The sequence below is a fragment of the Leucobacter salsicius M1-8 genome, from assembly GCF_000350525.1.
In the GTDB taxonomy this organism is placed as follows: Bacteria; Actinomycetota; Actinomycetes; order Actinomycetales; family Microbacteriaceae; genus Leucobacter; species Leucobacter salsicius.
Genome location: NZ_AOCN01000022.1, coordinates 173,015 through 288,357, shown reverse-complemented (window position 1 = coordinate 288,357; position 115,343 = coordinate 173,015). Strand labels below are relative to the sequence as shown.

The 115,343-nt window shown below is 64.7% G+C and carries 102 protein-coding genes, 3 tRNA genes and 1 other RNA gene (2 of these 106 running past the window's edge); 25 read left to right on the top strand and 81 right to left on the bottom strand.

Annotated elements, in window-relative coordinates:
* Nucleotides 1-577, bottom strand: partial view of a histidinol-phosphate transaminase gene (locus C795_RS0110375; RefSeq protein ID WP_026139600.1) — the 5' portion only. The gene continues 494 nt to the left of window position 1, outside the view; only the first 577 of its 1,071 coding nucleotides appear in the window; the start codon lies at nt 575-577; its stop codon lies off the left edge, out of view.
* Nucleotides 578-670: 93 nt separating this feature from the next.
* Nucleotides 671-1,090, bottom strand: a complete 420-nt coding sequence (locus tag C795_RS0110370; RefSeq protein ID WP_017793693.1) for a hypothetical protein — start codon at nt 1,088-1,090, stop codon at nt 671-673.
* A gap of 257 nt (nt 1,091-1,347) precedes the next feature.
* Between C795_RS0110370 and lexA the strand changes: the two genes are divergently transcribed.
* Entirely contained in the window at nt 1,348-2,001 is a 654-nt protein-coding gene (gene lexA / locus C795_RS0110365; protein WP_017793692.1) for a transcriptional repressor LexA, read from the top strand.
* A gap of 21 nt (nt 2,002-2,022) precedes the next feature.
* Here lexA and C795_RS0110360 read toward each other — a convergent pair whose 3' ends face one another.
* Genes C795_RS0110360 through metE form a run of 3 tightly spaced genes read right to left on the bottom strand, consistent with a single transcriptional unit; the run spans nt 2,023 to nt 6,529 of the window.
* Nucleotides 2,023-2,961, bottom strand: a complete 939-nt coding sequence (locus C795_RS0110360; RefSeq protein ID WP_017793691.1) for a methylenetetrahydrofolate reductase — start codon at nt 2,959-2,961, stop codon at nt 2,023-2,025.
* Nucleotides 2,958-4,196, bottom strand: a complete 1,239-nt coding sequence (locus C795_RS0110355) for a uroporphyrinogen decarboxylase/cobalamine-independent methonine synthase family protein (protein ID WP_232225474.1) — start codon at nt 4,194-4,196, stop codon at nt 2,958-2,960. The genes C795_RS0110360 and C795_RS0110355 overlap by 4 nt, the downstream gene beginning before the upstream one ends.
* Nucleotides 4,193-6,529 carry a 5-methyltetrahydropteroyltriglutamate--homocysteine S-methyltransferase gene (gene metE, locus C795_RS0110350; protein WP_017793689.1) on the bottom strand — a complete coding sequence of 779 codons (2,337 nt, stop codon included), beginning with the start codon at nt 6,527-6,529 and terminating at the stop codon, nt 4,193-4,195. Before metE ends, C795_RS0110355 begins: the two co-directional genes overlap by 4 nt.
* Nucleotides 6,530-6,762: 233 nt before the next feature.
* Between metE and pdxR the strand changes: the two genes are divergently transcribed.
* Together pdxR and C795_RS0110340 are read left to right on the top strand one after the other, a co-directional pair.
* Nucleotides 6,763-8,220: a MocR-like pyridoxine biosynthesis transcription factor PdxR gene (gene pdxR, locus C795_RS15770; RefSeq protein ID WP_017793688.1), complete on the top strand. Its 1,458-nt coding sequence runs from the start codon at nt 6,763-6,765 to the stop codon at nt 8,218-8,220.
* A 144-nt stretch (nt 8,221-8,364) separates the two neighbouring features.
* On the top strand, nt 8,365-8,985 hold the full coding sequence (locus tag C795_RS0110340) for a pyridoxamine 5'-phosphate oxidase family protein (protein ID WP_026139597.1): 621 nt from the start codon (nt 8,365-8,367) through the stop codon (nt 8,983-8,985).
* Nucleotides 8,986-9,061: 76 nt separating this feature from the next.
* On the opposite strand, the gene hflX is transcribed toward C795_RS0110340, so the two are convergent.
* Complete coding sequence (hflX, locus tag C795_RS0110335) at nt 9,062-10,648, bottom strand: GTPase HflX (protein ID WP_017793686.1); 1,587 nt, start codon at nt 10,646-10,648, stop codon at nt 9,062-9,064.
* Between the two features lie 61 nt (nt 10,649-10,709).
* Between hflX and C795_RS0110330 the strand changes: the two genes are divergently transcribed.
* Both C795_RS0110330 and C795_RS0110325 read left to right on the top strand, forming a co-directional pair.
* Nucleotides 10,710-11,423 carry a class I SAM-dependent methyltransferase gene (locus C795_RS0110330; RefSeq protein WP_017793685.1) on the top strand — a complete coding sequence of 238 codons (714 nt, stop codon included), beginning with the start codon at nt 10,710-10,712 and terminating at the stop codon, nt 11,421-11,423.
* A gap of 5 nt (nt 11,424-11,428) precedes the next feature.
* Nucleotides 11,429-12,469: a GmrSD restriction endonuclease domain-containing protein gene (locus tag C795_RS0110325; RefSeq protein ID WP_017793684.1), complete on the top strand. Its 1,041-nt coding sequence runs from the start codon at nt 11,429-11,431 to the stop codon at nt 12,467-12,469.
* 72 nt (nt 12,470-12,541) lie between these two features.
* On the opposite strand, the gene dapF is transcribed toward C795_RS0110325, so the two are convergent.
* The 7 genes from dapF to C795_RS0110295 form a co-directional block, all read right to left on the bottom strand.
* Nucleotides 12,542-13,417, bottom strand: coding sequence for a diaminopimelate epimerase (gene dapF / locus C795_RS0110320; protein ID WP_017793683.1), 876 nt, complete (start codon nt 13,415-13,417; stop codon nt 12,542-12,544).
* 35 nt (nt 13,418-13,452) lie between these two features.
* Nucleotides 13,453-14,406: a tRNA (adenosine(37)-N6)-dimethylallyltransferase MiaA gene (miaA, locus tag C795_RS0110315; RefSeq protein ID WP_017793682.1), complete on the bottom strand. Its 954-nt coding sequence runs from the start codon at nt 14,404-14,406 to the stop codon at nt 13,453-13,455.
* Between the two features lie 7 nt (nt 14,407-14,413).
* Complete coding sequence (miaB, locus tag C795_RS0110310) at nt 14,414-15,967, bottom strand: tRNA (N6-isopentenyl adenosine(37)-C2)-methylthiotransferase MiaB (RefSeq protein ID WP_017793681.1); 1,554 nt, start codon at nt 15,965-15,967, stop codon at nt 14,414-14,416.
* A gap of 94 nt (nt 15,968-16,061) precedes the next feature.
* A complete protein-coding gene (locus C795_RS16645; RefSeq protein ID WP_017793680.1) occupies nt 16,062-17,075 on the bottom strand; it encodes a regulatory protein RecX in 1,014 nt (337 codons plus the stop codon).
* Between the two features lie 4 nt (nt 17,076-17,079).
* On the bottom strand, nt 17,080-18,252 hold the full coding sequence (gene recA, locus C795_RS0110300; RefSeq protein ID WP_017793679.1) for a recombinase RecA: 1,173 nt from the start codon (nt 18,250-18,252) through the stop codon (nt 17,080-17,082).
* A 258-nt stretch (nt 18,253-18,510) separates the two neighbouring features.
* A complete protein-coding gene (locus C795_RS16960) occupies nt 18,511-18,732 on the bottom strand; it encodes a DUF3046 domain-containing protein (protein WP_083879215.1) in 222 nt (73 codons plus the stop codon).
* Nucleotides 18,733-18,750: 18 nt separating this feature from the next.
* Complete coding sequence (locus C795_RS0110295) at nt 18,751-19,071, bottom strand: helix-turn-helix domain-containing protein (RefSeq protein WP_017793678.1); 321 nt, start codon at nt 19,069-19,071, stop codon at nt 18,751-18,753.
* 388 nt (nt 19,072-19,459) lie between these two features.
* Between C795_RS0110295 and C795_RS17865 the strand changes: the two genes are divergently transcribed.
* Complete coding sequence (locus C795_RS17865) at nt 19,460-20,416, top strand: DUF222 domain-containing protein (protein ID WP_198008459.1); 957 nt, start codon at nt 19,460-19,462, stop codon at nt 20,414-20,416.
* A gap of 84 nt (nt 20,417-20,500) precedes the next feature.
* Here the strand turns inward: C795_RS17865 and C795_RS0110290 are convergent, their stop codons facing one another.
* The 20 genes from C795_RS0110290 to C795_RS0110195 all read right to left on the bottom strand — a co-directional run bounded on the left by C795_RS0110290 (nt 20,501) and on the right by C795_RS0110195 (nt 44,327).
* Nucleotides 20,501-20,995, bottom strand: a complete 495-nt coding sequence (locus C795_RS0110290) for a CinA family protein (RefSeq protein ID WP_017793677.1) — start codon at nt 20,993-20,995, stop codon at nt 20,501-20,503.
* A complete protein-coding gene (gene pgsA / locus C795_RS0110285) occupies nt 20,992-21,582 on the bottom strand; it encodes a CDP-diacylglycerol--glycerol-3-phosphate 3-phosphatidyltransferase (RefSeq protein WP_017793676.1) in 591 nt (196 codons plus the stop codon). Before pgsA ends, C795_RS0110290 begins: the two co-directional genes overlap by 4 nt.
* A 97-nt stretch (nt 21,583-21,679) precedes the next feature.
* Complete coding sequence (locus tag C795_RS0110280) at nt 21,680-24,649, bottom strand: FtsK/SpoIIIE family DNA translocase (RefSeq protein ID WP_017793675.1); 2,970 nt, start codon at nt 24,647-24,649, stop codon at nt 21,680-21,682.
* 120 nt (nt 24,650-24,769) lie between these two features.
* On the bottom strand, nt 24,770-25,792 hold the full coding sequence (locus C795_RS0110275; RefSeq protein WP_017793674.1) for a lipid II:glycine glycyltransferase FemX: 1,023 nt from the start codon (nt 25,790-25,792) through the stop codon (nt 24,770-24,772).
* Entirely contained in the window at nt 25,789-27,408 is a 1,620-nt protein-coding gene (gene murJ, locus C795_RS0110270; RefSeq protein ID WP_017793673.1) for a murein biosynthesis integral membrane protein MurJ, read from the bottom strand. Before murJ ends, C795_RS0110275 begins: the two co-directional genes overlap by 4 nt.
* Nucleotides 27,408-28,541 carry a lipid II:glycine glycyltransferase FemX gene (locus C795_RS0110265; protein ID WP_232225473.1) on the bottom strand — a complete coding sequence of 378 codons (1,134 nt, stop codon included), beginning with the start codon at nt 28,539-28,541 and terminating at the stop codon, nt 27,408-27,410. The genes murJ and C795_RS0110265 overlap by 1 nt, the downstream gene beginning before the upstream one ends.
* Before the next feature lie 3 nt (nt 28,542-28,544).
* On the bottom strand, nt 28,545-30,221 hold the full coding sequence (locus tag C795_RS0110260; RefSeq protein WP_017793671.1) for a ribonuclease J: 1,677 nt from the start codon (nt 30,219-30,221) through the stop codon (nt 28,545-28,547).
* A gap of 15 nt (nt 30,222-30,236) precedes the next feature.
* Nucleotides 30,237-31,214, bottom strand: a complete 978-nt coding sequence (gene dapA / locus C795_RS0110255; RefSeq protein WP_017793670.1) for a 4-hydroxy-tetrahydrodipicolinate synthase — start codon at nt 31,212-31,214, stop codon at nt 30,237-30,239.
* A gap of 85 nt (nt 31,215-31,299) precedes the next feature.
* Nucleotides 31,300-31,830 (bottom strand): dihydrofolate reductase, encoded by a 531-nt coding sequence (locus C795_RS0110250; protein ID WP_017793669.1) that lies wholly within the window; start codon nt 31,828-31,830, stop codon nt 31,300-31,302.
* A gap of 13 nt (nt 31,831-31,843) precedes the next feature.
* Nucleotides 31,844-32,653, bottom strand: a complete 810-nt coding sequence (locus tag C795_RS0110245) for a thymidylate synthase (protein ID WP_017793668.1) — start codon at nt 32,651-32,653, stop codon at nt 31,844-31,846.
* A gap of 171 nt (nt 32,654-32,824) precedes the next feature.
* Complete coding sequence (locus C795_RS0110240; RefSeq protein WP_017793667.1) at nt 32,825-34,417, bottom strand: APC family permease; 1,593 nt, start codon at nt 34,415-34,417, stop codon at nt 32,825-32,827.
* Between the two features lie 154 nt (nt 34,418-34,571).
* Nucleotides 34,572-35,030, bottom strand: coding sequence for a hypothetical protein (locus C795_RS0110235; protein WP_017793666.1), 459 nt, complete (start codon nt 35,028-35,030; stop codon nt 34,572-34,574).
* Nucleotides 35,027-35,767, bottom strand: a complete 741-nt coding sequence (gene dapB, locus C795_RS0110230) for a 4-hydroxy-tetrahydrodipicolinate reductase (RefSeq protein ID WP_026139594.1) — start codon at nt 35,765-35,767, stop codon at nt 35,027-35,029. The genes C795_RS0110235 and dapB overlap by 4 nt, the downstream gene beginning before the upstream one ends.
* Complete coding sequence (locus C795_RS0110225; RefSeq protein ID WP_017793664.1) at nt 35,764-37,119, bottom strand: M16 family metallopeptidase; 1,356 nt, start codon at nt 37,117-37,119, stop codon at nt 35,764-35,766. The genes dapB and C795_RS0110225 overlap by 4 nt, the downstream gene beginning before the upstream one ends.
* A gap of 51 nt (nt 37,120-37,170) precedes the next feature.
* Nucleotides 37,171-38,499, bottom strand: coding sequence for a guanine deaminase (guaD, locus tag C795_RS0110220; RefSeq protein WP_017793663.1), 1,329 nt, complete (start codon nt 38,497-38,499; stop codon nt 37,171-37,173).
* A gap of 134 nt (nt 38,500-38,633) precedes the next feature.
* Entirely contained in the window at nt 38,634-40,904 is a 2,271-nt protein-coding gene (locus C795_RS0110215; RefSeq protein ID WP_017793662.1) for a polyribonucleotide nucleotidyltransferase, read from the bottom strand.
* A 218-nt stretch (nt 40,905-41,122) separates the two neighbouring features.
* On the bottom strand, nt 41,123-41,635 hold the full coding sequence (locus tag C795_RS0110210; protein WP_051053799.1) for an SRPBCC domain-containing protein: 513 nt from the start codon (nt 41,633-41,635) through the stop codon (nt 41,123-41,125).
* A 126-nt stretch (nt 41,636-41,761) separates the two neighbouring features.
* The gene (gene serA, locus C795_RS0110205; protein WP_017793660.1) at nt 41,762-43,351 is read right to left on the bottom strand and encodes a phosphoglycerate dehydrogenase; all 1,590 of its coding nucleotides are present in this window, start codon (nt 43,349-43,351) and stop codon (nt 41,762-41,764) included.
* Nucleotides 43,352-43,495: 144 nt separating this feature from the next.
* Nucleotides 43,496-43,816, bottom strand: a complete 321-nt coding sequence (locus C795_RS0110200) for a hypothetical protein (protein ID WP_017793659.1) — start codon at nt 43,814-43,816, stop codon at nt 43,496-43,498.
* A gap of 1 nt (nt 43,817) precedes the next feature.
* Nucleotides 43,818-44,327 carry a hypothetical protein gene (locus C795_RS0110195; RefSeq protein WP_017793658.1) on the bottom strand — a complete coding sequence of 170 codons (510 nt, stop codon included), beginning with the start codon at nt 44,325-44,327 and terminating at the stop codon, nt 43,818-43,820.
* A 110-nt stretch (nt 44,328-44,437) separates the two neighbouring features.
* Between C795_RS0110195 and C795_RS0110190 the strand changes: the two genes are divergently transcribed.
* The 3 genes from C795_RS0110190 (at nt 44,438) to C795_RS15760 (ending at nt 49,460) form a co-directional block, all read left to right on the top strand.
* Nucleotides 44,438-45,328, top strand: coding sequence for a hypothetical protein (locus C795_RS0110190; RefSeq protein ID WP_017793657.1), 891 nt, complete (start codon nt 44,438-44,440; stop codon nt 45,326-45,328).
* Between the two features lie 29 nt (nt 45,329-45,357).
* The gene (gene hrpB / locus C795_RS0110185; RefSeq protein WP_017793656.1) at nt 45,358-47,967 is read left to right on the top strand and encodes an ATP-dependent helicase HrpB; all 2,610 of its coding nucleotides are present in this window, start codon (nt 45,358-45,360) and stop codon (nt 47,965-47,967) included.
* Between the two features lie 113 nt (nt 47,968-48,080).
* Nucleotides 48,081-49,460, top strand: coding sequence for a hypothetical protein (locus C795_RS15760; RefSeq protein WP_017793655.1), 1,380 nt, complete (start codon nt 48,081-48,083; stop codon nt 49,458-49,460).
* Nucleotides 49,461-49,535: 75 nt separating this feature from the next.
* On the opposite strand, the gene ilvC is transcribed toward C795_RS15760, so the two are convergent.
* The 5 genes from ilvC to C795_RS0110155 form a co-directional block, all read right to left on the bottom strand.
* Nucleotides 49,536-50,552: a ketol-acid reductoisomerase gene (ilvC, locus tag C795_RS0110175; RefSeq protein WP_408605768.1), complete on the bottom strand. Its 1,017-nt coding sequence runs from the start codon at nt 50,550-50,552 to the stop codon at nt 49,536-49,538.
* 211 nt (nt 50,553-50,763) lie between these two features.
* Nucleotides 50,764-51,273 (bottom strand): acetolactate synthase small subunit, encoded by a 510-nt coding sequence (gene ilvN, locus C795_RS0110170; RefSeq protein WP_017793653.1) that lies wholly within the window; start codon nt 51,271-51,273, stop codon nt 50,764-50,766.
* A 3-nt stretch (nt 51,274-51,276) separates the two neighbouring features.
* Nucleotides 51,277-53,070: an acetolactate synthase large subunit gene (locus tag C795_RS0110165; RefSeq protein ID WP_033349516.1), complete on the bottom strand. Its 1,794-nt coding sequence runs from the start codon at nt 53,068-53,070 to the stop codon at nt 51,277-51,279.
* A gap of 84 nt (nt 53,071-53,154) precedes the next feature.
* On the bottom strand, nt 53,155-54,849 hold the full coding sequence (gene ilvD / locus C795_RS0110160; protein ID WP_017793651.1) for a dihydroxy-acid dehydratase: 1,695 nt from the start codon (nt 54,847-54,849) through the stop codon (nt 53,155-53,157).
* Between the two features lie 164 nt (nt 54,850-55,013).
* A complete protein-coding gene (locus C795_RS0110155) occupies nt 55,014-55,256 on the bottom strand; it encodes a hypothetical protein (protein ID WP_017793650.1) in 243 nt (80 codons plus the stop codon).
* Between the two features lie 177 nt (nt 55,257-55,433).
* Between C795_RS0110155 and C795_RS0110150 the strand changes: the two genes are divergently transcribed.
* The 5 genes from C795_RS0110150 to C795_RS0110130 all read left to right on the top strand — a co-directional run bounded on the left by C795_RS0110150 (nt 55,434) and on the right by C795_RS0110130 (nt 58,556).
* Nucleotides 55,434-55,634 (top strand): hypothetical protein, encoded by a 201-nt coding sequence (locus C795_RS0110150; RefSeq protein ID WP_017793649.1) that lies wholly within the window; start codon nt 55,434-55,436, stop codon nt 55,632-55,634.
* A gap of 106 nt (nt 55,635-55,740) precedes the next feature.
* Nucleotides 55,741-57,015, top strand: coding sequence for a Na+/H+ antiporter NhaA (gene nhaA / locus C795_RS0110145; RefSeq protein WP_017793648.1), 1,275 nt, complete (start codon nt 55,741-55,743; stop codon nt 57,013-57,015).
* Between the two features lie 119 nt (nt 57,016-57,134).
* Nucleotides 57,135-57,206: transfer RNA gene (locus C795_RS0110140), tRNA-Lys, on the top strand.
* A gap of 84 nt (nt 57,207-57,290) precedes the next feature.
* A complete protein-coding gene (locus tag C795_RS0110135) occupies nt 57,291-58,100 on the top strand; it encodes an inositol monophosphatase family protein (RefSeq protein ID WP_017793647.1) in 810 nt (269 codons plus the stop codon).
* A 57-nt stretch (nt 58,101-58,157) separates the two neighbouring features.
* Complete coding sequence (locus C795_RS0110130; RefSeq protein ID WP_017793646.1) at nt 58,158-58,556, top strand: DUF3054 domain-containing protein; 399 nt, start codon at nt 58,158-58,160, stop codon at nt 58,554-58,556.
* A gap of 95 nt (nt 58,557-58,651) precedes the next feature.
* On the opposite strand, the gene gap is transcribed toward C795_RS0110130, so the two are convergent.
* The 8 genes from gap to yczR all read right to left on the bottom strand — a co-directional run bounded on the left by gap (nt 58,652) and on the right by yczR (nt 66,747).
* Nucleotides 58,652-59,650 (bottom strand): type I glyceraldehyde-3-phosphate dehydrogenase, encoded by a 999-nt coding sequence (gap, locus tag C795_RS0110125; protein ID WP_017793645.1) that lies wholly within the window; start codon nt 59,648-59,650, stop codon nt 58,652-58,654.
* 129 nt (nt 59,651-59,779) lie between these two features.
* Entirely contained in the window at nt 59,780-60,757 is a 978-nt protein-coding gene (locus C795_RS15755; RefSeq protein ID WP_033349513.1) for a GlxA family transcriptional regulator, read from the bottom strand.
* A gap of 68 nt (nt 60,758-60,825) precedes the next feature.
* Nucleotides 60,826-61,198: a transfer-messenger RNA gene (gene ssrA / locus C795_RS16945) on the bottom strand.
* Between the two features lie 147 nt (nt 61,199-61,345).
* A complete protein-coding gene (gene smpB / locus C795_RS0110115; protein WP_026139592.1) occupies nt 61,346-61,822 on the bottom strand; it encodes an SsrA-binding protein SmpB in 477 nt (158 codons plus the stop codon).
* Between the two features lie 129 nt (nt 61,823-61,951).
* Nucleotides 61,952-62,866 (bottom strand): permease-like cell division protein FtsX, encoded by a 915-nt coding sequence (gene ftsX / locus C795_RS0110110; RefSeq protein WP_017793642.1) that lies wholly within the window; start codon nt 62,864-62,866, stop codon nt 61,952-61,954.
* Nucleotides 62,863-64,104: a cell division ATP-binding protein FtsE gene (gene ftsE / locus C795_RS0110105; protein WP_017793641.1), complete on the bottom strand. Its 1,242-nt coding sequence runs from the start codon at nt 64,102-64,104 to the stop codon at nt 62,863-62,865. Before ftsE ends, ftsX begins: the two co-directional genes overlap by 4 nt.
* Nucleotides 64,105-64,157: 53 nt before the next feature.
* The gene (gene prfB / locus C795_RS0110100; protein WP_017793640.1) at nt 64,158-65,267 is read right to left on the bottom strand and encodes a peptide chain release factor 2; all 1,110 of its coding nucleotides are present in this window, start codon (nt 65,265-65,267) and stop codon (nt 64,158-64,160) included.
* A gap of 43 nt (nt 65,268-65,310) precedes the next feature.
* Nucleotides 65,311-66,747, bottom strand: a complete 1,437-nt coding sequence (gene yczR / locus C795_RS0110095; RefSeq protein WP_017793639.1) for a MocR-like transcription factor YczR — start codon at nt 66,745-66,747, stop codon at nt 65,311-65,313.
* Between the two features lie 61 nt (nt 66,748-66,808).
* Between yczR and yczE the strand changes: the two genes are divergently transcribed.
* The gene (yczE, locus tag C795_RS0110090; protein WP_017793638.1) at nt 66,809-67,516 is read left to right on the top strand and encodes a membrane protein YczE; all 708 of its coding nucleotides are present in this window, start codon (nt 66,809-66,811) and stop codon (nt 67,514-67,516) included.
* On the opposite strand, the gene C795_RS0110085 is transcribed toward yczE, so the two are convergent.
* The 5 genes from C795_RS0110085 to C795_RS0110065 all read right to left on the bottom strand — a co-directional run bounded on the left by C795_RS0110085 (nt 67,488) and on the right by C795_RS0110065 (nt 73,199).
* Complete coding sequence (locus C795_RS0110085; protein ID WP_017793637.1) at nt 67,488-68,906, bottom strand: APC family permease; 1,419 nt, start codon at nt 68,904-68,906, stop codon at nt 67,488-67,490. The two genes, yczE and C795_RS0110085, sit on opposite strands and share 29 nt — an antisense overlap.
* 237 nt (nt 68,907-69,143) lie before the next feature.
* Nucleotides 69,144-69,944, bottom strand: coding sequence for an ABC transporter permease (locus C795_RS0110080; protein WP_017793636.1), 801 nt, complete (start codon nt 69,942-69,944; stop codon nt 69,144-69,146).
* Nucleotides 69,941-70,801 (bottom strand): ABC transporter permease, encoded by an 861-nt coding sequence (locus C795_RS0110075; RefSeq protein WP_017793635.1) that lies wholly within the window; start codon nt 70,799-70,801, stop codon nt 69,941-69,943. The genes C795_RS0110080 and C795_RS0110075 overlap by 4 nt, the downstream gene beginning before the upstream one ends.
* A 13-nt stretch (nt 70,802-70,814) precedes the next feature.
* Nucleotides 70,815-71,996 carry an ABC transporter ATP-binding protein gene (locus tag C795_RS0110070; RefSeq protein WP_017793634.1) on the bottom strand — a complete coding sequence of 394 codons (1,182 nt, stop codon included), beginning with the start codon at nt 71,994-71,996 and terminating at the stop codon, nt 70,815-70,817.
* 3 nt (nt 71,997-71,999) lie between these two features.
* Nucleotides 72,000-73,199, bottom strand: coding sequence for an ABC transporter substrate-binding protein (locus tag C795_RS0110065; RefSeq protein WP_017793633.1), 1,200 nt, complete (start codon nt 73,197-73,199; stop codon nt 72,000-72,002).
* A 352-nt stretch (nt 73,200-73,551) separates the two neighbouring features.
* Between C795_RS0110065 and C795_RS0110060 the strand changes: the two genes are divergently transcribed.
* Complete coding sequence (locus C795_RS0110060) at nt 73,552-74,019, top strand: Lrp/AsnC family transcriptional regulator (protein WP_017793632.1); 468 nt, start codon at nt 73,552-73,554, stop codon at nt 74,017-74,019.
* Between the two features lie 2 nt (nt 74,020-74,021).
* Nucleotides 74,022-75,416, top strand: a complete 1,395-nt coding sequence (locus tag C795_RS0110055) for an aspartate aminotransferase family protein (protein WP_017793631.1) — start codon at nt 74,022-74,024, stop codon at nt 75,414-75,416.
* Between the two features lie 75 nt (nt 75,417-75,491).
* On the opposite strand, the gene C795_RS16940 is transcribed toward C795_RS0110055, so the two are convergent.
* Nucleotides 75,492-76,331 (bottom strand): DUF559 domain-containing protein, encoded by an 840-nt coding sequence (locus C795_RS16940; protein ID WP_017793630.1) that lies wholly within the window; start codon nt 76,329-76,331, stop codon nt 75,492-75,494.
* 264 nt (nt 76,332-76,595) lie between these two features.
* Nucleotides 76,596-76,865, bottom strand: a complete 270-nt coding sequence (gene rpsO / locus C795_RS0110045; RefSeq protein WP_017793629.1) for a 30S ribosomal protein S15 — start codon at nt 76,863-76,865, stop codon at nt 76,596-76,598.
* A 243-nt stretch (nt 76,866-77,108) separates the two neighbouring features.
* On the opposite strand from rpsO, the gene C795_RS15745 reads away from it, so the two are divergent.
* The 4 genes from C795_RS15745 (at nt 77,109) to fdhD (ending at nt 81,383) form a co-directional block, all read left to right on the top strand.
* Nucleotides 77,109-78,335: an ammonium transporter gene (locus tag C795_RS15745; protein WP_017793628.1), complete on the top strand. Its 1,227-nt coding sequence runs from the start codon at nt 77,109-77,111 to the stop codon at nt 78,333-78,335.
* Nucleotides 78,336-78,344: 9 nt separating this feature from the next.
* Nucleotides 78,345-79,163 carry an inositol monophosphatase family protein gene (locus C795_RS0110035; RefSeq protein WP_017793627.1) on the top strand — a complete coding sequence of 273 codons (819 nt, stop codon included), beginning with the start codon at nt 78,345-78,347 and terminating at the stop codon, nt 79,161-79,163.
* Between the two features lie 87 nt (nt 79,164-79,250).
* Nucleotides 79,251-80,450, top strand: a complete 1,200-nt coding sequence (locus tag C795_RS0110030; RefSeq protein WP_017793626.1) for an ABC transporter substrate-binding protein — start codon at nt 79,251-79,253, stop codon at nt 80,448-80,450.
* Nucleotides 80,451-80,492: 42 nt separating this feature from the next.
* Nucleotides 80,493-81,383, top strand: coding sequence for a formate dehydrogenase accessory sulfurtransferase FdhD (gene fdhD / locus C795_RS0110025; RefSeq protein WP_017793625.1), 891 nt, complete (start codon nt 80,493-80,495; stop codon nt 81,381-81,383).
* Nucleotides 81,384-81,402: 19 nt separating this feature from the next.
* Here the strand turns inward: fdhD and C795_RS0110020 are convergent, their stop codons facing one another.
* From C795_RS0110020 to C795_RS0110000, 6 genes are all read right to left on the bottom strand, one after another.
* Complete coding sequence (locus C795_RS0110020) at nt 81,403-81,840, bottom strand: globin domain-containing protein (RefSeq protein ID WP_017793624.1); 438 nt, start codon at nt 81,838-81,840, stop codon at nt 81,403-81,405.
* A 162-nt stretch (nt 81,841-82,002) separates the two neighbouring features.
* Entirely contained in the window at nt 82,003-83,256 is a 1,254-nt protein-coding gene (gene fmdA, locus C795_RS0110015) for a formamidase (protein WP_017793623.1), read from the bottom strand.
* Between the two features lie 90 nt (nt 83,257-83,346).
* Complete coding sequence (locus C795_RS16935; RefSeq protein WP_083879211.1) at nt 83,347-83,646, bottom strand: FmdB family zinc ribbon protein; 300 nt, start codon at nt 83,644-83,646, stop codon at nt 83,347-83,349.
* Nucleotides 83,647-83,688: 42 nt separating this feature from the next.
* Nucleotides 83,689-84,321, bottom strand: coding sequence for an AmiS/UreI family transporter (locus C795_RS0110010; protein WP_017793622.1), 633 nt, complete (start codon nt 84,319-84,321; stop codon nt 83,689-83,691).
* 224 nt (nt 84,322-84,545) lie between these two features.
* The gene (locus tag C795_RS0110005) at nt 84,546-86,024 is read right to left on the bottom strand and encodes an NCS2 family permease (RefSeq protein WP_017793621.1); all 1,479 of its coding nucleotides are present in this window, start codon (nt 86,022-86,024) and stop codon (nt 84,546-84,548) included.
* Between the two features lie 194 nt (nt 86,025-86,218).
* Nucleotides 86,219-86,590 carry an FKBP-type peptidyl-prolyl cis-trans isomerase gene (locus C795_RS0110000; protein ID WP_017793620.1) on the bottom strand — a complete coding sequence of 124 codons (372 nt, stop codon included), beginning with the start codon at nt 86,588-86,590 and terminating at the stop codon, nt 86,219-86,221.
* Between the two features lie 150 nt (nt 86,591-86,740).
* Between C795_RS0110000 and C795_RS0109995 the strand changes: the two genes are divergently transcribed.
* Nucleotides 86,741-87,607: a fumarylacetoacetate hydrolase family protein gene (locus tag C795_RS0109995; RefSeq protein WP_017793619.1), complete on the top strand. Its 867-nt coding sequence runs from the start codon at nt 86,741-86,743 to the stop codon at nt 87,605-87,607.
* 108 nt (nt 87,608-87,715) lie between these two features.
* Here the strand turns inward: C795_RS0109995 and C795_RS0109990 are convergent, their stop codons facing one another.
* The 9 genes from C795_RS0109990 to C795_RS0109950 form a co-directional block, all read right to left on the bottom strand.
* Nucleotides 87,716-89,173: an aspartate ammonia-lyase gene (locus tag C795_RS0109990; RefSeq protein WP_017793618.1), complete on the bottom strand. Its 1,458-nt coding sequence runs from the start codon at nt 89,171-89,173 to the stop codon at nt 87,716-87,718.
* A gap of 60 nt (nt 89,174-89,233) precedes the next feature.
* Nucleotides 89,234-90,667, bottom strand: coding sequence for an MFS transporter (locus tag C795_RS15740; protein ID WP_017793617.1), 1,434 nt, complete (start codon nt 90,665-90,667; stop codon nt 89,234-89,236).
* A gap of 78 nt (nt 90,668-90,745) precedes the next feature.
* Nucleotides 90,746-91,618, bottom strand: a complete 873-nt coding sequence (locus C795_RS0109980) for a M48 family metalloprotease (RefSeq protein ID WP_017793616.1) — start codon at nt 91,616-91,618, stop codon at nt 90,746-90,748.
* A 12-nt stretch (nt 91,619-91,630) separates the two neighbouring features.
* Nucleotides 91,631-92,200, bottom strand: coding sequence for a LemA family protein (locus tag C795_RS0109975; protein WP_017793615.1), 570 nt, complete (start codon nt 92,198-92,200; stop codon nt 91,631-91,633).
* A 100-nt stretch (nt 92,201-92,300) separates the two neighbouring features.
* Nucleotides 92,301-93,602, bottom strand: a complete 1,302-nt coding sequence (locus C795_RS0109970; RefSeq protein WP_017793614.1) for a D-arabinono-1,4-lactone oxidase — start codon at nt 93,600-93,602, stop codon at nt 92,301-92,303.
* Entirely contained in the window at nt 93,599-94,861 is a 1,263-nt protein-coding gene (locus tag C795_RS0109965; protein ID WP_017793613.1) for an alanine racemase, read from the bottom strand. The genes C795_RS0109970 and C795_RS0109965 overlap by 4 nt, the downstream gene beginning before the upstream one ends.
* A 46-nt stretch (nt 94,862-94,907) precedes the next feature.
* Nucleotides 94,908-95,057, bottom strand: a complete 150-nt coding sequence (locus tag C795_RS17430; RefSeq protein ID WP_017793612.1) for a hypothetical protein — start codon at nt 95,055-95,057, stop codon at nt 94,908-94,910.
* Nucleotides 95,058-95,080: 23 nt separating this feature from the next.
* A tRNA-Leu gene (locus C795_RS0109955) sits at nt 95,081-95,157 on the bottom strand.
* Between the two features lie 116 nt (nt 95,158-95,273).
* Nucleotides 95,274-97,094, bottom strand: a complete 1,821-nt coding sequence (locus C795_RS0109950; RefSeq protein WP_033349591.1) for a phosphoenolpyruvate carboxykinase (GTP) — start codon at nt 97,092-97,094, stop codon at nt 95,274-95,276.
* A gap of 162 nt (nt 97,095-97,256) precedes the next feature.
* Between C795_RS0109950 and C795_RS0109945 the strand changes: the two genes are divergently transcribed.
* Nucleotides 97,257-98,729, top strand: coding sequence for a helix-turn-helix domain-containing protein (locus tag C795_RS0109945; RefSeq protein WP_017793610.1), 1,473 nt, complete (start codon nt 97,257-97,259; stop codon nt 98,727-98,729).
* A 107-nt stretch (nt 98,730-98,836) separates the two neighbouring features.
* Here C795_RS0109945 and C795_RS0109940 read toward each other — a convergent pair whose 3' ends face one another.
* From C795_RS0109940 to C795_RS0109900, 9 genes are all read right to left on the bottom strand, one after another.
* Nucleotides 98,837-100,174, bottom strand: a complete 1,338-nt coding sequence (locus C795_RS0109940) for an NAD(P)/FAD-dependent oxidoreductase (protein WP_017793609.1) — start codon at nt 100,172-100,174, stop codon at nt 98,837-98,839.
* Nucleotides 100,175-100,383: 209 nt separating this feature from the next.
* A complete protein-coding gene (locus C795_RS0109935; RefSeq protein ID WP_017793608.1) occupies nt 100,384-100,875 on the bottom strand; it encodes a DUF501 domain-containing protein in 492 nt (163 codons plus the stop codon).
* Nucleotides 100,872-101,330, bottom strand: coding sequence for a septum formation initiator family protein (locus C795_RS0109930; RefSeq protein ID WP_017793607.1), 459 nt, complete (start codon nt 101,328-101,330; stop codon nt 100,872-100,874). Before C795_RS0109930 ends, C795_RS0109935 begins: the two co-directional genes overlap by 4 nt.
* A 41-nt stretch (nt 101,331-101,371) precedes the next feature.
* On the bottom strand, nt 101,372-102,652 hold the full coding sequence (gene eno, locus C795_RS0109925; RefSeq protein ID WP_026139591.1) for a phosphopyruvate hydratase: 1,281 nt from the start codon (nt 102,650-102,652) through the stop codon (nt 101,372-101,374).
* A 182-nt stretch (nt 102,653-102,834) separates the two neighbouring features.
* Nucleotides 102,835-103,257: a VOC family protein gene (locus C795_RS0109920; RefSeq protein ID WP_017793605.1), complete on the bottom strand. Its 423-nt coding sequence runs from the start codon at nt 103,255-103,257 to the stop codon at nt 102,835-102,837.
* A 116-nt stretch (nt 103,258-103,373) separates the two neighbouring features.
* On the bottom strand, nt 103,374-104,672 hold the full coding sequence (gene hisS, locus C795_RS0109915) for a histidine--tRNA ligase (RefSeq protein ID WP_017793604.1): 1,299 nt from the start codon (nt 104,670-104,672) through the stop codon (nt 103,374-103,376).
* Between the two features lie 77 nt (nt 104,673-104,749).
* Nucleotides 104,750-108,016 carry a hypothetical protein gene (locus C795_RS0109910; RefSeq protein ID WP_017793603.1) on the bottom strand — a complete coding sequence of 1,089 codons (3,267 nt, stop codon included), beginning with the start codon at nt 108,014-108,016 and terminating at the stop codon, nt 104,750-104,752.
* Complete coding sequence (locus C795_RS0109905; protein ID WP_232225472.1) at nt 108,013-108,702, bottom strand: hypothetical protein; 690 nt, start codon at nt 108,700-108,702, stop codon at nt 108,013-108,015. Before C795_RS0109905 ends, C795_RS0109910 begins: the two co-directional genes overlap by 4 nt.
* Nucleotides 108,703-108,873: 171 nt before the next feature.
* Nucleotides 108,874-108,948, bottom strand: a tRNA-Gln gene (locus C795_RS0109900).
* Between the two features lie 166 nt (nt 108,949-109,114).
* Between C795_RS0109900 and C795_RS0109895 the strand changes: the two genes are divergently transcribed.
* Nucleotides 109,115-109,492: a VOC family protein gene (locus C795_RS0109895; protein WP_017793601.1), complete on the top strand. Its 378-nt coding sequence runs from the start codon at nt 109,115-109,117 to the stop codon at nt 109,490-109,492.
* An 85-nt stretch (nt 109,493-109,577) separates the two neighbouring features.
* On the opposite strand, the gene lysA is transcribed toward C795_RS0109895, so the two are convergent.
* From lysA to C795_RS0109875, 4 genes are all read right to left on the bottom strand, one after another.
* Nucleotides 109,578-110,882: a diaminopimelate decarboxylase gene (gene lysA, locus C795_RS0109890; RefSeq protein WP_017793600.1), complete on the bottom strand. Its 1,305-nt coding sequence runs from the start codon at nt 110,880-110,882 to the stop codon at nt 109,578-109,580.
* 103 nt (nt 110,883-110,985) lie between these two features.
* Nucleotides 110,986-111,927: a universal stress protein gene (locus C795_RS0109885; RefSeq protein ID WP_017793599.1), complete on the bottom strand. Its 942-nt coding sequence runs from the start codon at nt 111,925-111,927 to the stop codon at nt 110,986-110,988.
* Complete coding sequence (locus C795_RS0109880) at nt 111,924-113,459, bottom strand: amino acid permease (RefSeq protein WP_017793598.1); 1,536 nt, start codon at nt 113,457-113,459, stop codon at nt 111,924-111,926. Before C795_RS0109880 ends, C795_RS0109885 begins: the two co-directional genes overlap by 4 nt.
* 159 nt (nt 113,460-113,618) lie before the next feature.
* The gene (locus C795_RS0109875; protein WP_232225471.1) at nt 113,619-115,223 is read right to left on the bottom strand and encodes an aminotransferase class I/II-fold pyridoxal phosphate-dependent enzyme; all 1,605 of its coding nucleotides are present in this window, start codon (nt 115,221-115,223) and stop codon (nt 113,619-113,621) included.
* Between the two features lie 99 nt (nt 115,224-115,322).
* On the opposite strand from C795_RS0109875, the gene C795_RS0109870 reads away from it, so the two are divergent.
* A protein-coding gene (locus C795_RS0109870) for a LysR family transcriptional regulator (RefSeq protein WP_033349583.1) crosses the window boundary here: on the top strand, nt 115,323-115,343 show its 5' end (the start). Its footprint extends 900 nt past the window's final position; the window shows 21 of its 921 coding nt (coding positions 1-21); its start codon is at nt 115,323-115,325; its stop codon lies off the right edge, out of view.

Below are 115,343 nucleotides of genomic sequence, written 5' to 3'. Positions count from 1 at the left end.
CCTCGTCAACGATGAGCATGCCATCGAACGCGTCGTATGCGGCAAGAATCACCTCGCGGTCAAGCGGTGTGCCGGTCGGATTATTGGGCCCGCAAAGGACGACCAGGCTGGGCCTGTGCTCGGCGAGCGCCGCAACTACAGCTTCGGGCGTGAGCCGGTACCCCTCGGGGCGGGGCACGTCAATCCACCCGGTGTCCGTGCCATCCGCCAGAAGCGGGTACATCGAGTAGGTGGGCGTGAAGCTGAGCAGGGTGCGGCCAGGGCCACCAAACGCCTGCAGCACCTGCTGGAGCACCTCGTTTGAGCCGTTTGCTGCCCACAACTGATCGGAGGAGAGGCCATGCCCCAGGTAGCCAGCCAGCGCGGAGCGAAGCTCAACGAAGTCACGGTCGGGATACCTGTTTGCGGTGCGTACCGCACGCTCGAGAGCCGCCGTGATATCTGCGGCGACTTCGTCGGGAATCGGATGGGTGTTCTCGTTGACATTCAAGCTGACGGCTACGGGATCCTGAGGAGCGCCGTAGGGACTTTTGCCCACAAGGTTTGCACGGAGAGGAAGATCACTCAAGCTGGTCACCACGACAGTCTATCGAGCGACCGAATCACCTACATCAACGATCCCTCGCATCGTCTCCGGGGCTACGCGTGACTACGCCAAGCGTGAACGCAACTACAGCCCCAGCTCGGTGGCAGACATCACCGAATCACTGTCGGTGTACCGCAGCGGCACAGCGATGGGCTGCCCCACGACTACTTCGGAGCCCTGAAGCTGGTTGAGCTGCACAATCTCGGCGATGAGGTCGCGAGGGTCCATCGACGGATCAAGCTCTGTTGCGAGCTGCCAGAGAGAGGCCCCGGGCGCCGCCACGACGTAGCCAAACTCAGCGTTACCCGTTTCGTTCGAAGCGATTGCCTGCGGCGCCGAGAGCGAAGCTATCAGCGCCAGAGTCGCCGCTGCCGCAAACGTCGCAAGCCCACCGAACACGATTCGGCCTCGCCGCGTCAGCCGCATGCGCGGTGTGGGCTGAGCTACTTCACACCACTCGTTCATCTGCTGTACTGCGGGCGCCTGCGCCAGTGCTGCACTCATGTGTCGAGTCCCTTCAAGTGAATTGCCGCACGTGATGCGAACAACTGTTTCGAATATACATTCGAAGATTCGAAAGAGCAAGCTTCGCTTTCGAATCCTCTCGCTCAAAATTCCAGCGACACTCGAATACTTGTTTGGCCAAGTGTCGTGCAGTCGGTAGAGTTTCGAACTAACGAGAGCACTCAAGCAGGTACCTCCGACATCGTCGTCACGGGCCACCTTCCTGGGGATACCAACCGATAGAGGAGACCGCCATCATGGCTGAGATCGCAAGTCCGTTGGATCGCCTAAGCGACAAGCAACGTTCCATCCTTGAGTACATCGCTCAGTCGGTCGCCTCGCGGGGATATCCGCCGAGCATGCGTGAGATCGGTGATGCAGTGGGGTTGTCCTCGCTCTCGAGCGTCACCCACCAGCTCAGCAGGCTCGAGCTTGCGGGCTGCATTCGCCGTGACCCGCATCGCCCACGCGCGCTCGAGGTACTCGTGGACCCCACCGCCCCCGAGCCGCCAGCTGATTCACCGATCCCCGCAGAAGAGACCGCCTACGTCCCCCTCGTCGGCCAGATCGCTGCGGGTGTGCCGATCACGGCTGAGCAGCAGGTCGAGGAAGTCATGCCCCTCCCTCGTCAGCTCGTCGGCGACGGCACCGTGTTCATGCTGAAGGTGGTGGGCGACTCCATGATCGACGCTGCGATCTGTGACGGCGACTTCGTTGTCGTGCGTCAGCAGCGCGAGGCCAACAATGGCGACATCGTCGCGGCCATGCTCGACGGCGAAGCGACGGTCAAGGTGTTTCGCAGGCGTGATGGCCATACGTGGCTGCTCCCCCGCAACAGCGCATTCGAGCCGATCCTGGGTGATTACGCCGAGGTACTTGGCAAGGTCGTCGCCGTTCTCCGCTCCATCTAGGCTGCCACGCCCCACTTCGCGCTAGACCCCGACGGGTGCGAGCAACTCCAGTTCACGCAGCACGGCCAGCACCCGCTCGTGCCGGTTGAAGGTGTACAAGTGCAGCGATGGGGCGCCGCCGGCCAGCAGTTCGCGCGCGAGCGCGGTCGTGTGTTCAACCCCCAGCTCGGGGGCATACCCACCTGCGTCCTCAATCTCACGCACGAGTTCAGAGGGCGCAGGGCGCCCCGCCAGCTCAGCCACTTTGCGCAGCTGCGCGGCGGTGGCCACGGGCATCAACCCCGGTAGCACTGGAATCGTCAGCCCTGCACCCCGGCCATCTGCCACGAACTCCAGGTACTCTTCGGCACGGAAAAACAGCTGCGTGATCGCGAACTGCGCCCCAGCCTCTTGCTTGGCCACTAACCAGTCGAGATCCTCCGAGCGCGACCGCGACAGCGGGTGCCCGTTGGGGTAGGCGGCGACCGAGGTGCGCCCCACGCTCGTAAACGCGGGGCGTTCCGCCCGCGCCTGCGCCACCAGCTTGACCAGCTCAAGCGAGCTCAACGAGCCCGCAACCGCCGGGTCGGACTCGTCACTGCCTCGGGGCGGGTCACCGCGGAGGGCAAGGAAATCGTGCACCCCCGTGTCCATGATCCCGTGAATCGCTTCGAGGATCGCGTCCCGAGACTCCCCCACGGTTGTGAGGTGTGCGAGCGGCAACGCGTCGGTGTGATCGCGCAGGTACTTCACCAGGTCGCGCGACGCGCCCCGGTTCGAGCCGTTCGCCCCGTAGGTCACCGAGATGAAGTCGGGGCCCGCGGCCGCGAGGTGCTGCACGGCATTGCCGAGCGCCAACGCTGCGGCACCGCTGCGTGCGGGGAACACTTCAAAGGAGAACCGCGGCCGGGTCGGCGCGCTCCCCGTCAGCAGAACGTCGCTGAGGGCTCCATTCAGCCCACCGTCGCGCACCTCGCTCATACGAGCACCTCCTCGGGTCGGCCAGCAAGCTCGGCACTCGCACGCAGGGTCCCACGTACGCGCGCGGCCACCTTCGCGAACGCGACATCTCGGGCAAAGTCGGGTGACCCGTGCCGGGGCTTCTCGTCGACCAAGTACGGCGAGAAGCCGCAGTCGTCGGTTGACCCGATGAGCTCCGGCGGCACGAACCGGGCAGCCCGCACCAGCTGTTCGGCAATCTCTCGCTCGGTCTCGAGCTTCGGGCTCGTCGGGTTCGTAACCCCAAAGAGAACGCGCGGCGCGCGTCCCCCGGCCGCCGAGATCTGTCGCAGCTGGCGACCCACGAGCCGGGCCACACGATCCGGCTCTGGCTCGCCCGCGGCCTGCACGAGAAAGTAGCCCGCCTCGATCTGAAACAGTTCGGGGATCAGCTCGGCATAGTCGATGTCGGCACTGTGCGCGCTGTCCTGGTCGTTGCCCGGGCAAGTGTGCACGCCCACGGCGGAGCGCAGCCCCTCGGGCAGCAGCGCGAGCACGCGGTTCATCAGATCGATGAACCCCGTGAGTGCGGCCGGCCCAGCCCACGGCGCGCGCAGGTCGCGGCGCAGGGCGAGGCGCCCCTCGGTGAAGTCGATCGTGACGCGGGCAGCGCCCGCCGCAAACGAGCGCCGAATGTCCTCGGCGCAGCCCGCCACGACGTCGTCAAGAAAATCGGTGCGCGAGTACTCTGCAAGCCCACCGCCTGTGAGCGTCCCTTCACCCTCCGGCCACATGAGCGACAGCATCGACGGCGACACGACGGCCTGCTTGATCGGTAGCGACGTAAGCCGACGCGCGGCCGCAACGTCATCGGCCGCCCAGCCGCGAAACGCGAACGGTGCCTGAGCGAGCCGGGGAATCACACGGTGATGACCGTCAGCAAACACGGCAAACACCGGATCGGTGCCCGGCGCACCGCGATCCGGATTCGCACCGAGCGGGTAGCTCGAGAAGCTCTGACGCCGCTGCTCCCCGTCGGTCACGATGGGTGAGCCGGTGGCTTCGAGGCCCGCGAGGGTCTCGCGCACCGCGCGCTGCTGTTCATTCGCCAGCTCGGCGGCGGAGGCGAGCCCGAGCTCGGCGTCGAGCACCGCGCGCTGCAGCCGCGCGGGCCGCGGGAGACTGCCGACCGGTTCGGTCGGCAGCTCCCCCGCGGGCCACGGAGCAGCAAGCTCCGTGGCCGCGGGGCCCACACCCCTCACTGTCTCGGCGTTCACGCTACGCCGCTGGGCACGGCCTCCCGCACCTCGCGCGCGGCGCGCACCAGGTTCGTGAGGCTTTCGATCGTCTCGACGTAGCCGCGCGTCTTGAGGCCGCAGTCGGGGTTGACCCACAGCTGCTCGCCCGGAATGCGCGATGCCGCGATGCGAATCAACTCCGCCTGCTCCTCGGTACTGGGCACGCGGGGCGAGTGGATGTCGTAGACGCCCGGGCCGATGCCGCGCGAGTAGCCGTGGTCGCCCAGCGGCTCAACGACGTCCATGCGGCTGCGTGCGGCTTCGATCGAGGTCACGTCGGCGTCGAGGCCGTCGACCGCGTCGATGATCTCGCCAAACTCCGAGTAACAGAGGTGCGTGTGGATCTGCACCTCTGGAGCAGCCCCACCGGTCGCGAGGCGGAACGCACCCACCGACCAGTCGAGGTAGTCGGCCTGGCGGCTCGCGTCGAGCGGCAGCAGCTCGCGCAGCGCCGGCTCGTCGACCTGCACGATGTGAATGCCCGCAGTGACGAGATCGTCGATCTCGTCGCGCAGCGCGAGCGCCACCTGGTTGGCGGTGTCGGCGAGCGGCTGGTCGTCGCGCACGAACGACCACGCAAGGATCGTGACGGGGCCCGTGAGCATACCCTTCACGGGGCGCGGAGTGAGCGATTGGGCGTATTCCGTCCAAGCGACCGTCATGGGTGCGGGCCGCGACACGTCGCCCCACAGGATCGAAGGGCGCGTGGCGCGCGTGCCGTACGACTGCACCCACCCGTTCTCAGTCACCGCGAAGCCGTCAAGCAGCTCGGCGAAGTACTGCACCATGTCGTTACGCTCGGCCTCACCGTGTACGAGCACATCGAGCCCGATCTCCTCCTGGAGCCGGATCACGCGCTCGATCTCCTCGCGCAGGAATCCGTCGTATGCGGCCTGATCGATCTCGCCGCGACCGAACGCGGCGCGGGCCTTGCGAATCTCGGTGGTCTGCGGAAACGACCCGATCGTGGTGGTCGCGAGCTGCGGGATTCCGAGGCCCTTTTGTGCCTCACGACGCTCCTCCTCGGTGACACGGTCGCGATCTTCGCGGCCGGTTGCTGCGGCGCGGCTCCGGATCGTATCCACGCGCACACCCTGTGCCTGCGCGCGGTCTGCGAGCGCGGCATCGGTGTCAGCGAGCTCGGTCTCGATGCTGGCGCCGCCGCCCTCGAGGCCACGGGCGAGGGTAGCCACCTGTGCGACCTTCTGATCAGCGAACGCGAGCCACGACTTCAGCTGCGTGTCGAGCTTCTGTTCGTCTGCCACGTCGTGCGGTACGTGCTGCAGACTGTTCGAGGTGCCGATCACGGTGTTAATGTCGGCCGCCTTGAGCTGCTCGGCCTGTGCGAGCGCGCGGCGCAGGTCGGTGCGCCAGATGTTGCGGCCGTCGACGACGCCGGCGACGAGCTGGGTGTTCTCGAATGCCAGCGCCAGTTCACCCGTGGCGAGGGCGTCCGCGGGGATCCTGCCGCGCACGAGGTCGGTATGCACGGCCTCGACGGGGAGCTTGCCAAGGCGCACGAGGGCCGCCGAAGCGTCACCGTAGGGCGTGGTCAGCAAGACCTGCGGGCGGTTCGTAGCGACACCCAGAGCAGCGTAGGCGCGCTCGACGAGGGCGAGCGTGAACTCGCGGGGCACCGAGAGCGAATCAGACACGAGCGCGGGCTCATCAAGCTGCACCCACGTGGCGCCCGCTGCGGCGAGCGCGGCGAGCAGCTCGGCGTAGACTGCGACGACCTCGTCGAGGCGGTCGATCGGGGCGAAGTCGGTGCCGGCCTCATCCGATGCCTTAGCGAGCAGCAGGTAGGTGACGGGGCCGACGATGACGGGGCGCGACTCAATGCCAGCGTCAATCGCCTCGGCGGCGTGCGCGACGAGCTGCGCGGGGTTTGCCGTGAACTGCGTGTTCTCGTCGATCTCGGGCACGCTGTAGTGATAGTTCGTGTCGAACCACTTGGTCATCTCGAGGGGCTGGTGCTGCTCATCGCCACGGGCGAGGGCGAAGTAGATCTCGAGGTCCGTGCCGGTGACGCCAGCGAAGCGGCCGGGGATCGCGCCGAGCGCGAGCGTCGCGTCGAGCACCTGGTCGTAAAAGCTGAAGCTCTCGGGGATCGCTCCGCCCGTCTTCGACAGGCCGAGTTCCGCCAGGCGCTCACGAGTCTCCGAGCGCAGATCGCGCGCGGTCGCCTGCAGCTCCGTCTCGTTCGTGTTGCCCTTCCAGAACGACTCGACGGCGCGCTTCAGCTCGCGGCGCCGGCCGATCCGGGGGTATCCAAGAATGGTGGCGTTGGGCAGTGGTGAGTTTTCAGACATGCGATTCCTTCGGCTGTGAGGAGGGCGCACCTTTGCGGGCGCAGCTGGTGTACTCAAAAGTAATCTCGGGGCCCGGCCCGTGGAGAAATGTGTCGCCGTGTGAACTACGAAGTGTTACGCCGCATCACGCAACGTTACGACCTCACCCCATTTGGGCCGACTGTCGCAGTTTTAAGCCGTTTTACGCAACAATTGTGGTTACGTCCGTTGCCCGAGAAAGTGAATCAGCCACCGTGGATGTTCTGCCCCAGTTCGTGCCAGACCGCAGGTCCTCGCGCACGCTCACCGAGCAACTCGTCGACGGCGTGCACGCTGCAATCGCCTCCGGTGCACTCACTCCCGGTGACGTGTTGCCGCCCACGCGAAAACTTGCGGCGTCACTCGGGGTCTCCCGCTCGGTAGTGGTGAGCGCCTACGAGCAACTCGTGGGCGAGAACCTGCTCGAAGCCACTCCGGGATCCGGTACTCGGGTCACGGCCTATGAGGCGTCCCGGGCGCCAGCTGGTCCGCGCGCCCATGATCCGGATCAACGGCCCGCCAGCGGAGCGTCCGTCAGCGGAGCGCCCATCATCGACCTGCGGTCCGGGCTTCCGTTCGTAGCGCCGGAGCCTCCGCGAGCGTGGTCGCGCGCGCTCGCCAGCGCGGCTCGTTCGCCCTGGTCGTCCCAGTCGCCGGATCCGCGGGGCACACCGGCGTTGCGCACGCGATTGGCCGCGCACACCCGGTTGCATCGCGGCCTGTCCTGCTCCGGCGACGATGTGGTCGTCACCTCAGGCACCTCCGAGGCCCTGGTGTTGATCACCCTTGCGCTGAGGCGCACCCTACGGCGGGCGCCTCTGGTGGCGGTCGAGGATCCGGGCTATCGTTCCGGATCGGACGCACTCGAGGCCGCCGGGGCCGAGATTGTGCCGCTCGCGGTGGGCCGCCGGGGCGCCTCGGCCGACTCATTGGCCGCGCTGCACGCCGGTTCACCCGTCGACGCCGTCATGCTCACCCCGAGCCACCAGTTTCCGCTGGGCGGGAGCCTCGCCGAGGGCGAGCGTGACCGCATTCTGCAGTGGGCGCTCGAGCACCGCGTGCTCATTATAGAGGACGACTACGACAGCGAGTTTCGTCACGCCGGTCCCGCGCTGCCAGCGCTCGCGGCGAGCGACAAACACGGCGTCGTCGCATATGTGGCGAGCCTCAACAAGATTCTGTCGCCGTCGCTGCGGTGCGGCATGCTGGTGCTCCCTTCGCCGGGCCCGCTGCGCGATGCCCTGTTGTGGGTGCGTGAGTCGCTAGGAGCCACAGTGTCGGCGTACACGCAAACGGCACTCGCCGAGTTCATTGGGAGCGGCGCATTCGCCCGGGCGGTCGCGCGCAACAAGCGGGAGTACGCGCACCGTCGTGCCGCAGTACTGGCGGAGTTCGCAGGGCTCGGCGTTGAAGTGTTTGCCAGCGAGGGCGGGCTTCACCTCGTCGCCAAAACCCCAACTGCTGCCGGTGCCGCTCAGGTCGCCGCCCTGCTGCGCGAACAGGGAATACTCGTCGAAACCATCGCCGACTTCTCCCTGCTGCGGCCCGAGGGTGGCATCGTGTTTGGGTACGGTGCCGGGTCAATGCACCAGCTGCTACACGCCGTGCGTCTCATCGCGGAAACAATAATTGGTCTGCCGCAATTTGAAGGTTCTGGCATACCAATCAGGTAACCGTTCGAGCAGGCTGGGAGGTGTCTAGTCATGCCACCATCGAAAGGCTCACGCATGAGCTCCTCCCTCCCGGCCACCCGTTCATCCCACCAGGCCGAAACTCCCCCACGGCCCGATTCCCCACATCCGCTGCGGCCGCGACGCATGCCCGAGAAGATGGAGCGTGATCGTGCCGCGCTCGATGCGCTCTGCAGCGAGACCGTACTCGCTCACGTCGCCGCGTTCGTCGAAGGCCAAGCAATCGCGATGCCGACCGCATTTGGCGTGTTCGACGACCGCATCGTCATTCACGGCTCGACCGGATCGAGGTGGATGCGGGCCCTGCAAGAACACGAGGCCTCGGTATCCATCACCCGCGCCACGGGGCTTGTGGTCGCTCGCTCCATGTTTGAATCGTCCATGTGGTACCGCAGCGCGGTCGTCTTCGGGCGGTTCTCCCCCGTGCCCACCGAGGAGCACGACAGCCTCCTCACGCGATTTACCGAGCGGCTGCTGCCCGGCCGCTCGGCGGAGACTCGCCCTTCCACGCGCAAGGAAATCGCGGCCACGATGCTGCTTGCGATGCCGACCGAGCGGTGGTCGCTGCGGGTGTCCGAGGACATGCCAGACGACGAACCGAGCGATGTGGCGGGCGACGCGTGGGCCGGGGTCATCCAGCTGGGCCAGAGTGTGACCGGGGTGCTGCCGGCTCCGGATCTGCGCCCCGGCATCGAAGCGCCGGGGTCTGTGGCGGCGTTTGCACGCGCCCCGCACGGATTGCTGTAGCGGCGAACAGCGAAAGCCCGGGGTGCGTGTCAGTGAACTGACGCACACCCCGGGCTTTCGAAGTCACCGGCCTGAGTTATACGCGGAAGCCCTCGAGCTTCGCGAGCATCTCGGCCGACACGAAGGCGTGCACCTTGGTGCCCTCCTCGACGTATTCGGTCGACACCACGCGGTTACGCTCGTGCATCTCGGCGACCAGCCCGCCGCGGTCGTAGGGCACCACAACTGTGACTTCCTGATCCGGCGTCGGCAGCGCCGCGTCCACGCGCTTCTTAAGCTCGTCGAGCCCGTCACCCGTGACCGCCGAAACGAACACGGCATCGGGGGCGAGCCCGTGCAGCACGAGTCGCTGCGAGTCGTCGAGCAGATCAGACTTGTTGAACACGACGACCTCGGGGATCGACTGAGCGTTCACCTCTGCGATGACCTCGCGCACGGTGCGCAGCTGGGCGGCAGGGTCAGGGTGAGCCCCGTCGACGACATGCAGAATGACGTCGGCCTCGCCGACCTCCTCAAACGTCGAACGGAACGCTTCGACGAGCTGGTGCGGCAGGTTGCGCACAAACCCGACCGTGTCGGCGTAGGTAAACGTGCGGCCGTCAGCAGTCTCTGCGTGACGGATCGCCGTGTCGAGGGTCGCGAACAGCTCGTTCTGCACGAGCTCCTGCGCGTCGATCAGCTTGTTCACGAGACTCGACTTGCCGGCGTTCGTGTATCCGGCGATTGCGACCGAAGGCACCTCGCCACGCTTGCGGTTGGCACGCTTGGCCTCTCGGGCCGGGGCCATGCCCGCGATTTCCTTGCGCAGCTTCGCCATGCGATTGTGAATCTTGCGTCGGTCGAGCTCCATCTTCGTCTCGCCGGGGCCGCGTGAGCCCATGCCGGCGCCGTCGGAGCCCACCTGGCCACCGGCCTGGCGCGACATCGACTCGCCCCAACCGCGCAAGCGCGGCAGCAGGTACTGCAGCTGCGCGAGCTCGACCTGGGCCTTGCCCTCACGGCTCTTCGCATGCTGGCTGAAGATATCGAGAATCACGGCGGTGCGGTCGATCACCTTGACCTGCACGACATCCTCAAGCGCGCGGCGCTGGCCCGGCCGCAGCTCGGTGTCCACGATCACCGTGTCGGCGCCGAGCGCGGCCACGAGCTCCTTGAGCTCCTGCGCCTTGCCTTTGCCAAAGTAGGTGGCGGGGTCGGGGAACGCGCGGCGCTGCAACAGCCCGTCGAGCACGACGGCACCCGCGGTCTCGGCGAGTGCGGCGAGCTCGCGCAGCGAGTTCTCGGCGTCCTCCTGGCCTGCGCGTCCATTGCCCGAGTACACGCCAATCAGCACGACATTCTCAATGCGCAGCTGTCGGTACTCGACCTCGGTAACGTCTTCGAGCTCGGTTGAGAGCCCGGCAACGCGCTTGAGCGATGCGCGGTCTTCGCGCTCCATGCGGATCGTGTCGACCGCTTCATGCACGTCATCGTGTGCGTCGTCGCCGAGCGCCTGGGCGCTCGAAAGGTCGCGAATCACATTTGCCGAGCCAGCTTCCTGGCGCAGAATACGTGAGAGGGCATCCCCGCCCAGCGCTCCGCCGTCACGCGCGTCGATGTCGCGTGCGGACTCGTCTGGTGCGGACTCGTTCGGCTCGTGGCCTACTGCAGTGTCGTTAGTCATCTACTACCAGTCTATGTCGGGATTCACGCAAAAGGCGACCGAAATCTACGGCCACCGTGCTATGGCGCAGGCAATCGCTGAGATACTGGAGGGTGTGACCGAGCATTACTTCTCAGCTTCCCCCTCCGGCGACTACCGACCCCGCGAGATCGAGGTTGTGTTGGCCGGGGCCCCCCGCACGGTGCAGACCGCCGGTGGCGTCTTCAGCCCCGAGCACCTCGACCGTGGCACCGAGATCCTGCTCGCGCACCTCGATTCAGGTCTCGAAGCTGCTCACGACACCGAGCTCGATACTGATTCTGATCCGGATCAGGGCCCAACTGCCGCTCCGATGCTCGACATCGGATGCGGCTGGGGCCCCATCGCGCTCGCCGCGGCCCTCAACCACCCCGAGCGCGAGGTGTGGGCCATCGACGTCAACGAGCGCTCGCGAGAGCTGACCCGCGCGAACGCGGATCGCCTGGGACTCACAAACGTGCGCGTGTGCGCGCCCGAGGAAGTGCCGGCCGACCTGCAGTTCGCCGAGATTCGTTCCAACCCCCCGATTCGCGTCGGCAAGGAGGCACTGCACGAGATCCTGCAGCAGTGGCTGCCCCGGCTCGCCCCGGGTGGCGTCGCAAGCCTCGTTGTGGCGAAGCACCTGGGTGCCGACTCGCTGCAGCGCTGGATCGCGGCCGAGTTCCCCTCGCTCGAGGTCTCGCGTCCGACCCGTTCCAAGGGCTTCCACGTGCTGCGTGCGGAGGCGGCCGCGGGTTCCGAGGACTCCGAGGCTTGAGCCGCGTGTTCACGGCGGGGCGGCGCGGTCGCGCCTCCGCCGCTCTCTTCGCTGCGCTCGCCCTCACACTCGCCGGGTGCGCGGATCCCGCCGGGCTCGCCGTCGATGACCCCGCCGCGAGCGTCGTCGAGGAGCACGTGCCCGCTGAACCGGACGACTCAGACGCCGATACCGACGTAGCGGACCCCCTCGAATTCGAAGACCTCACTGACGCCGCCGACGTTGCCGACCCCGCCGCAGGGTCGGCCCTCGAGCTGCTCGCGACACTGCCGATAAAGGGTCGCGCCCCCAAGACCGGCTACGACCGCAAAGCCCAGTTTGGGTCCCCGTGGAAGGACGTCGACCGCAACGGCTGCGACACCCGCAACGACATGCTGCAGCGCGACCTCACGAATCTCACGCTCTCGGGCCCCTGCAAGGTGCTCTCGGGGACCCTCGCCGACAAGTACACGGGCAAGACCATCGACTTCGTGCGCGGCGATAAGACGTCAACGCTCGTGCAAATCGATCACGTCGTGGCGCTCTCGGACGCCTGGCAGAAGGGGGCGCAACAGCTCTCGCAGGACGCCCGCGTCGCCCTCGCAAACGACCCTATCAACCTGTTCGCGTCGGACGGCCCCGCCAACAGCGCGAAGAGCGACAGCGATGCCGCGAGCTGGCTGCCCAAGAATCGTGCATTCCGGTGCGAGTACGTCGCCCGGCAGGTCTCGACCAAGGCCGCGTACCAGCTGTGGGTGACGGCAGCCGAGCGCGATGCGATGCAGCGCGTCCTCACGACCTGTCCCGAGGAGCCCGCGGTCGCGAGCACGCTCGCGGGCGGGCTCGTAGCTGAGAATGCGCCGGATCCGGATCAGCTCACCGCGACCACTCCCGATTCAGAACCGGCCCCGGCACAGCCGCGGCCGGCGGTGCCCACCCCCACGCCCGAGGCTTACTACAAGAGCTGCACGGCGGCCCGCGAGGCGGGCGGTGCTCCGGTGTATGCGGGGCAGCCGGGATACGGCAGGCACCTCGACCGTGACGGTGACGGCGTGGGCTGCGAGTAGCAGTTGAATGATTGGTGCCGGATCCGGCGCCCGTGTCTGGCCCGGTGAAAACCGGGCCAGTGCCCGTTTTGGCTAGGCCTCGGGCAGTTCGATCTCGCCCGTGTAGACGAGCTCGGCGGGCCCGCTCAGCGAGACATGCTCGCCCTCCTGCGTGGGGAACATGCGCACCGCCAGCCGACCGCCGGGAACCTCGACGCTCCAGTGATGGGGCATGTCGTCGCCACCCCAGTGCCGAAAGGCAAGGGCCGCCGCCGCGGCTCCGGCCGCGCTGGAGCGGTTCTCCCCCCGTCCCTCCTCGTGGACGCGCATGGAGATGCGCGCGACGCCGTTCTTAACGAGCGTGTCATCGGGCACGACGAATTCGAAGCTCGCGGTGTCATCGGTGTTAAGCGTGGGTTCATGGTTCAGGTCAAGCGCTTCGAGTTCGCCCGCGTGCGCGAGGGCCGTGACGACGTGCATGCCGCCGAGATCGATCGCGAGGCCTGGGCGAGGCACGTACAGACCGCGCGCGCTGACAAGCTTCTCACCGCCGAGCCGCCAGCGGCCCATGTCGACGGTGTACCCCGAGGCGCCCGCGAGCACGTCACGCACCCCGAGCCGGGTGGCGATCGGGAGCGTATCGCGTCGCTCCGGGGCCACAAGCCCCTCAGCGATGAGGTAGTGCGCGAAGACCCGAATGCCGTTGCCGCAGATGTCGCCGCGGGTGCCGTCGGCGTGCCAGAAGTCGAAGAACCACTCAGCCTCGGGTTCTTCCTCGAGCACCGCGGCCCCCTCAGGGATCGCCCGGCTGCGCACGGCACGGATCACGCCGTCCGCACCGATCCCCGTGTGGCGGTCGCAGAGCGCGCGCACGCGATCGCGAGTGAGTTCGATCGTGCCGTCAGGGTCGGTGAACAGCACAAAGTCGTTGCCTGTGCCCTGGCCCTTGGCGAATTGCAGCGTCGTCATCGTCCCAGTGTATTGGGCACGATTATGGGGAACAGCTATGCGGGTAAAACGGCGTCGATATCGGGGCCTGCGACGTGCTGAATCCCCGGATACCGCTTGAACCAGGCCACCTGTCGCCGCGCGTACCGTCGCGTGAGCGCCTGCGTCTCGGCAATCGCCTCGAATTCGGTGAGCCGCCCCTCGAGCTGACCGAGTGCCTGGGCATACCCGATGGCACGGCTTGCGGTGACTCCCCGTTCAATGCCACGCGGAATCAGGTCGCGCACCTCGTCGACCAGGCCATCAGCCCACATATGATCGACGCGGCGGTCGAGCCGTTCGACAAGGGTCCCGCGCTCGCACTCGACGCTGACGAGACGGGAGTTGGTGCGCCACAGCTCGGGCTCGCTGGGAAGCGTGACACGCGCGTCGCCGCCCAGTAGTGCGACCTCGAGCGCGCGCACGACGCGGCGCGGGTTTTTTGCGTCCACTGCCGCCGCAGTCTCGGGCGACAGCTCAGCGAGGCGCGCCAGCAGCGACGCAGTGCCGTGCTCGGCGTCGTCGGCTTCGAGGCGCGCGCGCAGCACCTCGTCCCGGGGAGGGAACTGAAAGTCGTAGATCACGCTCGAGACGTAGAGTCCGGATCCGCCCACTAGAATCGCGTCGGCGCCGCGCGCGTGGATCTCGTCGATCACGCCGCGGGCGCGTGGCTGGTACCACGCGACAGTCGCCTCCTCCGTGGGGTCGAGGGCGTCGAACAGGTGGTGCGCGATGCCGCGCCGCTCCCCCTCGGGCAGCTTCGCAGTGCCGATATCCATGCCGCGATAAAACTGCATCGCATCGGCATTGACGATCTCGGCCGTGCGGCCCTGCCCGGCGAGGCGCTCGGCGAGGTCGAGGGACAGCGCAGACTTACCCGTGCCGGTCGCGCCGACGACCGCCCACAGCGTGGGGGTCGCTGGCGCGTCTGTGGTCGCGGCAGTCGCGGTGCTCGCGATGCCTGGGGTCACTGCGCGCTCATCGCGTGCGAATGGTGGGAAGGCCCAGGCTCACAGCCTTGGGCGCTCCGTCTGCGGCCGCCGGAGCCGGTACGCCGCAGCTGTCGGCCTGTCGGCGATCCCAGGCGTCTCCGGCGCGCGTGCGGCGCACACGGTAGGCGGTGGGCTCGTCGGCGATGAGGAAGTGCGGTGCGGCACTCGTGACCTTTACAGTGACGACATCGCCGGGGCGCGGCTCCTCTGCGCCCTCCGGAACCGAGAAGTGCACGAGACGGTTGTCTTCGGCGCGTCCCGAGAGTCGGCTCTGGGCAGAGTCCTTCTTGCCACCCCAGGCCGACACCAAAACCTCGACGGTGCGGCCGATCTGGGCGTGGTTCTCACGCAGCGAGACCTGCTCCTGCAGTTCGTGCAGGCGCTCGTAGCGACGCTGCACGATCTCCTTGGGAAGCTGGTCCTCCATCTCGGCCGCGGGAGTGCCGGGGCGGATCGAGTACTGGAAGGTGAAGGCGCTCTGGAAGCGCGACGCCTCAACGACGCGCATCGTGTCTTCGAAGTCTTCTTCCGTCTCGCCGGGGAAGCCGACAATGATGTCGGTTGTGATGGCCGCGTCGGGCATCTTCTCACGCACGCGGTCGAGGATACCGAGGAACTTCTTGGAGCGGTAGGAGCGACGCATAGCCTTGAGTACGACATCGGAGCCGGACTGCAGGGGCATGTGCAGCGACGGCATCACGTTGTGGGTCTCGGCCATGGCATCAATTACGTCGTCGGTAAATGCCGCGGGGTGCGGGCTGGTGAAGCGCACCCGCTCAAGCCCTTCGATCTCACCCATGGCACGCAGCAGCTTGCCGAACGCGAGCTTGTCGCCAAACTCGACTCCGTAGGTGTTGACGTTCTGACCCAGCAGGGTGACTTCGATCGCACCGTCGTCGACGAGCGCTTGCACCTCGGCGAGCACGTCACCCGGGCGACGGTCCTTCTCTTTGCCGCGCAGTGAGGGCACGATGCAGAACGTGCAGGTGTTGTTGCAGCCGACCGAGATGGAAACCCAGCCGCTCGACGCAGAGTCGCGCTTCGTGGGCAGAGTGGACGGGAAGATTTCGAGCGACTCGAGGATCTCAACCTGGGCCTCTTCGTTGTGGCGGGCACGTTCGAGGAGCGCCGGCAGGGATCCCATGTTGTGGGTGCCGAACACGACGTCGACCCAGGGGGCCTTTTCGACGATGGTGCCCTGATCCTTCTGTGCGAGACAACCGCCCACGGCGATCTGCATGCCCTCGTGCTTACGCTTCACGCTCGCGAGGTAGCCGAGGTTGCCGTACAGTTTTTGGCCAGCATTCTCACGCACTGCGCACGTGTTGATCACAACAACGTCGGCCTGCTCGGACTCTGCCACCGCGACATAGCCAGCGGCTTCGAGTGAACCCGAGAGGCGCTCGGAGTCGTGCACGTTCATCTGGCAGCCAAGGGTGCGCACCGAATAGCTGCGCGGACTTCCGTCGGGGCGCAGGGCAGCCGGCGAGGGCGCGATTGCGGTCTGATCGGAGACAGCTTCGACAGGTGCAGAACTCATGTAGTTCATTGTACCGGCGGGCAGCGGTGGCCGATGACGGGGTGTGCGGCGCCGTGCGCCGCACACCCCGGTTCCTCAAAGCGCGCGCGGCTGGCTATTCAAAACGCACGCCGCCGGGTCCGCGTTTGCCGCGTCCGAGGCCGCCGTCGAGTGCCTCGTTGGCGGCGCGCATGGCGGGCTCCCCCGACCAGCCCCGTCGTGCCAGGAATCCCAGGAGGCGCCGCTGGGCGGTCTGCCGGTCAAGCCCAGTCAGCCGCTCGGCGCGTTTCGCGGCGGCCTCCCGCAGCAATGAGAACTCTTCGTCGACGTCGAGCTCGCCGAGAATCTCTTCGACCACCGCGTCGGGTAGTTTGCGCTCGCGCAGCTTGCGTGCGATTTGCCCGCGACTGGCCCCCTTTGAATCGCGCAGCTTCTCGGACTGCACTCGCGCCAGGCCGATGTCGTCGAGGTAGCGGCTCTCGATGAACTCATCGATCACGGTCAATACTTCGTCAGCCGAGTGGTCAAGCGCAAGCAGATCGTCACGCAGTTCACCGCTCGAGCGAGCTCGGCGTGCGAGCAGTCGAACTGCGTCCTCGTAGGCCTCGCTGCGGCTCGACTCGTCGTCCGATTCGGCGCCCGCCGGCGCTTCCGCTGGCACCTGCGCTGAGGCGCCCCGATCCGCGCGTCTTGCAGTCTTTGCGGGTTCTCGCTTACGCCGCGGGTTCGCGGGGGCAGTCTCGCTGGGCGTGGACCGCGCGGACTCGGCAGCCGTTTCGACAGGGCCGTTGCCGAACTGCACCCGCGTCACGCGGGCGCCCCCCGACTCGCCGGGGCCCTCGGTCGGAGCGTTGCCGTCGCCGGCATCGCCCGTCCAGGACTCATCGGCAGAGACCCAAGGGGCGCCGGTCGGCTCGGCGCCCGAAGCCCAGCCCGAAGCCGCTGGCTCGGCGTCCGAGGCCCAGCCAGCTGGCTCCGGCAGTTCGGCCTCGACGTCACCGTCGCCGTCACCGACTGTCGAAGCCGGCCGCAGCCAGGAACGCATCTCGACGACCTCGGCGAGGTTCTCGCCCTCGTCGCGGTTCGCCGGGATGCGTTCTTCTGGCGGCGGCAGGAAACGTACCGCCATCGAACTAGGCGCTCGCGCGCTGTGCCGGGGCCTTCTCGGCCGACTCCTTCACCGCAGCATCCTTAGCAGCAACCTCCTTGGTCGCCGGAGCCTTGGCCGCCGCGCCCTTCGGAGCCGCAGCCTTCGCGTCGACTGCCTTCGCGTCAGCACCCTTGGCATCGGCGGCGGGCTCCTCGGAGCGACCGTTTACGCCGAGCTTGGTGAGGATCTTCTCTTCGATCTCGGCGGCCATATCGGGGTTATTCAGCAGGAAGCGTCGCGCGTTCTCCATGCCCTGACCCAACTGGTCACCGTCGTAGGTGAACCAGGCGCCGCTCTTCTTCACGAAGCCATGCTCTACGCCGTAGTCGATGAGCGAGCCCTCACGCGAGATGCCCTTGCCGTACAGGATGTCAAACTCCGCCTGCTTAAAGGGCGGGGCCATCTTGTTCTTGACCACCTTGACGCGCGTGCGGTTACCCACGGCTTCGGTGCCGTCCTTGAGCGTCTGGATGCGACGAATATCGAGACGAACCGAAGCATAGAACTTCAGCGCCTTGCCGCCCGAGGTGGTCTCGGGGCTTCCGAAGAATACGCCGATCTTCTCTCGCAGCTGGTTAATGAAGATACAGGTGGTCTTGGTGCTATTGAGGCTACCCGTGATCTTGCGCAGAGCCTGCGACATCAGTCGTGCCTGCAAGCCCACGTGGCTGTCGCCCATCTCGCCGTCGATCTCAGCCTTGGGCACGAGCGCGGCGACCGAGTCGATGACGACGAGGTCGACCGAACCCGAGCGAATCAGCATGTCGGCGATCTCGAGAGCCTGCTCACCCGTGTCTGGCTGAGCAACGAGCAGCGCGTCAATATCGACACCCAGCTTCTGCGCGTACTCGGGGTCAAGCGCGTGCTCGGCGTCAATGAACGCGGCAATGCCACCCGCGCGCTGCGCATTTGCAATGGCGTGTAGCGTCAGCGTCGTCTTGCCTGACGACTCGGGGCCGTAGATCTCGATGATGCGACCGCGGGGAAGTCCACCAATTCCCAGAGCTACGTCCAGTGCGACCGAACCGGTGGGGATGACCTCGACGGGTGCGCGCTCGGCGCTTCCCATGCGCATGATTGCGCCCTTGCCGAAGTTTCTGTCGATCTGCGCAAGAGCGGCCTCGAGTGCCTTTTCGCGATCTTTGGGAGCTGCCATGATGTGTCCTCACTCGTGAGCGGCGATGCCGCGCGGGTTGCTGCCTACCGACTGTCGTTGCCGCGGAGCGGCCGACAAGGCATGGGGTGTCGATAACTCACACGTTAGAACCAACCACCGACATCGGGAACCCCCGGGTCGAAGATGTGGAAAACGAGCTAGCTCGACGCCCTGTGGACGAAGCTATCACCCATCGAACACACATTCGAAAAAAGATCCGGCGTGTCGTGCACTGGCCAGCAAACCAATCAACAGATCCTATGTGCGCGGATCCCGCAGCCCTCTGCCGTGTCGCCGAGAAAGCGGCACATTGAGGTCTTCACAGAGGGCGGCCCAAACCAGACGGGGCTCTTCCCCTGCATCGAGGGACTCTTGAGCAGTGCCGTCGAACTCGCGCAGCCAGTGGTCACGAAGCAGCACCGCTGCATAGTCATCACCAAACTCAGCCGCGCAAGCCCGGCGAAACTCGCTAATTCTCACGCGCGAAGAGGCGCCGAATTACGAAACGAGTTCGGGCGCGAAACCCGAAACAAAGTCTGCAGGCACCGTATCGGGCACGCCGCTGGTAATCGGGAGCGACAGCCCCTCGATCACTGCGAGACGCTCGCTCACCTCGCCCATAATGACTGAGAGTGGAGTCTGAAGCGCATCGGCCACAGCTGCGAGAATTTCACTCGAAGCTTCTTTCTGACCGCGCTCAACTTCACTGAGGTATCCGAGAGCAACGCTCGCTTCGCCAGCAACCTGTCGCAGGGTACGCCCCTTTTGCAACCGGAAGTCACGTAGCACGTCGCCGATCTCCTGACGCATCAGCACCATGTGAACCCTCCTTCACTTGCACAACCTAAGAGCCGTGCCTAGATCTTACCTGTTTACGCTGGATGTTCTCCAACGCCACGACACACTTGCCGCATCACTAGAGGTAACCGAGAGACTACCCGCCCTATTCCTGAAACTTCCCTGAACCTGAGTGAACCTGGCTCAAGTTTCGGGGAATAGTCGGCTTACTCGAGGTTTTTGACGCGTACAACCCCGATCTCAGCCACGGAATCCTCACCCCCGAGCCAGTCTCTCTTGCTGAGCGCTCCGGGATCAATTTGTCGCTGCCACGGAAGGGATCAGGCGACTACAGGCCCGGCAGCTTCTCGCGCTGAGCCGGATCTAGAAGCTAGCGTTCGAAACAGCTCGAGCGCCAGCGGAAATCGATGTGGCCCTCCGGTCGCGGGCCGCGGAGTGCTCCGCGCCTATCGGAGTCAGCGATCGCGCGGTGCTCGGAATGATGGGAGAAGCCCATCAACTGGTGATCCTGTTTCCTCGCACTCATACCGCAGTCTTCCACGCAAGAATCTCGCTGCAGCACGCGAAGACGATTATTAGCGAAGGCGGCGCGGTGAGTGACCAGCTGCGCCCGCGCTACGAGGCGCTGTGTCTCCGCGAGGCGGTGAAGACCACGCCTGGCCGGCTGCGCAGCAAAGTCCGCGAAATCGCCCAACGGCTACACCCACGCAGCACGAATGAGCGCCACCAGTCCGCGGCGGCGCAGCGCACTGTCTGGGTGACGCCTTTGCCAGACGGCATGGCCGAGATCGGAGCGGTACTCCCAGCGGTCTTGGCTTACGGCATTAAAGATCGAGTTGATCGGATCGCGAAAGCAGTGAGGCGTCGTGCGGTGCAAATCTCTCGGGATCAGCACGAGGCAAGCAGGGAGGCTGCGGCGGATACACAACCACCTACCAGCCCAACACTTCATCCCCGCACAAGGCTTCCTCTTGATTTCGATAGCCTCAGGCCGGAGGCCCAGCAGCGGGCTCGGGCGACTGTACAGGTGATCCGCGATACCGAAGCCGTTTGGAGTCTCGACACATATCGGGCTGACGCATTCGCCGAACTCCTCTTGAACGGGGATCCGTCTGCGAATGCCCCCGGCACAGGCGCCACTCCGAACGTACAGGCCAATATCTCGTTGGCTGGTGCAGCAAGATGTCGATGGGCTGTTGTACTAGAGGAGCCCCCTCAACGAGGTCTTCATCGATCATCCAGAACGGAGATTCCGAGCGAAGTCGGGCGTGAGACGCGGCCCGCCCCGCGGCCAGGATTCGGCCGCCGGAGCCCCTTCAGAAGCTTCGTCCACCGAGGCGCGAACCCGAGAGTCCGCGACACATGAATATTGGGCAGAGCTGGCTTACGAGGCTCAACGAGGGATCCTGCCCGACATCAGTTCAGTGTCAGCCGAGCAGCATTCCATGATTTACAGCTGGGCGAGTTCTGTGTTCAGTTCGATGAGGGCAGCTTCCACGGCGGCGGCCCGAATCGCGGCGCGATCTCCCGCACACGCCACCAGTACCGAACGCTCCCCCGCTGGCGAGCTCACGCCCACCCAGACAGTACCGGGAGATTGTCCGGTCTGGGGATCCGGATCCGGGCCCGCGACCCCCGTGGTCGCAATTCCGATCGCGGCCGGCACCCCGTCCACGGCGCACGCCCGTCGCGCACCCGCGGCCATCTGCTGCGCGACCAGCTCATCGACGGGGCCCTTTGAAGCAAGCAACTCCTCGTCGACTCCGAGTAAGGATTGTTTAAGCGCGGTGTCATAGCTCACGATCCCGCCCGAGAAGGCGCGTGAGGCGCCCGGCACGCTCACGAGCGCGTCAGCCAACAGCCCGCCCGTGAGTGACTCCGCCACCGCAATGCGCAACCCGTGGTCGCGCGCGCGTTCAATGGCCACTCGGGCGAGCTCGATCATGCCGTGCGGCCCTTGGCCCGCACAAAGGCGACGATGTAATCGATTCCGCTCAAAATGGTGAGCGCGACCGCGATGGTCATGGTGATCACATTGGCCCAGTACGCGATCGGCGCTGCGTCACCCATGATCGAGGCGAACGGTGCGAGCGCCAACGTAATCGCGACCGACTGTGCAACCGTCTTGAGCTTGCCCATCCACGCGGCCGCCAGGACAACGTTATGAGCGACGATTAGGCGGTGCACGGTGATGCCGACCTCGCGCACGAGCACCACGATGGTCACCCACCAGGGCAGCTCAGCGATAATCGACAGCCCGACGAGCGCGGCGCCGGTGAGAAACTTGTCCGCGATCGGATCGAGCAACTTGCCCAGATCCGTGATCAGACCGCGCGAACGGGCGAGATGACCGTCCCAAGCATCGGTGGCAATCGCGAGCACGAAGAAGGCCGCCGCAGCCCACCGAAGCCCAATGTCCTGGCCGCCCTCAGCCAGCAATAGCCACAGAAAGAAGGGCGTGGCGATGATGCGAGCGGCAGTGATGATGTTGGGCGCGTTCCAGTTGCTGGGTCTCGCAGCGGTCTCGTTCACTCGGATCTCGTTTCAGTTTGCCGGTCATGGATAATCTTGGCGCTAATGATGCTCAGCACGCCTAGGCGCACGGCCTGCAGCACGGCCCGCCGCGTGGTTAGTCCCGGCCGGTGAGCTGCCAAGCGTCTTCGCTGCCATCTTCGTCGCCCTCGACTTCTTGGAGGCTCGACTGGTACGCGGCGACGGGGTCGTCGTATCGGGAATCCGGCTCGACAGCCGTGAACTCAGTGGTCGGTGCGGCGTCAGCCGCGCCAGCACCAACACCGGCATTTGCGCCCACACCCGCCTGCCCAGCTCCAGCTGTCTGGTAACCAGCAGCCGGGGGCGTTGCAGGAGCCGCAGCGGGAGCCGACGGCATGCCCTTAATGCGGGCGAGCACCTCGGGCAGCTGCTCGGGCGATACGAGCACGTCGCGCGCCTTGGACCCTTCAGAGGGCCCCACAATCTCGCGCGACTCCATCAGATCCATCAGACGCCCGGCCTTCGCGAAGCCGACGCGCAGCTTACGCTGCAGCATCGAGGTCGACCCGAACTGCGAGCTCACGACGAGGTCGACCGCGGCGATCAGCACCTCGAGATCGTCACCGATATCGGCGTCGATCTCCTTCTTCTCGGCGACCTGTGCCACGTCAGCACGATACTCGGGTTGAGCCTGGGCCTTCACATGCGACACAACCGCAGCAATCTCGGCCTCACCGACCCAAGCACCCTGCACGCGCACCGGGCTCGATTCCCCGTTCAGCAGTAGCAACCCGTCACCCTGGCCGATGAGGCGCTCGGCGCCCACCTCGTCGAGGATGACGCGGGAGTCAGTGCCCGAGGCCACAGCGAAGGCGTAGCGGCTCGGCACGTTCGATTTAATGACACCAGTCACGACATTTACCGAGGGACGCTGCGTCGCCAGGACGAGGTGAATACCCGCGGCGCGCGCGAGCTGGGTGATGCGCTGAATCGAATCCTCCACGTCGCGCGGGGCCACCAGCATCAGGTCGGCGAGCTCGTCAACGACCACGAGCAAATACGGGTAAGGCTTGAGCTTGCGCTCGCTGCCCTCGGGGAGCACAATGCTGCCCGATCGCACGGCGTCATTGAAGTCGTCGATGTGCCGATACCCGAAGCTTGCGAGGTCGTCGTAGCGCATGTCCATCTCTTTCACGACCCACTGCAGTGCCTCGGCTGCCTTCTTGGGGTTCGTGATGATGGGGGTGATCAGGTGCGGCACGCCCTGGTACACGGTGAGCTCAACACGCTTCGGATCGACGAGCACCATGCGCACCTGCGCGGGCGTCGCCCGCATCAGGATGCTCGTGATCATCGAGTTAATAAAGCTCGACTTACCCGATCCGGTCGCGCCAGCGACCAGCAGGTGCGGCATCTTGGCGAGGTTCGCGACCACGAACCCGCCCTTCACGTCCTTGCCCACGCCAATGGTCATGGGGTGCACGCTGCGCTGAGCACGGTGCGAACGCAGCACGTCGCCGAGGGCCACGTTCTCGCGGTCCTTGTTCGGAATCTCGATGCCGATCGCACTCTTGCCCGGAATCGGCGACAGAATGCGCACCTCGTTTGAAGCGACCGCGTACGACAGGTTCTTCGACAGCGCGGTGACTTTCTCGACCTTCACGCCGGGACCAAGCTCGACCTCGTACTGCGTGACCGTCGGTCCGCGCGAGAATCCCGATACCCGCGCATCGACCTTGAACTCCTCGAACACGCGCGCGATCGCTGCCATGATCTGGTCGTTCGCGTCAGTGCGTGTGAGCGGCGCATCGCCCGCCGCGAGCGTCATCTGGTCAGGCAGGTTGTACTCGCGCGCCGCGCTGGGATCGTGCGCGGGTGCCACGCTGAACGGTGTTGTATCGGCTGCGGGCTCAGATTCTTCGGGCTCCGGATCAACCGCGTCAGCAAAGTCGTCCCACGAGTCATCGCCGAGCCCCGATGCGCGAGCGGCACCGCTGGCCTCTGCAGCAGCAACGGCGGCCTCCGCATGGTTCAGCGAGTCAAAGAGATCGGTGGGAAACACGTCGGTCGCAGCGGTGGCGGCCGCGCCAGCGCCGGTGACCGGGAGTCCAGGCGTGCCCGGTGCACCAGGCGGTGTGACATCGGCCGTCGCGAACGCGCTTTCAAAGGCACCCTCGGGCTCAGCATCGCCACCGAGCACACTGTCCAGGGCGTCCTGATCGTCGGCGTACGTCGGATCTTCCTCGCGACCGGTCGAGTTGCGACGCCACCAGGGCATTGCGCCCGGCTGCGGCTTCTCCGCCTCGTCGTCGGCGTGATCCTCGAGATCAAACAGCGGCGTCTGCTTCTCACGCTCGCGTTCACGTTTTTCGCGCTTGCTGGGAGTGGGCTCCTGCGTGTCAGGCTCGACCACCCCAAAGAGGAAGCTGTAAGCCTCCTTCAGGCGAGCGCCGATTCGACTCGGGGGCGTCTTTGTCACGATGAGCAGCGACAGCAGCACCAGGATCGACAGCACCGGTACCGCCACCCAAATCGTGAGCGCGTAGAGCGGGGTGCCTACCATCCACCCCAACAGGCCGCCCGCCTGCGCGAGCGCCGGCATACCCTCCGTGGGCTGGGGCAAACCGCCGAAGATGTGCGTCAACCCCGAAACGCTCATGATGGCCAAGAACAAACCAATCGCAATGCGCCGATTGTCGTTGACGCTCGACGGATGGTTGAACAGCCACAGCGCGAACCCGGCCATGATGATTGGGAAGCCAAATGCGACCCGCCCAACCAGGCCACCGAACGACCATGCATCCAGCTGCACGGCAACCGAATTGCCGATGAGGAACCATTCGATGATCGCACCCGTAATGGAGAGCAGCACGAGAAACAGCGGGATCCCGTCGCGCCGGTCCTCGGGCGCGAGGGGCTCGGCCCGAAACACTCGCGCGGCTCCGCCCACAACGTGCGCCAGGCCTTGCCAGGCACGAACGAAGCCGTTCTCGGTGCTCGGCTTGGCGAGCACCGTCGTCTTCGCGGTGCTACGAGGTGAGCGCTCGCGAGTCGCTCGCGTGGTGCTCTTGCCCGTTTTTGCGCGCGACGGAGTTTTACTGGCCATGATTCGAGGGTACGTTCGAATCATCACATACGCGAGGTGACGCTCCGGGAACCACGCAATCTAGCGCCGCCCAGCCCGTCACCCCGCAAAAACCGCGCAAAACCCTGCGCTGCGAACGAGTTATCGGCGGCGCAGCGAGCGCACGACGCGCTTCGCGAGCGGCAGCCCCTCGGTCCAAATCGTGTAGCCGGGGCCGGGGCGATCCCACGAACCCGCGAGCAGGTTTTCGTGTGACGCCCAGCCCTTCTTAAAGGTCGTGACACCGTCGTTGATGAGCCCGCCAAAGTCGTAGCGGGTGATGCCCAGCTGCTTCATCTCGCGAATCACGTGCCACTTGAGCGCGTAGTTGGCGCGCAGCCGCTGCCCGACCTCGTCCATGCCACCGTAGAGTTCGAACGCGGTGCGGTCACTCTTTGCCATGAACAGGAAAGCGACGACCTTGCCTTCGACATAGGCGGCCCACACCGGGCTGTCTTCGCCGAGCATCGTGAACGCGTCGCGGTAGTACGAGTCCTCGTGCAACCCGAAATCGGCGCGCTCACTCGTCGCGTGGTAGACCTCGAGGCACTCGTCGAGCTGCGCGAGCGTCTCGACCTTGCGAATCTCGAGCGACACCTCGCGGCCGGACTTGCGCACGTACTGGCGGTGCTTCTTCGTCATATTGGCGATCAGCTCGTCCTCGTCCTTACGTAGGTCGAGAATCAGCGTGCGCGCCGGTAGCACCGGCGTCTTGGCCTCGCGCCAAGTTGCGGGGAGCGCAAACATGCCCTCGTCCTCGTCTGGCTCGATCGATACGGCGACCGCGCGGCGCGTGCCGCGCACGTACTGGGCCACTGCGTCAGCGACCGCTCCGGGCGCGGGTGACTGGGCGGGGCGATCCGGATCGCCAGCATCCCGAGCCACGACCGGGCCGCGGGGCGCGTACACGAAGCCGCCCAGCGGCGCGGGCAGCTTGCGCGTGAGGAACTGGCATGCCCCCACGATCTCACCCGCGGCGTCGGTGACGAGCACGCGCTCAGCGCTCCACCGGTGCGCGCTCTTGAGTTCGCCCCAACCCCACAGCTGCAGCGGGTGCCCGCCGAGGCGCTTCACGGTGGCATCCCAGTGGGCGCGATCCGTGCAGGGGGTTACTGTGAGAGTCACGAGGTGGTCCTTCCAAGTTTGCGGGCAACAAAGCCCGTGAGTTCTGCAAGTTCGGGTGAGCGCAGCAACCGCAGCGCGAGCGCGTAGACGATGCCAACGACGGCCGCGACAATCGCGGCAAAGAGAACGGACAGTAGCGCGTCCACATCAGCGACCATTGAGTTCAGCGCCCAGGTCGTGGCGAGGCCGAGGAGCACGGCTGGAATTGCCGCGAGCACGAACCTGACGACGCTGTGCATGATCCGGCGCCCGTCGATCGAGCCGATCTTGCGGCGCAGCAGCAGGGTGGCGAGCAGCGCCTGGATAATCGTGGCGATCGACCAGACGAGCGCGAAACCTATGCCGATCTGAGCATCTGACACGACCAAGGGCAGCATCAGCGACAGCACGATCACAATCGCCATCTGGATCGAGGTGAAGATAAATGGAGTGCGCGTATCTGACAGCGCGTAGAACGCGCGCTGCACAACGAAGAGGAAGCTGTAGGCCGCGAGGCTGAAGACATACGCTTGCAGCGCCGCCGCGAACTGGTCGACCTGCAACTGGGTCGCACCGAAGTTGATAATGCGCGATACGAAGGGCGCCGCGGCAAAGATCGCCGCAGCCGCGAACAGCATGACGAGCGCGATCTGCCTGGTCGACGCAGAGAAGTCCTCGACGAACTCGGCCATGCGGCCGGTCTGACCCCACTCCGAGAGGCGCGTGAAGTAGGCCGTCGCGAGCGACACCGCGATCACCGAGTGCGGCATCATGAAGATGAGCCAAACATTCTGCATGGCGCTTGTGGAGGGACCTGCACCCGAGCCGATCGCGACAACGTTGTTGGTCACAATGCCGCCGAGCTGCATCACCGTGATCGTGGCAAGGCTCCAGCCGGCGATCCGTGCGGTCTGGCCGAGTCCCATGCCCTTCCATTTGAAGTCGGGGCGGTAGCGAATGCCAGCCTTGCGCCAGAAGACAAACAGGATCAGTGCCTGGGCAATGACGCCGAGCGTCGCGGTGCCTGCGAGCACCCCGATCGATACAGCGTCCCACTCGAGCACCGTGCGGTGGCCCGTGGGGTCGGAGCCAAACATGATGATGAAAACAATGATGCCAGCGATGCCGATCACGTTGTTGAGCACGGGCGCCCAGGTGAAAGGCCCAAAGATGCTCTTGGCGTTGAGCACCTCACCCAGCACCGTGTATAGACCGTAGAACACGATCTGCGGCAGGCACCAGTAGGCGAATGCCGTTGCCAGGGCGAGCTGCTCGGGCGGCCATTCGACGGCCGTGAGCCATACGATCCAGGGCGCCGCGATCATCGCGATGACGGTCAGCAGGAACAGCCCAACCGAGATCAGCGTGAGGATCTTATTGATGTATCCGGCTCCGCCGTCACGACTGTGAGCCGCCTTGACGATCTGCGGCACGAGCACTGCGTTGAGCATGCCGCCCAACAGGATCATGTAGAGCGTATTGGGTAGCAGGTTGCCGTTCGCGAACGCGTCAGCGGAGTCTGACCCCACCGAGCCGATGGCAAACGCGAGCAGCATGGCCTTCGCGAGTCCAAGAACGCGTGACACCATCGTGCCCGACGCCATGAGCGCGCTCGCCCGCATGATTCCAGCGGCCATTAGTAGTAAGGATCCTTCCAGCGGAGGAGCGAAAGCCTGCGCATGACACGGTCACCGAGCTTCGTCCACAGCGCGAAGGCGCGTGGCTTCACCGGCAGGTCGAACGCGCCGGGATAGTCGGTGATCTCGGCCGAGAATGAGCGCTTGAACTGACCCACTCCGTGCAGCGGGTGGGTCTTGTCATCGACGCGGCCTGCGGGCGGCGCGCCGCACAGGTCGTGCACGGTGGCCCCGCGCTCGTTGGCCCAGCGCAGCACTTCCCACTGCAGCGCGTGAGACGCGCCATAGCCAGATTTTGCGCGCACCGAGGCGCCGTCCTTGTAGGTCGTCTTCTGACCGAGCCCCATCGCGAAAGCACCGGCAACGAGCTCACCGTCGCGATGGGCGAGGAAGACCTGGCCATCGCCGCTGCGCTGAAACCGCTGCCAAAATTCACGGTAGTACTGTTCGCTGCGCAGCACGAACCGCCCCTCGGCGGTCTCCTGGAGTAGCCGGTAGAGCGCGGCGCACTCCTCGTTGGTCGCGGCCGCGCGGGTCACGACGATGCCGTCGCGGGCGGCGCGAGTGATCGCGTTACGTGCCTTCTTACCGAGGCTCGCGAGCAGTTCCATGTCGGCCTGTTCGGTGCCGGGCTCGGCGTCGGTCGACACCTTCACCAGGACAGTCGAGGGGTTCGGAATCACGCGCACGGTATCCACGAAACCGCGGCTCCGGATCTCGCGCGCCGCATCCGGGTACGCGGCGACCGCGAGCCGGGGCTCGATCTTCACGAGGAACGCATCGTGCTTCCGGGCAAGACGCCCGACGGCTTCAGCGGCCTCGATCACGGACTCGATGTCCTCGCCGTCAGGCCCTGCGGGCAGGTGCCACCACTCTCCGAGTAGCGGCACGCGCTTCGCCAGCACGCCGACCGCGATCGACGGCTTTGCGGTTCGATCGACGATCAGATGGCGGACGAGGTATCGCCCCTCGTCGCGCTTAAGGGTGAGATAGCTCTCCCCCATCCACACTTCGCCGCCACCGGGGTTACTCGCAATAAGCGAGTCCCATGAGACGACCTCGGCCGGGGTCGCAGGTCGAGCAATAACATTGCTCGAGCCCGCTCCCCCGGCCATGCCGGGAATCCGGGTCACTCGTTACACCACCACCACGACGGGAACGATCATCGACTTGCGGCGCAGCTTAGTGCCGACCCACCGGCCAACGGTGCGACGCACGACCTGCTGCAGGCCACGGCGGTCGGTGATGCCGTCCTTCATGGCATCCTCGAGCGCCTTAGCAATCTGCGGCTTGATCTTATCGTAGGTGCGCGTGTCTTCTGCCACGCCACGGGCGTGAATCTCGGGGCCCGAAACAATCTGACCAAGCGTCGTCTCGACGACGGTCACGACCGAGATGAAGCCCTCTTCAGCCATGGTGCGGCGGTCACGCAGGTCGTCGTCCGTGACGCGGCCGACGCTCTTGCCGTCGACGTAGATGTAGTCGATCTCGATCTGGCCCACGGGGCGAGCAACGCCGTCGATCAGGTCGACGACCGTGCCGTTCTCAGCAATCACGGTGCGGTTTTGGGGCACACCGGTCTCGATCGCGAGCGCCGCGTTGGCGACGAGCATGCGGTGCTCGCCGTGGATCGGCATGACGTTCTTGGGGCGCACGATGTTGTAGCAGTACAGCAGCTCACCGGCCGAGGCGTGGCCAGAGACGTGCACCTTGGCGTTGCCCTTGTGAACCACGTTTGCACCGAGCTTGATGAGCCCGTCGATGATGCGGTAGACGCTGGTCTCATTGCCCGGGATCAGGCTCGAGGCCAGGATCACGGTGTCGTCTTCGCCGACCTCGATCTGGTGCTCGCGGTTGACCATGCGGCTCAGTACGGCCATGGGCTCGCCCTGCGAACCGGTCGACATGTACACGATGCGGTGATCGGGGATGTCGCCGCTCTTCTTGAGCTCGACTAGCACGCCCTCCGGCACCGTCAGGTAACCCAAGTCAGCAGCAATCTTCATGTTGCGCACCATCGAGCGGCCGAGCAGCACGACGCGACGGCCGTTGGCGTATGCGGCGTCGAGCACCTGCTGAACACGGTGCACGTGGCTCGAGAAGCTCGCGACGATGACCTTGCCGCGGGTCTTCGAGATGACCTGCTCAATGACGGGACCAATGTTCTTCTCGGGCGAGGTGAAGCCCGGCACGTCGGCGTTGGTCGAGTCGGTCATAAAGAGGTCAACGCCCTCTTCACCGAGGCGGGCAAACGCGCGCAGGTCCGTGATGCGGCCGTCGAGCGGCAGCTGATCCATCTTGAAGTCGCCGGTGCCGATCACGAGGCCAGCGTCGGTGCGAATCGCGACCGCAAGCGCATCAGGGATCGAGTGGTTCACCGCGATGAACTCGAGGTCGAACGGACCGTACTTGGCGTGCTCGTCCTCGCGGACCACGTGGGTCTTCGGGCGGATCCGGTGCTCCTTGAGCTTCGCCTCAACGAACGCAAGGGTCAGCTTTGAGCCGACGAGCGGAATGTCTTCACGCATCTTCAGCAGGTAGGGCACGCCACCAATGTGGTCTTCGTGGCCGTGGGTCAGCACGACCGCCACGATGTCACTGAGTCGGTTCTCGAGCTTCGTGATATCGGGCAGGATGAGGTCAACACCGGGCTGGTGCTCCTCGGGGAACAGCACGCCGCAATCGACGATCAGCAGCTTCCCGTTGATTTCGTAGACCGTCATATTGCGGCCTACCTCTCCGAGACCACCCAGCGGGGTGATGCGGAGAGCACCCTTCTCGAGAGCGGGAGGGGCGTAAGGGGGGTTGGGCACGGGGCCTCCTGTTTATTAGCGGGTGGTGCCTGCAATCTGGGGCAGGGCACCGCCGGCAGCCGCATTGCGGTCCGGCCTGAAGTTTGAAAGATCGACGCCCGGAACGTTCTTCACCAGTGCGAGCTCGTCCTCGATCAGGGCGGCCTCCCACTCTTCCGGGCCGACGAGGGGCAGCCGCACGCGCGGGCTGCCAATACGGCCGAGGCCGTGGAGGATGTACTTCGCCGCAACCGTTCCCGGAACGTGCGTCATGACGGCGCGCACGAGCGGCTCAAGATTCTGGTGAGCCTCGCGCGCGGTGTGCAGATCGCCTGCGTTGACCGCGTCGATGATCGCGCGGTAGGGCGCAGCCGCAATGTTCGCGGTCACGCCGATGAGTCCGGTGGCGCCAATCGCGAGGTGCGGCAGCACGTTCGCGTCGTCGCCCGAGAAATACATCAGGTCAGTCTGGTTGAGCACACGGCTCACCTGGCTGAAATCACCCTTCGCGTCCTTAACGGCAAGAACGTTGGGGTGCTTGGCGAGACGCACGAGCGTCTCGTAAGCAATGGGCACTCCGGTGCGGCCGGGAATGTCATACAGAATGACCGGCAGATCGGTGGCGTCGGCCACCATGCGGAAGTGCGTCAGCAGACCCGCCTGGGTCGGCTTGTTGTAATACGGGGTGACGATCATGACACCGTCTGCGCCAGCCTTCTCGCTGGCCTTGTACAGCTCGATCGCGTGCGCGGTCTCGTTGGACCCACCGCCCGTGATGATCTTTGCACGACCGCCCGACACTGACTTGGCGACCTCGACAAGCTTGATCTTCTCGGGGTCTGTCAGGGTGCTGGTCTCACCCGTGGTGCCCGTGACGACGATGCCATCAGCACCGCTTGTGATGCACTCCTCTATGTGCTTCTCGGTGGCAGCCCAATCGACCTCGCCGTCAGCCTGAAACGGCGTGACGAGCGCTACCAGTACCTGCCCGAAAGGGTTCTCATGATTTGCCACTCACCTAGGCTACCGTACGCGAGGGGCTTCCCCGCTCAGGCACGGGATCCGGGCGCTCGTTCGGAGCTCTGATCCAGGCTCCGGATCAGAGTAGCTCCGGGCCTCGCTGCCACCGTTCAATGAAGAACTCGAGCCCGGTCTTCGACTGCTGCATCTCGCCGCGCGATACGAGCCGCCACTCGGGGCCAATCTCGGGAGCAAAGGTGTCGCCGCCCTCGATGTCTGCCTGAATGCGGGTTACCGCGATCTCGGTGGCCGTCGCCATTGAGGCCCGAAACAGTTCGGCTCCGCCAATGTTCCAGACAATGGGATCGGCCGCCCCGTCGTTCGCATCGTCAGCCGCTGCGAGCCCCGCTTCTACAGAGGCGACTACCGTCGCACCGGGTGCCACATACTCGGGGTTGCGGGTGACCACAATGTTGTCGCGCCCGGGCAGGGGACGCACGCGATCCGGCAGCGATTCCCAGGTGCGTCGCCCCATAATGACGGGCGCCCCCACGGTCGTGCGCTTAAAGTGCGCAAGATCCTCGGGCAGATGCCACGGCATCGTGCCATCTTTGCCGATCACTCCGCCGTTGGCCTCTGCCCAGATCAGGCCGAGTCGTGTGTGTGCCATGTCCGGGCGCGTCTTAGATCGCCACCGGAGCTTTAATGCCCGGGTGGTGCTCGTAGCCGACGACCTCGAAGTCAGCGAGCTCGTAGTCGAAGATCGAGTCCCGCTTGTTGACCTTCAGGCTCGGGTACGGGAACGGATCGCGCGAAAGCTGCCGCTCGACCTGCTCAATGTGATTGTCGTAGATGTGGCAATCACCGCCCGTCCACACAAACTCGCCGGGCTCGAGCCCGGTCTGCTGCGCCACCATGAGCGTCAGCATCGCGTAGGAGGCGATATTGAACGGGACTCCGAGGAACATGTCGGCCGAGCGCTGGTAGAGCTGGCACGACAGCTTGCCGTCGGCGACATAAAACTGGAAGAAGGCGTGGCAGGGGGCGAGCGCCATCTGGTCAAGCTCGGCCACGTTCCACGCCGACACGATGAGGCGGCGCGAGTCGGGGTTGTCGCGAATCTGCTCGACGACCTGCGAGATCTGATCGATGTGCGCGCCGTCGGGTGTGGGCCACGAACGCCACTGCACGCCGTAGACCGGGCCAAGGTCGCCCTCTTCGTTGGCCCACTCGTCCCAGATCGTCACGCCGTTGTCGCGCAGGTACGAGACATTGCTCTCGCCGCGCAGAAACCACAGCAGCTCGACCGCGACCGACTTGAAGTGCACCCGCTTCGTGGTGATGAGCGGAAATTCCTTGGCGAGATCGAACCGGATCTGCCGCCCGAAGAGGCTGCGCGTGCCGGTGCCGGTGCGATCAGCTTTGGGGGTGCCGTGCTCGAGCACCTCGCGCAATAGGTCTTCGTACGGGGTGAGAATCTCGCTAGTAGTCACACGAGCAAGTTTAACCTCTCTTGAGGCGGGGGTGGCTGAGTTGCCGTGTCCATCGCCCAGGGCGCAATGGTGCGTGCGCGGCCAGCCCGCGTCATGCGGCTCCGATCACCCACTACACAAGAAGCGCGGCATCGCTATGCGATGCCGCGCTTCTCTTTTAGTTACAAGCGACTACGAGCCGAGGCCGTCGTCGAACAGCACCATAGCCGAGGTGTCTGACGAGGCGTCAGCCTTCGACAGCACGCGTCCGCGGAAGAAGTCGGGCGACACCTTCGCCTGCACGAACATCAGTACGACGCCAATGCCGAGCACGACGACACCGATGATACCGACGAGGCCGATCCCCGCGATATTGCTGCCCGAACCAAACTCGGGATTCATGCTGTCGATCGTGGTCTGCACGAAGACGATGAGCAGCAGCACGCCGCCAATGCCGGGAAGAATGAACTTCGAGAAGATAGCCCCCACGCCTTCCTTGAAAACGGTCTTGCGGAAGTACCAGGGGCTAGCCAGCGCCGTGATTCCGTAGTAGAAGCAGACCATCATGCCGAGTGCCGTGATCGTGTCCCAGAGCACGTCCTCGCTAATGAAGCGCATCACCGCGTAGAACGCCGAGGCGACGAGCGCCGAGAGCAAGAGTGCCACATGGGGCGACTTGTACTTGGGGTGGATCTTCTTGATCGACTTGGGCACGGCACCATAGTGCGACATGGCGAGCAGCGTACGAGCCGGCGAGATCGCGGTCGAGTTAATCGACGCGAGGGCACTCACCAGGATCGCGAGCGACAGCAAGATCGCGGCGGGCCCCATGACGGGGTGCGCGAGGGCAGCGAAGACGTTTTCAGCAATGGCCGGGTTGTTGAGCCCGGTGCCCGATTCGCCGAGACCCGCGTATGCCACGGTGGCGGTCGCGGTACCCACGTACAGTACAACGAGAATGCCGACGAGGATCATGGCAGCCTTGCTCTCGGTCGAGAGGCGACCCTTGGAGGGCTTCGTCTCCTCACCCATGGTGAGCACGGTATCCCAGCCCCAGTACACGAAGATCGACACGGCGATACCCGCGGCGAACGCGCTGACACTGTCAACCTCAAGCGGGTTGAACCACGACAGCTCGGGCATGCGACCCTCGGTGTTTGCCGGGTCAGCTGCACCCACAAACATCGCGACAATAAACCAGATCAGAATCGCCATCTGGAATGCGACGGTGACGTACTGGAAGATCTTCGTCGAGGTCATACCGCGGTACGAGATAAACGTCGCGATTGCCATAAATACGAGACAAACGAGGATGTTGATGATTCGGTTGCCCGAGAGCTCAGCAATCGAAGGATCGTTTGCGACGATGCTGATCGACTGGAACAAGAATTCCACGGCAATACCGGCGAGGTTCGACAGCACCAGCACGGTTGCTGCAATGAGGCCCCAGCCTGCCATCCAGCCGACCCACGGGCCGAAGGCGCGTGATACCCAGGTGAACGACGTGCCGGAGTCGGGCATGGCCGAGTTCAGTGCACGGTACCCGAGTGCAACCAACAGCATGGGAATGAACCCCATGAGGAAGATCGCGGGGGTCTGATAACCCACTTCGCTCGCCGCCGGGCCAACGGCCGCGGTGAGCGTATATGCCGGGGCACAGGTTGAAAGCCCAATCACAAGGGCCCCGAGCACACCAACAGTGCCCGAAGGAAGCCCCTTCTTGCTAATACCGGTGTGCGAATCAAGAGTTCGCGTCGCCGGTGCATTCAGGTCATATTTCGCCATGTTACTTCAGTGCTTTCTGGCGCGCCTCTGCGCACGTATGCTCAAGTGTGAAGAGGTATGCCGCCCCGAATAACCCAAGGCGCCAAACCTCATCTCTTCGGGCATTGAGTCTATTTAGCTCGGCGTCAAAACACTAATCGGTGTGCGAATTCCCTCAAATTCGAACAAAATATGTCGATATCGCTTGTCGAATTGCTGCACGGGCACGTTTTCGGTCGCCACAGGCGTCATACATGAGCCCCAACCGAGCCCATGCTTGCCATCGATCAGGAGCAGCTTCAGCATCTGCCCGGTAGCGCTCAAACGCCGCATCTAGCTCGCCCCGATCTGGGCGAACATTAGCCTCGCGGGCTGCCGCGAGCTCCTCGGGTAGGACCCCTTCGGTTTCGAGCTGGTCCACGAGCTGCGTGGCCTGGCGCCCGAAGCGGAGCTCTCTCCACAGCGCCCAGGCGCCGATCAGCGGCAGAATGAGCATTCCGAGCCCCATGAGCACGGGCACGACGCTACCTGAAGCCAGGAGGGCCACTGCGCGCACGCCCGTGAACACGAAATACAGTACGAGCAGCACACTCATGAGCGCGACCCCGAGGATCGCACGTAGGCGCGGGCTCATGCGCCCGCTCCCCCGATGCCGAGCAGCGCGTCCAGCCCCACAGTGAGCCCTGTGGCAGTCGGTGCCGCCTCGAGAGCGGCGTGGATGCCAGCACGGTACGCCTCGTTCGAGTGGGTGTCGTGCGTAATCGAGAGGACTTCGCCGGGGCCGCCGAAGCGTACCTCCTGCTTAGCCACTACACCTGCCAGGCGCAGGCTGTGCACGGGGATACCCGCCACGAGCTGGCCGCGCGCCGGCTGCTCGGCGAATGGTGCTTCCGTGGGATGGCCGGCGCGCGCCTCTGCCATCAGCTCGGCAGTGCGCACGGCCGTGCCCGAAGGCGAATCGACCTTGTGCGGGTGGTGCGCCTCGATGATCTCAACGGCGTCGAAGTGGGGGGCCGCGATCCGCGCAAGCGCGGTTCCCAGCACCGACCCCAGCGAGAAGTTGGGCACGACGATGACGCCCGCATTGGGCAGCCCCGCGAGCCGCTCCCGCAGCAAGTCGAGCCGATCCGCAGACCACCCGCTCGTGCCGATGATCACCTGCTGGCCACGCTCGAGCGCGCGCTCAACGATGCCCGCCGAGGCGTCCGGGTGGCTCACGTCGACGACCACGTCGGCGTTCGCGCCCTCCTCGGGGGCCGAGGTGCTGCGGAGACGCGCGACCAATTCGAAGCCTGGTGTCTCCTCGACGACCTGGCAAACCAATGTTCCGAGTCGCCCGGTGGCGCCCGCGACTGCTACACGTACACTCATGCGTCCAGGCTACCCGCCCGTGAAACCTCACCGACGGCAACAACCGTCTGCGGCCGCGCGGCGATCTCGGCCGCAATCGACCGAATGTCTTCAGCTGTGACCGCGTGGAAGCGCTCAAGCGAGGTGTCGAGGTCATAGAGTTCGCCGCTGCCGATCTCGGCACGGGCGAGGCGGCTCATGCGTGTGTCTGAGTCCTCGAGCGCGAGCGCCGATGAGCCGGCGATTTGCCCGAGCGAGCGCTCGAGCTCTTCCTCGGTGACCCCCTCGGCGGCCATCTTGTTTAGTTCGATCCGGCTGAGCTCGAGCACTTCCTGGGCACGCTCGGGCGCGCAGCCTGCGTAGATTCCGAAGAGGCCCGCGTCAGAATAACTCGCGCCGAACGAGTAGGCCGTGTAGGCCAGGCCGCGCTTCTCGCGGATCTCCTGGAACAGTCGGCTCGACATGCCCCCGCCGAGCACCGAGTTCATGATGCCGTATGCGAAGCGGCGGGGGTCGTTCGAATGCAGTCCCTCCATGCCGATCATCAGATTAATCTGTTCGCTCGGGCGCTCGGTAATGTGCAGCTTCTCGCCGCGGGTGATGGAAGTGGGAACCTGCGCACGGCGCACCGGGGTACCCGGTCGATCAGTGTGCCAGCGTTCCTCGGGCGAAGCGTTCAGCGCCGTCAGCACAAGATCCACGAAGGCGTCGTGGTCGACCGCACCAGCGGCCGTCACCACGAGGGTGGACGGATCGTACTGCTCGCGGTAGTGCAGCATGACGTCGTCGCGCTTGGCCGCCTTGATTGTCTCGGGGTGTCCACCGATCGGGCGCCCCAGTGTGTGTTCCCCGAACACTGCCTCAAATAGGCGCTCACCCGCGACGTCCGCGAGATCGTCTGAAGCCATGGCGATCTCTTCGAGAATCACGCCCCGCTCCATCTCGAACTCGTCCTTGTCGATCACCGAGTTTGCCACCATGTCGGTGAGCACCGTGACCGCCTGCGTGACGTCGGCGTCGCGCACCTTGGCGTAGTAGCAGGTGTACTCCTTGGCGGTCAGCGCGTTGTGCTCGGCGCCGATCCGGTCAAAGCTCGTCGCGATCTCGAAGGCGTCACGCGTGGGCGTGCCCTTAAACAGCAGGTGCTCGAGGAAGTGGGTCGAGCCAAGGCTGCCCGGGGCGTCATTGTTCTCAGCCTGCTCGTCGCGCGAGCCCACGCCCACCCAGAACCCAATGGTGGCGCTGCGAGCACCCGGCATGAATTCAGTGAGCACGCGCAGTCCACTCGGGTGCACGGTGCGGCGCACGAGGCCGCCGCTGAGGTCGACCGAGAGCTCGGGCTGGTCGAGGGGCAAGAGAATGGGTTCACGCATTACTTCAGCCTATCGCCGCCGCCCGGTGATTCCCCGGGCGGCCCCCATTAGCTACTCGGTTGGCACCGCGTCGCGCTCCCAGACGGGGTCGCCCCCGATCCACACCCGCGCAAGGTCAGCGGGAGTCCCCCACGCGAACAGCTTTGCGATAGCGGCGTCAGCGTCTGGGGCGTGCCGCAGCCCGATCCCCAGCGGCGAGGCTGGGCTCGGGCGCACCCACACGGCGTCAAACTGGCATCCGGTCGACAACTCCCCCACGCGCGCGGACGAACTTGCAGCCGCGCCGGCGAGCCCGAGCGCCTCAGCGCCCGCGCGCGTCGCCAGGTAGAGCAGGTGGGCGCCGGTCAGCGCGTATCCGCCTCTGGGCGCGAGCCGCTGCATGAAATAGGCCTGCGCCCCCTCCTTGAGCAGCGAGAACCCGGTGCCAGCGCCCACGTCGCTGCCGAGCGCCACCCGCACCCCGTGCTGCACGTGCCGCGTGAGCGGGAATACCCCGCTGCCGAGCGAGGAATTGGAGGTCGGGCAGTGCGCGACGGCGGCGCCGGCCGCGCCGAGCCGCACGAGCTCGGCATCGCTCGGCAGCACGTTGTGCGCCAACACACTGCGCTCACCGACGAGTCCGGCACGGTCATAGGCGTCAAGATAGTCGCGCGCCTCGGGGAACTGCCTGGCCACGATCTCAACCTCGGTCTGGTTTTCGTTGAGGTGTGACGTGAACCACAGGTCGGGGTGAGAGGAAAAGAGCTCCCCCTCGCTGGCGAGCAGTTCGGTCGAGGCCGAGAGCGCGAAGCGCGGCGTCACCGCATAGCGGTTTCGCCCCACGCCATGCCATCGCGCGATCAGCTCCTCCGCCTCGGCACGCGCGCGCTCGGGCGTGGTAAGCAGTGCCGTCGGCAGCTCCCGGTCGCTCGTGACGAGCCCGGTGGTGAGGCGCACGCCCGCTCGGGCCGCCTCGGCAAACAGCGCGTCGGTCGCGTTCGCGAAGTGCGATCCGAACGCCAGCGCGGTCGTCGTGCCCGAGCTCACCAGGCCTGCCACGAACTCGCGGGCGATCTGCTGCGCGTACGCGAGGTCCACGAGCTTGGCTTCCTCGGGCAGGGCGCAGTGTTCGAGCCACTCCAGTAGCGGCCGCCCGAGGTCGCCGATCACACGCACCTGCGGGTAGTGCACGTGCGTGTCAATCAGCCCGGGAATGAGCAGCCCATCGCGCAGGTCCTCGACTTCGGCGACCGGCCAGCGCGCGCGAACGCTGGCGAACGCGCCCCGGTCGACGATCACGCCGTCGACCACCGCCAGCCCGGCATCGTCGTCTGCGCGCAGCGCTCCCCCGGCGAACGGGCTCAGGGGTGTATCACAGACGCTTGCGCGGTATAGCTTCATGTCCTGTGCTCCTCACGGGTGTGCCAGCAGCCTATCGCGCGCGAAATGGCAAACGCCCGCCGCACCTCGGGGGTGCGACGGGCGTTTGACTATCGATCCGGATCGAGCAGCAGCTGCCCCATCACGGCCGCGGCTTATTCAGCCGCGGGAGCCTCCTCGGCTGCTGCAGCAGCCTGCTCCTCAACGACGGGCTCGAGCGAGAGCTTGCCGCGATCGTCGACCTTGGTGATCTTGACGAGCACCTTCTGGCCGATCGAGAGCACCTCGTCAACCGACTCGATGCGCTTGCCGCCGACGAGCTTGCGCACCTCGGAGATGTGCAGCAGGCCGTCCTTGCCGGGAAGCAGCGACACGAAGGCACCAAAGGCGGCGTTCTTCACGACGGTGCCGAGGTACTGCTCGCCAACCTCGGGGTTCTGCGGGTTAGCAATAGCGTTGACCTGCGCGCGTGCGGCCTCAGCCGACGGGCCGTCGACCGCACCGATGTACACGGTGCCGTCGTCGTCGATCGAGATGTCGGCGCCGGTGGCGTCCTGGATGCCGTTGATCGTCTTGCCCTTGGGGCCGATCAGCTCGCCGATCTTGTCAACGGGGATGTTGACCGCGATGACGCGAGGCGCGGTGGGTGCCATCTCGTCGGGCGTGTCGATGGCCTGGTTCAGCACACCGAGGATCGTTGCGCGAGCCTCCTTTGCCTGCGACAGTGCGCCTGCGAGCACGTCAGAGGGGATGCCATCGAGCTTGGTGTCGAGCTGCAGCGCGGTAACGAACTCCGAGGTACCTGCGACCTTGAAGTCCATGTCGCCGAGCGCGTCCTCTGCACCGAGAATGTCGGTGAGGGTTGCGTAGCGGGTCTCGCCGTCAACCTCGTCGGAGACGAGGCCCATTGCGATACCAGCGACCGGTGCGCGCAGCGGCACACCAGCGTTCAGCAGCGACAGCGTGGACGCGCAAACGGCACCCATCGAGGTCGAGCCGTTCGAGCTAAGCGCCTCGGACACCTGGCGGATTGCGTAGGGGAACTCCTCGCGGCTGGGCAGCACGGGCGCAATGGCGCGCTCTGCCAGGAAGCCGTGGCCGATTTCGCGGCGCTTCGGGCTGCCAACGCGGCCGGTCTCACCGGTCGAGTAGGGCGGGAAGTTGTAGTGGTGCATGTAGCGCTTGCTGGTCGTGGGCGACAGCGAGTCGATCTGCTGCTCAAGCTTGAGCATGTTCAGCGTGGAGACGCCCAGGATCTGGGTTTCACCGCGCTGGAAGATCGCCGAGCCGTGCACGCGAGGGATAACCTGCACCTCTGCGTCAAGCGCGCGGATGTCGCGGAGGCCGCGGCCGTCCATGCGTGACTCACCGGCGAGGATGCGATCGCGCACAACCTTCTTGGTGACAGCCTTGTACGCGCCAGAAACCTGACCCTCAACCTCTGCTGCCAGCTCGCCTGCGGCGACCTTGGCCGAAATGGCCTCCTTGACGCGCGACTTGAGTGCGTCGTCAGCATCCTGACGCTCAACCTTTGCAGCGATCTGGTAGACGTTCTCAAGCTCAGCCTGAGCGAGCTCAGCGACCGCGGCGTATGCCTCGTCCGTGTAGGGCAGGAATACGGGGTACTCCTGGACAGCCTTCGCCGACTGAGCAGCGAGCTGCTCCTGTGCCTTGACGAGCTGAGTCAGGAACGGCTTTGCAGCCTCGAGGCCCTGCGCGACGACTGCCTCGTCGGGCTTCGTTGCGCCAGCCTTGATGAGGTTCCACGAACCCTCGGTGGCCTCAGCCTCGACCATCATGATCGCGACGTCTTCGGTGCCGTCAGCCTTGGTGATGACGCGGCCGGCGACCATCAGGTCGAACACAGCCTCGCCGACCTGCTCAGCGTTGGGGAACGCGACCCACTGGTCTGCGTTGTTGCCCATGCCGGGGATCAACGCGAGGCGAACGCCTGCGATGGGACCCGAGAACGGCAGACCCGAGATCTGGGTCGATGCGCTCGCCGCGTTGATCGCGAGAGCGTCGTAGAACTCACCGGGAGCGATCGACATCACGGTGATGACAATCTGAACCTCGTTACGCAGGCCATCAACGAACGACGGGCGCAGCGGGCGGTCGATGAGGCGGCAGACGAGGATCGCGTCAGTCGACGGGCGGCCCTCGCGGCGGAAGAACGAGCCTGGGATCTTGCCTGCGGCGTATGAGCGCTCTTCAACGTCAACGGTCAGCGGGAAGAAGTCGAAGTGATCCTTCGGGTGCTTCGATGCACTGGTGGCCGAGAGCAGCATGGTCTCTTCGTCCAGGTATGCAGCAACTGCGCCCTGTGCCTGCTGCGCGAGGCGGCCTGCTTCGAAGCGGATGGTGCGCGTGCCGTAACGACCATTGTCGAGAACGGCTTCGGCGAACTTGATTTCAGGACCCTCCATGGGATCTCCTTTGTTCGGGTGAGCGCGCGGCGTGGTTACAGCGAGTGCCGCACTGCTGATGTTCAGTAGAAGGCCACCCTGAGAACTCACTCACAGAGGGAACTACCACCGAAGACCAGCCCGCCGCCTGCGCGCTCGATACTTTGTCGTGGACAAATGCCCACTAGGCCAGGCTATCACCGTACGCCCACAAATTCGGGGCGAATGCGCGCGAGTGCCTACTTGTAGAAGCCTTCGCGCAGATTGATGCCGTGTTCGAGCCACGCCTTCATGGCAGCAAGCATGCCCGTCCAGCCCATGCAGTTGCCGAAGGCGCCCTCCGCCCCGGCTACCGAGTTGTGCCAGGCGCGCTCGGTGATGCGCACTTCAGTGCGTGCGCCGTGGTCGACCGACCGAAACTCGAACTCGACCCGGGTACCCGCGGGCGACACCGTCACCCCAGGCGTGCCCGCCCAGCGCAACACGATCCGAGGTAAAGCGTCGCCAGCGCCCGGGGCCACGACGTCAAGCACCTCGACCGGGAATGCACCAGGAAAGTCCGCGAAGTCCCAGGTAACCGTAGTGCCCGGTTCGATGCGCCCCTGGGCGCCTCCCGTCGTGAAATAGCGGCTGAGGACCGCCGGATCAGCCACCGCTTCAAATGTCTCTGCCGGCGGCCTGGCGATGAATCCCGAAACGGTGAATCCGAGCTCCGCGGGCGCTCCCTGGGTGTGTGCTTCGCTGCTACTCATGGTTGCACTGTACGCCCCCGTGCGCGCGTTGAACACCCGCACAACGCACAGCGGCACCGACTCCCAGAAACCTCTGAGAACCGGTGCCGCGGTGGGCCGCTACGGCCCAGAAAGTGACGTCAACTATTACGCGTCAACGTCGATCGTGTGCATGCGCTCTGCGCCGATCGCGGCGCGCAGCGTCGAAATCAGCTGATCATCCACGGGCGAGTCAACAGCGAGCACCGAGAGCGCGGTGCCCTTCTTGTCGTCGCGCGCGATCTGCAGGCCAGCGATGTTGACGCCTGCCTCACCGAGGATGCCACCGTACACGGCGACGATACCCGGGCGATCGGTGTAGCTGAATACGACGAGGTGCTCAGAGACGGGAATCTCGATCTCATAGCCGTTGATCTCAACGATCTTCTCGACCTGCTTGGGCCCGGTGAGGGTACCCGAGACCGAGATCGGCGTGCCGTCGGTGAGGGCGCCGCGCAGCGTAACAACGTTGCGGTAGCTCTCCGAGACGGTGTCCTTCGAGAAGCGCACCTCAACCCCACGCTGCTCGGCAATCAGGGGCGCGTTCACGTACGAGACGGGATCGCTGACTACCTTGGAGAACACACCCTTAAGCGCGGCGAGGCGCAGGGCCTCGACGTTACGCTCTGCGAGCTCACCGTGCACCTCGATGTCGAGCGAGGCGATGGGGCCAGCCGCGAGGCCAGCAAACACCTGACCGAGCTTCTCGGTGAGGGGCAGGCCGGGGCGCACGTACTCGTCGATCACGCCACCAGCAACGTTGACGGCGTCGGGCACCAGGTCGCCGGCGAGCGCGAGGCGCACCGACTTTGCCACCGACACGCCAGCCTTCTCCTGAGCTTCCTCAGTCGAGGCGCCGAGGTGCGGGGTCACGTTGACGTTGGGGAGGCCGGTGAGCGAGTTGTCTGCCGGGGGCTCCTGCACGAATACGTCGAGCGCAGCGCCAGCGATCTCGCCAGCAGCGAGCGCGTCAGCGAGCGCTGCCTCGTCGATCAGGCCGCCGCGTGCGACGTTGACGACGTACGCGGTCGACTTCATGGCGCGCATCTGGTCGGCGCCGATCATGCCGAGCGTGTCGGGGGTGCGGGGCATGTGGATCGTCAGGAAGTCGACGCGCTTCACGAGCTCGTCGAGCGATACCAGTTCGACTCCGAGCTGCTGGGCGCGTGCGGCCGTCACGTAGGGATCAAATGCGATCAGCTCGACACCAAACCCGCGCAGACGCTCAGCAACCAGCGCACCAATGCGTCCGAGGCCGATGATGCCGATCGTCTTCTCGTACAGCTCGGTGCCGGTGAACGACGAGCGCTTCCACAGCCCCTCGGAGAGCGAGGAGTGCGCGCGTGGCAGGTGCCGCGCCAGGCCCAGAATATGGGCAACCGTGAGCTCTGCGGCGCTAATGATGTTTGAGGTCGGGGCGTTGACCACCATCACACCCGCCTGCGTCGCGGCCTTGATATCGACGTTGTCGAGACCGACTCCGGCACGGGCGATGACCTGCAGCTGGGGCGCCCAACTGAGCGCCTCCGCATCGATCTGGGTGGCCGAGCGCACCAGCACGGCGTTTGCAGTGGCCAGCGCCGAGCGCAGCGCGTCGCGGTCAGTACCGTCGACGTGCACCACCTCGAAGTCGGGGCCGAGTGCGGCGATGGTAGCGGGCGACAATTGTTCGGCGATCAGCACGACCGGCGCAGACATCAAGCGAATCCTTCGGGTCAGCGGCATTGGGCACCCAGTCCGTACGCGACGGCCGGGATTCCATTCTAATGGCCGAACCGGGCTGGCTCTGACCGAATCGTCACGAGGCGTCACTCAAGGGCTGGGCGGAGGCCCCCAAAATCGCTACCCGAAAAAGCTGGACTGCGGCACGAGCAGCATCACTTCAAGCTGCACGGCAGCGGCAGCGCACAGCCCAGTCGCGAGCGCGAGCAGGCGCACGGCGGCCCCGCGTCGGCGCGACAGGATGAGTGCCACGACATACGCGATGGGCGGCAGCGCGACGCCAAAGATGAGCCAGAACCAACCGATCCCCGTCATCGACAGCCCCATGAGGCCCACCATTTGGGGCAGCAGCGTGAGGCTTCCCACGGCTGCAACCACCATGTAGACGTAGAGTCCGGTAACAATGGCCCACACGGCCCAGGTAATGATCCGGCGCGTCATCTTATGCACCCCACGTAAACATCGGCAGCGGCACAAGAACCACCGCACCAATCACAATCCACAGCGCAAGCCGCCAGGTCGGCGCCCCGCGGTTGAGCAGCAGCGCGCACAGGAACCAGCCGATGGGCGCGAGCGGTGCCACCCAGAACACGATCTGCTGCAGCACGCCACCGAGGGAGCCGCTCGAGGCGGCGAGGAGGTTGTTGGCGCTCTCGTAGTACTCGGCCCAGCTGAACCAGACCCAGGTGTACATGAGATAAATGCCGCCAAACACCCCCAAGACCACGAGTGCCGCGTTCGACATCTGCACTCGTGTGTCGGTGATCTCTGCTTCACCGGCCGCGTCGGCGGGCGCTTCACCGGCCGCGTCCCCCTCCAACGCTGAAGAGGGTGCCTCGAGTGCTTCGGGCTCGGGGGTCGGGGCAGGCGCCTTCGCACTCGGCGCGCCCTCGACCGTCCAGCCGCTCGCGAGGCGGCTCTCGCGGCCCTCGCTATCGTTGTCTTTTTGCACGACATAAGCCTAGCGAAGTGCATCTTTGAGTCTGCCGAACCGGGCATCAATCCTGTTACTGTGAGGACAGCAACGCAGCAGCGAAGTGACAGGACGCAAGGGGGCACCGTATGGCACAGGAACCAGGTCAGAAGTCGACGTCGAAACCGACCTCAAAGCCGACCAAGAAGATTTCACAGGTCCGCGCCAAGAACGCAGTCGATCAGCCCGTCTGGCAACCAACCCCCGAATCAGCCGCCAAGGCGACCAGGCTGCGCATCTTCGCGTGGGTCGCGTGGGCGCTGGCGATCGGGGCCGAGGCCTTTGCAATCTTCTGGGTCCTCAGGCAGTCGCCGGTCACCATGTGGCTGCTGATCACACTGATCGCGGTCGCCGGCGTACTCTCCGTAGCTGGTTCGCTGTGGTGGAAGCAAGCAAACCGACTCTCCCCCGCCTCACGCGAAGACAAGCTGCGATTCTTCGTGCAGAACCAGTTGGGCGCGATCGTCGCGATCATCGCGTTTCTGCCGCTGATCATCATGATCTTCCTCAACAAGGACATGGACGGCAAGCAAAAGGGCATCGCGGGCGGCATCGGCATCGCAGTGCTGCTCATCGCAGGCGCCGTCGGCATCAGCTGGGACGCCCCCTCTCAGGAGCAGTACGCGACCGAAACCAACATTGTGAAGCAGCTCACGGGCGAGGACACCGTATTTTGGACGAAATCAGGCAGCGTGTTTCACGTCTGTGAATCCGTGCCTGACGTCAACAAGGCCTCTCAGGACGGCACCATCTATCAGGGCACCGTCGCCGCCGCTCACGAAGCGGGCAAGGATCGGCTCACCAAGCGCTGGGAGAGCGAAGCCACGAACTACTGTGGCTACACGGCTGAGGAGGTCGCAGCGGTTGCGTCCGACAATCCGGGGCTTGACGAGGGCCCCGCGAGCACGCCCGACGAGGCTCCGTCCGACGAGCAGCCCACGCAGGATCAGCCCGCTGAGCCGCAGCCCGCGGCGGAGTAGTCAACAGCCGAGCCTCGTAAACTAGCGGGGTGACCCCGCACCTCTTTGACCTCGACCGCATCGGCGCAGGGCTCGTCGTTTCGGGCGCTCGCGCCGAGCTCGAGCACGCGGCAACGACCGGCGCCTGCGTGGTAACCGCTCCCCCGGGCACCGGCAAGACGACATTCGTGCCGCCGCTGGTGGCGAATCTGATGGCGGGTCCGGATCGCGCGCAGCGCGTGATCCTCACTCAGCCGCGCCGCGTGGCCGCCCGTGCTGCCGCGCACCGCCTCGCCGAGCTCTCGGGCACCGCGCTGGGCGAGGCGGTGGGCGTTACGATTCGGGGTGAACGTCACGTGAGCGCACGCACCCGGGTCGAGGTGGTGACCCCCGGGGTGCTGCTGCGGCGACTCATCTCTGACCCCGAGTTGGCCGGGGTGGGGGCCGTCATCCTCGACGAGGTACACGAACGCTCGGTCGAGGGCGACCTGCTGCTTGGCATGGTGTCCGAGGCCCGCGCCCTGCGTGATGACCTCATCGTGGTTGCGATGTCGGCGACGCTTGACGCAGCCGGGGTCGCAGCGCTGCTGGGTGACGCCCCCGTGGTCGAGGTGCCCTCCGCGCTGCATCCGCTGAGGATCGAGCACGCCCCCTTCGCTGGCGCGCGCCTGGGCCCGCGCGGCGTCAACCGCGAGTACCTCGCGCACCTGGCTCAGGTCACCCTCCGTGCGCAGGCCACCTCCGCCTGCGACGCGCTCGTGTTCGTGCCGGGTGCGCGCGAGGTCGATGACCTCGTCGCGCTGCTGCGAGACGGTGCCGGCGGTATTGTCGGCGGCGCCGCTGGCCGTGCGGGGATGCTCGAGATTCTGCCGCTGCACGGCCGCATCTCGGGGCGCGAGCAGGATCGTGCCGTGCGTGGTCGTGGCCCGGGCGAACCGCAGCGCATCATCGTCAGCACGTCGCTTGCCGAGAGCTCCCTGACGGTGCCGGGCGTGCGCCTGGTCATCGACTCGGGGCTGGCCCGCGAGGTGCGCCGGGACCGTGGCCGCGACATGGCCGGGCTCACCACGGTGAGCGCATCGCGGGCGAGCGCCGAACAGCGGGCCGGCCGTGCCGCGCGTCAGGGCCCAGGGGTCGCGGTACGCGCCTATTCCGAGTCAGAGTATGCGCACATGCGCGCCGCTGCCCAACCCGAGATTGCTTCGGCCGACCTCACCGATGCCGCGCTGCTCCTCGCGGCGTGGGGTACCCCGGGCGGCGTCGGCCTCGCGCTGCCCACCGCGCCACCCGAGGCCGCCATGCTGCCGGCCGTCGAAACGCTACGTGCGCTGGGGCTCGTGGACGCGACGGGCGGCATCACAGTCGACGGGCGTGCCGTTGTGCTGCTCCCGGTCGGTGCACGCGCCGCACGCGCGCTGGTCGAGGGCGCACACGAGCTGGGCGACGCGCGCCTCGCCGCTGAGATCATTGCCGCGGTGTCGGATGACTACCGCGACCCCGGCGCAGACCTCACGCGGCTGCTGCGCGAGCTACGCACGGGGCGGCACCCGGGCGCAGGCCGGTGGAAGCGCGAGGTCGATCGACTCGTGCGCAACGCGGGCACTGGCGATACCCGTGCGGGTGAGGCCGGATCCGGCGTACGCCCGCATGGCCTTGACCTGCAGGCACCCGACCCGCATGCCCCCGGCATCGTGGTCGCGCTGGGCCGCCCCGAATGGGTCGCGCGCCGCACCGGAGAGCACGCCCGCAGCTACCTGCTCGCGAGCGGCACCCGGGCCGCGCTTCCCGAGGGCAGCGGGCTTATTGCTCACGAGTGGCTCGCGGTGCACGAGGTACAGCGCGCCGAGGGGCGCGCTGCCGATGGCACCGGGGCAGTGATCCGGCTGGCGGCTCCCCTCGACGCGCACGACGCGCTCCGCATCGCGGCCACCCTCGCCTCCGACGAGCGCACCGCGCGCATCGTCGAACGCAAGCTGCGCGTGCGGGAGGAGCGCAGGCTTGGCGCGATCGTGCTGGCGTCGGTTCCGGTGCGTGCGTTACCCGAGGACACCGGCCCTGCCTACGCGGCGCACCTGCGCGAGGCCGGGCTCGAGGCTCTCAGCTGGAGCGAGGGTGCGACCGGGCTCCGCGCGCGTCTCGCGCTCCTGCACCGCGAGCTCGGCAGCCCCTGGCCCGACGTCGGCGACGAGGTGCTGCTCGCACACCTCGAGGACTGGCTGGTTCCGGATCTGTCCAAGCTGCGCCCCGATGCCTCGCTCTCGGGGCTCGGGATCTCGCAGGCTCTCAGACGACTGCTCCCCTGGCCAGAGGCGACGCGCTTCGACGACCTCGTGCCTGAGTCCCTCGCGGTGCCGTCGGGCTCGCGGGTGCGCATCGACTACGCCACGGGCGAGCGCCCGGTCGTCGCGGTCAAGCTGCAGGAGCTGTTTGGCCTCGCCGAGACGCCCCGGCTCGTGGACGGGCGCGTGCCGGTGCTGTTTCACCTGCTGTCGCCCGCACGCAAGCCGCTCGCCATCACCGACGACCTGCGCTCCTTTTGGGATGGACCGTACCAGCAGGTGCGACGCGAGATGCGGGGAAAGTATCCCAGGCATCCGTGGCCAGAGGATCCCTGGACCGCTCCAGCGACCGCGCGCACAAAGCGTGCGAGCGGCCAATAGTGGGTTGAGACCTGGGCCAGAATCCGGTCGTGCAGTAGGTTGATTCCTGACAGCACTGTCGCTGTTCGACGAGGAGCCTAGGGGATGAAGCTGTGGGGTCGACAGAATCTTCGATGAATCTCGATTCGCTCCGGGCCAGGGTCGCTGAGCTCGAGGCACAGAACCGAGAACTGACCGAGTCCGCGCAGCACGATTCGGTCGGCCCCCCACGCGTAGATGGTCCCCGCAAGCAGAGATGGCGCGCGGTGGTCTCGGGCCTACTCATCGTCGTCGGGCTCATCCTGGCTCCCCTGGCGGTGCTGGGCCCCTGGGTGCGCGCAGAGCTCGTCGACACCGATCAGTTTGTCGCGACGTTCGCGCCCCTGGTCGAACACGCCGAGGTACAGGGGTTCATAGCCGATCAGGCGATGACCGCGTTCGATGACAACGTTCCTGTCAAGGCACTCGTTGGTGAACTCTTTGACGGGCTCACCGCGCTCGATCTCCCCCCGAAAGCGAGCGCAGCGCTCAGCCTGTTGGAGGGCCCCGCAGCCGCGGGGGTGAGATCGATCGTTGAATCAGGGGTTTCAACAGTAGTCGCCTCTCCGCAGTTCTCCACGGTGTGGGAGAACGCGCTCCGCGAAACGCACAGCCGCACGATCACAGTGTTGCAGGGGCACCCTGGCGCGCTGGTGTCGCTCTCGCACGAGGGCGTGCTTTCCCTCAACGTTGGCGAGGTGACGGGCCAGATTAAGTCTGAGCTGCAGTCACGTGGGATCGGGGTCGCCGATGCGATTCCTACCATCGACCGCACGATCATCATCGTCAGCTCCGACGCGCTGGCAACGGTACGTTCCCTGTACCTCGTCGCCGTGAGCATCGGGTTCTGGATCCCGTACGTGGTGCTGGGGCTCCTCGTCGTCGGGGTCGCTATCGCGCGAAAGCGTGCGCGCACCATCGCGTGGACGGCGGCCGGAACTGCGGCGTCTCTGCTAATCCTCGCGTCTGGGGTCGGCATCGGTCGCGCAGTGTTCGTGTCGTCGCTGAGCCCGTCGATCATGTCGGCTGAGGCGGCCCGGGCCATATACGAGCAGGTCATCTCCCGCCTGGTGCCCACCATTGCGGCCCTCGTGCTGGTGGCCCTCATCGTAATGGTTGCCGCTTGGCTCGCGGGTGGATCGCGGCGCGCGCGTGCGCTTCGCGGCATAGCGGCCTCGGCGTCCGATCGCGCGCACCGCTTCCTCGACGCGCACGGGCTGGACACCCGCAAGGTCGGCCACGCTGTCGAACGATGGCACAGTGGGCTCGTCGTGCTTGTGTGCACGGCCGCCATGCTCGTGGTGCTCTTTGCGCGCCCTCTCAGCGTCGGCCTCGTCGCGTGGACGGTGGCGATCATGTGCCTGCTGCTGGTCGTCGTCGAGCTAGTGCGCAGGCCCGCGGGTGCCGAGGCTGATGCCACTGTTGAGCCTGTTGAGCCTGTTGAGCCTATTGGGTCCCAGCAGCAGCGCCCATAGCAAAGGGCCCCCGAAGCGAGTGCTTCGGGGGCCCTGGGCGTCACTACTTCAGAATGAGGCAGCTGTGCTGGCTACTTAGCGAGCGGCCGAGCCGTCGACGTAGTCGGCGTCGGTCTGCTGCCACGCGAAGAGGCTGCGCAGCTCGAGACCGGTCTTCTCGATGGGGTGCTGCTCTTCCTTGGCACGCATGGCCTGGAACTCAACGCCACCGTTGTCCATGTCCTCGATGAAGCGCGTTGCGAATGCACCCGACTGAATGTCAGCGAGCACCTCCTGCATGCGCTGCTTCACACCGGCATCGATGACGCGGGGGCCCGAAACGTAGTCACCGAACTCAGCGGTGTCAGAGATCGACCAGCGCTGCTTGGCAATGCCGCCCTCCCACATCAGGTCCACGATGAGCTTGAGCTCGTGCAGCACCTCGAAGTAGGCGATCTCAGGCTGGTAGCCAGCCTCGGTGAGCGTCTCGAAGCCTGCCTGCACGAGGTGGCTCATGCCACCGCAGAGCACAGCCTGCTCGCCGAACAGGTCGGTCTCGGTCTCCTCGGTGAAGGTCGTCTTGATGACGCCTGCGCGGGTGCCGCCGATTGCCTTCGCGTACGACAGCGCGATGTCCCACGCCTTGCCCGTTGCGTCGACCTCGACAGCAATGATGTCGGGGATGCCACGGCCAGCCTCGAACTCGCGGCGCACGGTGTGGCCGGGAGCCTTCGGGGCGATGAGGATCACGTCGACGCCCTCGGGCGCCTCGATGTAGCCGAAACGGATGTTGAAGCCGTGAGCAAACGCGAGCGTCTTGCCTGCGGTCAGCTTGTCCTTGATCTGCTCGTTGTAGATCGCACGCTGGTGCTGATCGGGAGCAAGGATCATAATGAGGTCTGCCCACTCAGCAGCGTCGGCAACGGTCTTCACCGTGAAGCCGGCCTCTTCGGCCTTAGCAATCGACTTCGAGCCCTCCTTGAGGGCGATAACTACGTCGACACCTGAGTCGCGCAGGTTCATTGCGTGCGCGTGACCCTGCGAGCCGTAGCCGACAACAGCTACCTTCTTGCCCTGGATGATCGACAGGTCGGCGTCGGCGTCGTAGTACATCTCTGCCACGGGGTTCTCCTTTGTTGGTGGTGAAAGAAAATCAGTTTGGTTTGGTGGATCCTGCGGCTCGTACCGGCGCTGTAGCGCCGGGACGAGCCGCCCGCGGGCCCCCCCCCCCCCCCCCCCCCCCGGCGCCCCTCCCCCCCCCCCGCCGCGGCGCCCCCGCGCCCCGCCCTACGAGCCGCAGGATGACACTGCGCTCCGCGCGGTGTCAGTTCTTAAAGACGCGCTCGGTAATCGACTTCGAACCGCGGCCCATTGCAATGAGCCCCGACTGCGCGATTTCCTTAATGCCGTACTGATCGAGCACCTTGAGGAATGCTTCGATCTTGCTACTGTCACCCGTGACCTCGATGGTCAGGGCGTCGGGCACCACGTCGACGACGCGGGCACGGAACAGGTTGACGGCCTCAAGCACGTGCGAGCGCGACTGATTGTCGGCGCGCACCTTGATGAGCACGTGTTCGCGCTGCACCGAGCTGGAGGTATCGAGCTCGACGACCTTGATCACATTGATCAGCTTGTTGAGCTGCTTCGTGACCTGCTCGAGCAGGGTCTCGTCTTCATCAACGACAACCGTGATGCGTGAGAGCCCCTTCATCTCGGTGGGTCCCACTGCAAGCGACTCGATGTTAAAACCGCGTCGGGCAAAGAGCCCCGCTACACGGGTCAACAGGCCGGGCTTGTCCTCTACGAGGAGGCTGAGTACGTGACGTGCCATGGTTTACTCGTCCTCCCACTCGGGGCTGTGTTCAAGGGCGTACTGAATGTCGCTGTTCGACGTACCCTGGCGCACCATCGGCCACACCATTGCGTCGGCGCTCACAACGAAATCGATCACGACGGGGCGATCATTCGTCTCGAGGGCCAGCTTGATTGCGGCATCGACGTCTTCCTCGCGCTCGACGCGAATGGCCAGGCAGCCATACGCCTCGCCGAGCTTCACGAAGTCGGGCACGCGAGGCGAACCGTGGCCCGTGTTCAGCTCGGTATTCGAGTAGCGACCATCGTAAATGAGGGTCTGCCACTGGCGCACCATGCCGAGCGACGAGTTATTGATGATCGCAACCTTGATGGGAATGTTATTCACCACGCAGGTGGCGAGCTCCTGGTTCGTCATCTGGAAGCAGCCGTCTCCGTCGATCGCCCAGACAACGCGATCCGGTTCTGCGACCTTGGCACCCATTGCGGCCGGCACCGAGTAGCCCATGGTGCCAGCGCCGCCCGAGTTGAGCCAGGCGTGCGGGCGCTCGTACTTGATGAACTGTGCGGCCCACATCTGGTGCTGACCCACGCCCGCGGCGTAGATTCCCTCGGGGCCGGTGAGCTCACCGATGCGCTGGATCACATGCTGCGGCGACATCAGGCCGTCCGTCGTGCCCTGGTAGCCGAGCGGGTACGTCTTGACGAGGCCGTTGAGCCGCTCCCACCAGGCCGACATGTCAGCGAACTCGCGTGACAGCTTTGCGGTCGACACCGCAGCAATGAGGTCAGAAATCACCTCGGCGGCATCGCCCACGATCGGCACATCGGCCGCGCGGATCTTGCCGATCTCGGCGGGGTCGATATCTGCGTGGATCACCTTGGCATCGGGAGCGAACAGCGCCGATTTGCCGGTAACACGGTCGTCAAACCGTGCACCGAGCGTAATCAGCAGGTCTGACTCCTGCAGCGCGAGCACGGCCGGTACAGTGCCGTGCATGCCGGGCATACCCATGTGCTGGGGGTGCGAATCCGGGAACACGCCGCGCGCCATGAGCGTGGTCACGACGGGCGCGCCCACGAGCTCGGCGAGCTGCTTGAGTTCCTCTGCAGCGCCAGCGCGAACCACGCCGCCGCCCACGTAGAACACGGGGCGCTCAGCCTGAGCGATCAGGTCTGCTGCGGCCTGGATCTGTTTGCTGTTCGCCTTCGTGATCGGGCGGTAGCCCGCAAGATCGACGCGGGGGTCCCACACGAAATCGAGCGGGCCCTCCTGCGCGTCCTTCGTAATGTCGACGAGCACCGGACCGGGGCGGCCCGACGAGGCGAGGTGGTATGCCGCAGCGAGCGCACCGGGGATGTCTTCGGCCTTCTTCACCAGGAAGGAATGCTTGGTGATCGGCATCGTGATTCCCACGATGTCGGCCTCCTGGAACGCATCCGTTCCCATGAGGTGCGAGAACACCTGGCCCGTGATGGCCAGCATGGGCACCGAGTCCATGTAGGCGTCGGCAATTGCCGTCACGAGGTTCGTGGCGCCGGGGCCGGAGGTCGCGATGCATACGCCGACGCGACCACTCGAGCTCGCGAAGCCTTCTGCCGCGTGGCCGCCGCCCTGCTCGTGGCGCACCAGCACGTGGCGAAGCTTCTTCGCGTCCATGAGTGCATCGTAGAGGGGCAGCACTGCGCCACCGGGGAGTCCAAATACATCGGTGACGCCGAGTGCTTCAAGGCTGCGCACGACAGCTTCAGCACCGTTCATGCGCTCACCGCGCCGATCAGGTATGGGTGGAGTTGCACTCGAATCCGAGGTCATTGCTTTCTTTCGTCTGGATGGTGGCTGACGCGTCAGATGCGTCGCGATCGTGCATTCGAGCAGCGATCGCGACGCACAAGAGAGTTAGCCGGTGATGGCGCCCTCTGACGCGGAGTGCACGAGCTTGGCGTACTTTGCGAGAACGCCGCGCGTGTACCGCGGGGGAAGCGGGGCCCAGTTGTCTCTGCGGGCCTCAAGCTCAGCGGGGTCTACCAGCAAGTCGAGCGTTCGTTGGGCGATGTCGACCCGAATCAGGTCACCGTCACGCACCAGTGCAATCGGACCGCCATCGGCGGATTCCGGTGCAATATGGCCGATGCACAGGCCGGTTGTGCCGCCTGAGAATCGTCCGTCCGTTAATAGTAGTACATCTTTTCCGAGCCCGGCGCCCTTGATGGCGGCGGTGATGGCCAGCATCTCGCGCATGCCCGGGCCACCCTTGGGTCCCTCGTAGCGAATTACTACGATGTCACCCTTACTAATAGCACCCTCTTCGAGGGCGTCCATCGCGGCGCGCTCACGCTCGAACACGCGCGCGGGACCCTCAAAGAACTCGGCGTCGAAGCCGGCGGTCTTGACGACTGCGCCCTCGGGTGCGAGCGTTCCGTTGAGGATGGTGAGTCCACCGGCCTCGTGGAGGGGATCATCGAGCTGACGAATCACCTTGCCATCGATGGGTGCCGGATCAAGATCGGCAATGTTCTCAGCCATGGTCTTGCCGGTCACGGTCATGACGTCGCCATGCAGGAGGCCTGCGTCGAGCAGCGCCTTGAAGACGACGGGCATGCCGCCTACGCGGTCAAAGTCCTCGGCCACGTACTGACCGAAGGGCTTCATGTCTGCCAGGTGCGGGGTCACCGCACCAATGCGCGTGAAGTCCTCGAGCGTCAGATCGACCTCGGCCTCGCGGGCGATTGCGAGCAGGTGGAGCACGGCGTTCGTTGAACCGCCGAGCACCATGGCGACCGTGATGGCGTTTTCAAACGCCTTCTTGGTCAGGATGTCGCGGGTCGTGATGCCCTTACGCAGCAGGTTGACGACGGCCTCACCGGCGCGGTGCGAGAAGTAGTCGCGGCGGCGATCAGCGCTGGGCGGTGCCGCCGATCCGGGCAGGCTCATGCCGAGCGCCTCAGCAACACACGCCATGGTGTTGGCGGTGTACATGCCGCCGCAGGCGCCCTCGCCGGGAGCGATCGCGCACTCGACGCGCTTGAGGTCTTCCTCGCTGAGCGTGCCCGCGACGCAGGCACCGACGGCCTCGAAGGCGTCAATGATGGTGACCTGCTTCTCGGTTCCGTCAGAGAGCTTCACCCAGCCCGGAGCAATCGATCCGGCGTACAGGAACACGGACGCGAGGTCGAGACGCGCCGCGGCCATCAGCATGCCGGGGAGCGACTTGTCGCAGCCCGCAAGCAGTACCGAGCCATCAAGGCGTTCGGCCATCATGACCGTCTCGACCGAGTCGGCGATGACCTCGCGCGACACGAGCGAGAAGTGCATTCCCTCGTGACCCATCGAGATGCCATCGGACACCGAAACGGTGCCGAACTGCATCGGGAAGCCGCCGCCCGCGTGTACGCCTTCTTTGGCGCCCTGTGCAAGTCGGTTAAGGCTGAGGTTGCAGGGGGTGATCTCGTTCCAAGAGCTGGCGATGCCGATCTGCGGCTTCTCCCAGTCCTCGTCGCCCATTCCCACCGCACGAAGCATTCCTCGCGCTGCAGCCTTCTCAATTCCATCAGTGACGTCGCGACTCCGCGGCTTAATGTCAATCTCTGCCATGCGGCCAGTCTATGCCCTCGCACATGCCGCAGGCCGCCCTCGGGGCCGTGCGCCGAAGTTTCGTCGGCGATTCAGCGCAGCGGTCCGAGAAACAACAATGCCGGGGCCCAAAGGGCTCCCGGCATCGTCACGCACTAGCGCGCGTCTACATACGTTCGCGTCCGCTACTTACCCAGTGCGGGAAGCACGGTGAACGGCAGAGCGAATCCGATGGTGCTCGCAGCGAGGCCGCCAACGAACAGCCACAGCTCGGTCACTGCACCGACGGTGATGTTAAAGCCGTAGCTCATTAGCACGATACCGCCCAGGGACAGCACGATTGACAGCACGAAGAAGACCGCTGTAATTGCGCTCACTCCACCGCGCGAGCTCTCCTCGAACAGCGCCTCGGTGTTCTCTTTCGCCATGTTCCGGCATCTCCTTAAATTCAGGCGGCCGCTCGTTCGGCCATATCTAAGACTGCGCCCGCATGCGGGACTTTCTCCTAAGACTATCGCACCCGTGCACGGTCCTGAGACATACCGACTCGCATCGTCGATAGGATTGCGACACGCGCCGCAACCGGCCCCTTAAGAGGAGGAATCGTGGAGATTGGTAAGTACGTCACCAGCCCCGCAGTGATTGGCGCCGCACTCGGCGCAATCGGTGTGGCACGAAAGTCAGCGACAATGCGCAAGGACTGGCGCAGGTATCTCGTATGGGGCACCTGGCTCGCGGGCGTCGCACTTGCGGTCGCCAGCGTCGCTATGCAAGAGCAGGATCAAGAGTTTGATGGCACGAAGTAGCCACAAGTGGTTCCACTGGGCCAGCCTCGTTCGCTAGGCTATTGCGTGGTGTGTCGGGAAGCCTGGTCGACAATTTTGTTCGGCTACCCGAAATCGAAGGTGTTCAATGAACAACCCAGCCCACACCCCCAACACACACAGCACCCGCGGCCGCAAGCGCCGCATCCTGTCGCTCGTCAATAAGCGCGAGGCAGCACGAGTCAGTCGACTTCTGCGTGCCGAGCTTGTCGGCGGCATCATCATCATGGTCGCGGCAGCTCTGGGATTCATCGCCGCCAACAGCCCCCTCGCCGACGGATACTTCGCCCTGCGCGACACCCGCATTGGCCCTGAGGCCCTGCACCTCAACCTCACGCTCGGCCAGTGGGCTGCCGACGGCCTGCTCGCGATCTTCTTCTTCATGGTCGGCCTCGAGCTCAAGCGCGAGTTTGTCGCCGGCGCATTGCGTAAGTTCTCGACAGCCGTAGTGCCCGTCGCCGCCGCGGTTGGCGGCGTCGCAGTGCCCGCCCTCATTTACTTCGCCATCAACAATGGCGGCCCCGGCAGCCACGGCTGGGCGATTCCCACCGCAACGGATATCGCGTTTGCCGTGGCGGTACTGGGCCTGCTCGCGCCCCGCATCCCCCCCGCGCTGCGCATGTTCCTACTGACGCTCGCGGTGGTCGACGATCTCTTCGCAATCACCATCATCGCGATTTTTTACACCGCAGAGATCAATTTCCTGCCGCTGGCGCTCTCGATCGTGCCGCTGGCGCTCTACGCGTTCATCGCGCACCGCTTCCCCGCTCGCCTCGCTCGCGGCATGTGGGGCCCCTGGCTCATCATGTTGCCCCTCGGCATCGTCGTGTGGGCCCTGTTCCACGCCTCGGGCATCCACGCGACGATCGCAGGCGTGCTGCTCGCGTTCATGATTCCCGTCTCGGGCCGCCGCGGAACCCCGCTCGCCGAGGTGTTCGAGCACCGGTTCAGCCCGCTGTCAACAGGCATTGCCGTGCCAATCTTTGCGTTCTTCGCGGCGGGCGTCGCCGTGGGCGGCGACTCCAACTTCCCGTTCGACCCCATTGCAATCGGTGTACTCGTCGGCTTGGTGGTGGGCAAACCCATCGGCATCACCCTGACCACCTGGGCAATCACCAAGTTCACGCGCGCAGAGCTTGATCCGGCAGTGAAGTGGCGGGAGATCATCGGAGTGGGCGCACTCGCCGGCGTTGGGTTCACTGTGTCGCTCCTGGTCACCGAGTTGAGCTTCTCCAACGAGGCCGACGCAGACACTGCCCGCCTCGCTGTCATGGTCGCTTCACTCGTTGCCGTGGCTGTTGCCGCGTGCTTCCTCGTACGCAAGCCCAAAGCCCACGCGCTCTCCCAACCTCCTCGCCCGTAGCCGGTCGCACACCGCGCCACGCCCGGAGTTGCCAGTCGAATTTAGGGCAGCTCCGGGGCCGTGCTAAAGTAGTTCTTGTTGCCGCGGCAGTGAGAAACACACTGACAAGGCAGCGGTAAGCACCTCTAGCTCAATGGCAGAGCAATTGACTCTTAATCAATGGGTTCCCGGTTCGAGTCCGGGGGGGTGTACAGGAAACGAAAGGCCTGACTAATTTAGTCGGGCCTTTCGTGTATCCAGAACGTATTTCTCGCCGACTATGGAAAGCGTGGCCGATGACCGCCCAGCCCTTCACCCACTCGGAAGATCTCAAGTTTGCGCTTGAGCTCGCAGATCTGGCCGACTCAGTTGCGCTCCCCCGCTTCCGAGCCGCCGACCTCACGATCGAAACCAAGCCCGATCGCACGTTTGTCACCGACGCGGATCAGGCGGTCGAGGCCGCGATCCGGCGCCGGATCGAGGAGCAGCGTCCCGAAGACAGTTTCTTTGGCGAGGAATCCGGTCGTGCCGACCGCGGCTCGCGCCGCTGGGTCATCGATCCAATCGATGGCACCTCAAATTTCTTGCGCGGCGTACCCAACTGGGCCGCACTCATCTCCCTCGAGGTCGACGGCGTACCCACCGTGGGAGTCGTGTCCGCGCCCGCCTTTGGCGCCCGCTGGTGGGCAGAGCTGGGCGGCGGGGCCTGGGGCCAGCAGCAGGGTGAAGAACCGCGCAGGCTGCAGGTGTCGGGCGTCAAGGACCTCGAGCACGCCTCACTCAGCTTCCAGAGCATTCAGCAGTGGGATCTCGCTGGCTACTTGAACCCACTCATCGCACTGTCGCGTGCGGTGTGGCGCGATCGGGCCTATGGTGACATGTGGTCGTACATGCTGCTCGCCGAGGGGCTGGTGGACATCGTCGCCGAGTTTGATGTGAAGCCCTACGATCTGAGCGCACTCGTGCCGATCGTGCGTGAGGCCGGCGGACGGTTCACCGACATCGACGGGGCAGAGAGCGCCTGGAACGGCAGCTCACTCGCCACCAATGGCGCCCTGCACGACGCCGTCCGAGCGGTGATCGACGCCGCGACCGAGGGCAGCTAAGCCCTCAGCCGCAGGGATTCAGCGCCTCACGGGGTCGCCCGCAATAGACTGGCACCGATGACTTCGCAACGCTCACCCCAGGTTTCCTCGCTCACCATCGCACTTGCATTTGTGTGCGACGCCGCGCTGGTGACGCTCTTTGCCGGCCTCGGTCGCTCCGAGCACGCGCGCGAAGCCACGCTTGTAGGGCTCCTCGAGACGGCCTGGCCGTTTCTCGCAGGCCTCGCGGTGATGTGGCTCGCCACCCTCGCGTACCGTCGCCCACTCGAGATCGTGCGCACGGGAATTCCCGTCTGGATCGGTACGGTCGCGATCGGCATGGGGTTGCGTCTACTCACCGGATCCGGCGCAGCATTGCCCTTCGTGCTGGTGGCGACGATCACCCTGGCGGTGTTTCTGCTGGGCTGGCGCGCGATCGCCGTGCTCGCAGCACGCCTGCGACGCCGTACTCGGTAGTTTGCTACTGCTGGCCGACGCTTAACCCGCGCCGCACGAGCACAGAAGAGCCGCCCCGACGAATCGTCGAGGCGGCTCTTCAGGTTGCAACGGGGCTATGCCGCGAGCATCTCGAGCGCCTGCGCGGCGCGGTTCGAGAAACCCCACTCGTTGTCGTACCAGGCGACAACCTTCACCATCTTGCCCGAGACGCGGGTGAGTTCTGAGTCGAAGATCGAGGAGTGCGCGTTACCGACGATGTCGCTCGACACCAGCGGCTCCTCCGAGTACTCGAGCACTCCGTTCAAGGGGCCGCCTGCGGCCGCACGGTAGGCTGCGAGCACCTCATCACGAGTCACCTCTCGCGCGACGATCGCGTTGAGCTCGACAATTGATCCGACGGGCACGGGCACGCGCAGCGAGTCGCCCGAAAGCTTGCCGTCGAGGTTGGGCAGCACGAGCCCAATCGCCGCGGCGGCGCCGGTGGAACTGGGAACGATGTTGAGCGCGGCGGAGCGTGCGCGGCGGAGGTCGGAGTGCGGCGCATCGACCAGCCGCTGGTCGTGCGTGTACGCGTGCACCGTGGTCATGAAGCCCTGCTCGATGCCGGCCAGGTCGTCGAGGACCTTGGCGAGCGGCGCGAGGGCGTTCGTCGTGCACGAGGCATTGGAGACGATCGTGTGCGTCGCGGCGTCGAACTTGTCGTCGTTGACTCCGAGCACGACCGTGAGGTCTGCTCCCTTGGCGGGAGCGCTGACGAGCACTCGCCGAGCCCCTGCCTCGAGGTGCTTAGAGGCGCCCTTACGCGAGGTAAAGTGGCCGGTCGACTCAAGCACGACGTCGACCTTTAGCTCACCCCAGGGCAGCTGGGACGGGTCTTGCTCGGCAAAGATCTTGATGCGACGCTCCCCCACGATGAGCACATCGCCGTCGACCGAGACGTCAAAGGGTGCCTTGCCGTACACGCTGTCGCGCGCAAGCAGATGGGCGAGCGTGGCGGCATCGGTCAAGTCATTGATCGCAACCACTTCAAGGTCGCTCCCCTGCTCCATGATCGCGCGCAGTACGCCGCGACCGATTCGTCCGAACCCGTTAATTGCCACTCGAGCGGTCATGAATCTGTTCCCTTTCAACGGAGACATTGTTACCTGATTCAAGAATGGCGAACACGGTGCGACGCGGCCAGTGGCAGTTATGCCACAGTTCGAACGAATACTGCCAACACGCCGCTTCGGGCTGCGCAGTCAGCTCCGGCCGGGGCCGTCCCCGCCCGAATCGTTCTGCACTTCACGCGAGAAAGCCCTGCGGTACTCAGAAGGGGTTGTGCCGAGCACGCGACGAAAATGGCGCCGCAGATTCGTGGCGGTGCCAAGCCCTACCAGGTCGCCAATTGCGTCGACGCCCAGCTCAGTTTCCTCCAGCAGCTCGCGTGCACGATCCACGCGCGCGCGCATCACCCACTGCATGGGGGTGTATCCCGTCTCGTCGCGAAACCGGCGCGCAAATGTGCGCGGCGAGACGACCGCGTTCTCGGCAAGCTTCTCGATCGAGATGGGTTCATCGAGGCGCTCCAGCGCCCACTGGCGGGTGCGAGTGAACCGCTCGCCGTACGGCTCGGGCACGCTCTGCGGAACGTACTGGGCCTGGCCGCCGCTGCGGTACGGCGCCGCCACCAGGCGTCTAGCCGCGTGATTGGCCACCGCCATTCCCGCTTCCTGGCGCAAGATGTGCAGGCACAGGTCGATCCCCGAGGCCGCGCCGGCCGAGGTGAGCACCGAGCCCTCGTCGACAAACAGCACGCGCTCATCGACCCGAATCTCAGGGAACTGCTCCGCCAGGGTGCGGGAGTAGTGCCAGTGAGTCGTGGCACGACGCCCGTTGAGCAGCCCCGTGGCTGCCAATGCGAACGCGCCGGTCGATATGGCCGCGATGCGCGCGCCACGGGCGTGAGCGGCGCGAAGCGCCTCCAGGAGCTCCACAGGGGGCGCGTCCAGCTGAGGAGTGCGATACCCCGGAATAAAGACGAGGTCGACGCCCTCAAGCGCTTCCAGTCCATGTTCGACGTGATAGCTCAGCCCGTCGCCGCCAGCAATCAGTCCGGGACGCACCCCGCACACTTCGACGGTGTACGGCATGCTGGAGCGCCGCGAAAACACCTGCGCGGGAATGCCCACGTCGAGGGGCTTGGCGCCCTCCAGGACCACCACGGCTACGCGCTTCATAGTGCATCAGCCTACCGGGTGCCGTACGCGACGAGAGGCGACAACGCCACAGTGCATAATATGAATTCCGGTGGAGCCGCGGGGAATTGAACCCCGGTCCACTTCGACGATTCCGTGCCTTCTACGGGTGTATTTCGTGAAGACGTTCTACTCGGCCCCGTTCTTTGCCACGAACAGCTAGTACGACAGGCCCAGCCTCAGCAAAAGTCCCGGCACGCCCTGAGACGCAACGTGCCAGCAAGCCTCCTAAATGACGTCAGGAAACCGGGGCGGAGGCACACCCGGCCTGACGGACTCGGTCTCGTGCTTAGGCAGCGAGAGCGAAGTCGGTGCGCTTAACGTTTGCACCTATTGTTTTGCGAAGGGCGTTAACGAGATAACTCCGCATCCTCGACCCGCTTCTCACAGTCTCCAATCGACGTGTCGAAACCGATCGGCCCCTGAATCAACGCCGTGAACGGCGAAGCCTAGGGCATTCACATTATGCACTGTGGAGTTATCAAATCCGGCACGAGGCCGGATCTTTATGGTAGCACCACTTACCCCGGCCAGCATTCAGCTTCAACAATCAGCCGAGGCAGGCGCGGGCTAGTCCCCGGTCTGGTTGCGCTGCCGCATCGCCCGCTCGGCCTCGCGGGTGTCCTGCCGCTCGCGCAGCACCTGCCGCTTGTCGTACTCCTTCTTACCCTTCGCGAGTGCGATCTCAACCTTGGCGCGACCGTTTAAGAAGTACAGGCGCAGTGGCACGATCGTCATGCCACCCTCGCGAGTCTTTTGGTACAGCTTGTCAATCTGCTGCCGGTGCAGCAGCAGTTTGCGCTTGCGCCTGGGCGCGTGGTTCGTCCAGGAACCATTCAGGTACTCGGGAATGTAGGCGGTATCGAGCCACGCCTCGCCGCGCTCGATGAAAACGTAGCCGTCCACGAGCGATGCGCGGCCCATGCGCAGCGACTTAACCTCGCTGCCGGTAAGCACCATGCCCGCCTCGTAGGTGTCGATGATGTGGTACTCATGCCGAGCCTTCTTGTTCGAAGCGATCAGCTTCTCACCGGTCTCCTTGGGCATGGTCACGTCCTTCCTTGCGAGGCATGTCGTTTGCGGCACATGCCGCAAGTTCCGGATCCGGTGCGTGCGGTGCCACCGCACGCACCGGATCCGGCAGAGGTCTCCCAGCCTATCGCGGGCCGGTCTGCGCTACACGCGCAGGTATCTCGCGATCGCGATCTTGGCGGCAATTGCAGAGAGCACCGCACCCAGGATCAGCAAAATCGGGGGCACGATGAGCGATTGCTCGACCGTAATGTAGCTGGTGAAGGGCACCTCTGTCACCAAGAAGTCCTGCACAAAGAACTTGACGATGGCGACCGAGGCCGCGCCCGCGAGCACCGCCCCGATGAGGGCGGCGATGATGCCCTCCAATATGAAGGGTGTTTGAATGAAGCGGTTCGAGGCACCGACCAGTCGCATGATGCCGATCTCGCGCCGACGGGAGAAAGCCGACAGCCTGATCGTCGTCGAGATGAGCAGCATGGCCGCCACCAGCATGAGGCCAGCGATCGCGATCGCGGTGTAACTCGCAACCCCCAGGAACAGGAAGATGCGATCAAGCAGACTGCGCTGGTCAGACACGCTTTGCACACCGGGAATGCCAGCAAAGGTCTCCTGAATAATCTCGGAGCGCGACGGATCCTTGAGCTTCACCCAGAAGGTCTGGTTGAGCTGATCCGGCTTCGTGATGTCCAGGATCGGGTTGCCCTTGAACTGTTCCTTGAACTCTTCGTACGCCTGTTCGTGCGTCACGAAGAAGTAGTCATCGACATACGGGGCGAGGATGTCAGACTTCAGCGCGTCTTCGACCGCGTTGATCTCTTCTTCCCCGGCGTCCGTGCCCGCGCAGGTGGCGGTTTCGTCGTAGTCGGTGCACAGATAGATCGCAACCTGAGCGCGATCAAACCAAAAGGTCTTCATCTGCTGGATCTGCAGCTGCATCAGAATCGCGGTGCCCACAAATGTGAGCGACACGAACGTCACCAAGATCACCGAAATGACTACGGAGAGGTTGCGGCGCAGGCCGCTCCCGACCTCACCGAGTACGAGCCCAAATCTCATCGCACAGGCCCCACATCTGTCTGGTCATCGTTCGTAGGTTTGAGTCCGAGGTGCTCGGCCAGGCTGCCCGTTTCAGACATCCGCACGGCATCCATCGGCCGGTCGGGGTCAAGGAAGCTCGGAATGCGCTTCGCCTGCGGGCCCGCATCGTGCGTATCGGTAAAGTCGTCGTCAATCTCGCTATCGGGGTCACCGAAGGGAGCCGGCTCACGATATACCGATGCCTCGCGCGGGGGCTCGGGCAGCTCGATTGCTGCGGGCACCTGGGCCTCGACCGCCTGAGCGTCAACGCCCTGCGGCTCGGCGGGTGGCAGATCGGTGTTCTGCAGCTCGGTGTTCTGCGATTCAGGCCCCTGGGCCACGGTGGGCTCTGGATCCTGCACTGCGGGAGCGGCATCGACCGCTGCCGCCTGGGGAATAGCAGCGCCCTGATCGTCAACTTCACCTGTTGCCGGGGCGACTTCCTCGGGAGCGAGTGCGGCACGCACCACTGCTTCTGTCGTGCGCAGCGCCTGCATGCTCTCGGCCGACAGGTCTGCGACCGGGATCGACGCCGTCTCGCCGTAGCCGCCGCCGACCTCGTCGCGCACGACGATACCGTTCGACAGCTCGACCACACGCTGCTGCATGATGTCAACAAAGGTTGCCTCGTGGGTCGCCATCACCACGGTGGTGCCCGACGCGTTGATCGCACGCAGCAGCTGCATAATGCCCAGGCTGGTAGCCGGGTCGAGGTTACCCGTGGGCTCATCGGCCAGAAGGATTGCGGGCTTGTTCACGATCGCTCGCGCGATCGCGACGCGCTGCTGCTCGCCGCCCGAGAGCTCGTGTGGAAAGCGCTTAGCTTTGTTCGCTAGGCCGACCATCTCAAGCGTGTCGGGCACTGCCTCCTGAATGAAGCCGCGCGACTTGCCGATCACCTGAAGGGTGAAAGCTACGTTGTCGTAGACGGTCTTGTTCTGCAGCAGCCGGAAGTCTTGAAACACGGTGCCGAGGTTGCGCCGAAAGTAGGGAACCTTCCGCGACGAAATCTTACTGAGGTCTTGCCCCAGCACATGAATTTCGCCGCTCGACTGCTGATCCTCGCGCAAAATCAGGCGCAGGCAGCTCGACTTGCCGGAACCGGAGGCACCCACAATAAACACGAACTCGCCACGGTCGACCTTGAGGTCGATGCCGTCGAGCGCGGGCTTTTGTGTTCCCCGGTACTTCTTGGTGACGTTTTCGAAGAGAATCATGACAGGTTGACCCTATGCCCCACGGCTGACAACTGGTCGCAGGCGCGCTGCAACTAGTCGTTCTTTGTCAGCGAGCGCCAGCGAATACCGGCCGCGATGAAGCCGTCGATCTCACCGTCGAAGACCGCATCAGGCTGCGTGGATTCAAAGCCCGTGCGCAGGTCCTTGACGAGCTGCTGTCCGTAGAGGAAGTACGAGCGAATCTGGTCGCCCCAGCTCGCGGTGACCGAGCCAGCGAGCTCCTTCTTCTTGGCCGCTTCCTGTTCCTTTTGCAGCAGCAGCAGGCGCGTCTGCAGCAGGCGCATTGCGGCGGCGCGGTTCTGGATCTGCGACTTCTCGTTCTGCATCGAGATCACGATGCCCGTGGGCAGGTGGCTGATACGCACGGCGGAGTCGGTCGTGTTGACCGACTGCCCGCCGGGGCCGCTTGAGCGGTACACGTCGACGCGAATGTCGGTTTCGGGAATATCGACCTCGGTGGCCTCTTCCAAGAGCGGAATGACCTCGACACCCGCAAAACTTGTCTGGCGTTTATCGGCCGAGCCGAACGGGCTGATGCGAGCCAGGCGGTGCGTGCCCGCCTCGACCGAGAGCTTGCCGAATGCGTAGGGAGCATTGAGCTCAAACGTCGCCGATTTGATGCCCGCGCCCTCAGCGTAGGAGGTGTCGAGCACCTTTGCCGGCACGTCGTGGTCCTCTGCCCAGCGCAGGTACATGCGCAGCAGCATCTCGGCGAAGTCGGTGGCGTCGTCACCACCGGCTCCCGAACGGATCGTCACGACGGCGGCCCGCTCGTCGTACTCCCCGGAAAGCATGGTCTGTACCTCAAGATCTTGCATGGCAAGTTCGAGTGCGTCGAGTTCGGCCATGGCCTCCTGCTCGGAGTCCCCATCCTCCATCTCCACGGCAAGCTCTGCGAGCACCTCGAGGTCGTCGATGCGCCCCTCCATGCCGCGCAGCTTCTTGACCCGGGCCTGGCGGTGCGACAGGCCGCTCGTCACTTTCTGCGCGGCGGCGGGGTCGTCCCAGAGTCCCGGGGCGGCCGCCTGCTCCTCGAGCTCGACAATTTCGCGGTCGAGCTTCGGCAGATCAGTCACCGCCGCAATGTCGGCGTAGGTGGACCGGATCGCGCGGATGCGTGCACTGAAATCGATATCGAGCATGATGTCACGATTCTATCGCGATGCGGCCGGGCCCGACGCGACGCTAGAGCAGCGAATCTTCTCGCACCGGCATCGTGGAGGCCGAGCCGCGCACACGCCATGCATCGGCAAGCCGCCCCACGACGTCGGAGATGTCGGCGAGCGGCAGCGTAAAGGGTACGCGCAGGAACCGTTCAAAGACGCCCGGGCTGCCAAATCTGGGTCCCGGGGTGAGCCTGACGCCTCGGACTGCGGCCTCCCGCGCGAGCGCAGTGCTACGTTGGGCCCCCAGGTCAACCCAGGCACATGCCCCGCCCTCGACGAGGGAGGGGCGCCACTCGGGCAGCTGCGTCGCCAGCTCGTCGATGAGCAGCCGGTGCTTGCGGGTGAGCTCCTGGCATCGGTCCTGCAGGATCTCGTCATAGCGTTCAAGTGCATACGTCGCGAGCACTTGTTCCCAGACCCCCGTGCCGAGATCCCCCACCCGCCGCTCCGTCTCGAAGCGATCAATCAGCTCGGGTGCAGCCCGGATCCATCCGATGCGCAGCCCTCCCCACACCGTCTTGCCCAACGACCCAACCGTAATGATCGCGTCCTGCTGATAGGCGTGTTCGGCCGCCGCGGCGAACGGCAGCACAGTTCGCACGTTTCCCAACGTGAGCTCGGCCGTGGTCTCGTCGACGAGCATGTGACTCCCCTGCGCAGCCAGGGTAGATATGAGTGCGGGGCGCAGCGCACTCGGCATGCTTGTGCCGGTCGGGTTCTGGTGATCCGGGATCAAATAGGCCAGCCTCGGCCCCACCCGCGATGCGATCTCTAGGGCTCCCGCACGATCGCGTGTCGTCACTTCGACCGGCAACTCGGCGATGAGCGCGCCGGTCGAAGCCAGAGCGGCGCGCGCGTGGGGGTAGCTGGGTGACTCGATGAGCGCCCGATCGCCGCGGGACAACAGTGTGCGAGCAACGAGGAAGATCGCATGCTGCGCCCCGAGCGTCACCATGATCTGCTCGGGGGTCGTCGACAGCCCGCGCCGGGTGTACCGCTCGGCGATGGCCTGCCGCAGCACGGGATCGCCGATCGTGTCATAGCCCGGCAGGGCAAACGCGTCGGGGCGTTCAGCAAATGCCCGCTGCCCCAGTGCAGCCATTCCCGACCAGGCCTGCGGGGTGGCCTGCGTGAGATCGAAGACCTCCTCTCCTTGGCCACCGGTTGACGAGGCGTTGAACGGCCGTGGCGCGCGGAGCACGGTGCCGGAGCCCTGCCGCGACACCGCCACCGCGCGCTCACGCAACCGCTGGTAAGCCGCAGTGACCGTCGTGCGACTCACCCCGAGGGCTTCTGCGAGGCCCCGTTCTGCCGGCAACGCCGTGCCGGGTGCGACCGCGCCGTCGCGCGCGAGCAGCTCGATCGAATCCGCCAACTCCAGGTAGCTGTGGCCAGCACCGCGCCACTCGCCGAGTAGCTGGAGCAGGCGTCGGGCGGTGAGGCGCTGGGCGATCATGAGGCCAGCATACGCCGATTGGCACCTTGCCGACCAGGCCAGTTTGCGGTGAACTGGCTTCATGCTCATCCGAATCCCGCGTCTCATCATCGGCCTGCTCCTCTTTGGCATCGCCGACGCATTCATGATGCGCGCGGGCCTTGGCGTAGGTCCGTGGCTCGTGTTTGCCCAGGGCCTTTCGCACGCCACGGGCATCGGCATTGGGCTTCTCACGAACATCATTGGCCTGGTCGTCCTCCTCGCCTGGATTCCGCTGCGCCAGCGCCCGGGCATCGGCACCGTGCTCAACATTCTGCTCGTGGGCCCCGGGCTCGAACTGGGGCTCTGGATGTTCCCTACTCCCGAGCTTCTCGCCGTACGCATCGGCTACTTTGCGTTCGGCCTCGCCCTGCTCGCCGTAGCGAGCGGAATCTACATTGGCTCGCACCTGGGCCCCGGTCCGCGCGACGGCCTCATGACGGGTCTGCATTCCAGGTTCAACGTTCCCCTCTGGGCGGGGCGCACCGCGATTGAGGTGACCGTACTGATTGTCGGATGGGCCCTCGGCGGCGATGCGTGGATCGGCACCGTCGTCTTCGCGGTGCTGATCGGCCCACTGTGCGGCATCACACTGCCGCTCTTTGATCCGGATCTCAGGCGTTCCGCCAAGACGCCAAAACCCCGCCCGGAAGCGGGCGGGGTTCTGACTTCAGGCGATCCGGATCAGGATCAGGATCAGGCCAAGGGGGATCCTGAGGAGGCTATTCTGCGATCTCAGGAACCTTGTTGAAGCCGGTCACGGGCTGATCCTCGTCGAACGCGGCGACCTTCTTCTTGAAGCCCTTCGTGAGGTACAGCAGGTAGGCCAGGCCGATCAGGGTCCAGATGACGCCGCCGATCAGGGCATCGAGGTGCAGGTTGACCCACAGGATCACCGTCATGCCGAAGCCAATGACCGGCATCACGATGTACTTGAAGATGTCGCGCGGAGTCTTGCGGCGGCCCTGGCGGATCGCAAACCAGGCGATCACCGAGATGTTCACAAACGAGAACGCGATGAGCGCGCCGTAGTTAATGAACGCGGCGATCATCTCGAGCGTGAACGCAATGGCCAGCATGCAGATGGCACCGGTGAGCACGATGTTGAACGTGGGCGTGTGCGTCTTGGCATTAATGAAGCCGAAGTACTTCTTGGGGAGCACGTTGTTGCGGCCCATCACGAGCAGCATGCGCGACACCGAGGCGTGCGAGGCGAGGCCCGACGCGAGAGTCGCGGCGAAGCCCGCGGCGGTGAGCACGGCCATGAGCACGGGGCCACCAACGGCTTCACCCATGAGGGGCAGCGTGGAGTCCTCAATGAACTGCATGTCTCCGCCAGGTGCGAACTCCTCCCAGGCGGGGAAACGCAGCTGAGCAAAGTAACCGGCGATCAAGAAGATCGCGCCACCGATCAGCACGGTGAGCATCAGCGCGCGCGGCACGAGCTTGGGGCTGCGCGCCTCTTCGACATACATGGTCACGGCGTCGAAGCCGATGAACGAGAAGCAGACTATGGTCGCGCCCATGAGCACGGCCCCAGCGGTCACGCCGTCGTGGAAGAAGGGCTGCATGTCTGCGACCGAGCCGACGCCTTCGCCGCCCGCAAGCTGCGCCCACACCATCACGATAAACACGGCCATCACGATGATCGAGAACACGAGCAGAATGCCGTTGAGGTTCGACGTGCCGCGCATCGTGAGGTAGATCACGCTCGTCGTGAGTACGCAGTAACCCACCACCCAGATCCACCCCGGGACTCCGGGGAAGATTGCCTCGAGGTAGCTGCGAATGATGAGACAGTTCACCATCGGCAGCAGCATGTAGTCAATGAGCGAGGTCCAGCCGACCAGGAACCCAACGTTGGGGTGCATCGACTCACGCACGTACGTGTAAGCAGAACCAGCGCTCGGAATCGCGCCCGCCATCTTGCCGTAGCTGACCGCGGTGAAGACCATCACGATCAACGCTACGAGGTACGCAAGCGGCACCACGTTGTCGGTATCGCGGGCCACCATGCCGAACGTGTCAAACACCACCGTTGGCGTCATGTAACCGAGGCCCAGGCCCACGATGGCCCACAGGCCAAGATTTCGCTTGAGGGAGGCGCCCTTGGCGACTCCGGGTATTGCCGTTTTGGACATCTTTGTTCCTCACGATCGTCGTGATCGCGATGGAGACGCTCGCCCCATCGCGTAGTGGTGTCGCGAGATCGCATCTCGCACATTCTCTATTTTTTCGGTTCGCGCCCCGAGACGCAAAAGCGACACGTGCTAACCGAACGATGTTCATTATCGGGCCGCTATTCAACGAGAATTCCGCAACATCAGCGAAGGAGGCGGGAATGGTTCCCGCCTCCTTCGCTCTTGTCACGGCATCGACTACTGCCGCGCGAGCCGCTTCTGCTTATTAATGTTGAGCACCTGCACAACGACTACGAGCACCAGCGCACCGACGAACACGATCGAGGCGAGCACGTTGGCCTGCGCAGGAACGCCCTTGAGCGCCGAGACGTAGATGAACTTCGGGAAGGTCGTTGCAGTGCCAGAGTTGAAGTTCGTGATGATGAAGTCATCGAACGACAGCGCGAAGCTCAGCAGCGCGGCTCCGATGATGCCGGGCGTCAGCATTGGCAGCGTGATGCGCCAGAAAACCTGACCAGGTGAGGCGTAGAGGTCACGCCCTGCTTCCTCGATAGCCGGGTTCAGGCTGGCCACGCGGGCCTTCACCGCGACCACCACGTACGAGATACAGAACATGGTGTGCGCGAGGATGATCGTGCCAATCCCCTTCTCAACACCCGCGAGCAGAAACTGCGACGCGAGACCGGCACCAAGCACCACTTCCGGTGTGGCCATCGGGGTGAACAGCAGCAGGCTGATCGTGGAGCGAAACTTGAAGCGATAACGCACGAGCGCCAGCGCGATCAGTGTGCCCAGGATCGTGGCCGCAACGGTGGCAACGATACCCACCAGGATGCTGTTGCTGAAAGCGGTACACACCTGAGGTGCACCACACGGGTTCATCCAGTTGTCGAGGGTAAACCCGCGCCAGAGAATATTGCTGCGTCGCGAATCATTGAACGAAAACACGATGACGTGCACGATAGGAGTGAGCAAGAAAATAAGCGTGATCGCGCTAACGACCGGCACAAACGCTTTTCCGAGGCTAAACGACTTCACAGCAGATCCTCCGCCCCACTCTTCTTCACGTACGTCGCGACAATGACCAGGATGATCACCATCAGCACAATCGACAGCGACGCTGCCATCGGGTAATTCTGGGTCTGTAGGAAGTTCGATTCGATGACGTTACCGACCATCGTCGTTTCGGTACCACCCAGGAACTCACGAGACGCGCTCACGTAGTCACCGGCCATCGGAATGAAGCTGAGCAGCGTGCCCGACACCACACCCGGCAGCGACAGCGGCAGCGTGACCTTGCGGAACACCGTGAGCGGTGATGCGTACAGATCGGTGCCGGCCTCCACCAGACGCAAATCCAATGCCTGCAGGGACGCAAACATTGGCAGCACCATGAACGGGATGAAGTTGTAGACGAGGCCGAGGATCACTGAGAAGTGCGTGCCGACGAGCTCGCTCGGCAGCAGTGACTTCCAGGCCAGGGTACGCAGCAAGAAGCTGATGAAGAACGGAGCAACCACGAGAATCAACAGGATGCCCTGCAGCATCGGGCGCGACCGCACCTTCACGCCGATCAGGTAGGCCAGCGGGTAGCTAATCAGAAGCCCGATGATCGTCGCCGTGAGGGCGTAGATAAACGAGCGCAGAATCTGCGGCCAGTACTCCTGGATCGCCGCAACGTAGTTCGAGAACTGCAGCGCCGAGACGTACTGCCCGATACCGCCACTGGTATCGGGTGCCTGCAGCGACGTGATGATGAGCTGAATAAAGGGGGCCACAAAGAACAGCAGCATGTACAAAATGCCGGGTGCCAAAAGCGCGAGAACGATCTTGCCGTTCTTCCTTGGCACTTGGTCCACGCTTTTCGCGTTCGCCGAGAAGGCGGTCATTGCCATCTTGCTCTCCCCTCTACTCGGCGAGCGCGGCTTGGGACGCGATAGCTCGCGTCGACAGGTCCGCGGTGAGCGCGCCGGTGTCGAGCCGGTCGTCGGCAAGCCCAAAGGTGTGCTCAGCGAGCCAGCTCAGCCACACCTCGTCGCCCTCGCGAGCGGCGGGACCAGCTTCGACGTTCTGCGCGAAGACCTGCACATCGTCCGACCCGGGAATGGAGACCGTGTACTGCGTGCTCACGCCGATAAAGGAGACGTCCGTGATGCGGCCGGGGCCCACGACGTTGACGCCCGCATCGACTGCAGGTGGCTCGCGATGCAGGCGCAGCTTCTCGGGGCGAACGCCCACCGTAATCTCCCCCGCATTGCGCTCGGTGCGCGAGCGCAAAAGCGAGATCCGACTGCCGTTGAAGTCCGTGTGCAGCACCGTCTCAGTGCCACCCGCGACCGTTACCGAGAACAGGTTGGACTGCCCCAGGAAGTTCGCGACGAACACCGTGCGTGGCAGCTCGTACAGCTCTGCGGGTGCACCCATCTGCTCGATGCGTCCCTTGTTCATCACCGCCACAGTATCGGCCATGGTCATGGCCTCTTCCTGGTCGTGGGTGACGTGCAGGAACGTGAGCCCCACCTCCTGCTGAATCTGCTTCAGCTCCTGCTGCATCTGGCGACGCAGCTTGAGATCGAGCGCGCCCAGCGGCTCATCGAGCAGCAGCAGTGCGGGGCGGTTCACGACCGCGCGAGCGAGTGCCACGCGCTGCTGCTGACCACCCGAAAGCTGTGCGGGCTTGCGATCCGAAATGTGATCGAGTTCAACGAGCCGAAGCGCCTCGTGTGCCTTCTCCGTCGCGCCATCGATCTTGCGGCGCCGCAGTCCGAATGCCACATTCTCAAGAATCGACATGTGCGGAAACAGCGCGTAGGACTGGAACACTGTGTTGACCGGCCGCTTGTGCGGCTTCAGGTCGGTTACGTCCCGTCCGCCAATCAAGATGCGCCCCTCCGTGGGGTCCTCGAGACCGGCAACGAGACGCAGGGTCGTCGTCTTGCCGCAGCCCGAGGGTCCCAACAGCGCGAAAAAAGATCCGGCGGGGATCGTGAGATCCACATTCTCAATTGCCGTAAACCCGGGGAATCGCTTCTGAATGCCCACGAGCTCGAGGTCGGCGCCAGACTCGGCGAAGGAATTAAGGTTTGCCATGTCTTACAGCCCCAGTACGTTTTGAAATTCGGTCGAGTACTTCTTATCCTCGGCGGGCGACAGCGTGCGGAAGGTGAGCAGGTGCTCCCAGTCCTTGTCGCTCGGGAAGATCAGCGGGTTGTCCGCGTTCTCAGGGTTGAGCTTCTTCATCGCTTCCTGGGTGCCCTTCACCGGCGGCACAAAGGTGGCATAGTCAGCGACCTGCGCCATGACCTCAGGGTCGTAGTAGTAGTCGATCATTTCCTCGACCTTGGCCTTATTCTCCTTCGACGTACCGTTGGGCACGGTGAAGGAGTCAGCCGCGATCATGCCGCCAGACTCGGGGACCTCCATGGTCCACTGGTTGTCATTCTCGGCGTTCAACATGATGACATCACCTGTCCAGGCCATCGCCGCGAGCGTGTCGCCGCGCTGCAGATCCTGAGTGTACGAGTTGCCCTTGATGTTCTTGATCTGGCCGCTCTGGATGCCGTCATCGAGCCAGGCCAGCGCCTCGTCGAATTCCTTGTCGCCCCACTGCCCCGCCGGGTCGTAGCCCAGGCCAGCGAGGATCATACCCATGGTGTCGCGCATCTCCGAGAGCACGCCCACCTTGCCCTTGAGCTCGGGGCGCAGGAAGTCGTCGAGCGTTTTGATGCCCTTGGGGACTTCCTTCGTGTTCCAGACCCAGCCCGAAGCCGGGAGCTGCCACGGCACCGAGAACTTGCGGCCAGGGTCGACGTCGAGCGCGTCCCACTGGCTGTCGACCATGTTCTTCGTGACGTTGGGCAGGTTGGCGTAGTCGAACTCCTGCACCTGGTTCGCTTCGATGATGCGCGCATTCATCCAGTCGGTGAACGTGATCGTGTCGTACCCGGTGAACTGGCCGAGCTTCAGCTGATCTTTGATCTTGCCGTAAAAGGTGTTGTTGTCATCGATGTCCTCGATGTACTGGACCTCAAAGCCCGCCTGTTCCATGAAAGCTTCAAGCGTTGGATTGGTGTCGGTGTCGGAGTCGTAGTCGAGGTAGTAGGTCCAGTTGCCCCACACAATTCCGTCGCCACCACCTCCTCCGCCACCTGCACAGGAGGCGAGGCCAAGCGCACCGATGCCGGCCGCGCCTGCGGCCGCACCGCGGAGGAGCTGACGACGGTTGAACTGCGCACCGCGAATCATCTGCACAATATTGCGTACGATCGGGTCTTCAGGAAGCGGACGATTCATGAGATATCTCCCTTGGTTCTCACTGGCGAAATCCGCATTTCGCGTGAATCGGCAACGTTGCCGATTCGTGCCTCGAATATGTCACAGAGTGTGACATCTTGCAAAGCGGCACCCGGTGCGGCGACAATTCTTCACGAAACAGTTACATTTGAGCCACTGAGTATGGTGGTTTCTGCCGAGTATCGTGAAGACCACGACGACTTCCGAAGCCGAACCCCGCAGCAACTTCAGAGGTGCACGGTGTCGCATTTGACTGCCCGCAGACACCCCGAGCACCGAGATCGTCATAAATTCGATGCCGAATCTTCGGATTCCTTTGCGTTTTCAGCTTTTGACTGCAAGAATCAGTAGCGTGAGCACCAAACGCATATCGGCAGCTCTCGACGACACGTCGAAGGCGATCATCGAGCAACTACAGCGAGATGGCCGTCGTTCGTACGCGGAGATCGGGAAGGCGGTCGGCCTCAGCGAGGCCGCCGTGCGCCAACGCGTGCAGAAGCTCACGGATGCCGGCGTTATGCAGATTGTCGCTGTTACCGATCCCATGAGGCTCGGGTTCAGCAGGCAAGCCATGCTCGGCATTCGCGTTTCAGGCGATACCCGAATCGTCGCAGACCTCCTCGCGGAGATGTCAGAGATCAGCTATGTCGTGCTTAGCGCGGGCTCCTTTGACATCATCGCCGAAGTTGTTTGTGAAGACGACGACGGTCTCATCGAACTTCTCAACGAGAAAATCCGTGGAATTGAGGGAGTCTCTTCAACCGAGAGCTTCCTTTACCTCCAACTCACCAAACAGAAATACGACTGGGGAACACGATAACCATGTCATTTGATCCGACTGCCGCGGTCGACACCGCTGCGCTTCAGGCTTCGGCCAAGAAGCACATGTGGCCGCACTTCACCAACCGCAAGGTGCTCAATGACGGTATCCCCGTCATCACGCGTGGCGAGGGCCACCACATCTACGACTCGCACGGCAAGCAGTACATCGATGGCCTTGCAGGTCTCTTTGTTGTGAACGCTGGCCACGGCCGCGATCGCATCGTCGAGGCTGCCGCCAAGCAGATGAAGCAGCTTGACTTCATGCCGCTCTGGTCGTACGCGCACCCCGCAGCCATTGAGCTGTCGGAGCGCCTCTCGAGCTACGCCCCCGGCCAGATGAATAAGGTCTTCTTCACCACTGGTGGTGGCGAGGCCGTTGAGTCCGCTTTCAAGCTTGCCAAGCACTACTGGAAGATCCAGGGCAAGCCCATGAAGCACAAGGTCATCTCGCGTTCGGTTGCCTACCACGGCACCCCGCAGGGCGCACTTGCGATCACCGGTATTCCCGACATGAAGAAGTTCTACGAGCCGCTGACCCCCGGTGGTCACCGTGTTCCGAACACGAACTTCTACCGCGCAGATGAGATGGGCGCACCCTCGAACGACATCGAGGCGTTCGGCCAGTGGGCTGCAAACCGCATCGAAGAGGCAATCCTGTTCGAGGGCGAAGACACCGTTGCGGCCGTCTTCCTCGAGCCGGTACAGAACTCGGGCGGCTGCTTCCCCCCGCCCCCCGGCTACTTCAAGCGCGTGCGCGAGATCTGCGACCAGTACGACGTACTGCTCGTCTCGGATGAGGTCATCTGTGCTTACGGCCGCGTTGGCGATTTCTTCGCTTCGAAGGCACTCGGCTACGAGCCCGACATCATCACCTCGGCAAAGGGAATTACCTCGGGCTACGTGCCCCTCGGTGCAATGATTGTCTCGGACAAGGTTTCTGAGCCCTTCAACTCGGTTGAGAACACGTTCTACCACGGCTTCACGTTCGCAGGTCACCCTGCAGCTGCTGCTGCGGCGCTCGCGAACCTCGACATCTTCGAAGAAGAGGACCTCAACGGCCGCGTGCGCGAGAACAGCCCGCTGTTCCGCGCCGAGCTCGAGAAGCTCCTCGACATCGACGTTGTCGGTGACGTTCGTGGTGAGGGCTACTTCTTCGGTATCGAGCTTGTCAAGGACAAGGCAACCAAGGAGACCTTCAACGAGGAAGAGTCGGATCGCCTCCTGCGCGATTACCTCTCGCCCGCACTGTGGGACGCCGGCCTGTACTGCCGCGCCGATGACCGTGGAGACCCCGTCATCCAGCTCGCTCCGCCGCTGACCATTGGTCCGGCTGAGTTCGCTGAGATCGGCGGCATTCTGCGCAGCGTCCTGAAGGACGCTTCGTCGAAGATCTAAGGATCTAGCAAGTGATGGCCCCCTCGCGACTGCGAGGGGGCCATCACTCGTTAATGGGCAAGTACCGGATCGGGATCAACGACTACCAGCGTGGGCCAAGTGCAGACCCTGGGCGACCGCCTGCAGGATGAGGTCTTGGACCTCGGGCCACCGAGCCATGACGTGCTCGTAGCTCACTCGAATGACGTGAAAGCCATTCAGGGTAAGCAGAGCATCGTGCTCGATGTCTCGTGAACGCTGCTCGCCCACGTGCGTGCCACCGTCGATCTGCACCACCAGGCGTTCCCCGATGAGCAAATCCACGCAGTGGCCCAGCAGCCACGCTTGGGCGCAGATCTTGAGGCGGAAGCGCTTCAGACGCAGCTTCACAAAAGACTCCAGGCCAGAGTCCGAGTAGGGCGTAACCTCTCGCACGAGTTGCCTCGCGACCCCGCTCAGCGGAAACCGTTGTAGCTCTGTCAGCTGAATCAGCTTCTTATTGATGGCCGAGTCCCACACGGCCAGGGCGTCTTCGAACGCGAGGCAGCGAGCCACCATCGCGAGCACGTTGATGAGCGGATCCTCGACCAGGTAAGGGTCGCGCGGCATGATCGGCGCGTGCCAGTGCAACCGCAACCCTCTCACAGCGGGGCGTTTGGCCCCGTGGTCGAGGCCGAGGTGCACGGCCCGATCCGGAGCCGTGGTCCATAGCCCCAGGCGCCGCGCCTGAGTCACGCACGTGAGCACCCCCGCGTTTTGCGCCGCAAGCACCAGCTCGGGCGCTGCTCTCGGCGCCGCCAACCAGCCCCGCCGCACACGCACGAGCCGCTTCTCCGCACACAGCTGCTGCAGCCGCGCGTAGCTATAGCCCGCGTCGCGCAGCACGCGCGTCGGCAGCACTCCGTTGTACTGCCTCAAGGCCGTTTCTAGGTACATACCCCAACTCTTGCGAGAGTTACTCGATCGTCCGAGTAATCCCCCGTTTGGGGCCCGGCAAGATTGCCCTGTGCGTTTGCGCTTCGTGTGAGCGGAGCTCACGGGCTCAGTAACTCCGGCAGATTGAGTAACTCCGGATCAATTCGGCCCCAATCTGCCGGAACTGGTGAAAGTTCCGGAGTTCGTGTCCGCAGCGCACAACAAAAAGCGCCCCCCACCAAAGGTGACGGGCGCTTCGCTCTTCCGTGCGAACGGAGGAGAAACTCAGCGACGCAGGCCGAGGCGCTCGATGAGCGTACGGTAACGTGCAATGTCGAGCTGCTGGAGGTAAGCCAGCAGGCGGCGGCGCTGACCGACGAGCAGCAGCAGGCCACGGCGCGAGTGGTGATCGTGCTTGTGATCCTTGAGGTGCTCGGTCAGGTCCTTGATGCGACGCGTGAGCATTGCAACCTGAACCTCGGGGGAACCGGTGTCACCGGGCTTGGTCGCGAACTCTTCCATGATGGCCTTCTTGACTGCTGATTCCAGTGCCATTGGGGACCCCTTTCAATTGCTGCGCGGCGCCTTCAGCAGGATGCTGGGGCTCTCTTTATCCGCGGCCGTTCACACGGCAACCTTGTTATCTTATCACCCTCTGGCGCAGGCACGAACACTGGGCACTCGACTCGCACCGGAAACACAATTGTGACGCTCGCGAGACGCAGACGAGACGGTCCCGAAACACCGCTCCCGCACACTGATTGCACCTCAACAATCCCAGTAGAAAGCAGATGCAACATGACCCTCACCCCGCAAGATGTGTGGATGCTCGCGAGCACCGCCCTCGTACTTGTCATGACTCCGGGGCTCGCGCTCTTCTATGGGGGCCTCGTACGCGTGCGGTCAGTCGTCAACATGATGCTTTTCAGTGTCAGCGCCATGGGGGTGGTTGGCGTGCTCTGGATTCTCTTTGGTTACAGCATGAATTACTTCGCGCCCGGCGAGAGTGGTTTCGCTGGCAGCCCGTTCAAGGACTTCGGCCTCCTCAACACCGACCCCAGCCAGTTCATTGCAGTCGGATTCGGTGCGGTGTTCGCGATGATCAGCACCGCCCTCATCTCGGGCGCGATCGCCGACCGTGTCGGACTCGGCTCCTGGGTGCTGTTTGCTGGCGTCTGGGCGACGCTGGTGTACTTCCCGGTATCGGCGTGGGTGTGGGGCGACGGCTGGATTCAGCGACTGGGCACCACCCTCGGACTCCCCGAGGTCATCGACCTGGCCGGCGGCACGGTGATCCACATCAACGCGGGTGCCGCCGCGCTCGCGCTGGCACTCGTGGCCGGCAAGCGCATCGGGTTTGGTCCCGGATCGCATAAACCCCACAGCGTTCCGCTTGTCACCATCGGCGCCGCGCTGCTGTGGTTTGGGTGGATCGGATTCAACTCGGGCCTCGCCACCGAGACCGGCGAGGCGGGCCTGATCCTCATCAACACGCTCGGCACTCCCGCGGCAGGCATTATCGGCTGGCTGCTGGTCGACGTGCTGCGCGGCAAGAAGCCCGGCGTCATTGGCGCAGCCTCGGGCGCCGTTGCTGGCCTCGTCGCGATCACTCCGGCCGCCGCAGATCTTTCCCCACTCTGGGCGCTCCTGCTTGGCATTGTCGCCGGTGCCGCCTGCGCGTTTGCGATCGACTGGAAGTACCGTCTGGGCTACGACGATTCACTCGACGTCGTGGGGCTACACCTCGTGGCTGGTGTGCTGGGCTCGCTTTATCTGGGGCTCTTCGCCTTTGACAACGGGCTATTTGTGGGTGGAGGCGTCGGGCTCCTCGTCGTGCAGTCCATCTCGGTCATTGCGGTCATGGCGTACTCCTTCACGGTCTCTCTCACCATCGCGCTCGCGGTCAAAGCGATCACCGGGCTCCGTGTGCCGGCCGAGGTGGAGGAGTCGGGCATCGACACCGCAGCGCACGGGGAAGCAGCGTACGCCTACGATTCAGACCAGGCTGCGGCGAGCGCCAGCTAGGCTCGAAGCATGACTTCATCGGCCCCGCTCTCACCCGCCCTGCTCGCCCAGATTGCCACCCGAGTGGCCAGGCTGGCTGGCGACCGCATCCGCGAGCTGCGCGAGCAGGGGGTCGACGTGGCCGCCGCGAAGTCAAGCGCGGTCGACATCGTCACCGAGGCCGATCGTGAAGCTGAACGAATCGTCACGGCCGCCCTGCGCGAGGCGCGCCCCGACGACGGTGTCCTGGGCGAGGAGGGCACCGGCATCACCGGTACCAGCGGTATCACCTGGGTCATCGACCCGATCGATGGCACGGTCAACTACCTCTACAACCTGCCGATGTACACCGTGAGCATCGCAGCCACGGTGCCGTCGCCGGCATACGCCGACGGCAGGCGCGCCATCGCGGGGGCCGTCTACAACCCGAACTCCAACGAGATGTTCGAGGCGGTTGACGGCGGCGGGGCACGACTCAACGGGATCCGTATCGCTCCCACCGGCAACACCGAGCTCGCGACCTCGCTGGTCGCGACGGGATTTGGATACACCGCGGCCCGTCGCACCGTGCAGGCCGAGATGGCGGCGCGCATGCTGCCCGGCGTGCGCGATATTCGCCGCTTTGGATCTGCCGCGAACGATCTTTGCATGGTCGCGTGCGGCCGCGTCGACGCGTTCTATGAGATCGGTCTGCAGCCCTGGGACTATGCAGCGGGGGCTCTCATTGCCACGGAGGCGGGCTGCGCCATCATCGGCGAGCACGATCAACAGGCCCCCGGGGAGCCGTTCATGTTCGTCGGCGCACCAGGCTTGGTACACAAGCTGCGTACCGCAGTGCTCGGAATGTAACGCTTCAGCCAGCCTCCCGACCTTTGATCAGCGAATGTGTCATGATGATTGACAACATCGTCGTTATTGGTTTCCAAGGGAGGAAACATGTCACCACGTTCAGAAGATCCCATTGTTCTTGAGATCGTCAACCGCATTCGCTCGACTCAGCTGGGCCGCCGCCAGCTGTTGCGTGGCGGGGCTGCGGGAGCTGCGCTTTTGGGCGCCGGTGCCCTCAGCGCATGCGCTGGCCCCTCGGGCCCGGGTGACGGTTCGGGCGGCAACCTGCGATGGGCGAACTGGACGTACTACCTCGACTACGACGAGGAGACCGGCGCCAACCCCAGCCTCGATGAGTTCATGGCGCAGACCAACATCACGGTCGAGTACTTCGAAGACATCGATGACAACAAGACCTTCATCGCCAAGATCAAGGACCAGCTGAAGCTCGAGCAAGATACGGGCTATGACGTGTTCTGCCTCACGGACTCGTCGCTCGTGCGCCTGTTTGAACAGGATCAGCTGCAAAAGTTCGACCGCTCGCTGCTCCCCAACGTGGATGGCCAGATGATCGATATGGTGCAGCACGCCACGTTCGATCCGGATCGCCAGTCGTCAATCCCTTACCAGGCCGGTATGACCGGCCTGTGCTACAACGCGCAGCTCTACCCGCAGGGCATCGAGTCGGTTGACGACCTGTGGCGCCCCGATCTCAAGGGCAAGGTGAACCTGCTGAGCGAGCAGGACGATACGCTCGCACTCGTCATGCTGCAGCAAGGCGTCGACATCACGGGCGACTGGGGCGACGACGAGTTCTATGCCGCTCTCGACGTGGTCGAGAAGCAGCTGCGCTCGGGCCAGGTATTTAACGTCAAGGGCAACTCGTACACGCAGGACCTCCAAAAGGGTGACGTGCTTGCGGGCATGTGCTGGTCGGGTGACATTGCAATGCTGAACGAGGAGGAGGGCGAGGAGGTCTGGAAGTTTGTGGTCCCCGAGGCGGGCGCCGCACTCTTCATCGACTCATTCTGCATGCCCGTCGCGACGGAGTCCGCCAAGCAGGTGCACGAGCTCATCAACTACTACTACGAGCCCGAGGTGGCGGCCCAGGTCGCCGAGTACGTGCAGTATGTGACGCCGGTGAAGGGCACACGCGAGGCCATGGAGACGGTGAACCCCGAGCTCGCGAACAACACCCTCATCTTCCCTGACGAGGATATGTCGAGCCGCATCTACGACATGCGCTCACTCACGTCAGAGGAAGACAACCGCTACGCGCAGGCGTTCCAGAAGGTGCTGGGGAACTAGCGCAGGCTTGCCCCGACGCACCATCAGTGCTAAGCAAGGAACGTGTCAAGAATCGCAGCTCGCCGCAAAGTCACCCGCCTCACCGTAGGGGCTGATTCGTCGCGCCGCACAGATTTCCTCGCGGTCGAGGAGCCGCTCGAGATTCGTCTCGGCGGTTCCTCGTTCGTGGTGACGATGCGCTCCCCCGGCCACGACGTCGAACTCGCGGCAGGGTTTCTCGTGTCCGAGGGCGTGATCGCGGCCGCTGACGAGCTCACGACGGCACGGTATTGCGCGGGCGCAACGGCCGACGACGGCAACACGTACAACGTGCTCGATCTGCAGCTCGCCCCCGGGGTGAAGCAGCCTGACCCAAGCCTCGCTCGCAACTTCACGACGACGAGCGCGTGCGGGCTCTGCGGCAAATCGTCCATCGAGGACGTACACACGAACTCCCGCTTTGAGGTCGCGAGCGATACGCTGCGCCTTGATGCTTCGCAGCTGATCACGTTTCCCGATGCCCTTCGGGCTCAGCAGGCGGTGTTCGACCGTACGGGCGGGCTGCACGCGGCGGCCCTGTTCGACGGCAACACGGGCGAACTACTCGTGATCCGCGAGGACGTGGGCCGACACAACGCCGTCGACAAGGTCATCGGCTGGGCACTCATGCACGAGAAGCTTCCTGCCCGCTCCTGCGTGCTCATGGTGTCGGGTCGCGCAAGCTTTGAGCTCACGCAAAAGGCCATCATGGCGGGCATACCGATGCTCGCGGCGGTGTCGGCACCCTCGTCGCTCGCGGCGGATCTCGCGGAGGAATCTGGCCTCACGCTCGTGGGGTTCTTGCGCGGCCAGTCCATGGTGATCTATTCACGGCCGGATCGCATCACGAACGACACCCCGGCACCAGCAATGACTGAAAAGGCTCCCTCCCTAGGCATTTCGGCACAGAAGTAAAACCGACTGCTCGGGGAGCTCAACCTCTTCCAAGTTCATGCGCCCGGGCGTCGCCCACCGCGAACAACCAGTACACCTCGTCCCAGGCCGCGGCAATCTCGGGCGTCACCGCATCACCCTGCACCAACTTCACCGCGGCGATCAGGTGGTGACCGACGACCGTGTACGAGCTGGCCTTCATGCCCAGGGACACGTGCTTGTGCGCGATCCGGCGCATCACGGGCGAGAAATCGGGTGCCTCCGGATCAAGCAGCTGCACCGCGAACGCCATGACCGAGGCGGCCAGGGCCCGCGGCGGCTCACCGACGGTCTGATTGGCCTGGGTGAAGACGTTGAGCAGTTCGGGGTGAGCCTCGAACATCGTCGGGTAGAACACGCCCGTAATGGCATTCGCGTGCTCAGCGACTACGGCCGCGGAGGCCTCGACGAGGACGTATGGCTGGGGTGAAAGGTGCATGGGTGTCTCCTGTGCTTTCTGAGGTTGAAGTACCCACCACCGATCTTTGCCCAGCGCTGAATTGTTCGGATCCGGATCGACCGTGCTTACTCGCACCGCCTGATTTCCCTATGCACGCAGAAAGCCCCCGGCCGCAGCCGGGGGCTTTCAAGACACTACGAGCTAGCCATTTGCGCGCGGTGCGCCGATCCCCGGATCGATCTGTGCCGGACCGGAGGCCGACGGTCGAATGTCGATGTCGAACATCGCGGTCGGAAGGTACACGGTGGAACACGAGTTGGGAATGTCCACCACGCCCGAGAGCCGACCCTCGATCGGAGCGGCTCCGAGCAGTAGGTAGGCCTGCTCGGGGCTGTAGCCGAACTTGGTGAGGTAGTCGATGGCGTGCAGGCACGCGCGCTGGTACGACAGGTGCGAGTCGAGGTAGCGCTGCTCGCCTTCGAGTGTCACCGACGTACCCGAGAATGCGAGCCACTCACTGTACTGCGGCTCCACGTTGCCCGGCATGAAGATCGCATTTTCGGAGACGCCATAGGTCTCCATACCGCCGCGGATGATGTCGACACGCAGGTCGATAAACCCGCCCATCTCGATACCGCCACAGAACGTGATCTCACCATCGCCCTGCGAGAAGTGCAGGTCGCCGACCGAGAAGTTCGCCCCGTCGAGGAAGACGGGGTAGAAGATGCGCGTGCCCTTGGACAGATTCTTGATGTCCTGGTTACCGCCGTTCTCTCGCGGCGGCGCGGTGCGCGCAGCTTCGGAGCCGACCCGAGCCCACTCGCCTCGGTCGAGCCCACCGAGAATCGCATGCTCTGCCTCGGGGGGCAGCGCCAGCGGCGGTACGCGCAGCGGATCGGTCGCGATGAGGTCGCCCTCACGCTTGTTCCACTTGGCGAGCAGCTCGGGCGAGGGTGCGGTGCCCATGAGCCCCGGGTGAATGATGCCGGTGAAGGAGACGCCGGGCACGTGACGCGACGTCGCAGTCTGGCCGTTGAAGTCCCACACGGCCTTGTAGGCGTCGGGGAACTGGTCGGTCAGAAAGCTGCCACCGTTGCGCTTGGCAAAGATACCGGTGTAGCCCCAACCCTGGCCGGCCAGCGGACCACTGTCCTCCTGCGGAATCGGGCCGACGTCGAGAATGTCGACGACCAGCAGGTCGCCCGGGCGGGCGCCTTCGACCGCAAACGGGCCGCTCAACGTGTGCACGGTGAGTAGCGGTGCGTCCAGGATGTCTTGCGCCGAATCATCGTTCTTGATGGCGCCGTCAAACCACTCGCGGCAGTCGACGCGGAAGGTATCGCCGGGTTTCACCGTTGCGACCGGGGGAATCTCAGGGTGCCACCGGTTGTGGCCGAGCTTCTCCTGGTCGACGAATCGTTTGTTGGAATCCAGCTTGAAAATGTGTTCGGGCATGACTTCTACCTTTCGTTATTCATACTTGTTCCTGCGGGTTTCGGGGGCCTCGATGCCACCGAAAGTGGGGAGAGCGAAGGCGTCGCGGCGCTATGACCTAGGAAGCTTCGCATGCAGCGGGTTATGCGTCACAGGCTGTCGTTTAGTGGGCCCGCCTGGGCCGCGGTTACTGGGCAAGCTCGAGACGACCTCGGGCTCGTGGGCGCTACGCGCAGCGCGATCCACGAGACCAAACGCACTCGTTCCCGAGTTCGACAGGTGCGGCGCGGTCATCGCGCGCTTCGCCTGTGCGCCGCAGACGCGACACTCGGCCGAGAGCGGCACGTCCTGCATCGAATACATGGCGTCGAACTCGCATCCTTGCGCGCATCTGAATCTGTAGTTGGGCACGGGCGCCGCCTTTCTGAGGGTGGGGTTGGGAAAGATAGAGTGTTACGCGCCAGCCACGTTGGCGGGTGCCGGAGCCGCGGATCCGGCACCGCGTGGCTTGCCGAGGACCCAGGACAGCGCCAGGAGGATCACCGCAATGACCGCGGCCACGGCGCCTTCCATGGGGCCGGTGACATAGGTGCCGGTGAGCATCATAAGCGCGGGGATGGCGCCCGTGAAAATACCCAGCCAGAGCGTGAACCAGCCGGTGAAGCGGCCCAGGTGACTCTTGCCGAGTCCGAGGACGAGGAAGAAGAGGAACCAGAGCACGGCCCACGAGAACCAGATCACACCGAACACGGGATCGGCGGCCATCGTGTATTGCACGATGCCGTAGACCACCGCGCACGCCGCCACAAAGAGCGAGAACCAGCCAAGCCCCTCCCCCGTGGCGCCTGTGAGCGTATTCCAGGCGACATACAGGTACGTAAAACCAAACAGGTACAGACCTGAGGCGCCCAGAATGGTAGCCGGGTCACCACCAGACTGCGCGATGATAATCGTGGGGAAGATGACCTGCATGCCTCCCACGAACAGGTTCATTGCGGCGGCGGCCTTGGCCGGCACAATATCGATCAGCATGAGACCGTTGATAAACAGCACGGCTCCCACGTACAGCAGACCTACACTACTCATACGAATTCTCTCCTTCGCGACGCTGCGGTGAAGAGCGGCCGAGCAATTAACTCGGCCCGCCTCGGTGCCCCTGTTCCTTCGGGGTGAACCTAACTGCGACGCTATCTGGACGGCGGTGCGGCTGTCAATGAATCGTTCCAAAATTTCGCACAATGTACAACAAGGGCCCAGAATCTTGGATCCCGGGCCCTACATTGGTGGGTCTTCCCACAGCTGGCTACGTATTAAGCGCCGATGAGACTTTCGAGCGGACCACGCGCGAAGAACGCCACAAAGCCCGCGGCGACGATCCACAACAGCCAGTGCACCTGCTTGGCGCGGCCGCTGAATGCGTGCAGCAGCACCCAGGCTACGAATCCCGCACCGATGCCGTTGGCGATCGAGTAGGTCATGGGCATGACCGACACCGTGAGGAACACGGGCAGCAGCACCCGGAAGTCGCTGAGGTCGATGTGCTTGATCTGCGCCATCATCATCGCACCCACCACGACGAGGGCCGCGGCGGCAACCTCGGTCGGCACGATCTGGGTCAGCGGAGTGAAGAACATGGCGAGCAAGAACATGCCGCCCGTAATCATGTTGGCGAAGCCGGTACGCGCCCCCTCGCCGATGCCCGCGCCCGACTCCACAAACACGGTACTCGAGGAGGACGAGGTCATGCCGCCCGCGATGGCGCCGACGCCCTCGATGATCAGTGCCGACTTCAGACGCGGAAAGTTGCCCTTCTTGTCGGCCAGCCCGGCTTCGCGCGAGAGCCCCGTCATCGTGCCCATGGCGTCAAAGAAATTCGTGAAGAGCAGCGTGAATACGAGCATGACAAGCGTCACAATGCCGACTCGGCCGAGGTCGAAGCTGACGGCACCCACCAGGCTCAGATCGGGCACGCTGAAGGGTGCCGAACTCAGCTCGGGTACGGTGAGGCCCCAGCCGCCCGCGTTCGCGATCTCGCCGTCGGCGCCGGTGCGTGGGCCGAGCTGCGCGACAGCCTCAACGATGACGGCACCCACGGTGCCGGCGACGAGGCCAATGAGGAGTCCACCCTTGACGCGTGCGGCCACAAGAATTCCAGTGACCAGCAGCGTCAGCACGAACATCAGGGTGGGGATGGTGACGATTGAGCCGCCGCCGCCGAGGCCTACGGGCGGTGAGCCCTGGCCGGTAGCCGTGACGAAGCCCGCGTTCACGAAACCAATGAACGCGATGAACAGGCCGATACCAACCGTGATGGCGAGCTTCAGCTCGACGGGCACGGCGTCAAAGATCATGCGGCGCAGGCCGGTGGCGGAGAGCAGCACAATCAGCACACCGTTGATGACGACGATCGCCATGGCCTCGGGCCAGGTCACTTGTCCGACCACTGAGAACGCAACAAAGGCGTTGATTCCCAGGCCTGCAGCAAACCCAAATGGAAGCTTGGAGACGAGTCCGAACAGAATCGTCATGACGCCCGCGGTGAGGGCGGTGACGGCACTCACGGCGGGGAATGAGAGCGTGTTGCCCTCAACGTCCACCCCGCTCGTGAGGATAATCGGGTTGAGGATCACGATGTACGCCATCGTGACGAATGTCACGAGCCCCCCACGGATCTCGGTGCCAAAGGTCGAGCCTCGCTCGCTGATCAGGAAGAACCTGTCGAGGCGATTCTTGGGCTCCCGTGGTTCGGCGCTGCCCTGCGCCTCTTGCTGCTGGTCGATTGCGGTCACCGACGGCTCCGTTTCGTGCTGTGTGTTAGCTGAACGAAGCTACGTTACCACTCGGGTGTTTGCTACGGAGCCAGATCTCCAACCGCGTCCACAACGTCCGGCCACCGCACCAACGGCAAACGACAAAGGGCGGGACCGGCTTCGCGCCGATCCCGCCCTCGGCGGAACAACTGTCTAGACCGCCAGGTGAGTGGTTAGCTCACGCCGAGCAGGTCGATCACGAAGATCAGCGTCTTGCCCGAGAGCGGGTGTCCGCCCGAGGTGCCGTACGCCTGTGCCGGGGGCACGATGAGCTTGCGGCGGCCGCCGACCTTCATGCCGGGGATGCCGTCCTGCCAGCCCTTGATGAGCGCGCGCAGCGGGAAGTTGATGGACTCGCCACGGCTCCACGACGAGTCAAACTCATCACCGGAGTCGAACTCGACGCCCAGGTAGTGCACGTCAACGGTCGAGCCGGCAAGCGCCTCAGCGCCGGTGCCCACCTCAATGTCAACGATCTCCAGAGCGGCGGGGGCTGGTCCGTCAGGAAATTCGATCTCGGGCTTGGTCTTCGCGTTCTCGGTCATGCCTCCCATTCTTCCCGAATCCATCACCCGTCGCCTCCGAGTTCGCTCAGAGGAAACTCCTTAGGGTACCTATCACACAAAAAATGAGGTCCGACACTTCACACATGCTCCTGTGTCCCTGGATTCCCTCGTGTCAGATAGCCTGGAGGGGTGAAACTCGCGCACTTGATCTTCTCCCCCGATTCCGCTCCTGAGCTTGCAGTAGTTCGTGGAGAGGCGTGCGTTCCCGTTCGACGCCTCGGTAGCGACGCCCGCACTCTGCAGCAGCACATTGAGGCCGGCCCGGCTGCCCAGCGTGCGCTGAGCAAGGCTGTCACGACGCTGCCCGCTACCGAATGGACACCGCTCGCTGGCGTCTCGTACGCGCCCGCCGTGATCGGCGCGCCCATCACCCTCGCGGTGGGGCTCAATTACGACGAACACGCGAGTGAGCTCAGCCTCGACAACGACTCTGGCCCCGTGCTGTTCTCGCTCTTCCCCAATTCATTGGGCGCGCACCTCGGCGAGGTACCGATTCCGCTGCATCTGAGCGACGAGGTCGACTACGAGGGTGAGCTCGCGGTCATTATCGGCAAGGCCGCAAAGAACGTCTCGGCCGAAGAGGCCCTCGACTATGTCTACGGCTACTCCGTCATCAACGACATCACCGCGCGCAACATTCAGTTCATGGAACCCCAGTGGTCCAGGTGTAAGTCGTTCGATGGCTTCACTCCGGTGGGCCCGGTGGTCACGACGGCCGATGAGATTCCGGATCCGCAGGTGCTCGGCATTACGACCGATGTCGATGGTCTGCGCGTGCAGGACTCGAGCACATCGTTCATGATTCGCACCGTCGCCGAGCTGATTGCCACGATTTCGCAGTCGCTTACGCTGCTTCCCGGTACGGTCATCTCGACCGGCTCCCCCGGTGGCGCCGGCCGCTCACGGAAGCCCCCGCTCTACCTCATGCCCGGCACCGAGGTGACCGTGACGATCGAGAAGATCGGCGCGATCACGTCCTACTGCACGAAGGCATAACCACGCCCGAAGGCCAGCCCAGCGCTGACTTCAGCGCAATACAAAACGGCGGTGAGATCCGAGGATCTCACCGCCGTTTTGTATGACTGGAGGCCAGCTTGCCAGAGATTACTCCGCGGCAGCCTCAGCCGGGACGATGTCAATCGCGCCGGTCTCGGGGTGCAGACCCGCGAGCTTGGACGGCTGCAGAATGTCGTCGAGCTCGGCCTGGCTCAGCAGACCGCGCGCAACCACCAGGTCGCCGACGCGCTCGTTCGTCGCGAGAGCTTCTTTTGCGAGGCTTGCGGCCTCGTAGTAGCCGATGACGGGTGCGAGAGCGGTGATGACGGTCACCGAGCGCGCCATCATGTTCTCGATGTGGTCGACGTTGGCGGTGATTCCATCAACGCAGTTCTCGCGCAGCGTCTTGCACGCGCGCTCGAGCCAGGTGATCGACTGGAACAGCGAGTGAGCCATGATGGGCTCGAACGCGTTCAGCTGCAGCTGACCGGCCTCGACCGCCATCGTCACGGTGACGTCCGAGCCAGCAACGGCGTAGGCCACCTGCGAGACGGCCTCGGGGATCACGGGGTTGACCTTACCGGGCATGATCGACGAGCCTGCCTGGCGTGCGGGCAGGTTGATCTCGCCCAGGCCAGCCTGCGGGCCCGAGGACAGCAGGCGAAGGTCGTTCGAGATCTTCGAGAGCTTGATCGCACTACGCTTGAGGGCACCCGAGAACGTGATGAACACGCCGGTGTCGCTCGTCGACTCGACGAGGTCACCCGCGGTTACGAGGTTGAGGTCGGTGATCTCGCGCAGGTGCTTGACGACCGCTTCGCGGTAGCCCTTCGGTGCGTTGATGCCGGTGCCGATGGCGGTGGCGCCCATGTTGATCTCGCGCAGCAGGGTGACTGCCTCGCGGAGGCGATCGATGTCTTCGCGCAGGGTCACAGCGAACGCGTTGAACTCCTGGCCCAGGGTCATCGGAACGGCGTCCTGCAGCTGCGTGCGGCCAACCTTCACGATGTCCTTGAACTCGCGGCCCTTGTTCGCGAACGAGTCGGAGAGGAGCGCGAGCTCGTCGAGCAGGCTCTCGAGCGAGAACGCGAGCGCAATCTTGATAGCGGTCGGGTACGTGTCGTTGGTCGACTGGCTGTGGTTCGTGTGGTCGTTCGGGTGGATGTAGGAGTAGTCACCCTTTTCGTGGCCTGCCAGCTCGAGCGCGCGGTTCGTGATGACCTCGTTCGCGTTCATGTTGGTCGAGGTGCCAGCGCCACCCTGCACGACGCCCACAACGAACTGATCGTGCAGCATGCCCGTCTTGATCTCTTCACAGGCGCGGTCGATGAGCGTTGCGCGGGGCTCGTCCAGCGCACCAATCTCGAGGTTTGCGCGAGCCGCGGCCTGCTTCACGCAAGCAAATGCACGCACGAAGTCGGGGTAGACCGAAATTGGGCGGCGCGCGATCGGAAAGTTCTCGTGGGCGCGGAACGTGTGCACGCCCCAATACGCGGCCGCAGGCACCTCGACGCTGCCGATCGAGTCCGTTTCAGTGCGGGTTTGTGCCGACAGGAAGTCACTCACCGGTATCTTGGCTCCATCTAAGTTGAAGAAAGCGGACGAGTCCGCGTGAACCCCTCCAGCCTACTCCTCCGGATCGTCCTTTGCGACGTGGCCCGGCAACCGAATTCGGCCGGTCGCGAGCGGAACGGTCGGGGACTCCTGCGGCACCGAACTCTCAACGGGAATCGGTGCAGCCTCGCGCCGCAAAACTTCGAGCGGAGCAGTGAGCGATTCGACCTGTTCACGGGGGTCATCCCCCAGTCCGGGCCGCCCCGCATGCGTGATCTGCAAGCGCCAACCAACACCACGATGAAACCGAAGTTTGCGCGCGGTCACGAGCCAAACGGCGCCCACCAGAAACGCCACAAAACCCGCGAGCGCGCTGATCACAAGCGTCGACCGCGCCCCCAGGCCGTCGGCAGCGGCGCCGACCAGCGGGGCCCCGAGCGGGGTGCCACCCATCAACACTGCAATGTAGAGCGCGATGACCCGGCCGCGCACCTGCGGCGCCGCGGTGGTCTGCACAAAACCATTCGCGGTGGTGAGCAGTGTCGCCGTCGAAAAGCCGAGAAACACGAACGAACCACCGAAGGCCCAGAAGCTAGGCATGAACGCGCTCACGAGGCTCACCACGCCGATACCCCCGGCGGCCGCAATCACCGCGCGCATTCGCGGGACCGGTCGCCGAGCCACGAGCAGCGCACCGGTCAGTGAACCAATCGCGAGCATCGAGTACAGCAGCCCGTAGTCGGTGGCGTCACGCCCAAACTCCACGGCCATCGTCGACGCGATGATCGGAAAATTCATACTGAACGCGCCAAGCACGAACACCATCAAAAAGATGACAAGCAGATCCTGGCGGTGCCGCACGTATCGAAACCCAGCGGCGAGCTGGGCCAATTGGCCCTCCCTCTCCTGCGTGGTGTCGGGCACCCTGTGGGCAGGTCGAATGAAACTCAGCGCCACGAGCACCGCGAGAAACGACACCGCGTTGATAATGAACACCCAGCCCGAGCCGACGGCGGCAATCAGAATGCCCGCGACGGCTGGCCCAACAAGGCGAGCGGAGTTAAACGAGGCTGAGTTCAACGCAATCGCGTTCGAAAGCTGGTCACCCGCCACCAGGTCAGACACGAAGGCCTGCCGCGAGGTCGCGTCAAAGGCGTTGATGACCCCGAGCGCGAGCGCGAACCCGTACACGTGCCACAGCTCGGCAACCCCGGTGACGAGCAGCACTCCAAGTGCTGCGGCGCAGAGCATCAACAGGCTCTGCGTAACCATGAGCACTTTACGTCGGTCGAATTTATCGGCGACTGCCCCGCTGAACGGCACGAGCAGCAGCTGGGGCCCAAACTGGAGCGCCATCGTCACGCCGACCGCCGAGGCGTTGTTGTCGCTCAGCTCGGTGAGGACCACCCAGTTTTGGGCGGTCGATTGCATCCATCCGCCCACGTTTGACAGGAGCGCTCCCGCGAACCAGATGCGGTAGTTGCGCCCTGTGAGCGAACGAAACATGGTGGACACGACGGTGAGCGACCTCCTGAGGTAATTCCCTCAGCCTACCGCCGCCCGGCCACGACACTTCACACCGCGCTAGAACTTACCGCCCATGTCGAGCAGCCGCCTGATGCGATCCGGAATCGGCGGGTGGGTCGCGAACAGTCGCTGCACGATGCCCGGCTTCAGCGGGTCTGCGATCCACAGGTGCGCCATGCTCGACTGCTGCTTCTGCATCGGCTGACCGTAGGTGGACAGCTTGTGCAGCGCGCTCGCCAAGGCCTCCGGGTGGCGCGTCGTGAGTGCACCGGTCGCGTCGGCGAGGTACTCGCGCTGCCGCGACACTGCGAGCTGCACGATCGTGGCAACCAGCGGCGCCACGAGCATTGCCACGAGTCCAAACACGAGCACGATTGGGTTGCCGTTGTTATTGTTGCGGCCGAAGAAGGCCATGCGCATCATCATGTCGGCGAGCATTCCGATGGCGACCACCAGGCCGTAGACGATCATTGACACACGAATGTCGTAGTTGCGCACGTGCCCCAGTTCGTGGGCCATTACGCCCTCGAGCTCGGAATCCGTCATGATGTCGAGGAGGCCCGTGGTCGCCGCCACCATCGCGTGTGCGGGGTCACGCCCCGTCGCGAATGCGTTGGGCGCCGGATCATGCACGATATACACTTCGGGCATCGGCGTGCCGGTGGTGATCGCAAGATTCTCGACAATCCGGTACAGCCGCGGGTTATCGGCTTCTGTGATGCGCTGAGCCCCGCTCATGGAGATGGCTTGGCGGCCTGCCATGAAGTACTGGAACAGGGCGAACCCCAGCGAGAACACGACCACCGTGACCACGATGCCCGGGGAGTTGTAGATGTAGCCGGCGAGCCACCCGAGCCCGCCCACGATGGCGAGAAATAGCAGGATGATCAGAACGCTGTTGACCTTGTTGCGGCGTATCGCGCTGTACACGGCCGACCTCGGTTAGAACTGGATGCGCGGCGGCTCCGAGATCGACGCAACATCGTCAACCTCGAAGAACTGGCGCTCTGCGAAGCCCATGCCCCGCGAGAACAGGGTGTTGGGGAACAGCTGAATCTTGGTGTTGTACTCGCGCACGCCACCGTTGTAGAACCGGCGCGACGCCTGGATCTTGTTCTCGGTGTCGACCAGCTCGCCCTGCAGCTGCAGAAAGTTCTGGCTGGCCTGCAGCTGCGGGTACGCCTCAGCGACCGCGAAGATGCTCTTAAGCGCTTCCTGCATATGGCCTTCTGCGACCGATGCCGCAGCCGGGTTGTCGGCCGAAATTGTCTCGGCGCGGGCCTTCGTTACGGCCTCGAACACACCAGATTCGTGGGCTGCGTAGCCCTTCACCGACTCAACGAGCGATGGAATCAAGTCTGCACGGCGCTTGAGCTGCACCGTAATATCGCTCCAGGCCTCGTCGACGCGCACACGCAGCGTCACGAGGGAGTTGTAGGTGATCCAGACGTAGCCGATCAGAAGAACAAGGACACCTACACCGACAAGCGCGGCAATCAATCCACCAGACATGTTCGAATCCTATCGACCCAGTTCACTAGGCAGCTGTGGATTAGCCGTCTGGATCCTGCGATTCACAAGTGCCGAGGCACTTCAGAGTCGCAGAACTCACTCACTCCCCTAGCACGCGAGTCAGGTACGGGTTCGTGAACACCCGATCCGGATCGAGCCGGTCGCGCGCCGCGCCGAAGTCGTCGAAGCGCGGATACCGCGCCCGCAATTGTTCGGCCCCCAGCGTGTGCATCTTGCCCCAGTGCGGCCGCCCGTCGTGCGCTGCGAGGATGGCTTCGGCCTCGCGAAAGTAGGTCGTGTCGCGCTCGCGCCAGTAGCGGTGCACGGCAACGTACCCTGAGTCGCGCCCGGAGGCCGTCGAGAGCATCAGCTCATCGGCAGCGGCCGCGCGCACTTCGATAGGAAAGGAGACGTTGAAGCCCTTCCGCTCGATGAGAGACCCGAGTTCACGCACGACTTCGGGAACCGCCCCGAGTGGCACCCCGTATTCCATCTCGCGAAACCGCACCCGGCGGTTCGTAATCAGCACCTTGTGTGATTCGTCAGCGTAGCTGCGTCGGCTCGACACGGATTCGACCACGCGGTTGATGCGCGGCACGATGCCTGGGACGGCGGCGCCGAGCGCGGTGCACGCCCCGAACGCGAGGTTGTTCGCGAGCTCCTCATCGAGGAACCTGGCCGCAATGCCCAGGGGGCGGCGCGGCGCGTCAAGCGGGAGGTGCGTGTTCGTCTTCGTGCGCACCGAGCGAGTGTGAGGAAACCAGAAAAACTCGAAGTGGTCGACGCTGCGTACCCGGTCTTCCCAGTTCGACAGCACCTCGTCGAGCTGGGCCGGCGCCTCTTCGGCGTGCAACAGAAAGCGGGGCACACACTGCAGCGTGACCGTCAGCACAATGCCCAGCGCACCGAGGCCCAGGGCGACAGCTGGCAACAGGTCCGCGTTGTTGTGCTCGTCGATGTGCAGAATCTCGCCCGTTCCGGTGACGATCTGGGCGCCAACGACCCCGGTGGAAATACCGCCGAAGCCCCCTCCGGTACCGTGAGTCCCGGTCTGCGTGGCGCCGGTGATCGTTTGCTTGTCAATGTCGCCGAGATTGGGCATTGCCAGGCCGAGTGGTTCGAGCAGGGTCGGAATCTCCCACAGGTGGGTGCCGCCCCATACCGTGGCGCGCATCCGTGCGGTGTCGGCCCCCACGAGCCCGCGCATGCGGCTCATGTCGATGCGAATCCCGTCGGTCGCCCCGATGCCGGTGAAGCTGTGTGAGGCACCAATCGGCTTCACGGTGTGCCCCGTGTCACGCGCCCGTTGCACCGCAGCAACGACCTGTTCGGCCGTGCGAGGCGCGACAACGGTAGCGGGAACCGAAGACTCGGTGCGCGCCCAGTTCACCCATTTGGTCATAGAAAGCACTGCCCTTCGCCTCGGTAGGTTGTGATCGGTTCGAGCGCTTGGTCGGCCGCGCTAATGGGCACGATGTGCGTCACATGCTCCATGATCTCGCCGGCCTTCGCGTGCCGCAGCCACACGCGATCGCCCACCTCAAGGGAGCGCGCGGCGGCTCCCCGCAGCGGGGTCTGTACCTCGCCGGCGCCCTCGCGCGGCTCGTAGGAGAGCCCCGCGGGCCAGACGGGCAGCGGGGAGCGGTCGGGCGCCGTGGGCCCCGAGGCGATCCACCCGCCACCGAACAGAGTGGCCCGGTCGGGGGAAGACTTACGCACCACATCGAGCCCGAATCCGACCGCCGGAGCCACGTCGAAGGCCTCGTAGCGGTCGAAGATATGGGGGCCGTAGAGTCCGCTGCCCGCGGCCACCTCGGTGACAGCGGCCTCGGCGGCGGTGCGTTCAACAGATCCGGTGCCGCCACCATTGACGAACTCAAGCTCGGTTACGCCGCGCACACGAGCGATCGCTTCGGCCCGCCGTTCGGCGAGCTCGCTGCCGCTCGCGCGTTGCACCGCGCGCATCAGCGCGCCGGCGGCCGGTTTACCCGCCGGGCGGTCGGCAACCCCGGCGATCTGGGCCTCATAGGCCATCACACCCACGAGCGTAAACCCGGCACGCCCCGCAATGTGCGCCGCGAGCCACTCCGCCTGCTCCGGGTCGTGCACGGGCGAGCGATGCACGCCGATGTGGCCAAGGAGGGGTGACTTCCACGAGCAGTCCAGGTCGATACAGACGCGGAGACGCGCGCGATTATGGGGGCGCACGACCTCGTCGATCAGATCCAGCTGCCGCGGGTCATCAATCATCACGGTCACCCGTGCCGCGAGATCTTCGCTGGTGGCAAGCCGCGCGAGGGCCGCACGGTCGACACTCGGGTACGCGACGACGACGTCGTCGACGCCAGTCTCGCCCTGCGCGAGCCAGAGCGCCTCGGGCAGGGAGTATGCCAGTACGCCGCGGTACCCCGGCAGCCCGAGCACTGCGTCGAGCACTGCTCGCGAACGCACTGATTTGCTCGCGACGCGAATGGGAATCCCACCGGCCCGCCTGGTCAGGTCGTGGGCGTTGCGGGTGAGTGCCGGGAGCGACAACGCGACCACGGGGCCAGAATGCTCGCGCACTGCGTCATGTATGGAACGCCAGTAGCGATCCGGATCGAGCCAGGCCTCGCGCGTTGCTGCGGCAAGCAGCTCCTCTTCGGTGAGGTCGAATGACATAGTCGCAGTCTATGCGAGCGGAGCTTGGCGGCGCAGCAAGGATGCCTCAGAGGTCGCGCAGATCGCGCGCGAGCTCGGCGTTCCATCGCGCCCGCTCAGCTTGTTTACGCCTGCGCCACGCACGCACGCGCATGAACACCCCGAGGGCGGCCGCGAGCACAATCGCGATGATGAGAATGACTTTGGCGAACAGCACGCGCCAAGTCTATGTGGTGCGGTTGGTCCCCCCACTGGGACTCGAACCCAGACTGTGCTGATTTTAAGTCAGCTGCCTCTGCCAATTGGGCTATAGGGGGTGGTTTCTCGCCTCGTCTATCGTGCCACATATCGCGCGCACCAAAAACGAGTAAGCCCCGCCGTTGGGCAGAACGGCGGGGCTTACGGTCTCGCGCCTGCGTTGCAGGCAAACTTATTACTCGGCGCTCAGGCGGCCACGCAGGCCATCGAGCTGGGCCGACATGGCCGTGGGCAGGCGGTCACCGAACTGAGCAAAGAACTCCTCGGTGAGGTCCGCCTCGGCGAGCCACGAGGTGGCGTCGATCGCGAAGAGCTCGGCGAGGTCGGCCTCGGGAACCTCGATGCCGTCGAGGTTGAGCTCGCCCGCAGCGGGTACCGTACCGATCGCGGTGAGCTCGCCGGTGACATCGCCCTCGACGCTGCGAATGACCCAGTCAATCACGCGTGAGTTGTCACCAAAGCCGGGCCACAGGAAACGGCCGTCTGCACCCTTACGGAACCAGTTGACCTGGAAGATCTTGGGAGCCTTGTCGCCCATCTTCTCGCCGATCTCGAGCCAGTGGCCCCAGTAGTCGGCCATGTTGTAGCCGCAGAACGGCAGCATTGCGAAGGGATCGCGGCGCAGTTCACCTACGGTGCCCTCCTGAGCAGCGGTCTTCTCAGACGAGACGGTCGCGCCCATGAACACGCCGTGCTCCCACGAGAGCGACTTGGCGACAAGCGGGATGTTGGTGGCGCGGCGGCCACCGAACAGGATCGCGTCGAGCGGCACGCCGTTCTGCTCGTACCAGTCCTGCGCGAGCGTGGGCGTCTGCTGGATCGGCACGGTGAAGCGCGAGTTGGGGTGAGCGGCGACGCGGCCGGACTCGGGAGTCCAGTCGTTGCCCTGCCAGTCGATGAGGTGATCGGGCACCTCATCGGTCTTGCCCTCCCACCACACGTCGCCCTCGTCGGTCAGCGCGACGTTCGTGAAGATGGTGTTGCCCCACATGGTGTCGACCGCGACGGGGTTGGTGGTTTCACCGGTGCCGGGTGCGACGCCAAAGAAGCCAGCCTCGGGGTTGATCGCGTAGAGCCGCCCGTCGGTACCGGGGCGCAGCCAAGCGATGTCGTCACCGATCGTCTCGACCTTCCAGCCGGGGATCGTCGGCTGGAGCATGGCGAGGTTCGTCTTGCCACAGGCCGAGGGGAACGCTGCCGACAGGTGGTAGGCCTTGTTCGTCGCAGTGTTCGTGAGCTTGAGGAGCAGCATGTGCTCTGCGAGCCAGCCTTCGTTCTTGCCCATGACGCTAGCAATGCGCAGCGCGAAGCACTTCTTCGAGAGCAGTGCGTTTCCGCCGTAGCCCGAGCCGTACGACCATACCTCGAGGGTCTCGGGGAAGTGCGTGATGTACTTGGTGTCGCTGCAGGGCCAGGCGACGTCGCTCTGGCCAGCTTCGAGGGGCATGCCGACCGAGTGCACGGTGCGCACCCACTCGCTTCCCGAGGAAATACCGTCGAGGGCAGCCTGACCCATGCGGGTCATGATGCGCATGTTGAGCACGGCGTAGGGCGAGTCGGTGATCTCGATGCCGAGCTGCGTGATGGCTCCGCCGACGGGGCCCATGGAGAAGGGCACCACGTACATGGTGCGGCCGCGCATCGAACCCGCGAAGAACGGCATGAGCTCGGCCTTCATCGCGTCGGGGGCAACCCAGTTGTTCGTGGGGCCAGCATCGGACTCATTCTCCGAGCAGATGAAGGTGCGATCCTCAACGCGGGCCACATCGGCCGGGTGAGAGCGAGCGAGGAAGCTCCCGGGGCGCAGGTCCTTGTTCAGGCGGATCAGCGTGCCAGCTTCGACCATCTCGGTCGTGAGGTGGTTCCACTCGTCCTGCGAACCATCGCACCAGACGACCGCGTCGGGCTGGGTCAATTCGGCTACCTCAGTCACCCAGGCGAGCACCTCGGTGTTAGAAGTCGTCGCTTGCGCTCGAACGAGCTCCGCGATCGTCATTGTTGCCTCGGCTGTTTCGCTACTGCCCATAACGGTTTATCTCCTAGTGAGTCACACCCTGCGGTGAAGAATCGGTGACATCTCTATTTTCACGCCTTAATTCACCCCCCATTCACCAAACCGGCTGGCAATTTTCTAGATTATTGCCGTATAGTCAAAAACATGATGCAAGACCCGGCTCCCGGCCAGAACCCCGCAGCGCTCGATCGCCTCGTCATGGGTAAACGCATTCGACACCTTCGATCGAAAGCGGGGCTCACCCTGGGCCAGCTCGGCGAACGCGTTGGCGTCGTCGCCAGCCAGCTCTCTCTGATCGAGAATGGCCGCCGCGAACCGAAGCTCACGCTGCTCCAGGCAATCGCACGCGAGCTGGGGGTCGACCCGGCTGAGCTGCTGCGCCGCGAAGCTCCGGATCCGCGCAGCGCCCTCGAAATCGAACTCGAGCGCGCGCAATCGGCCCCGGGGTACCTACGCCTCGGACTCCCCCATGTGCGCGCGCCCCGCACCCTGGGCGACGACGCTTTGAAGTCCCTTGTCGGCATGCACCGCGAGCTGGCGAGGCGCTCACGCGCCGCCGCGGCGTCGAGCGAGGAAGCCCGCCGCGCCAACACCGAGATCCGACTCCAAATGACGGCGCGCGACAACTACGTGCATGACATCGAGCTCGTGGCCTCTGACCTCATGCGACGCATTGGGCACGGCGCCGGGGCCGTTACGCACCGCGAGGTGGCGATGCTCGCCGAGCTGCTCGGCTTCACCCTCACTTTTGTTGACGAGCTCCCCTCAAATACCCGCAGCATCACCGATCTCGAGAACGGGCGTATTTACCTGCCGCCCACATCGATTCCGGGCGGGCATGGGCTGCGATCGCTCGCCCTCCAGGCGATGGGACACCGGGTGCTGGGGCACACGGAGCCCGCGAGCTATGCAGAGTTTCTCGAACAGCGGCTGCAGATCAACTACTTCGCTGCGGCTTGCCTTATTCCCGAGGCGCGTGCCGTGGAGTTCCTGCAGTCCGCCAAGCGCAATCGCAACCTGGCCATCGAGGACTTTCGAGATGCCTTTGGGGTCACACACGAGGCAGCCGCGCACCGGTTCACGAATATCGCGACGCGCCACCTGGGGCTCCAGGTGCACCACTATCGCGCTGACGGATCGGGCACCCTCGTGCGTGGCTACGAAAACGACGGCCTTCCATTCCCCAGTGACGATTCGGGCTCGATCGAGGGCGAGGTGCTGTGCCACAAGTGGGGCGGGCGCAGCGCATTCGATCGCAAGAACCGCACGAGCGAGTTTTACCAGTACACCGATACCCCCGAGGGAACGTTTTGGACGAGCGTGCAGACCGGTGATGCCGAGCTGGGACCGTTCGCGATCGCCTGTGGGGTGCGGTTCGACGACGCAAAGTGGTTTCGCGGGCGCGACACGAATGGCCGCATGGTCTCGACCTGTCCCGATGACGAGTGCTGCCGCACCCCCGCCGACAACCAGCTGGAGCGCTGGCGAGGCAAGGCGTGGCCCAGCGCCCGCATGCACCAGCACGTGCTCTCACCGCTTCCGACGGGCACGTTCCCCGGAGTGGATGACACCGAGATGTACGAGTTTCTCTCAAAGCACGCCCCCGAGAAGGCGTAGACGCGCGGCAAACGAATCAGGCCCCACAAGCATCGAGCTTGTGGGGCCTGAGTCGTTGACCTACATCGGTCCACGGGAGCTGATCTCGCGATCAGCCCCGGGAACGATTACGCCTTGGGGCGTGAAGCGAACTCTTCGAAGATCTCGCGGGGGTTCTGCGTCGCCTCAATGTTGACGATGTCGCGACCGAGGAAGAAGTGGCCAACCCAGCCACCAAATACGCGCCACTTGCGCTCCCACGTGGGGATCGCCATGCCGTGGTAGAAGCGGTGTGCAAGCCACGCAATGTAGCCCTTCAGCGCGATTCCGCCGCCACCCGACTTGAACACGCCGTTGTTTACGCCGAGGCCAGCAACTGCGCCCTGGTTCTTGTGGTTGTACTCGCGCACACCCTCGCCGCGCAGGTCAGCAACGATGTTCTTCGCGAGCAGACGCCCCTGGCGCACTGCGTGCTGTGCGTTGGGAACGCAGAAGCCGCCGGGGCCGGGGGTCGAGGAGATATCGGGAGTCTGCGACGTGTCGCCAGCGGTCCACGCACCCTCGAGAGCTTCGCCCTCTTCGGTGGTGATGCGCAGCGAGGGGCTGCCAATCACGTGGCCACGGGGGCCGATCGGAAGGTCGGTGCCGCGCAGGAAGGGACGGGGCATGACGCCAGCGGTCCAGACGATGAGGTCGCTCTCGAACTTCTCACCGGTGGAGAGCTCGATGTTGCCACCCTCAGCCGACTGCAGCTGGGTGTTGAGGTGGATGTCGACGCCGCGACGGGTCTGGTCTGCAACCACCCAGTCAGCGAGCTTCTCGGTAACCTCGGGCATGATGCGGCCCATTGCCTCAACGAGGTGGAACTTCGTCTCGTCAAACGTGATCTCGGGGTAGCGACGCAGCATCGAGGTTGCGAACGAGCGCAGCTCGGAAACCGTCTCGATGCCAGCGAAGCCGCCGCCAACGACGGTGACCGTCAGCAGGCGCGCGCGCTCAGCCGAGCCAGCGGGCAGCGAGGCTGCGCGCTCGAAGTTGCCGACCATGCGATCACGCACGGCCACGGCCTCTTCAATGGTCTTCATGCCGATTGCGTTGTCAGCGATGCCCGCGATGGGGAACGTGCGCGAGACCGAACCAGTCGTGATGACGATCTGGTCGTACGCGAAGTCGTACGCCTCGCCCACGTTGGGCGTGATCGTGACGGACTTCGTAGCGTGCGAGATGCCCGTCACCTTGCCAGCAATGTTGGCCGTCTTCGTCAGGTGACGACGACGCGCAACAACCGCGTGACGCGGCTCGATCGAGCCTGCAGCAACCTCGGGCAGGAACGGCAGGTAGGCCATGTAAGGGAGCGGATCAACGATCGTCACCTCTGCCTCGCCTGCGCGCAGCAGCTTCTCGAGCTTCCATGCGGTGTAGAAGCCGGCGTAGCCGCCGCCAACGATCAGAATCTTCTTCGCCACGAAGCAGTCTCCTTGAACCAGTGTGCCTATGAATTGCGCCGTGCGTGTGCACTGGGCGCGGATGGCCCACGGAGTGCGGGCGCAGAAAAAATGGGCGAAACCGCCCAGAGGATTACTCTACCCGCATTTTCAGCCTCTACGGGCCACTTCAGCGGAAAATGCGGGCAAAACGCACGAATCAACACAATTTCTATGTCGAGACGAAATAATTAGCTTGCGTTGGGGCTCCAACCGCAGCGCTCGAGTGCCAGATCCCCGATCGGGTTCACTCCTGGGCCGGCCGCGAGGGCGTGCCCCATAAGCGCGTGCAGGCACTTTACGCGAGTGGGCATGCCGCCCGCACTGATACCCGCAAGCTCGGGCACCTCGCCGACGCTGTCGCGGTCGGCAATGTATGCCTCGTGCGCCAGCTGATACTGCGCGCGCATGTCTTCGTCCTCGGCCAACATGTCATTGAACTCGTTCATGACACCAACTGCTTCGAGACGTGACGCCGCAGCTACGGCCTCGGGGTGGCTCAGGTAGTAGAACGTGGGGAACGGCGATCCGTCGGGCAGGCGCGGCGCCGTGGCCACAACGGTCGGCTCGCCAGCCGAGGTGCGTGCGGCAATGCCCACGACTCCGCGGGCCTCGCGGGCGAGCTGTGCGCTGACCGCTTCAATGTCTGCGGGAGTGGGGGCGTCATACGGTGGGCGGCTCATTGCTGCGGATCCTTCGGTGTTGATTCTGGGTCTGGGGTGGGGGCGACGCCCGCGGCGACAAACGACGCGGCGAGCGAGCGAGCCCAGTTGGTTTCGGTGCGCGAGAGCTCAGCGTTCGTTTCTTCATTGGGCTCGACGGGCATCACGATGTCGTCGATCACGTTGAGCTGGGTCTCCCCCGGAAGCACGTAGTACAGCCGGTCGCGGGCCTGCGACCTGATGTACACCGGATCCTTCCACTTTGCGCGCTCGGCATCAATCTCGTCGACTGCCTCGCGATGTTCGGCGACGCTCTGGCGCAGCTCAGCGATCTCGCGCTGCTGCGCCACAAACGTCGACAGGCTCGGGCTCACAATGATCCCGCCGCCGATCACCAACACGACAACGAGCACGGTGAAACCACTGATCTTCAGACTCGAGGCCCAGGCCCTAATGTCTTCAGTCCAGCGCTTCACCGTGCTCCTGTCGTGTGTGCGTGCTAGGTGTGCTTAGGCGATTACGCGGTGAAGCGCGGGAACGCGGCGCGGCCAGCGTACTTCGCGGCACCACCGAGCTCTTCTTCGATGCGCAGCAGCTGGTTGTACTTGGCGACACGGTCGCTACGAGCCGGCGCACCGGTCTTGATCTGACCGCAGTCGGTTGCAACTGCGAGGTCGGCAATCGTGACGTCCTCGGTCTCACCCGAGCGGTGCGACATGACGGCGGTGTAGCCAGCGCGCTGCGCCATCTGCACGGCGTCGAGCGTCTCGGTGAGCGTGCCGATCTGGTTGACCTTCACCAGGATCGAGTTCGCCGTGCCCTGTGCGATGCCGTCGGCAAGGCGCGCGGGGTTGGTCACGAATAGGTCGTCACCGACGAGCTGCACCTTGTCGCCGAGCTCTGCAGTGAGCTGGTTCCAGCCCGCCCAGTCGTCCTCTGCGAGGGGATCCTCGATCGACACGAGCGGGTACTTCGCCATGAGGTCGGCGTAGTAGGCCGTCATCTCGGCCGCCGTGCGTTCCTGGCCCTCAAACGTGTACACGCCGTTCTCGTAGAACTCGGTCGACGCCACGTCAAGCGCGAGTGCGATGTCACGGCCGGGCTCGTAACCCGCACGCTTGATCGCCTCGACGATCAGCTCAAGAGCCGTCGCGTTGTTCGGCAGGTCGGGGGCGAAGCCACCCTCATCGCCGAGTGCCGTGTTCAGGCCCTTCTCCTTGAGGAGTGCCTTCAGTGCGTGGTAAACCTCAACGCCCCAGCGCAGACCCTCGGAGAAGGTCTCGGCGCCCAGCGGCACTGCCATGAACTCCTGGATATCAACGCCGGTGTCGGCGTGCGCGCCACCGTTGATGATGTTCATCAGCGGCACGGGCAGCGTCGACGCGTTGGGGCCACCGAGGTAACGGTAGAGGGGCAGCTCGGCTGCAGCTGCGGCGGCGTGTGCGACCGCAAGGCTCACGCCGAGGATCGAGTTTGCACCCACGCGCTGCTTGTTGTCGGTGCCGTCGGTCTCCTTGAGCACCTCGTCGATGATGCGCTGGTCGTCAGCGGCAAAACCTTCGATGGCCGGGCCGAGCTCGTCGAACACCGCGTCAACGGCCTTCATGACGCCCTTGCCCAGGTACCGGTCGTTGTCGCCGTCGCGCAGTTCGTACGCTTCAAACGCGCCTGTCGACGCGCCTGAGGGAACCGCAGCGCGTCCCACCGATTCGTCTGTGAGGCCAACCTCAACCTCTACGGTCGGGTTGCCACGCGAATCGAGAATCTCGCGTGCGATCACCGCGTCGATAAATGCCACCATGCGCTCCTTGGGGTCTGTTGGGATGCTCCGGATCGCGCCGCCCCGATCGGGGTCGGCGCAGGTGTGCGGAGGCGATATTGCCGCCGCACACTAAGTTTAGGGTGTCGCGCCCGAGAGCCTGAGGCGTGGCACACAAATTGGCGGGATCCCGCGTACTTTTGCGCGGTTTGTGATCGCTTCTAGGCCATGTCGGGCGGGCCGTCTGCGGCAGCTGCCGGGTCCATATAGACGAACTCGAGCACGTTGCCGTCGGGATCTTCGAGATCGCGTGAGTACATGAATCCGAGTTCCTGCGCGGGAACCGGCTCGGCTCCGCCAGCCGCGAGCCCGGCCGCGAGCACCTTGTCCACCTCGTCCCGCGAATCCAGCGAAAGTGCGACGAGCACCTGCGCCACTTCGCGGGCGTTGGGCACCTGCTTCTTGGTGAAGGTGGAAAAGAACTCGCGCGTCAGCAGCATGAAGAAGATTTCCTCGCTCCAAACTGCACACTTAGCGTTGTCATCGCTAAACAGTGGGTTAATCTCGCAGCCAATTGCGACATAGAACGCCTCGGATCGCTCGAGGTCATCGGTAGCGAAATTGACGAACACTTGCTTGGTCATGGTGTCCTCCGTAGTCGGGTCGTGCCAACGCCCCCAGAATTCCACCAAGACCTTGCAACGTCAACGCCTGTTCGCTGCGAATCCCCCGCGCTATGATCAGCGCCGATCTGTGTCGGCTAGTTCTCGAGGGCTCGAATCTCGATGTCGTCCACCGAACGCATGCCACCGCGCACGTTGGCGACGCTCGCGAAGCCCTCAGCCGTGACGCGTGCGAGGAGCGCCTTCATGTTCTTCTGACGCTTCTCGAGCCGCACTCGGTGCCCCTTCTCGACGAGCGCACGCTTGAGCGAGAGCAGATCGGCAAACTCCACGTCCGTGTCATACACGAGCGCGACCGACTCGGGGCCCGTCGACTCGGGCAGCGAGATGAGGTCAACGACTCGCTCAAAGCCGATGGAGAAGCCGACCGCCGGCACGTCCTGGCCGAGGAATCGACCGACCATGCCGTCGTAGCGGCCGCCGCCACCCACCGAGCTGCCCGATCCCGGGTGCGCGACCTCAAAAATCGTGCCGGTGTAATAGCCCATGCCGCGCACGAGCGTCGGGTCGAAGCGCACCTCGACGCCCTCGGGCAGCGCGCCCTCGAGCGCTGCGCCGAGATCGGCGAGGTTCGTGACGCCCTCCTCGGCTGCCCCCTCGGGCAGCACAGCCGCGATGGCGTCACGCGTGAGCGCGATGCCATCACCGGCGAGCAGCGGCTCGACGTGTGCAAGTACGGAGCCAATCTTCTCGGCGGCGTCGGCATCGATCTCACGCAGCTCCTCTACGACGCCCGAGGCCCCGATCTTGTCGAGCTTGTCGATCGTGATGAGTGCGCGATCGTGCGTCTCGGGGGCAAAACCGCAGTGGGCCAGGAGCCCGAAGAGGATGCGGCGGTCGTTGATCCGGATCACGCAGCCGGTGAGCCCCAGGGCCGCGAGCGCCTGTGACGTCGCGGTGACGAGCTCGATCTCGGCGATCAGGCCGGACTCGCCGATGATGTCGATGTCGGCCTGTACGAACTGGCGGTAGCGCCCCTTCTGCGGGCGCTCGGCGCGCCACACGGGTGCGATCTGGATCGCGCGGAAGACGGGCGGCAGCTCGGCCCGGTTGGTGGCGTAGAACCGGGTGAGCGGCACCGTCAGGTCGAAGCGCAGGCCGAGGTCGGCCAGCAGCTCGGCGTCGCCGGCTTCCGTAGCCTTCGCGAGCTGCTCGGGGCGGATGCCGCGCTTCAGGATAGAGAATGACAGCTTCTCGTTGTCGCCACCGAGCCCCGCGTGGAGCCGTGCGTGATCCTCGACCACGGGGGTCTCAATCTCGTCAAACCCGTGAGCGCGGTACACGCCCTTGATGACCGAGAGCGCGTGCTCGCGGCGGGCCTTGTCAGCGGGAAGGAAATCGCGCATGCCGCGCGGCGAGTTCACTGGAGATGCCATGGCCCTATTCTTTCATCATCCGTGAGCACCAGCTGCACGGGGTCGTGACCGCGCACCGAGCGCGGCCACGACAACCCCTAGATCGAGAAGGACCATTCCTTGGTGAACAGGTTGAGGCGCACGCCCAGTGCGAACACTTTGAGGTTCACCAGCTCCCACTTAATGAGGGTCAACTTCACCATGCCTTCAAGCCCCAGTGCGAGGTATACCTCCACCTTCGCATCATAGGGACCCGCAATAGGACCGGTGATTTCGCCACCCACACCTGCCTTCGCACTCAATGCCAGGTCTGGGCCTGCGAACGAATAAATACGGCTACGGAAGCTCACTTCCGGGCCCACCGAAATGCCGCCGGTGAAACTGACGGTCGCCGAATCCTTCAGCTTCGTGAACTTGGGCACCACATACTTAGTCGGGGTGTCATTCTTAATTCGGCTGAGCCCCTGCCCCGTTTTCCAGGTAAACCCAAAGGTATCGACACGTTCGACCCCGACCGCGGGCAGCGCGACCTCCGCCATCACTTCCCCACCCATTGCAATGGCAAAGTTCAGCCGGTTCGTGATGGCGACCGGGACCGGGCCGACCATAAACATCGTGGTTGGAAGCGCGACCTCCGCGACGTCAAGCTTAAAATTCAGTTTGCCCGATGCTTTGAAGGACGCCTTGAGCGCCGCGCTGGCCTTGAGCGTCGTCGTCACCTTAGTGGTGAACTCCTGCACGGTGATTCCTGCGGGAACAACTTTCCACTTCCACTTCATTTTCACGTTGAGCACGAAATCGAGGCTGAACTCTGCCTCCCCCGAGGCCTGCACTCCGATGGCCGCCTCGGTCGCGAGTTCACGTTTTTCAGCGCGATCGAACTCCCACGGATCCAGCTTTGTGGTGTTGAGCACCTTCGGCTTGCCGTTTCTGAGGCCGACGATGAAAGAAGCGTCCATACCAATCGACCACGTGCCGTGAAGGTCGACCCCGAGTCGCTGCTGGGCGCAGGCAGGGGCCGCGGGAGCACCCGTTTGCGCTGGATGCCATTCACCGTTCTCATCGATCTGGTCGCCCGTGGGCTCCTGACCGTCGCTCCCGGCAGCCCGGCACGCGAGCGCAAAATCGTCGGGGTTCGCGGGGTCGAGCCCCGCTTCGGCCAGATTGAAGTCGTCTGCGCCGAGCGTGAGGTCTACGTCGTCGTCGCGCACGAGCGCGGCGTGTGCGTGACCCGGTAGCTCCCCCGGCCATGCGACCGGGGCCGCGCCGGGCCCGTTGCCCAGTGCGTCGGGGACGGCCACAGAATACTCTTCGAGCGGCACCGGGGTGCCCTCTTTGCCGGTCGCACGATCTACCGGCACAAACGAACCCTCGGTGAATTCGGAGGGGTCAGCACCGCTCGCGGGAGTGTCTTCGACGGCGATCTGGTCGACGATTTCATCAGCTTGATAGTCGATGGTCTCGGCGACGTCCACTTGAAAGAACACCTCCGAGAGCTCAACCGCGACCGTGGTCACCAGCCACTCGCCCGCGACCAGGTTCATCTGCGATACTCGCCCCAAGAAACCGCTCGCGGCCCCGGGTAGCGGGCCGGTGACAATGATCTGCCCGGGCTCGAGGTCTGGTTGCTCCGCAAACGCAACGGTGTCAGCGTCCACGACACGAGGCACCGCCTCGCCAGGCCGCAGCCCAAAGGTGCGTACTTCTGGCGAGGTCACCGTGTCGGTGGCGTCAGCAGCGTTAATGTCGAGCGTGATCTCATCACTCGCGCGAGCCACGCCTCGATTCGACCGATCAAACACGGTAGCCGTGTAGTCAAATTCACCATCGTCTGGAGCAAGCACCCGCATGCTCCAGACGGTTTGAGTCGGCGTCTCAGTGAGTTCGGCCGTGCCGATAAACACCTGTGTTCCAGCGTCGTTCGCAGAAACCTCGACCCGGTCAACCGCGTTCGCACCGCCGTCGACCACACCCTCCAACGTGAAGTAGCCGCTTTCGCTGAGGTCAATGGATGCGAGATCTCGCGGTGCCGTGATCTCGATAGTGGCCGGATCGGCTGCGTCGTACTGTTGCGCCTCGCCCAGAAAGGCGCCCAGCGATTGAACCTGAACGGTCGCGGCCCCGCGCCGCACCGAGAGCTGTCCTGATCCGGAATCGACAGGAACGAGTGCGAGCTGTGGCGCGGCCCCAGCCGTGCCGTCGAGCGCAACCCCGGCAGCTCGGCCGGTTACGGGCGATCGCCAGTCGAGCGTCGTCTCTCCCGGGGCACCAGCCACCGATGCGACGAGCGCGAGCGCATAGTCCGCGTCGGAGTAGGTCGTGAGGTCGAGGGCTCGCGGAGCCTTCCCTCCCCGAATCTTGACAACAGATTCGGGAAGGGCGTCAGCGACGTAGCTACCGGTCACGTTTGCACTTGAGAGGTCTGCGCTGGCTTCTGCAACCCAGCCCAGCACGCTCGCCCGCAGCGAGCCCGTGGCTGCGCTTGAGCGCAGCGTGACGCCGCCAAGTTCGTCGGGCGTCACAACCGTAGTGACGATGCTGCGACCCGCTGGCAATTTGAGCTGCTGGCCGTCCGAGAGCGAAACGGTGTCAGCGCGGTCAAGGGAGATGTCAAAGGTCAGGTATACGCTGCGCACCAAGTCGCTCGGGACACCACCGGCGCCATTGAGCCCAACCCAGATACCAGTCTGATCGATCCCGGCCCCGCCCAGCCCCTGGGCGGTGTCGGCGCGCAGCTCGGGCGCAGCGAGCGCGACTGTCGCCCCGGGTGCGTTCGCGCCGCCAGCAAAGAACGCCAGCGCTTCGACCCTCACGGGTGCTTCGTCACGGTCGGCATACAGGGGCACGGCTCCGTTGACTATTGGAAGCAGCACCGTGGTTGACACGGTCTTCCCGGCTGCCGCGTACAGAATCGGCGTCGGCCCCGGTACAGCGTCAAGCGACTGAGTCAGCTGCGTGCCGCTGAGATCATCGAGCGGAGTGCTCGCTCCGGAGGCGGAGCTTCCCGCCTGGGTCGTGAACACCGAGGTTTCGGCCGTAGGAGCAAGCAGTGTGACCCGCACAAGCGCGGCTGTCGAGCCGCTCGCAGCGTCGCCGAGTGCCACACGGCCCCTCGTGGAGTCGGCCTGGGTGATGGGAACAGTGGTGAGTGCCGCACCTCGCCCCACCGCGGATTCGAGCGCCGGAACCTGGGGCGGGGCTGGCGTAAATCCGACTGCCTCCGCCTTGCGCACAAACGATTGGTTCTCAATCGAATCGATCGACACAGCGATGCTGGGCGAGGGCGCCACCATCAGGACCAGTGCGCTCGCGGTTACCGCAGCGAGCACGCTCAGGGAGAACTTCGTGAAAGCTTGACGGTTCATAGTGCCTCCCCCTCCGTATCCGCGGCGCGGGTGCGACGCGTGCGAGTCGCACGACGCGCAAGAAGCCCGAGACCCGCCACAGCCAAGACTGCACCGGCCCCCAAAAAGGGCATCGCATCGGATCCCGTGCGCGAAAGCTGAGCATCGCTAGCGGTACCGTCGTTGGCTGCGTCAGTATTTCCCGCCGCCGTCGAGTCTGCATCGGAGCGGCCGCCTGGCCCCTCGCCTGCCTCTTCGTCTCCGTTGTCGTCACTCTCTGCACCGTCTTGCGTGCCCGCGAGAGTGGCCCAGTCGACCCAACCGCCGTCGCCACTGACGGCGACGTTGCGCAGTAGTCGTTCGGAGAGGATATTGCCGCGGGCATCAACGAACGTGACCGAGAAATCAGCATGCACCTGGCTCGCCACCCGCCATCGGGCATCGACCTTGCCCGGCTGCACCGTGGCCACTGCCGTGCTTCCGAAAGGTGTGAGAGAAACCAGCGCGTCTTGCCAGCCACCAGTGCCGCTGCGGGTCTGTGCAGCGGCGATGACCTTTCCGCCACCCTCGGCATCGAGCCAGACCTCAGTCGCGCCCGCGGGCGCGGTAAGCTCTGGGGCCGCTTGGCGCTCAGTGGTAACAGCCGGGTGGAGGGGCTGGGTCGATGCGGCCAGCACGGGCGAGACGCCCAGGAGCGATATCACCACGCCGACCCCAATACCCACTGCCGCTCGCCGCCAGCGCAAATCGGGGCGGCCACAATGATTCACATTCACGCGCCAATCATACTGGACCGAGTCCAATCAAGGAGTGAATGCCACACTTCAGGGGCGGGTAGAAAACGAAAAACTCCCCGGTCGAATGACCGGGGAGTTACTTGGCTGGGATACCAGGACTCGAACCTAGAATGTCGGTACCAGAAACCGATGTGTTGCCAATTACACCATATCCCAAGGGGAACTACTCGCCGCGCAACCGGAGCGGCGCAACAAGATTTAACTCTACACGAGCCCCCGCTCCAACTCAAAACGGGCCCCGCGGAGGCGGTTGCCCGGGCGTGCCGCCACTGCAATACTGGCGGGGTCCCCCCGATAAACCGTTGCTTTCAAGGAGGCCCACATGATCGATCAGTTCGGCAAAGTCATGGTGTACGTCAACGACCCCGAGCGCGTGGCCGCGTTCTGGGAGCGCGAGATCGGGTTCTCCCGGCGCGACACCCAGCGCGTAGACGGTCGCGTGCTGTCGATCGAGCTCGCCGCGTCTCCCGACGACACCACGGCCCTCGTACTTTTTGATCGTGCGACAGTCGCCCGCATGGCACCCGAGCTCGATCTCGCGACCCCGTCGATCCTGTTTGGCAGCAAGGACGCCGCCGGCATGCGTGCGAGCCTCGATGCGGCGGGCGTGACGGTCGGAGAACTCGCCACCATGGGCGGCCGCACGACGTTCAACTTTGCTGACCCCGAAGACAATTACTTCGCGGTCGAGCAGCTCTAGTCTCGATCCGGGCTCGTTTGATCCGGATCAAACGACACAGGCCCCAGCGCATGCGCTGGGGCCTGTGTCGTTTCAAGAGCGTGCGTTACGCATCGATCGCCGGAACGTGGGTCGCGAGCAGATCGTCATAGGTCTCGCGGCGCGCGACGAGTCGGGCAGCACCGTCCTTCACGAACACGATGGCCGGCTTAAGCGCTCCATTGTAGTTGTTCGCAAGCGTGTAGCCGTAGGCGCCGGTGGTAGCGAGCACCACAAGGTCACCGACCTCGGGCGCGGGCAGCGGGGCGCGGTCGACGAGTAGGTCGCCCGATTCGCACTGACGGCCCACGAGCTGCACCGTCTCGGTCCAGGGATCGAGCACCCGGTTCGCCAGAACCGCCTCGAAGCGCTGGTCGGTGAGTGCTGCATCGAGCTGGTCGGCCATGCCGCCGTCGACGGCCGCAAACACGCGTCCCGTATGCTTCACCGAGGTCACCCGGTAGAGCGTCACACCCGAGCGCGCGACGAGCGACCTGCCGGGCTCAATGAGCAGCTTCGCATCAGCCGGCAGGTGCGCGCGCGCCGCATTCACGATCGCGTCAAGGTAGTCGTCAATCTTGGGCGCCGTCTCGTCATACGTGTACTTCACGCCGAGCCCGCCGCCCACATCGTAGGTGGCGAACGTGCCGGCCGTCGAGATCTTCGTGACGGCCTCTGCGAACTGGTCGACGTCGAGAATCTGCGATCCAATGTGCAGGTGCACACCCTCGAACTGCATCAGCGGGTGCGCACGCATACGCTCGATCGCTGCCAGGGCCTGATCCATGGGAAGCCCGAACTTGGAGTCATCCCCGCCCGTGGCCTGCGAGGCATGCGTCTTCGCCTCGACGCCGGGAATCACGCGCAGCAGCAGTTTCTGCGGCTTCGTAAGCAGCCGCTCGAGACGATCAAGCTCGTCCTCGTTGTCGACGATGATCGTGTCGATACCCACCTCGAGTGCGAGCGACAACTCGAAATCGGTCTTGGCGTTGCCGTGAAAGTGCAGCCGCTCGGGCGGCACGCCGGCCGCGAGCGCGAGCTTGAGCTCACCCGCACCCGCAATGTCGACCGAGAGACCCTCCTCAGCCGCCAGCTTGTACATGCCCACCGCCGGGAACGACTTCGAGGCAAACAACACCTCGGAGTTGGGCCAGCGCTCGCGAAGTCCGTCTTGCAGACGTCGTGCCTGACGGCGCAGCCCGGCCTCGTCGTAGACGTAGAGTGGGGTGCCGTACTGCTCAGCGAGCTGCTCAACAGAGACGCCGCCGATGTGCAGCACGCCGGCCTCGTCGACAGCCGATTCCTCGGGCAAGATCGACCACAGTTCATCCACCCGTGTTGCTTCGGGACTGGGCTGGTTCAGGTGTGACATGAGGACTCCTTTGCTGGTGATTCTGCGCTTTGGTTTCGATGAGCCGTTCCCGCAGAATGACGGGGAACGAGAAACTCTCACTCGCGGTACAGGCGTGTGAATTCTATGCGTGCTTCGCCTGGGCGACGTAGTCACTCGTGGCACGACGCGGCACTACGACGACCGGCACCGGCGAATGGCGCACGATCTTGGCGGCGTGCGACCCCAGAGAGACGCGCGCGATCGGCCCGAGGCTGGTCGACCCCACGAGCAGCACCTCGCCGGGCAGCCAATCGACTGCTCGCAGCGCCTCGTGCCACTGTCGACCGACGCCGACCGCGGCATCGATGACCTCGGGCGGGGCAGCGAACCCTTCGATATCCCCGAGGAGCTGGGTAACATGCTGCCGAATCACGGCACCCCATTCCGCGATGACCTCGTCCTCGACGTCGAGCCCTACCCCTGATTCCATAAAGCCGCGAGGGCGGGTGTGGAACGATGCAACACGAATGCCGCAGCCAAACTTGGCAGCGGTCGCCGCCGCGCCCAGCACCAGCTCCCCCGAGGTCTCGGACCCCGAGTAAGAGGCGGTCACCCGCGAAACCAGCGCGTCATCGGCGACCTCGTAGTCGTGCGGAGCGATCGCGATGGGCAGGTGCGCGCTCTGCATCAGGCTCGACGCGACCGAGCCAAGCTCGATCTCGTGGTGTGCGCCCTCGGCGCGGGCGCCGACGACGAGCCGCACCGCTGCCTGCTCCTCGCAGACCTCCAGCAGCCCTCGGCGAGCGCTTGAGGCACCCTTCACCAACTCGGCAACGTGCATTCCCTCGGGCAGCCAGGCACGAGCCTCTGCCAGGGCCCGCTCGGCCTGGCGGGTCGCGAACTCGCGAAAGTCGCTGTCGGCGCCACGATTCGAAGGCAGTGGCGGCCAGGCCGCTGACGTCACGGCGACCAGCACGAGGTGGGCGCGGTGTGAGCGTGCGAGCAGTGCGCCGAGGCGCACCGCCGCGCGCGACGGGTGCGCGGGCGAAACGCCTACGACAACGGATCCCGAAAGGTCACTCATGATTGTTCTCCATCGCGTGCGCTGGTGGCTTGGCCATGATCCGGATCAACATCTGCCGCATCAACCGCAAGATCTGCAGGCTCCGTGAGCTCGTACCGGCCCGGGCCAACGAGCACGATCTTGCCGGTCTCGATCTGCTGACCGAGCACCGAGTTCTTGCGGCCCGTGAACCAGTACCAGGTGAGCACGAGGGCCGTCCAGATCGCAAACACGATGATGGTGATGGGCCGCAGATCCTTGATGATCCAGAGGCAGCCAATGATCGACAGGATCGGCACGACCGGGTAGAGCGGGACGCGGAACTTGCGCTCGAGGTCGGGCTCGCGCTTGCGCAGCACCATAACCGCGATCGAGACGACGAGGAACGCTGCGAGCGTTCCAATTGAGGTCATTTCGGCGAGGAAGTTGATCGGCAGCACACCAGCGAGAATCGCCACGATGATCGACACGATGATCGTGTTGGCGACGGGGGTCTGCGTACGGGGGTTGACCTTCTGGAAGATCTTGGGCGCCATGCCGTCGCGCGACATTGCAAACAGGATGCGGGTCTGGCCGTACAGCACCACGAGCGTGACGCTGAAGATTGAAATCACGGCGCCGGCGGCTACCACGGTGCCTGGCCAAGTTGCGCCCACTATGTTCTCGAGGATTGCCGAGAGGCCCGCGCTCTGGCCCGCGAAGTCTTCGCTCGCCTGTGCTCCCAGTCCGACAACCGCGACGAGCACGTACACGGTCGTCACGATGACGAGTGCCGAGATCAGAGCGATCGGGAGGTTGCGGCGCGGGTTCTTGGCTTCGTCGCCCGCGGTCGCGACTGCGTCGAGGCCTACGAAGGAGAAGAAGATGAGACCGGCGCCGGTCATGACGCCCGCGAATCCGAAGGGTGCGAAGTCTGCGAAGTGGTCGACGTTCCACCCGGTGATGCCCACAGCGACGAAGAACAGCAGCACGGCGATCTTAATGAGCACCATGATGGTGTTCGCCACGATCGATTCCGAGGTGCCGCGAATCAGCAGGAACATGCACAAGCCGATGAGGATCACGGCCGGGAGGTTGATGATACCGCCCTCTTCGGGGGCATACAGCAGCTGATCGGGCAGCTGGAATCCAAAGAGATTATTGATGAGCTGGTTCACATACTGCGACCATCCCACCGCGACGGCGGCGGTTGAGACACCATACTCAAGCAGCAGACAGGCGGCCACCCCCATCGCGGGCAGCTCTCCCAGGGTGCTGTACGCATACGAGTAAGAGGAGCCCGACACTGGCACCGCGCTCGCAAGCTCGGCGTAGCACAGCACCGACAGCCCCGCGACGGTGCCCGCGATGATGAACGACCAGATCACGGCGGGGCCAGCAATCGGCACCGCCTCAGACAGGATGAAGAAGATACCGGTACCGATTGTGCCACCGACACCGATCATGGTGAGTTGGAAGAGCCCGATGCTGCGTTTGAGCTCGCTCTTCCCTTCACCACCTGCCTTGGGCACGGGTTTCACTCGAAAGAGCTGCTGTCGCAGGGTCATGGTCATCGCTATTGCTGTCTTTCTCTAGACGTCGTTGTCTGAAGCCTGCGGGCTCCGACGGAACGCTGTCGCCTGTTGCGGCTACGTTCCATTATCCCTGTGCCGGTAGGCACAGGGAAACGGCCGAGGCACGGGGCCCCGGCCGAAGCTTTGTGTGTGAGCGGGTTAGCCTTCCACGACCACGCGCATGTGTGCCACGTCGGCGTCGATTGCCCCGCGCACGTACCCCGACGGCGAGGCACCTACCGCGGTCAGAAACGCGACAGTCTCTGCCGTGATCTCCTCGCCGGGCATGACGTTGGGGATGCCGGGCGGGTAGGCCGCAAGGGTGTCCGCTGACACCCGGCCAATAGCCTCACGCGTGGGTACGACTTCGGTCTGCGCGAAGAAGCCGGCGCGGGGCAGCATGCGCAGCTCACCCGGTGCGGGCAGCGCGGGGAATGCTTCAGACCGGGCGTGGTGCGCCCGCTCGATCTCGGCCTCGGGTGATTCGACGGCCGCGACGAGTGCGCGATAGACCCGGTCCAGGTCGGGCGCCTTGCCTGCCCCGATGACGGCTACGACGACGGTCGCGGTCGACATTTCGAGGTAGATTCCTTCTGCGTCAACTAGGCGCTGGCGCACCCAGTGTCCACTCACCCCAGCAGCCGAAACATCGATGGGAACGCGCAGCAGGTCGGTCTCCACGATGTCCTCGAACCGCTCGAAGTCATCACTCACGACGCTGAAGCGGTCATCCGCGCGCAACTGATCGCGAAAGCCCTGGGCAGCATCGATCGACTGTCCGATCGCTTCCTGGCCTGTGGCGAGCGCGTGCCGCGCAATGTCGAGCGAGGCTCGCAGCAGCGCGCTCGTCGAGGTCGAGGCGGTCATCGCAAACGCGCGTTCGACGAGCGGCTCGAGCTGTTCCGCGAACGGGCCGTCACCCAGGTGCAGCATCGCCGACTGGGTCAGCGACCCGGCAAGCTTGTGGGTGCTCGAGATCACCAGGTCAGCGCCGAGTCGGGCCGGTGACTCTGGCAGCGCGGGGTGGAACCCGAAGTGCGGGCCCCAGGCACCGTCGACGATGAGGGGTGCACCGTGGGCGTGGGCCACCTCCGAGAGGGCACGCACGTCGGCGACCGAACCGAAGTAGCTCGGCGAGACGATGTAGACGGCTGCCGCGGACTGCCCGGCTTCGGAGGCTGCGGTGAGCGCGGTATCGAGTGCGGCAGGCGAGACGCCGTGGGCCATTCCGTTGTCCTCATCGACCGACGGAAACACGAACGTGGGGGTGAGTCCTGCGAGCAGCACGCCGTCGCTGAAGCTGGAGTGTGCGCTGCGCTGCGAGAGCACGTTTTCGCCGAGACCCCGTACCGCGAGCGCGACGGTGCGGTTGGCTTGCGAGGCACCGTTCGTGAGAAACCAGGTGCGCTTAGCGCCCCAGGCGTCGGCGGCGAGCGCGAGTGCCTGGTCGAGCGGGCTGTCGTCGCCGAGGTCGATGTCGTCAATCAGCATCGGCACGTCGAGGCGTAGGGTGCGTTCGCCGAAGAACTCCGAGAGGCGTCGGCTAATGCCGAAGTCGCTCCCGCCGTGGCCCGGCACCATCAGCTGCAGCGGGTCGCGCGCGATGTAGCGGTCGAGAGCGTCGGCGTAGGGCGTGGCCTCGTGGGGGTTGGTGTGCACCGCAGCGTGGACATCAACGTCCAGTTCGGGAACGTCGGTGAGTTCGGGGGCATCTGTGAGTGCAGAGACGGCGTACAGCATGTGTCCATCGTGGCCCGATGCCATTGCACGGGGAATCCCCTACACTTCTCGGATGCCACATACTATGTATGTGGCTCTTGCGACGCAAAGCACGCTATGTCATATATGGAGTAGGTGACCCCGGTGATTGATTTACGCCAGTTC

What these genes read in the sequence shown, in the direction of transcription:
- C795_RS0110215 (WP_017793662.1), bottom strand. Translation starts at nt 40,904, where the DNA reads ATGGAGGGTCCTGAAATCAAGTTCGCCGAAGCCGTTCTCGACAATGGT.
- C795_RS0110035 (WP_017793627.1), top strand. Translation starts at nt 78,345, where the DNA reads ATGACTTCATCGGCCCCGCTCTCACCCGCCCTGCTCGCCCAGATTGCC.
- ilvN (WP_017793653.1), bottom strand. Translation starts at nt 51,273, where the DNA reads ATGGCACGTCACGTACTCAGCCTCCTCGTAGAGGACAAGCCCGGCCTG.
- murJ (WP_017793673.1), bottom strand. Translation starts at nt 27,408, where the DNA reads ATGGCCGCTGGAATCATGCGGGCGAGCGCGCTCATGGCGTCGGGCACG.
- C795_RS0110135 (WP_017793647.1), top strand. Translation starts at nt 57,291, where the DNA reads ATGACCGCCCAGCCCTTCACCCACTCGGAAGATCTCAAGTTTGCGCTT.
- guaD (WP_017793663.1), bottom strand. Translation starts at nt 38,499, where the DNA reads ATGAAGCTATACCGCGCAAGCGTCTGTGATACACCCCTGAGCCCGTTC.
- prfB (WP_017793640.1), bottom strand. Translation starts at nt 65,267, where the DNA reads ATGCTCGATATCGATTTCAGTGCACGCATCCGCGCGATCCGGTCCACC.
- C795_RS0110130 (WP_017793646.1), top strand. Translation starts at nt 58,158, where the DNA reads ATGACTTCGCAACGCTCACCCCAGGTTTCCTCGCTCACCATCGCACTT.
- C795_RS0109875 (WP_232225471.1), bottom strand. Translation starts at nt 115,223, where the DNA reads ATGGCATCGGGCCACGATGGACACATGCTGTACGCCGTCTCTGCACTC.
- gap (WP_017793645.1), bottom strand. Translation starts at nt 59,650, where the DNA reads ATGACCGCTCGAGTGGCAATTAACGGGTTCGGACGAATCGGTCGCGGC.
- dapF (WP_017793683.1), bottom strand. Translation starts at nt 13,417, where the DNA reads ATGACGACGCTGCAATTCGCCAAGGGCCAGGGCACAGGCAACGACTTT.
- C795_RS0109920 (WP_017793605.1), bottom strand. Translation starts at nt 103,257, where the DNA reads ATGACCAAGCAAGTGTTCGTCAATTTCGCTACCGATGACCTCGAGCGA.
- hflX (WP_017793686.1), bottom strand. Translation starts at nt 10,648, where the DNA reads ATGACTAACGACACTGCAGTAGGCCACGAGCCGAACGAGTCCGCACCA.
- C795_RS0110340 (WP_026139597.1), top strand. Translation starts at nt 8,365, where the DNA reads ATGCCCGAGAAGATGGAGCGTGATCGTGCCGCGCTCGATGCGCTCTGC.
- C795_RS0110000 (WP_017793620.1), bottom strand. Translation starts at nt 86,590, where the DNA reads ATGACCGAGAACGCGAAGACCAAGCCCGAGATCGAATTTCCTGACGGA.
- ftsE (WP_017793641.1), bottom strand. Translation starts at nt 64,104, where the DNA reads ATGATTCTCTTCGAAAACGTCACCAAGAAGTACCGGGGAACACAAAAG.
- C795_RS0109895 (WP_017793601.1), top strand. Translation starts at nt 109,115, where the DNA reads ATGATCGATCAGTTCGGCAAAGTCATGGTGTACGTCAACGACCCCGAG.
- smpB (WP_026139592.1), bottom strand. Translation starts at nt 61,822, where the DNA reads ATGCCCAAGGAGACCGGTGAGAAGCTGATCGCTTCGAACAAGAAGGCT.
- C795_RS15755 (WP_033349513.1), bottom strand. Translation starts at nt 60,757, where the DNA reads ATGAAGCGCGTAGCCGTGGTGGTCCTGGAGGGCGCCAAGCCCCTCGAC.
- C795_RS0110330 (WP_017793685.1), top strand. Translation starts at nt 10,710, where the DNA reads ATGGCGCAGGCAATCGCTGAGATACTGGAGGGTGTGACCGAGCATTAC.
- C795_RS0110075 (WP_017793635.1), bottom strand. Translation starts at nt 70,801, where the DNA reads ATGGCAATGACCGCCTTCTCGGCGAACGCGAAAAGCGTGGACCAAGTG.
- C795_RS0110155 (WP_017793650.1), bottom strand. Translation starts at nt 55,256, where the DNA reads ATGGCGAAAGAGAACACCGAGGCGCTGTTCGAGGAGAGCTCGCGCGGT.
- C795_RS0109885 (WP_017793599.1), bottom strand. Translation starts at nt 111,927, where the DNA reads ATGAGTGACCTTTCGGGATCCGTTGTCGTAGGCGTTTCGCCCGCGCAC.
- nhaA (WP_017793648.1), top strand. Translation starts at nt 55,741, where the DNA reads ATGAACAACCCAGCCCACACCCCCAACACACACAGCACCCGCGGCCGC.
- C795_RS16940 (WP_017793630.1), bottom strand. Translation starts at nt 76,331, where the DNA reads ATGTACCTAGAAACGGCCTTGAGGCAGTACAACGGAGTGCTGCCGACG.
- C795_RS0109910 (WP_017793603.1), bottom strand. Translation starts at nt 108,016, where the DNA reads ATGAACCGTCAAGCTTTCACGAAGTTCTCCCTGAGCGTGCTCGCTGCG.
- ilvC (WP_408605768.1), bottom strand. Translation starts at nt 50,552, where the DNA reads ATGTACTACGACGCCGACGCCGACCTGTCGATCATCCAGGGCAAGAAG.
- C795_RS0109975 (WP_017793615.1), bottom strand. Translation starts at nt 92,200, where the DNA reads ATGTCTGGTGGATTGATTGCCGCGCTTGTCGGTGTAGGTGTCCTTGTT.
- C795_RS0110010 (WP_017793622.1), bottom strand. Translation starts at nt 84,321, where the DNA reads ATGAGTAGTGTAGGTCTGCTGTACGTGGGAGCCGTGCTGTTTATCAAC.
- C795_RS0110200 (WP_017793659.1), bottom strand. Translation starts at nt 43,816, where the DNA reads ATGACGCGCCGGATCATTACCTGGGCCGTGTGGGCCATTGTTACCGGA.
- C795_RS0109950 (WP_033349591.1), bottom strand. Translation starts at nt 97,094, where the DNA reads ATGACGATCGCGGAGCTCGTTCGAGCGCAAGCGACGACTTCTAACACC.
- C795_RS15760 (WP_017793655.1), top strand. Translation starts at nt 48,081, where the DNA reads ATGAATCTCGATTCGCTCCGGGCCAGGGTCGCTGAGCTCGAGGCACAG.
- miaB (WP_017793681.1), bottom strand. Translation starts at nt 15,967, where the DNA reads ATGAGTTCTGCACCTGTCGAAGCTGTCTCCGATCAGACCGCAATCGCG.
- C795_RS15745 (WP_017793628.1), top strand. Translation starts at nt 77,109, where the DNA reads ATGACCCTCACCCCGCAAGATGTGTGGATGCTCGCGAGCACCGCCCTC.
- C795_RS0110250 (WP_017793669.1), bottom strand. Translation starts at nt 31,830, where the DNA reads ATGGCACACACACGACTCGGCCTGATCTGGGCAGAGGCCAACGGCGGA.
- C795_RS15740 (WP_017793617.1), bottom strand. Translation starts at nt 90,667, where the DNA reads ATGTTTCGTTCGCTCACAGGGCGCAACTACCGCATCTGGTTCGCGGGA.
- ilvD (WP_017793651.1), bottom strand. Translation starts at nt 54,849, where the DNA reads ATGGCAGAGATTGACATTAAGCCGCGGAGTCGCGACGTCACTGATGGA.
- C795_RS0109945 (WP_017793610.1), top strand. Translation starts at nt 97,257, where the DNA reads ATGATGCAAGACCCGGCTCCCGGCCAGAACCCCGCAGCGCTCGATCGC.
- rpsO (WP_017793629.1), bottom strand. Translation starts at nt 76,865, where the DNA reads ATGGCACTGGAATCAGCAGTCAAGAAGGCCATCATGGAAGAGTTCGCG.
- C795_RS0110030 (WP_017793626.1), top strand. Translation starts at nt 79,251, where the DNA reads ATGTCACCACGTTCAGAAGATCCCATTGTTCTTGAGATCGTCAACCGC.
- serA (WP_017793660.1), bottom strand. Translation starts at nt 43,351, where the DNA reads ATGTCTGCGCCGGTCGTGCTGATCGCCGAACAATTGTCGCCCGCTACC.
- C795_RS0110290 (WP_017793677.1), bottom strand. Translation starts at nt 20,995, where the DNA reads ATGATCGAGCTCGCCCGAGTGGCCATTGAACGCGCGCGCGACCACGGG.
- C795_RS0110165 (WP_033349516.1), bottom strand. Translation starts at nt 53,070, where the DNA reads ATGACCTCGGATTCGAGTGCAACTCCACCCATACCTGATCGGCGCGGT.
- C795_RS0109880 (WP_017793598.1), bottom strand. Translation starts at nt 113,459, where the DNA reads ATGACCATGACCCTGCGACAGCAGCTCTTTCGAGTGAAACCCGTGCCC.
- C795_RS0110020 (WP_017793624.1), bottom strand. Translation starts at nt 81,840, where the DNA reads ATGCACCTTTCACCCCAGCCATACGTCCTCGTCGAGGCCTCCGCGGCC.
- C795_RS0110225 (WP_017793664.1), bottom strand. Translation starts at nt 37,119, where the DNA reads ATGCGTGAACCCATTCTCTTGCCCCTCGACCAGCCCGAGCTCTCGGTC.
- hisS (WP_017793604.1), bottom strand. Translation starts at nt 104,672, where the DNA reads ATGGCATCTCCAGTGAACTCGCCGCGCGGCATGCGCGATTTCCTTCCC.
- yczR (WP_017793639.1), bottom strand. Translation starts at nt 66,747, where the DNA reads ATGATCGCCCAGCGCCTCACCGCCCGACGCCTGCTCCAGCTACTCGGC.
- C795_RS0109935 (WP_017793608.1), bottom strand. Translation starts at nt 100,875, where the DNA reads ATGAGCCGCCCACCGTATGACGCCCCCACTCCCGCAGACATTGAAGCG.
- ftsX (WP_017793642.1), bottom strand. Translation starts at nt 62,866, where the DNA reads ATGAGATTTGGGCTCGTACTCGGTGAGGTCGGGAGCGGCCTGCGCCGC.
- dapB (WP_026139594.1), bottom strand. Translation starts at nt 35,767, where the DNA reads ATGAGTGTACGTGTAGCAGTCGCGGGCGCCACCGGGCGACTCGGAACA.
- C795_RS0110280 (WP_017793675.1), bottom strand. Translation starts at nt 24,649, where the DNA reads ATGGCCAGTAAAACTCCGTCGCGCGCAAAAACGGGCAAGAGCACCACG.
- C795_RS0110235 (WP_017793666.1), bottom strand. Translation starts at nt 35,030, where the DNA reads ATGAGCCCGCGCCTACGTGCGATCCTCGGGGTCGCGCTCATGAGTGTG.
- C795_RS0110070 (WP_017793634.1), bottom strand. Translation starts at nt 71,996, where the DNA reads ATGGCAAACCTTAATTCCTTCGCCGAGTCTGGCGCCGACCTCGAGCTC.
- C795_RS0110055 (WP_017793631.1), top strand. Translation starts at nt 74,022, where the DNA reads ATGTCATTTGATCCGACTGCCGCGGTCGACACCGCTGCGCTTCAGGCT.
- C795_RS16645 (WP_017793680.1), bottom strand. Translation starts at nt 17,075, where the DNA reads ATGGCGGTACGTTTCCTGCCGCCGCCAGAAGAACGCATCCCGGCGAAC.
- C795_RS0110210 (WP_051053799.1), bottom strand. Translation starts at nt 41,635, where the DNA reads ATGAGTAGCAGCGAAGCACACACCCAGGGAGCGCCCGCGGAGCTCGGA.
- lexA (WP_017793692.1), top strand. Translation starts at nt 1,348, where the DNA reads ATGGCTGAGATCGCAAGTCCGTTGGATCGCCTAAGCGACAAGCAACGT.
- C795_RS0110370 (WP_017793693.1), bottom strand. Translation starts at nt 1,090, where the DNA reads ATGAGTGCAGCACTGGCGCAGGCGCCCGCAGTACAGCAGATGAACGAG.
- recA (WP_017793679.1), bottom strand. Translation starts at nt 18,252, where the DNA reads ATGGCAGCTCCCAAAGATCGCGAAAAGGCACTCGAGGCCGCTCTTGCG.
- metE (WP_017793689.1), bottom strand. Translation starts at nt 6,529, where the DNA reads ATGTCTGAAAACTCACCACTGCCCAACGCCACCATTCTTGGATACCCC.
- C795_RS0110295 (WP_017793678.1), bottom strand. Translation starts at nt 19,071, where the DNA reads ATGGTGCTGATGCGTCAGGAGATCGGCGACGTGCTACGTGACTTCCGG.
- C795_RS0110360 (WP_017793691.1), bottom strand. Translation starts at nt 2,961, where the DNA reads ATGAGCGAGGTGCGCGACGGTGGGCTGAATGGAGCCCTCAGCGACGTT.
- yczE (WP_017793638.1), top strand. Translation starts at nt 66,809, where the DNA reads ATGCTCATCCGAATCCCGCGTCTCATCATCGGCCTGCTCCTCTTTGGC.
- C795_RS0110240 (WP_017793667.1), bottom strand. Translation starts at nt 34,417, where the DNA reads ATGGCGAAATATGACCTGAATGCACCGGCGACGCGAACTCTTGATTCG.
- C795_RS0109970 (WP_017793614.1), bottom strand. Translation starts at nt 93,602, where the DNA reads ATGACCAAATGGGTGAACTGGGCGCGCACCGAGTCTTCGGTTCCCGCT.
- C795_RS0110065 (WP_017793633.1), bottom strand. Translation starts at nt 73,199, where the DNA reads ATGAATCGTCCGCTTCCTGAAGACCCGATCGTACGCAATATTGTGCAG.
- C795_RS0110085 (WP_017793637.1), bottom strand. Translation starts at nt 68,906, where the DNA reads ATGTCCAAAACGGCAATACCCGGAGTCGCCAAGGGCGCCTCCCTCAAG.
- C795_RS0109965 (WP_017793613.1), bottom strand. Translation starts at nt 94,861, where the DNA reads ATGTCATTCGACCTCACCGAAGAGGAGCTGCTTGCCGCAGCAACGCGC.
- fmdA (WP_017793623.1), bottom strand. Translation starts at nt 83,256, where the DNA reads ATGCCCGAACACATTTTCAAGCTGGATTCCAACAAACGATTCGTCGAC.
- lysA (WP_017793600.1), bottom strand. Translation starts at nt 110,882, where the DNA reads ATGTCACACCTGAACCAGCCCAGTCCCGAAGCAACACGGGTGGATGAA.
- C795_RS0110190 (WP_017793657.1), top strand. Translation starts at nt 44,438, where the DNA reads ATGGCACAGGAACCAGGTCAGAAGTCGACGTCGAAACCGACCTCAAAG.